Below are 115,343 nucleotides of genomic sequence, written 5' to 3'. Positions count from 1 at the left end.
TGGAGATAAACTCGTTGTAGTAAAAAAGAAAGTTATAGTTAATGTTCCGAATTACGGAACTGGACGTAGAGGTCCTCAAGGTCCTCGGGGGCCTCAAGGGCCCGCTGGAGCCCTTGGTCCTGTCGGACCGACAGGACCAGGCGTAGGCGCGACTGGCGCGACCGGCGCTGTCGGACCTGCTGGTGCGACTGGCGCGACCGGCGCTACGGGTGCTACCGGCGCAGGTGCGATTATTCCATTCGCTTCAGGCCTGCCTGTCGTATTGACTACTATAGCAGGTGGATTGATAGGTACCTCAAGTATGGTAGGCTTTGGATCCTCAGCTACAGGTGTCAGCATTCTTGGTGGAGTTATAGATCTTACAGGTGCTGCTGGTACGCTCTTTAACTTGGCTTTCTCCGTGCCGCGCGATGGTACAATTACTTCGATTGCTGGTTACTTCAGTACAACTGCGGGACTTTCACTCGTAGGTTCAACGTTAACGATTTCAGCTCAGCTATTCAGTTCTACAACACCGGATAACTCATTTACAGAAGTACCAGGTGCAACTGTAACATTAGCACCTGGACTCACCGGCATTATTAGCATTGGGGACATCAGTAGCGGTATTACTTCAGGCTTATCCATTCCCGTTACTACTGGAACTCGCCTTCTGCTCGTGTTCTCTGCGACTGCATCTGGTGCCTCGCTTATCAACACAATAGCCGGCTATGCAAGTGCTGGCCTGTCTATTTCCTAATAAAAAAAACGACAGACGAAGGATTATCCTTTGTCTGTCGTTTTTTCTCTTTATTATTAATTAAAGCTGAATTTTCAGCTGGAGCTTGAAATCAATTTTAAGTAAGTCCTGCTCGAACCGAACAGCCTGCACGGTCACAATATCCTGACTTGGCAAATCCAGCGGTATAATGATTGTCTCCAAAACGCCAGTAGGCAAAGAAATGTTCTTTAGCGATAGCGACTGCGGTCTTAGCACAATGTTTGGCGCTTGCCACTCCAGCGAGTATACAGCGTCCAGCTCAGCAGGAATTCGATCCATATAGGTAACATTCATACGGGCGATCAGCCTATCCTCCTCTAGATCGAAATGAGCGCCGTCCAATCGGAGATCCTTCGTCAGCTCCAGGAAGGAGACTCCGTTCTCACTGCTTGCATACTCTTTTTTCATATTCATTTTGATTAAATGGTTAATATCCGCTTCCGTAAGGACGAGCTCTGGCTTTAATTTTTTGACCATGTCCAGCGCCTTCTCCTTCACATCAATGGGTGTGTAGCTCATATCGAGCTGCTCCTCTGGCTTGATATAGGATATCAGCCACCAGCTTGCTCCGCCAAGCAATAGAGCAATCACAATGATGACTGTCAGTAATCGTTTTATAATCCTCATCCGTCCGCTTCCTCCTTTGCCTTTATTGATTAAAACTATTTTCTATTGCGCCAATTTATATTGATAGTGCTATAATAAGCAAATAATTATGCTGCCGACCAAGATTAACGGCTGAGAGGATGTACAACCGTGAATACGAACAATATACCGTTACACCGCATAGGGCTTGAAGAAATCGTCCAAGCGCAAATGCACTTAAAGGATGTTATTACACGTACACCTCTCCAGCATAACCGTGTGTTATCCGAGAGATACAATTGCAATGTGCTGCTGAAGAGAGAGGATCTTCAAATCGTTCGCTCCTTCAAAATACGCGGCGCCTATCACCTTATGCGTTCTCTTGCTCCTGAAGTACTTGCCAAAGGCGTAGTCTGCGCAAGTGCAGGCAATCATGCGCAAGGAGTAGCGTATTCCTGTCAAACACTCGGCATTCCAGGAAAAATCTATATGCCAAGTACGACTCCACGTCAAAAGGTTTCGCAAGTCAGCTTCTTCGGCGGTTCTTACGTAGAGGTCATCCTGACAGGAGACACTTTCGATGACGCTTATTCTGAAGCGGTTGCGGAGTGCGACCGCAGCGGCATGGCATTCATTCACCCGTTTGATGATCCAAAAATCATCGCAGGCAACGGAACCATCGGGCAAGAACTGATGGAGTCGGCCGATGCTGTGCCTGACTTTATATTTTTGACTGTTGGCGGCGGCGGACTTGCAGCAGGGGTATCCTCTTACGTAAAAATCGTCTCTCCAACAACGAAAGTCATTGGTGTTGAACCAGAGGGCGCTCAGTCGCTTAGAGCATCTCTTGATGCCGGTAAAGTTACGCCGCTTGATCAAATCGATAAATTTGTTGACGGCGCAGCCGTCAAACGGATCGGAGATTTGACGTTCGAGCTTTGCAGAGATCAGCTCGACGATGTTATTTCTGTACCCGAAGGAAAGGTATGTACAACGCTGCTTGATTTGTACAATGAAAATGCGATCGTAGCCGAGCCGGCTGGCGCCTTGCCAATTGCTGCGCTGGAAGCCTATCGCGATCAAATTAAAGGAAAAACCGTTATTTGCATCGTGAGCGGCGGCAATAACGATGTCGATCGCATGCAAGAAATTAAAGAACGCTCCCTCATCTATGAGGGCTATAAGCATTATTTTATGGTCAGCTTTCCCCAACGCGCCGGAGCGCTTCGAGAATTTCTTGATCAGGTGCTGGGCCCGAGCGATGATATTACCCGCTTCGAATACACGAAGAAATCGAATAAGGACAACGGTCCTGCACTCGTTGGCATTGAGCTCAAGCACAAAGAGGATTACGAGCCGCTTGTCGATCGAATGTCCAAGAAGGGCTTTCAATTTGTAGAACTCAACAAAGACCCTGTCCTATTTAATCTGTTGATTTGAGCTAGCCTTTAAATCGAAAGGGACTGTCAGGAAAGTAGCTAAAACTACTTGAGTGACAGTCCCTTTTTTTCATGCAACTAATACCTATTGAGACCGTCTCTTGGCATTACCAGGCGTATGCGCGCGGCGCATCTCCGCCAGGGCCTGGGAAAATCTCATCTATACGCTTAAGAGCCGATTCATCTAGCGTAATTTCCACTGCGCGAAGCGAGCGCTTGAACTGGTCCAGCGTACGCACGCCAATAATCGGAGCGGTCACAGCTGGATTAGCAAGCAGCCATGCAAGTGATACAAGATCCTCCGGCTCGCCAAGCTCGTCACAAAATGCTGCATAAGCTTCAAGCTTGTCTTTATGCTGCTCGAATCGTTTCGAATCACCGCTGCGGCGACCTCCATCCTTGCGGCGATGATTGCCCGCCAGCAAGCCGCCATCAAGCGGGCTCCACGGAATAACTCCGAGTCCCAGCGCTTGCGAAGCTGGCAGTACCTCTAGCTCTGGCAAACGGCATAAAAGATTATATTTATGCTGCTCAGACACCAGGCCAAGCGCGCCTCTCGCCTTCGCCTCCCCCTGTGCTACGGCAATATCCCAGCCTGCGAAGTTACTTGCTCCTATGTAGCCGATCTTGCCTTGGTGTGCAGCGATTTCAAATGCTCCAAAAAGCTCCTGCCAATTCACGCTGCGATCGATATGATGCATTTGGTAAAGCTCTATATGATCGGTTTTAAGGCGCTTCAGCGAGCCTTCCAGATGTCTGCGAATTTTGTAAGCTGAAAGGCCTGCTTCTCTATTAGGGCCATCATGAGCATCATGCATGTCCCCGTTTACTTTGGTAGCCAGCACTGTACTCTCGCGGCGTCCCCCGCCCTGCTCGAACCAATTTCCGATAATTTCTTCTGTACGGCCAGCATTCTCTCCCCAGCCATAAATATTCGCGGTATCAATAAAGTTAATTCCTGCGTCTCGCGCAGCATCTAGTATACGAAATGATTCCTTTTCATCGGTATCTACTCCAAAATTCATCGTACCAAGGCATAAACGGCTTACTCGCAGTCCCGATCTTCCCAGCTTCGTGTATTGCATTCTAATCATCGCTCCTTCAATTTTTGAAATAGGATGGATTACGTAACCATTATACAAAAATTACACAATTTAACCAAACTGCGTTCATCATCGCATGACAATTGGTGGCTACACTAACGGCAGGAGGTGTGCTTATGATTTCTGTTGTTAACGATTCACAGCCGAAGCTGCTCATTTTGTACGCGTCTTACGGAGAAGGCCATCTGCAAGTAGCTCGCGCAATTAAGGGCGCATGGGAGGAGACAGGCAATTATCATACTGTAATGATAGATCTAATGGCAGAATCTCACCCTTGGCTGAACGAGCTGACCAGACGATTCTACTTAAAAAGCTACTCTTCTATGCCTTCACTATACGGCTGGATGTATGATTTCACTAAACTGATGAATCATGATTCCTTTTTCGGCAGCCTGCTTCATTCCTTTGGAAGCGATAAGATCAGGCGAATTCTCGAAATAGAGCAGCCGGATATCGTTCTACATACCTTTCCGGGCTTTGGGCTTGCGGAGACTAAACGGCGCAATAGCCCTCAGCCCCCCTCCTACGCTGTCATCACCGATTTTGATTTGCATCGCCGCTGGGTTCATCCCAGCATCGACCGCTATTATGTGGCAACCGAGGATTTGAAGCAAGAGCTGGTGCTGCTAGGCATTCCCGAAATTGCCATTCAAGTGAGCGGAATCCCGCTTAAGCGCGGTTTTTACGCAACAAAAGCTAGCTCGCTGCTATATGACCGCTATAAGCTGAGCCCCGACTCCCCGGTCGTTCTTATTATGGCAGGCGCGCAGGGTGTTGTCCCCAATCTATTCCAAATATGCAGCCAGCTTCTTCTGGACGATAACATCCAGATCGCACTCGTATGCGGACGCAATCTTCTTATGAAGGACGCCATAGAGCAGCAATTTCAAAACCGCGAAGGCGCCTCACGCTTGCAAGTGTATGGCTACCTAGAGTCTATTCATGAGCTAATGGCCATTTCTGATTGTCTCGTAACCAAGCCTGGCGGCGTTACGCTCTCCGAAGGAATTGCTGCCGGATTGCCTATCTTTATCTATAAACCGGTTCCTGGACAAGAAAAACAAAATGCGCTTTATCTCGCATCCAAGGGAGCAGCTGTTATATCCTATGAGGCTAGGGAGCTCACAGCCAGCATTTTGAAACTCATGCGCGACCCACTCCTTCTTACCGTAAGCAAGCTGTCCACGAAGCAGCTTCAAGTTAAGCACGCAGCAGCGGAAGCCATTGTTTTTGATATGTTATCCAATTTGCGTATAATGGAGAATACAGCGACTCTATAGGAGAGAAGGGCTTGTCCGTGCATACAAATCAGAACGGTTGGTTTGGGGCGGAGATGCGTCTTATCTCCGTTATTTTGTTCGTTGTCGAGTTTGTAAGAGGAGCTGTTCTTGTCAGCTTACTGCCTATATATGGCGCCAAATCATTGGGACTTGCTCCCGATGTGATCGGAGCTGCTATTTCAGCTCACTATATAACCGATACTCTTCTGAAAATGGCGATTGGCTATTTATTAGATCGCTTCTCGATTAGAATCGTCGTACAGGCCGGTCTGATAATTTCGCTTGCCGGCGTTTATTTGCTGCAATTTGCGGAGCTGCCCTGGATGTTAATTGGATCTGCTGCGTTATATGGCATCGGCATGTCACCCATTTGGATTGTCTGCTTGACGAAGGTTACGAAGGAGAAGCGCGCTACCCAAATGGGACTGCTGTACACGATCTGGATGGTCGGTCTCGGGAGCGGTCCAATTGTTTGTAATATTTTACTCGATTATAACGTATCGTTTACCTACAAACTGCTTGTCAGCATGTCCGCAGCTGCATGTCTGCTGACGCTCTTTATGAGCAAAGAAAAGGCAAATACGCCAAGCAGCATACCCATGCGACAGCAGTTCATCATCCTTAAGGAAAGACTCAGCCATATCAAGCTGCTTCTGCCAGGAATGATTTTGCAGACGACAGGTGCGAGCATGCTCATTCCGATTTTGCCTGTCTTCGCAGATCAAGAGCTCGGGCTCTCTGGCACACAATACTCCATACTCCTTACGGCAGGAGGGGTTTGCGCAGTTGCTGGTCTTGTTCCCATGGGAACGCTCTCCGATAAGCTGGGCGGGAAAAAGTGGTTTTTAACGGCGGGATTCATGCTCTTCTCGCTAGGGTTGTACCTGCTGGCCTCGGGTCTAACGTTCTGGTATTGTTTACTTATATCAGCAGGTCTTGGATTATCATATTCCGCTATCCTTCCTGCATGGAATGCATTGCTGGCCGCCTATGTTCCACCGAAGCAAGAAGGACTTGGCTGGGGTGTTTTATCGACCTTTGAAGGTATTGGCGTCATGATCGGACCCGGTATAGGCGGTTTGATTGCTGCTTGGAGAGGAGAGGCAGCTGTCTTCTGGATGAGTGCAATTCTTTTTGGGCTCATTGGCGTATTTTATTTTTTCCTCCCGATCCGGCTGTTCACTGTAAATGATAAAGCTACAAACAAATTAGAACGGGGTTAACACTATGGACGATTGGCGCAACTGGCTGGAATACATAAAGCACTTGGATCTCGATTCCATACAATGGACACTGGAAAGCTATTCCCAGTGGGGGCCTTTTCCCGGCATTTTGCTGCCGATGATTGAATCGTTTCTCCCCTTCCTCCCTTTAATCCTTATCATTGCGGCTAATGCCAATATTTACGGTCTGGGCTTTGGTTTCTTATTCTCCTGGATCGGCGTAACTACCGGCGCTGTCTGTGTATTTTGGATTAGCCGCAAGCTGGGGCGAAATGTAAAGGGACGGATGGAGAAACGTTTTCCAAAATCGCAGCGGTTTTTTAATTGGGTGGAAAAAAGAGGATTTACGCCGTTGTTTTTGCTCTCTTGCTTTCCATTCACACCGTCGGTCATTATTACCGTCGTCTCAGGTCTGAGCAAAATCCCTTTTCACACGTTTCTGCTTGCTACGCTGCTCGGAAAGGCCGTTATGATCTTCTGTATCTCCTTGATCAGCTTCGATATTGGCAATCTGGTGGATGAGCCTTGGCGTATTTTTGTCTCGATTACTGCTGTTCTAGTCTTGTGGTTTGGGGGCAAACGACTCGAATCCCGTTATCAGCTGAATGGTTGAGCCTTATGAAAATAGTACCTTGGCTCATACATTTCTTCCTTTTGTGGCACACTGTTGAGGATATTCTTGTGAAGATGAATATGCCGATCACAAAGCAGTGTCGCAGCACAAATTATGAGAATAGGAAGGTTGGGTGACACCATATGAGCGATACAAATAATCATAATGAGATGAATCCCATGTCTGGGGAGCCGGTTGAGGTAAAGGGTACGTACCGAAATGAATGGGGTCGTGATGAGCAGCTTGAGCGTGGCGACACATTCCCAGCTGATCCTATACTTGGAGCAACGGAATGGCAGCTAGTTGAACTCTTCTTCAACAATCACCATAAGGGGCATACCGATCCACGACTGGTCCCACATGATGATGACAATGATCCAGAAGCACATATGCAGCATCCTCGCCGTCACGAGGGCAGCAATAAAACCGACGACGATCAATAGAACACTGCTAGAATGTACAAGGTGAAACGGCTGTCGCCGTCCTTATGGCGGTGGCGCGTTTCATTCCGGAGAAATATAGAGAAAGAATCGCAAAATGATATACTTTCCTATATTTCAACAAAAACAGCAGGTGGAGCACTCGCTTATACGCGTGGCTCTACCTGCTGTTTTTTATTTCTCGTTCATGCTGCGGGCGATTATCCCTTATTAGCGGCTTCTCTTTCCTTCGCTAAAGGAGCTTCTCCGCTGTGCTTCGCGCTTTCCTCTCGCTGATTCACTTGATCGATCAGCTTTTCCAGGCGGCGCAGATGGTACGCGTATTCGAACAGCCCCGATGCGACAAAGACGAGTCGTTTATGCTCATCTGGATCATCCATAATATAGGCGGATAATTCTTTTACAAAACGCGCCTCACGCTCCTCCTCTGGCTCGATTAGCGCATTAGGCTTCATTTTGTCCTGTGCCTTCAGCAGAATTTGCTCATGATACTTGGATAAATCCTCAATTTGTCCGTCAAAGCGCAGCGCCCATTCGCCCGCACTAGGGGAAGCAAAATAATGCTCCTCGACCACATCGAGAAGATCTGCCCCTTTTTGCAGCGTCTTGATCATTTGCTTGGAAACAAGCAGCTGCCGCGTATGACTCGTCTTCGCACGAGCAAGCACCTTCCGCTCCTCCTCGAAAACGACATAGCGGTCCTCCAGCCTGCGCAGCGTAACATGGAGGTTTTCCTTCTCTTGACGGAAGATTTGCTCCTTCATTTCATTGGATACGGCTGTTCGCAGCAGCAAGGACAATTGCGCATAAGCCTGATGTACTTGCTCTGTAAACTGACGTCTTGGACGCGGTGGAAAGATGAGCACATTCACAGCGAAAGAAGAGCCAATGCCTGTAAGCACCATCAACAGCCGTTCAACTGCTACACTCCAGCCTTGACCGTTCGCCTCCATAATCGCGACTACCGTTACGAGCGTCAAGCTGATGGTGCTTTCCATTTTTAGACGAATGCTAATTAGAATGACAAGAACACAGACGAGTCCGACTGCTATCGGTGTATGGCCAAACAATCTTACGGCAATGATGGCGATCGCAGCGCCTAATAAATTCGTCTGTACCTGATCCGCTACACGCTGCCAGGATCGATAAATAGACGGCTGTATCGTGAATATAGCTGCCACAGCTGCAATTAGCGGTGAGGCAAAGCCAAACCAATCACTTAAATAAATTGCCAAGGCAAGAGCCATTCCCGTCTTCAAAACGCGGGCGCCAATAGTCATTGCGGATCAGCCTCCGTCACAAGTAAATCGGCTGCTGCAACTTCTCTTCCATTTACCCACAACGTCACGCGATGAAGTCCGGCATAATGCTTGCGCGTCGTCAAATTAGCAAAACGATGAACGCGAACAGCCGAAGCCACTGCTCCGCCGGCATATTCGCGATCCGATAGCAAAAATCGTTTAAGCGACGTTTTCCCTCCAGACTTTACGAATGCAATGCCATATTCGATACGAAGCTTGGCTTGTTCGCCCTCGCGCAGCTGTACCCGGTACTGCAATGACACCTCTCCCCCAATCGATACCGAGCTTGGGACAACCTGCAGCTCAGCAGCACTGACAAGTGTTGTAACTCCCTCATCAGCCGCCTCATGCTCAGAATAGCCGAACAGACTCATAATCTGCGGGTGGGCCTGCTTGATCAAGGTTCGGCAGCCATGCCGAATAATCCAGTCCGTATGTACATCCTGTCCTCGCCAAGCATTCGCTAGCTCGATCACCAAATCGGGATGATCCTTCGCAATATCATTTAGATTATTGGCAACGCTCTTGCGAACATAAAGGGAAGAATCCCCTTTCAGCTTCTCCAAAATCGGAATAATCGGCGAAGGATCCCGCTTATAGAGCGGCAGCGCTTGTGCCCAAGGCAGACGAGGCCTGATACCTTCACTCGCGAGACGCCTGACATGCTCATTCGGATGGCTTGTCCAGCCCAGCATATGTGCAGCCATACGCTCCGGATCCTTTAATATAAATGATCTAATCGCGAATTCAGCAGTCGAACGCTCTGTGAATCTCTCCAGCGCAGCTAGCGACAGCTCCCAATGCTGCGGCGCCATCCCGAAAACTTCAACAAAGTCGGGAAAAAAAATGAAAGGAAGACCTCTACATTGTTCATCTATTTGATATAGAACAGCCAATGCTTCTTCATAGGACTGCGGCAATTCGGCGCCCAGTGCCTCTGTTATTTTACGAGCACGCGCTTTAAGCTCCAGCTGCTCCCAGCTATCGTCCCTGACGCGCTCTACAAAAACAGCTTCATTAAAGGGACTCCAAGCCTTCTTCACCAGACTCGCAAATTGTTCCAAAAAATCGCCATCATACATGGCCTTCAGCGGTTCTGCCAAATTCAATCCCCTCCTCCAGCTATTATACAAAAAAAATCCTCCCCATGCCTAACATCTAAGCTAGGGGCCATGCCTAATGCATCACAGCTTACAAGGTGAAACTTATACTTTCCTACATTTAAAAAAGCCAAGAATACCTCACACGGAAGCATTCTTGGGCTCATCGCCTATCCTAATAAAAGCTGCTATAGAATTTGCATACTTGCACTTGGAAGTCCCTTCTTATGCTTCGGCCTTGCTTTTCTTGTTCATACTAGTATGCTCCTTGTAGGGCAGCTTGATGATAAAGGTGGTCCCTACTCCGACAACGCTCTCTGCCGTTATCTGACCATGATGATTGTCGATAATTTTGTAAGTAACCATTAAGCCGAGTCCCGTTCCTTTATCTTTCGTCGTGTAGAAGGGCTGGCCGATCTTAGCCAGCTGCTCCTTGCCAATACCGGAGCCTTCATCCTTAATTCGGATGATCACGCCTTGCTCTTCTTCCAAAGACATGCTAATAGAAACCACGCCACCGCTATGCATAGATTCAATCGCATTTTTGAGTAAGTTAATAAACACCTGCTTCAGCTGGCTTTCAACGCCAAGTACCCAGAGTGGACGAGCTTCCAGCTCGAATTCAATAGTAACGCCATGCAATATCGCCTGCGTCTGCAGCAGGTTGACCGTGTCTTCCATGATTCGACCGGAATCATGATGAACAAGCTCATAGCTCTGCGGTTTCGAGAGCATCAGCAATTCACTAACGATCGTTTCAATTCGCTCAAGCTCCGATTTCATAATGTCATAGAAATGACTGCTATTTCCCCTGCCCGTAGTAATGAGCTGTAAGAAACCCTTTAACGAGGTGAGCGGGTTTCGGATTTCATGCGCTATGCCTGCAGCCAATTGACCCGCTACATACAGCTTCTCGGAGTTGATAAGCAGCTCTTCATTTTTCTTGCGCTCGGAGATGTCGCGAATGATGACCTGTACAATTTGTTTTCCAGAGAAAAAGGAGCTTGCTCTAACCATCTCCGTATGGAGCAGAGTACCCTGCTGCGACTTCCATTGCAGCTCGATCGGCTTCATAGATGCTTCCTCACTGCTTTGTTCCGCCGAGAGACACGCTTCCATTTCAAAATGATATTTCTCATCCAATAGCTGATAAATGCTTGTACCTATAATACCCTTCTCCGACTCCACCTCAAACATATTCAATCCAGCCCGATTCATGAACTCCCAACTGTCGCCGTTAATTAACGCAATCGTATCCATCGAGTTTTCAACAAGCAGCCTGTAACGCTCATTCATTTGGCTGTATTTGCTCGCAGTGAGCCATGTAGTTAGACTAAAGCTCAAAATAATTAAAGTAGACAGCCCCAGCAAAAACGCAAGCAGGAGCAAATATTCGTTTAGTAAATCCGTTGACAAAATATCTCTATACTCTACTTTTAGTGCATGCAGACCGATCTGATGCAGCGCCATGTTAGACAAACCCAGCGACAAGCACCCTTTAAGCTTATACTTGGAGGTCTTCGCCGCCAGCCAGTAAAAAGCCAAATAAGCGCCGAGGAAGCTCACTCCAAAAGAAAGCATGTAAAGCAGCCAATTCATTTTTATACCGGCCGTTGATTCTGACAGCATAGACATATACTGCAAAATGCTAGTACCAAGCGCCATTAATAGTGCACTAAATAGATAGCGTCCTCGCACAGCCCTCTTCTGTTTCAGTACACGTAATGAAACGTAAACCATAATTGTAGATAAGAGCAGAACAAATAGCATGGACCAATTCATAACCAATCTATAATCGGATGCGAGCAGCGAGACCACATGCATCGTCCACAGACCTAGTCCAAATACAGAGGCTCCACCAATAATCCAGTTGAAGACAGCAAGTTGGTTGCGGGACTGCAGCTGCTCAATCATATTCAGCATGGTATAGGAAGCAAAGCACATAATTATAATCGATAAAATGAGATAATAGGGGTTTCCAATAATTATAGAGTAGGCCATAAGACTCCTTAAGTATCCATATATTCACTTCTTAATAGTAAAATTCGACAATCCACACTAAAGTCCTTTCATTTCGCACAAAATATTACAAATAATTGCAATAACATGAGAGGGATTTCTATTAACTCCAAATTCGGCTATTATGATAGGAAAAGGAAATACTTATGGAGCATGTTTGAGCTTCAAAAGAAGTCTTAGGAGGAGAACCTATGAAAATTGTTAAGGAATTCAAAGAGTTTGCAATGAAAGGCAATGTCATCGACCTCGCAGTCGGTGTCATTATTGGCGGAGCGTTCGGAAAAATCGTCACTTCGCTCGTCAATGATATGATTATGCCTCCGATCGGACGGCTAATCGGCGGGATTGATTTTAAAGATCTGACCATTCCTTTGTATACAAAGGAAGGCGAAGCAGTGTTCAAAGTTGCGAACCCTGATGCAGTTGTACCTTCTATCGCTTACGGCCAATTTATTAATGTCATGATCGATTTCCTCATCGTCGCATTTTGTATCTTTATGCTCGTTAAGGTAATCAACATCCTTCGCCGCAATGAGAAAAAGGAAGTCGCGCCTGTAGAAGCAACGGAAAAGGAATGCCCTTACTGCTTGTCCAATGTACCAATCAAGGCTACACGCTGCAAGCACTGCACATCCCAGCTTGAGGCAACTGCACGTGGCTGATGAGCTGTTCGACATTTATGACGAGCAGCTGCAGCCGCTTGGCACTGCTACTCGCGCAGAGACGCATGCACGCGGCTATTGGCATCGCACCTTCCATTGCTGGCTGACGCGGCGCGTGGAGAACCGCAGATACGTGCGGTTCCAGCTGCGTCAAGCGGGTAAGGATACGAATCCTGGCTGCTACGATATAACGGCCGCAGGTCATTTGGCCGCAGGGGAGACTATCCGCGAGGCGATTCGCGAGCTCGAGGAGGAGCTGGGCGTGAGTGCTGCCTTCGAGCAGCTCATTCCTCTCTGCCAAACTCGCGAGGATGCAAGCGGGCTTGTGAACGGCATCCCCTTCATCGACCGCGAGGTTAGCGACGTTTTTGGCCTCGTGTGCGAGCTCCCTTTGACCGAACTAAAGCTGCAGCCTGAAGAAGTGGCTGGCGTTTACGAGGCTGATCTGGATGAGCTGATTGCACTATTTGAGGGCTCTTTAGCAGAGCTGTCGGCAGTTGGGGTTGAACTCGGCGCTCAGAGCGAGCAGTTGACGAGCGTACAGCGCTTGGTACGGGCGCAGCAATTCGTGCCGCGCGACTTTTCTTATTATACGAGCGTACTGCGGGCGCTGCACGGCTGTACTTGATGCCGGCAGCGTTTTTGCTGGTTTGTACGCGAGCCCCCCACGCACGTTCCCAATTCGTATACCATTGGTCTATCAGCCCATGAATATTATAAAATTCAGTATGCCGCGGCGCAAGATCAAAATCGTTGAGCTCTGGCTGATTATAAATCCGCGCCCCCATTTCATGAAAGCAGCCATGGAGATTTGTCTCAATAAAGCTGCCCAGCTGATCTGCCGACGTGAACGAGCGCGGATTAAATTGCACACGCTGCTCAGCCGCTGCATTATAGCAGGGAGAACGCCTTATCGCTTCTGGAATCTCGGGCCAGCCTGCAATCCAGCTTCGATCATAGCCCATAGAATCATGCCAATTGTACACGCGATTGATGTAATCCCGATGAAACTTCAAGAAGCGTTCCCCGTAACCAGGCGGCGGCACTGTCCCAGGCGTCAAATGATTCGTATGATGCCATACACGATGCTCATCCAACAGCTCCTGAGGAAAATTAGGTATTCTCGGCATCCATATCCCCTCTTTGCTTGTTCATTTTTTTCGGACTCTCACTCCTCTATACTATGTGCCCCATCCCTCTGCTGTGATTCTGCCCTTTATTCCAGCTCACACTTCTAACGGAAACCACAGACGCTAAATCGCCTTTATTTTTCATTCCAAAATTCTAACGGAAACACAGGCCTCTATTTGTCCCCTATATGCCGGATCTCGCTTCATTTCTGCGAAATAGCGTCTCCCTGTTCCGTTAAAATGTGACGCTAACCAAAAATGGCACTTTAGCGTCTCTGGTTTCCGTTAGCTTTCATTATCCGCACTCCGACTGCTGGCACTGCCTTTGTTCTAGGCATGTTTGTATATCCCCCCATATACTTCACAAAACTCACACACGCACATCGTCTTTTTCCTCAACTTTCCCTACGCTCGATGCCGCTTCTCAAATCCTCCCTTCCCCTACTCCCAGCGCGGAAGCTATCCTGCACTTTTGCAGTAACTTCACACTATTGGGACGCTCTAGCTAACCTATCCTGTATTCACGCATTATAGCTCGTCATTTCAGCTCATTTCCAGCCATCTGATCTCCATTGTGGGCAGCTATCCTGCTTACGTACAGGATAGCTCTCCTAAACCATTAAAAAGAGTAGGCTACCCTGCAAATGTGCAGGATAGCCTACTACTACTACTACTCCTGCTCATTCTTATGATTGACTGTAACAGCAGAGCTCGTGCTGCCGCCGCCTTTGTTCTATGCAAAAATGGAACTTTCGCGTCTCTGGTTTCCGTTAGCTTTCGTTATCAACAGGTTCGGAAAATCCATAGTTTCCCAAAGAACAAAATCACCCTTACAGGTGATTGCACATCGCAGACGCGTCAGCTCGGACCTCTAACGGAAACCAGAGACGCTAAATCGCCTTTATTGTTCATTTCAAGATTCTAACGGAAACAGGAGCCTCTATTTGTAGTCTACATGCCGGATTTCGGTTCATTTCTGCGTAATAGCGTCTCCCACTTCCGTTAAAATGTGATGCTAACCAAAAATGGCACTTTAGCGTCTCTGGTTTCCGTTAGCTTTCGTTATCCCCTCTCCGGCTGCTGGAGCAGCATCGTTATTAACAGGTTCGGAGAATCCATAGTTTCCTATACAACAAAAAAACTGCCCCAGAGTTAGCTGGGACAGCTCTTCTTATTACGATTAGAACCAAGATTTGCGGTGACATTGATCCTGTGCTCTTTTTACACAAATGTCAAACGAAACTGTAACATCACTAGATCTACCGAAAGCGCAGCAAATTCTGACACAATCTTTGTCATGCGTGCAGAAGAAGCACACGACACGGCATTTGCAATCAAGCAGATCTTGTACGGCTTTAGCATCACGACAACGAATCGCTTTAACTAATTTAGCTGCTGTGTGCTCATCTTTTAATTGCTTGAAAGTATCACTTAAATCTTTTCCTGCCACTTGCATAGCTTCGACAGCAGGATCTACTCTGCGGCCGCAGCCACAGCTTTTATGATGTTCTTTGCAGCTGCAATTAGAAGTTATACGAGCACGGCTAGTAGATTTAACATTGCTGACCTTAAACGTTTTTTTTGCGGACATTTCTATTCCCCCTCTCTCTCGAACTTACTATATTCTATGCAAATTTAAGAGTTACGCATGGACGAGTGCATAAGTTCAACGATAATTGTTGTCCTTTTCTTTTTTTGTATGAGCCGCATCTCTCCTGCATACCTATATGAGATACCATATGAATGGAGGTCTTTGACTTGGCTGAAAATATGATGAACACGGGTAACATCGGAAACATGGGCAATGCGCCGAATGCAGCCGGGATGAGCAATATGCCGAATACGAGCAATCTGGGCAGCATGTCGAACGCCGGACCGACGGGCATGGCGAATGCTGGGCCGATGGGCACGCCGAACGTAGGTCCAATGAGCATGGCGAATGCTGGACCGATGGGCACGCCGAACGTAGGTCCAATGGGCATGGCCAACGCTGGACCGATGGGCACGCCCAACGTAGGTCCAATGGGCATGGCGAATGCTGGCCCGATGGGCATGCCGAATGCTGGCCCGGTGGGCATGGCGAATGCAGGGCCGATGGGCATGCCAAAAGCGGCTCCGCTTCTCTATCAGGCCGAGCCGCAGCATACCGCTATGGTCATGGAGGTCCGTGACCGCGTAATGAATATGTGCGGTGGACATATTCATAAGTATGTTTGTGTCCAAATGGTCGATGGTCATGTCTATGAAGGAAGAATTATGCACATCGATCACTGTGTCTTATATCTGGAATGTACGCTGCGCGATCCTCGCGCCTTCATGAATTCGTATAACACCGTACTCCCGCTCATCCTTTATGAGCTGCTGGTCATTTCATTGCTCTAGGCTCTAATCCCTTCGCTTAAGTTCATTCGACAGAGCTTGGCCCTTTTTGACATCAACGGTCTATGACTGCGAGAGCTGTCATACATATGAAGAAATTGAATTGTTGATGAGAAGAGGTGAGCAAGCTCGTGATTGAACGAATAAACCGCCTTCAGGTAGAGCTCCCGCCTTCCCCTTATGCGGATGCCAATGCAGCGGCAGCGGTGCAAGAGTTGCTTGGAGGAAAGTTTGGCGAAATGTCGACCTTGAACAACTACATGTACCAATCTTTTAATTTTCGTGAAAAGAAAAAGCTGAAGCCCTTCTACGATCTCGTATCGAGTATAACTGCTGAGGAGTTTGGCCACGTAGAGCTTGTTTCGACAGCTATTAATATGGTGCTTACCGGAACCACAAGCGCTGGCGATCCAGACTCCACTCCGCTAAGGGAAGGAGTCAATAAACGAAATAGTTATTTCTTTATCCAAACCGCTCAAACCTCTCTGCCTGGCGATTCTATGGGGCGCGCGTGGACGGGTGACAATGTATTCAGCAGCGGCAACCTAGTGCTCGACCTGCTTCATAACTTTTTCTTGGAATGTGGAGCACGAACGCATAAGATGCGTGTTTATGAAATGACGGACCACCCTACTGCGCGTGCAATGATCGGATATTTACTCGTTCGGGGCGGCGTTCATGTGCTCGCCTACGCGAAAGCGCTGGAGATTGCGACAGGTGTTGATGTCAAGAAGCTGATCCCTATTCCTAATCTCAGCAACAATAGCTTTGAGGCCGCACGGAAATATGAAGCGATGGGGCTTGGCAATAAGCTCTATACCTTCAGTCAGAACGACTTCAAGGATATTGTTCTCATTTGGAACGGTCAGAACCCGCTCACTGGCGCTCCGCTCGAGGTCATTCAGGGGGCTCCGCATGGAGCGCCAATGCCCGATTTAAGCGAGCTGCCGGAGGAATTTGCGCCTGGCATCTCCCAAGAGGATTTTATGCAAATTGCCCGTCGGCTTCAGAAGAACGCTGGCCTTTAGCACATAGACATTGACGAAGACCTCCTAACACGCGCAAAGCGGCTTGGAGGTCTTCCTGTTCCTTATCCCTAAAATCACTTATACTACACCATATAAACATCGAGAGAATGTAGGTGATTTTGATTCAATTTTTAGCCATGCTCACTATGCTAATCGATCATATCGGACTTGTTTGGTTTCCAGAAAATATGACTTGGAGAATAATCGGGCGTTTGGCTTTGCCATTCTATGCTTACTGCATCGTGCTTGGCTATTCCCGCACGAGTAATATGAATCGATATCTTGGAAGAATGACTGTGATTGCCCTACTCTCACAGCTGCCTTATCAAATCGCCTTCCACAGGCTGGAAGTCAATACGGTAGGCTCTCTACTCGCCTGCCTGCTGCTTCTGCGCCTTCTTGATAAATGGAGCGGCAAGCCTCTCCTGCAAGTGCTGCTCGCCGCTGCCTTTGCTGGATTTTTGGAGACGGTTCCATTCAGCTATGGCGCTTATGTCATTATACTCGTCCTTATTTATCGCTATGCTCAGGTACAGCAGTATACGTTGTTTCACTTCTTCTTAAATGTGGTAAGTTTCTTTGTAAAGGGCTGGTTCATTCAAGCCTTCAGCTTATTTGCTACTTTTCTTATCGTATATTTGCCTGATTTCATGCGCAGCGCAGACAAAGTAAAGATTCCAAGGGTGATATGGCGCAGCTTTTATCCGCTTCATCTCACAAGCATTGCGATCGTTTATTCGGTCCAATCCAACAGCCCATTCATTTAGGCACTTGCGAAAAATGTCGAAATGTTAGACAATTGTAAGTAAAATAAACATAATTCTCATGACTGTTTCATAAGGAGCTAAAAGGTTTACGATAGAATGGAGGAAATCGATCGGAGGTGTAATAGGAAATGATGAAAATCGTTACCTTCAAAAGTCGCTCAGTGCCTGTGTACTACCCTAACGAACAATCAGCATCCTTAGAATTGCTTAATCATAAATTGTACGAGTTGGAACTGGATTTTGATTTCCGCAAAAAATGGAGAAGAATTAAATCTGTTGAAATGGTGCGTGATGTCGCTATTTTTCAATATAACGACGGCACCAAGCTGTACCTTGAAGTATGCTAAACAATCTAGATAACTATAAAAAAAAGACCTGACGGTGGCACCTCTCATGTGCTCCGTCAGGTCTTTTATTTTTCATACCTTGCCGCAGTAGGCTCTGAACGACGAATCAACGAGAGATCAAGCACATCAGGCTCCTGCGGCTTGCCCAGGAGAAATCCCTGCACATAATTACAGCCCCATTCGCACAGCAGCTCATATTGCTCCGCATATTCGACTCCCTCTGCAATAACCTCCAGCCCAAGCTTCTGGGCTAGCTTGATCATGCCTTCTACAATAATTTGCTCTGCTCCTTGCAGTTCAATCTTCTTAATAAACGATCGGTCGATCTTCAGGCATTGAATAGGCAATTGCTTAAGGTTTGCAAGAGAAGAATAACCAACTCCGAAATGATCAAGTGCAATACGTACGCCTGCCGCTCTCAGCCAGCTTAGATTAACCATAGCAACATCTGATGAATAGAGCATTGTTTTTTCCGTGATTTCAAGCTCTAAGGAGGAAGGAGAAATATTGTACTCGCTCAACATATTTTGTAGAATTTGCGAAAATGTAGGATCGAGCAGCTGCTGGGGGGATATATTAATCGACATAATTACGCTGTCTAAGCCGTGCTTGCCTAGGCCTGCCAGCATTTTGCATGCTTCTCTAATCACCCATTCTCCTATTGGCAAGATTAGTCCGTTCTGCTCGGCTAACAGTAAAAACTCCGAGGGTGAGATTTGGCCAAGCTCGGGATGATCCCATCGGATTAACGTTTCAAAGCCTCTTAGCTTGCCATCGGCCAGACGATAGATGGGCTGATAGCTTAGACGAAACTGCCGTAGGTACAATGCAGGTCTCAGCGCCTCCTCGATTGCAATGCGCCGATTAAGCCTTATTGTATCCTCCGTATTATAAAACCGAGCGCGATTTCCGCCCTGCTCCTTGGATTGATATAAAGCTGTTTCTGCCCGGTATATTAACTGCTCGCTTGTCCGGCCATCCTGAGGAAACAATGTCGCTCCGATACTGGAGGTTAAGTAGAGCTCGGTTCCACCAGCTTCAATGGGACGCTCAACAGCATTTTTGATCGCTTCCACAGTCTGCATGTCTGTACACTCATCCGCCTCTAAAGGCGCGGCAATTAAAAAACGATTGCCCCCCACTCTGCTAATCGTCGTAGAGGCCCATCTTGCTGCCGATAATCGCTTGCTAATGATACAAAGCACCTCATTGCCAAAATCCGTTCCCCTAGTCTCGTTCACCAGGTAAAACCGATCTAAGTCAACAAGAGCTACAACCATCCGCTTTCCTGCCGCACGTGCAATATTCACCGTTAATTCAAGCTGAGCAAAGGCTTTCTGGCGGTCTGGCAAACCTGTCAGAGCATCCATATGGTTGAAACACCGTCCCTTTCCTTATATATCCCAATTTTGTCATACAATCATTAGAAAACTTAGGGAACTACGTTTAGAAGACTGTTAGAAATTCTAACAGCCTAACATTAATCCCACACCGTTTTTTGTTTTTTGCATAAAAAAAAGAACCATTCCGCTTCCGCGAACTGGTTCCAAGGCATACAACAGGACAAGAAAGCTAGCTATGCCTAACACTTGAATGCTCAGCCGTATACTTATAGCCAAAACCCCAAACCGTACGAATTAGCTTTGGTTCCTTAGGGTTTTGCTCGATTTTCTTTCGTAGATTGACGATATGCACATCGATAGCACGGTCAGTCACGAAAGAATCAAAGCCTCGAATCGTATTAATAAGCTCTTCTCTACTAAACACTTTACCGGGATAAGCTAGGAATAGCTTCATTAGCTCATACTCCGAAAAAGTAGTTTCTACTAGTACCCCTCGCACTAGCAGCAATCGTCTCTCGAAATCAAGCTGGATAGGATCACTGTCTTCAAGACCTTCAACTGCAGCCGCAATTTGCTGGACCGAGTCTGTCTGCATCGTATTGGACCGACGAATCAACGCTTCTACTCGAGCTGTCATTTCATGCATACTGAAGGGCTTGCACATATAATCATCTGCTCCAGCCTTCAACGCTTGGACCCGTTCAGATACTTCACTTTTCATAGATAGTATCATAATAGGTACGTTAGAGCGCTTTCGAAGGAGAGCACAAACCTCCATGCCATCCAGATCAGGCAAAATCAAATCAAGCAGCACCAAATTCGGAGCAAATTCGAGCGCGAGCCGCAGCCCTTCATCTGCTCTATAGGCTTGCATGACAGAATAGCCTTCTTCTGTTAAATACATTGACAGCATATCACTCATCATGACGTCATCTTCAATAACTAAAACTTTATACATTGTCGTCACCCTTTTTGAGGATTGAAGATTTCTGTCGAATATTCATTGTATCTCTACTATACATTACCAACATTAAAGGGACAACAATTTGTTAGAAAATTGTTAGGAATTTTGATCAAATACAGTTTTAGCCTGACGCAATCCATCCAAAAGCAGTGTCAAGGATGCTTCTACCTGCGTAATTGCCTCTTGCAGCTCCTCCATATTAACGTCAGGCTGCTTAATCACTCGTTCCATCTCGCATACCGCCTCTAACAGCTCATAAGCAGATAAATAACCGGCCGCACCCTTTAAGGTATGAGCCATACGTTTAATAATAGTTAGCTCAGCTTGCTTAACCATCATCCTTAGCTGATCTGCGAAGGAATCATAATCAAGCACAAATTGCTCCATCATATGCTGCAGGATCGGCAGCTTCCCATTGACTCTAGAAATGGCGCTCTCCACGTCCATGCCTGCAATGGATGGCATGAGGGTCTTGGGTGCTGGCTCCGCAGCTTCGGTTCTGATTCCCTCTTCCGAACTATCATGCCGCACGGCTGAGTTCACTTGAAATGAAGAGCTTTGCTTCAACCAATAAGCAATAACGGCATGAAGCCGCTCCGAGGAAACGGGCTTGGTCACTACATCATTCATCCCCTGCCGCAAATAACGCTCATGGTCATTGCGAAGCACATTTGCAGTCACTGCAATAATAGGAATATTATCGTACTTTGATTGACTGCGAATTAACCGAACGGCTTCCGGGCCATCCATAACTGGCATATGAATATCCATTAAAATCAAATCCCAATGCTCCTCTGAAATTTTCTGGAGCGCTTCCTCGCCATTCTCAGCTAATCCGACCTCGTAGCCCTGCTCCTTCAGCAGCTCGATCGCGACTAGCTGATTGATCTTATTGTCCTCAGCTAACAAAATACGCGTAGCGGATTCATTCTTCGTAATTGCAGCAGCAGGCTCTAAATTCTCCGCTTCATACGAATAGGGGTCCTTCTGCTCCAAAACACTTTCAATTGCGCGAAGCATGCCCGTACGCATAATAGGCTTAATTAACAGCGTGACCGGCCTTTGCTCTGTTGAGAGCTGCATCATTTCATCTCGGCCATAGGAGGTCGTCATCGCAATCGTCTTAACACCGACCGCTTCCGCATCGCGATGGAATTCGAGCCAGGTCTCCGCTCCGTACATATCCGGCATTTCCATATCCAGTATAATTAGCTTCGGCAATGCGCCTTCCCCTATTCGGCGGAGACGATCCCGGGCCATTCTCCAAGAATGGAATGGGATCGCTGTTAAGCCGTATGTTTCTATCGTGTCGCTCCAATGCCCGCGCATCTCATCGTCGTCCTCAACGATCCACACCGGCTGCTCCCTCAGATCCTCCCGAACTCTCCAGGCCTGCTTAGGATATTTGTGAATAACGCTGAACGGCAGCGTAAAGAAAAACTGACTGCCCACTAACGAAACGCTGGATACCGCAAGCTTGCCTCCAAGCAGCTCAACCAAAGACTTGGAGATGACAAGGCCAAGGCCGGTTCCACCAAATTTGCGCGTCGTCGATCCATCCGCCTGTGTAAATGGTTTAAAGAGCTTATCTACCTGTTCCACCGTCATGCCAATACCCGTATCCAGAATTGTAAAGCGCAGACTAATTTGACTAGCGGTCTCCTCTACAAAATCCAGCTCCAGCTTGACTCGCCCTCTATTTGTAAACTTAATCGCATTCATACATAAATTGAGAAGAATTTGCTCCAGCCGCAAAGCATCCCCGATGATCGTCTGCGGCAGGTTCTCAGGAGTTGCAATAATAAATTCAAACTGCTCCTTTCCACCCATAAATATACTTAATTGATCGCTTATTCGGTGCAACAGCTCGTCGGGCTGGAACGGCAAGTGCTCAATTTCAATCTTGCCTGCTTCTATTTTAGAGAAATCCAAAATATCATTGATTAGACGAAGCAGCGTCTCCGAGGATGTGGTCATCTTATCCATATAGTCCTTCTGTGATGCAGAGAGCCCTGTTTTGCGCATTAATTGCGTCAAGCCAATAATTCCGTTTAGCGGAGTTCTGATCTCATGACTCATAAGCGCTAGGAAGCTGCTCTTCGCCTGATTAGCTTCCTCGGCTTCTTGCTTCGCACGTACAAGCTCCTCTTGAATACGTTTCTGCTCTGATATATCACGTGCGATGCAGGAGAAATAAAGCTCTCCAGTATCTTCATACTGATGCGCGACGACCACCAGAGACACATAGACCACTTCCCCATTGCTTTTCAGCAGCTGGGCACCACTCTCCCAGAAACCAAATTGCTGCGCCAGCTCCGCTCCCTTCTTAAGCTTAGAAAACATTCTTTGACTGAAATATTCCTTAACGAAAAGCTCGTTTTCTATTTCATCCGGCAAATTCAGCATCTCTCTGCCTGCACGATTGATATAAACAACCTTGCCCTCCGCACTTACTGAAGCGATCAGATCCTTACCTGACTCCACAATATCGAGCAGGCGATTACGCGTTTTCTCTATTTGCTTGCGATCAGAGATATCAAGAGCCATGCCAACCACACCAGAGAAGCGCCCATTTCGATCGCGCAGCCCTGTCGTGCTGTGCAGTGTAGGAATACGAGTCCCATCCTTATGAATAAACGTCCATTCACGCTCATAGGAAAAGTTTAAGGCTCTAAGCTCTTTGAATACTTCAAGCCCGGGCTTAACTTCTCTACCTAGCTGGGTCGAAAGCTTCTCTGCTTCCAAGTGAATCTCATCCAGATCAATGAACATGAGCGGGGTGGCAATACCAGCCAGCTCTTCGGATTTGTAGCCCAGCATCCCCTCTGCTGTTTTATTCATATAAGTAACTTTATATTGATCATCCAGAACGATAAAAGCATATTGATTTTGATTGATAATTGCCTCAAGCCGATCGAACATTTCCTGCAAATGCTCCATCATTCCATTGACCGAATGGCCCAGCTGGCCAATCTCATCATGCGGCTCGACTTCAAGATGCTCTGCCATGAACCGGCCGGCAGCGGCTTGCTCGGTTACGCCAAGTATGCCTTCCAGACGTTTAACGATCCTTTCAAAGTAAAGATAGAAAAAGATGACAATAATTAATTCAGAGAAAGCAATCGACGTGAAAATACGCCAAAAAATCGGCTTAACTTCATTCTGCAGCTCTGACATTGGCACTTGCAATGCAAAACGCCATGGCGTTTCTTTAATCTTCATTTGAAAAACAGAATAACGCTTGCCTTCGATAGTTATGCTCGCTGCACCTTGCTCTGATTCCAGCAGCTTGTCAGCAATCGGAGACAAGCCCCATTCCTCATCCATTAAGCCTGCGCCCGGCAGCTGCTCAGCCTTAGAGTAATAAATAAGATTACCCTGATCATTAAACATTAGAGCCGTTGATTGCTCCGTTCCAAATGCTATAAACGGCTTCAGCGCCGAGAATGCAATAGAAGCATACACTAAACCTTTTAATTCATTCGATTCTCCGTAAACAGGTACGATAATAAGCGATTGCCTAGTATCGGAGAATGAGGGCGTATACGGGTCCGTAATCACTACATTCCCATTAATCGCCTCTTGAAAGAACGGCTCCAATCTCATATTGACACGCGCCCCATCGGTACGCAGCCCGAGCCCCTTCTCATCTATATATCCGATTGCATGATAAATAAAACCGCCTCGTACGAGCTCACGTCCAAAATACCGCAGACGCTCCGCATCTGTACCAAATCGCACAACCTCTGTACGGCTGATCACAAAAACCTCTGCCTTGCGAATCGCCATCCATGAAGCAAGATTGGTTGCACGGTTATACTGCTGGCTGTTTGTTTTCTCAATTTCAGATTGAATCATCGCATCCTTCATGACAGAAAAGTTGCCCACCCCGGCAAGCAATAGAGGAACCAATGAAAAAAGAACGATGAGTACTAAGCCTTTTGTACGCAATGACATTTTTTTCAAAAAGTTTTCCCCCCTCCGCTATTTGGACTGCCTCTTCTCAAGCTTCCAGTGAGGACTGCTGCGTACCGTCTCCTCGAAGAAGCCTGGCTGTTCTCGAACGAGCCGTACCCATGCCCTTATACAATACGGATCGAAATGTCGACCACTTTCTTCGACTATAATGCCCATTGCCGCTTCATGCGACATCGCCTTCCGATAAGAACGCGAGGAGGTTAAGGCATCATACACATCGGCAACAGCGGTCACGCGCGCAAGCAGCGGTATTTGATCGCCTTTCAGCCTATCGGGGTATCCGCTGCCATCCCATTTCTCATGATGCGAGCGTATCACCGACAGCTCCTCCGGCATAAAGCCCAGCCGTTTGCAAAGATCATAGCCCGATACCGGATGCAGTTCAATAATGCCTCGCTCCTCTTGAGTAAGCTTGCCAGGCTTATTCAGTATCGTATCTGGAATACGAAGCTTGCCAATATCATGAACAAGCCCCCCCTGTGCGATCGCTCGCAAATGGTCTGAGCCGAGGGACATTTCCTCGCCAAGCTTCAGCGCATATAAGGCAACCCTGTAATTATGACCAGCGGTATAGGAATCACGCGCTTCTGTTGTCATGACCAGCTCTCGGACGCTATTAGACGTATAGGTATTAATCCAATCCTGAGGATTGGACCGAAACATCAGCTTCATGGAAGCCGTAATCGATTTGGAGTTGACATATTGAGACACGATGCCCAAAACCATAACAATGACGGAGGCAAGCAGCAGGAAGTGGTACAGCCACCAGCTCACATGCCAGGTGCTTCCGCTTACCATAATGATCTGAGCGACGATCATCCAGCCTGAGCTGTAGACGACAGCTAGCTGCAATGGAAAGCGCGAAGACAAATAAATTTTCATATATCGATAGACCGTCCAGCTGTTCAATAGAAATACGATCACGCTGACCATCCATTTTATAGAGAGCTCTTTTAAATGAAAATAATGCGTTAAATTCGGATTAAACCAAAGCAATATGCAAAATGCAAGCATCAGCACCGTCCAGACGGGAAGCAGCAGTCGCTGCCGTGCTGCGAACCGTTTGATAAGCGGTTGATCGCCTGATAAAGAAGATAGCCATAGCCAAAAGGCAGCCAACATAACGCTGAGCTGGGCTGCACTGCTCGAAATTCCGGTATGATTCATGAGAAACCCCGAGGTCGACAAGCCGTGAAGTGCAAACATGGTTGTCAGCGATACATAAGATAAGGATAAAAAACTAATTTTAATATTACGAAGCTTAATGGCAACAAAGCCAACACCAATAGCAAGAGCTAGAGAGAGCACAGAAACGAGACTAACAATATAAAAGTGCTCCTGCGGTGCATAGATACTCTTATCGAGTGCAGTGCCTTGAAGCAGGTAATAAGCTGCAAGCGGTAACAACATGGATAGGAATAAAAGAGTAAATACACCTAGATTTTTGCGCAAGCTGCTTCCTCCTACAATGGGCTTATAGTTGTGTTTGAGAACCATACCGTCAGCGTAGGACGAAACCCTCTGCTTAGTTTCGTAGGCGGTATAATTAAAAGAATAAGAAATATGTAGGATAATGTTGGAATTTTGTTTAGTATTACTATATCATCCCTAGCGTTTCGTATAAACAATGAAGTTATTGTGGTTTATAAGCTTTACTTCAGCAGAAAAGAGACGAAATCTGAAAACCGACGCAGGATGTAATATTTTAAGTTTAGATTAAGGTTTTTTTGAGCATGTTTTGTTATAGTATTGAAAGATAGGTAATTTGAAGGGAGTTCATGGAATGGATAACAATCAACAGGACAAGCGTTCAGAGCAGGATGCAAGTATCGAAAAGGAGCTTCAAGCGGAGTCGAACGAGGCTTCAAACGAAGGCTTCCAGCCGACAGCATCGGGCGATGACCGTCTTGAGCAATCGCCTAAGGGAGGCGGGGGTGGCAAAGCATGGATTGCTATTTCCACTATTTTAGTCGTTTTGCTAATCATTGTATTAATCAAACCGCCATTTGGAGCTAGCAATGAAACCGTGGCATCTGTCAACGGTGTCAAAATAAGCAAAGATAAGCTATATGATGCATTGGTCGATGCTGGCGGTGCAGCAACGCTTGAGAATCTGATCACGCAAGAGCTTATCCTCCAAGAAGCGGAAGCGGCGAGCATTGCCGTTGCGGACGAAGAGGTTAACTCAGAAATCGATCTCATTATTGAAAGCTTCGGATCGGAAGAGGCATTCAATTCCGCTCTAGCCAATTATAATATGACGGTTGACAGCTTGAAGAAGGATACTAAAATTAACTTAACCATCCGTAAAATTTTGGAACCAAAAACAGATGTTACGGACGAAGAGGTTCAAGCATATTACGACGCTAACGCGGCTGCAATGAGTACACCTGAGCAAATTCAAGCTTCGCATATTTTGGTAGCTACTAAAGAAGAGGCAGATGCCATTCTGGCTGAGCTTAAACAAGGCGGCGACTTTGCAACAATTGCCACAGAAAAATCGACGGATACAGGCTCGAAGGATAATGGCGGCGACCTAGGCTTCTTCGGTAAAGGCGATATGGTCCCTGCATTTGAAGAGGCAGCCTTTGCACTTAAAATCGATGAAATCAGCGGCGCTGTTCAATCCGATTACGGCTACCATATTATTAAGAAAACAGCTGAAAAAGCTGCAGTCAATCCGACTTTTGAAGAGAAGAAGGATGAAATTAAGAAGCAGCTAGTGGCTACAGAAGCGAATGAGCTGTCTGAGGCTTGGATGAGTGAGATTCGCGCTAAAGCGAAAATCACGAACAACTTGACTCCTGAAGCTACAGAAGCACCTGAAGCACCAGCAGAATAATAATTTTTTCGCTAACGGGGCAGTGCCTTGTAGGAGCTCTAGCAGCCCTATGAGAAGCTGTCCCTTTCGTTTGAAAAATGAATGGCATTTAAGATTTGGAGGGAATTATGTGAGCAATTATGAAGTAAGAAGCTACGAGGATACTTATACTTTATATGAATTAAGCGATGCAAACACCAACTCTCGTGTGCTTGTATGTCCAGAGCGAGGCGGTATCGTTATCGGCTGTCAACTGCATGGGCTGGAGCTTTTTTATTTGGACAAAGAAACCTTTGAGAGCCCAACAGCTAATATTCGCGGCGGCAACCCCATTCTGTTCCCAATCTGCGGCCAGCTGGAGAACCAGTCTTACGAATGGAATGGCCATCGCTATAATATGGCGAATCATGGTGTCGCTCGTACGGCTGTATGGGAGGTAGTTGCTACCTCTAGTGAAGGTGAAGCTTCGATTACCATTCGGCTTCAGAGCAATGAGGATACACTACGCGTCTATCCTTTTGCCTTCGAGCTTATATTCACTTACGTACTGCAAGACGGACAATTACATACTCGTCAGCAATACCGCAATTTAAGTGAAGCTGCTGCCATGCCTTTCTACGCAGGGTTCCACCCTTATTTTGCAATTGATTCCGACAAAAAAATCGCCTACGAAATCGAAGCAACACGTTACCTCGACTATAACGATAATATGGAGAAGCCCTTCAATGGCGTGATTGATCTGGAAGGGCTTGTCGAATCCGTCTGCTTGCTTGATGTGAAGAAAAGTGAAATTTCGTTCCCTGTACGCCAGGGCGCCCTTGTCCGTCTCACATACGATGACATTTTTAAATATATGGTGCTGTGGTCGGTGAAGGATCGTCCATTCGTATGCGTCGAGCCTTGGATGGCGATGACTGAAGAGCTGGGGCGTCAAGAGGAGCTCGTCATGCTGAATGCCGGCGAAGAGCTGCGGGCTAATATGACGATTAGCTGCGAGCGTTAATAGACTACCGCTAAAACAAATAAAGGAGGAAAGCGCCGCTGGACGCTTTCCTCCTTTATTTTGCTTATTGCAAGCTGCCCACTTAGTAGCCTTCGCCCTTTCCGCCTGTAACGATAGCGATGCCTGAGCTAGCGCCAATACGAGTAGCACCCGCCGAGAACATTTGCAGCGCAGTCTCTCGGTCACGAACTCCGCCCGATGCCTTAACGCCGAGACTTGGACCTACCGTACGGCGCATCAACGCAATATCCTCAGCCGTAGCTCCGCCCTTTCCGAAGCCTGTGGACGTCTTCACGAAATCAGCTCCTGCTTTTTTGCAGATTTCACATGCGGTTACTTTCTCCTCATCGGTTAGAAGTCCGGTTTCCAGAATAACCTTCAGCACCGCGCGGCCTTTCACTGCCTCTGCCACGCCCTCAACGTCACGCTGAACGCCAGCAAGATCACCCGATTTCAACAACCCAATGTTCAGAACCATATCCACCTCTGTCGCGCCGTCTTCAATGGCAAACTTAGCCTCAGCCGCCTTTGAGGCTGTTGTTGTTGCTCCAAGAGGGAAGCCAACTACCGTTGTAATGCCTACCCCTGAGCCGTTAAGCTCCGCCGCCGCTGCCGCTACCCAGCCTGCGTTTACACAAACCGTTGCAAATTGATATTGCTTCGCCTCGCGGCAAACCTGCAAAATCTCTTCTCTCGTCGCATCAGCCTTTAGGATCGTATGGTCAATCATCGCTGCTATTTGCGCTGGCGTATAATCAGTTCCGCTGCTCATCATTTCTTCCTCCATATCATTTCATACTCTATTCTTAATAAGAAAAACGATTCCGCAGTCCTCGTTCTAGCCTAACCATTTTGGGCAACAAGATACACAAACTATGCTTATTATACGAAGCTTTGTCCCAAACAACAATGTTCGGTTTGCAAGAGCGCCGTTGGTTTACTTTTACGTATTCGATACGCTATGATTATGATGCCAATGGCGTTCAGCTTTGGTTTAGGAATGAACTTACACTAGAGCCAAGGTGAAACGGCTGTCGCCGTCCTTATGGCGGTGGCGCGTTTCATTCCGGAGAAATATAGAGAAAATATAGAGAAAGGATATACTTTCTCTATATTTTCACAAACCTTAGGAGGTTCAACGACTATGGATAATATGCTTGAAAAGATAAATGAAGCTGCGGCCTACATTCGCAATCTGCTGCAAGAGCAGCCGCAAATCGGGCTTATTCTAGGCTCCGGTCTAGGCGTTATGGCCGACGAGGTGAAGGACGCAATCGTAATCCCTTACGGCCATATTCCGCATTTCCCTGTATCCACTGTAGAAGGCCATTCGGGTGAGCTGGTCATCGGACAGCTTGAAGGCAAAGCTGTACTCGTCATGAAGGGCCGCTTCCACTACTATGAGGGCTACTCGATGAAAGAGGTCGTATTCCCCGTTTATGTTATGAAGCAGATGGGTATCCAAACACTGCTAGTTACGAATGCTGCAGGCGGCATGAACCGCTCGTTCGCTGCAGGCGATCTCATGCTGATTACCGACCATATCAACAATACCGGCAGCAATCCGCTTATGGGAGCGAACCTGCCAGAGCTTGGTCCACGTTTTCCCGATATGTCGCAAGCTTACAACCGCGAGCTTCGTGCAGTCGTAGCGGCAAAAGCGCAGGAGCTTGACATCAAGCTGCAGCAAGGCGTGTATGTCAGCATCTCGGGTCCAGCCTATTGTACGCCTGCCGAGCTATCCATGATGGCGCGCTGGGGCGCTGATGCCGTCGGCATGTCAACTGCTCCTGAGGTTATCGCCGCCAACTATACCGGTATTCGCGTAGTCGGCATCACCTGTATTACCGACATGGCAATTGGCGACGAGCTGGAGCCGCTTACGCATGAGCAGGTCGTCCGCGTTGCTGAGCAAGCAAGACCAAAATTTATAGCACTGGTGAAAGCATCCGTTGGTGCATTCACCGTATAATGCCTATTCTAGCAACAGTAGCTGTCCGTAAGTCATTGACTTGCGGACAGCCGGAAAGGTGCGACGATTGACCTTGATTCCAAAAACGACCCGTGAAGCCGATTTTTTCAGCAACGCTTTCCATTTTGCGCCTATCGGCATGTCTTTAATTGATTTAGATGGTACGATCATAGTCGTTAACCCGGCTGCTTTAGCCATGCTAGGTTATGAGGAAGATGAGCTTTACACCAAAACCTGCTCGCAGATTACCCATCCGAACGATATAGGCAAGGACAAGCTTCTTATGGAACGTCTGCTTAAAGGCGAAATAGACAATTTCCAACTGCACAAAAACTATCTCAAGAAATCCGGTGATCCGGTAACTACGATGCTGAGTGTATCACTCGTATACGATGATATCGGCAACCCGCGATATTTTATTGCACAGATGATGGATATATCTGAAAAAACAACAGCGCTATCTGAAGTTAAGCAGTTAACAAAACATATTTCCAACATTCTTGAAAGCATACTGGACGCCTTCTTCTCCATCGACAACCAGTACCGGTTTATCTATACCAATCATGCTGCGCAAAAGCTCTTCCAGCGAAGCGAAGCTGAACTGCTGGGTCAGAATATTTGGGAGGTGTTCCCTTGGCTTAAGGGCACCATCAGCCAGCGTGAGTATAAGATTGCTATGGAGAATCATGAGCAGCGGCTTTACGAGCAGTTTATTCCGCAGCTGAATCATTGGTTTGAAGCGAATGTCTACCCTTCCGAATTCGGATTATCTATTCATTTTCGCCAAATTACGGAGAGGAAGCGTACGGCCGACAAGCTGCTTGAGAGCGAGAAGAGCTTTCGCTTGCTTGCTGAGAACTCCAGCGATATGATCTCCAAGCATAATTTTGACGGTCTATATACCTACGTCTCTCCTGCTTGCTATGCGCTGCTTGGCTATCGGGATCATGAGCTCATTGGGAAATCACCTGTTCTTTTCTACCATCCCGATGATAAGCAGCGTGTGCTCGATAACCAAAATCAGATCTATAACCATGTCGATGAGAATACGATTACGTACCGTATAAAACGCAAGGATGGCGTCTATCGCTGGTTCGAATCCACCACTCGCGTCGTCCTCCACGACGGCGATCGTACCCAAACTATCGTATCCGTATCTAGAGATATTACTCCACGCAAAGAAATTGAACTCAAAATGCTTGAGCAATATCAAATGATGCATGCGCTTTCCCATGTGGATGAACTAACGACCATTGCCAATCGCCGCTCCTTCGATGAAATATGGAACAATGAGTGGGAGGATGCTCATCGCCACCATATGCCCGTTACGCTGATGATCGGCGATATCGATAACTTCAAAGCCTATAACGATACTTTCGGACATCAAAAAGGCGACGAATGTCTAAGACAGATCGCCGCAGCTATGCGCAATACCCTAAAACGACCGCTTGATATCGTTACCCGTTACGGCGGAGAGGAATTCGGCATTATTTTGCCGCAGACGAGCAAGGAGCGCGCCACTACCATTGCAAGACGGCTTCTTGAAGCAGTCGCACAATTAGAGATCCCTCACGCAGAAAAAACCGACATCCCCTTTGTAACGATCAGCCTAGGCTCAGCAACGTGGGAGCCCGATTCCCCTCTATCTCAGGATGAGCTGTTTACTGTAGCTGACCGAGCGCTGTACCAAGCGAAGCATGAAGGAAAAAACCGCTATATTACCTCTTAGCTAACCAAGAGATCGTAATCCCGCTGGACTACGATCTCTTTCCTGTTGCCAAATATACTATGATTCTAAGGTGAAGCAGCCTAGACTGCACTTTGTACACTAGAAACCTCACATGAGAGCTGTTTTAGATGGCTACAATGTATTTTTGCAGGAGAATGAGCTCCAAACCAACGAATACCGCCCTATACTAGGCAATCTATTGCACAAACTACAGTGTACGTATCGAGTCAGGCAAGTAACGTCGATTACGTTGTACAAACTACAGCGTAGCCTCGTCCTATCGCGCTATTACCTAAACGAACTAACCCAACTTCGTCCCTGCCTGTTCGAGTTATTTTCTTTCTTACTCGACATGCAGGTCGCGATTTCCTTACCACACTTTTCTAAAACTTTAGTTCAACTTATATAGATGGATTTTCTCCATCTATTTTAAGAAATTTTAGCCTTTTTTGGAATCTAGATGGATTTTCTCCCTCTAATTCTAAGGAATCAGCCGAAATTCAGGAGAAACAGTGAAATTAACAGGAGAAATTCCATCTATTTCCTAGGGCCAAGCGAATAATGTTATTTTAGCTGGAGAAATTCCATCTAGATTCATTGAATTTATTATACTGAGCCCAAGAGCAGCTTAGCGTACTACTGGCATTAGGCAGGCATCATAATATAGAAGAGCCATCCGATGAGGGATAATCCCTCCTTGGATGGCTCTTTCTGCATCATGTATAATTAACGCTTTATCAGTTTAAAATCATCGTAATGAAAACCTGGTGCTACGACACAAGAAACGAGTACAGGCTCATCGCCCAGCACACGTGACATCTGCCATTCATTAGCCGGGACGAGCGCCTGCGGCTGATGGCCCGCAAGTACGTCCGGTCCGACAATAATTTCTTTTCTTGTCTCTGGTGCTGCTTCCGTTCCTCCTAAAGTGAGAACGAGTGGACTGCCGGAATGCCATAGCCAAAGCTCGTCCGAATAAACGGTGTGCCAATCGGAAAACTCATCCGGGTGCAGCAAAAAATAGATAGAGGATGCCGCAAAGCGTCGTCCTGAATAGGGAGCGCCCAGCACCTCCTGCGGTATTTCAAAGCCAGCCTTCCATATCTCCTTGTACCATCCGCCCTCTATATGCTGCTTCAAACCAAGCGACTCCACGAGCGGCGACAGCTGTTGTACTGATACTCCCATCCATTTCAACCTTCTTTCTCTCTATTGCGCGCATAATGTTTATAGATATGTTATTCATTCTATAACGCATAGCTCATATCGTCAATTCATTAAGCATGTAGGAATAGAAGGAATTTATGCCTCGCTTGGCTATCCTCATAGCTCTAGCTTATAATCGAACCATATTAGAAATCCTCGCCAATACATTGTATTGAAGAAAGGAATCATTCAAACATGAATGCACCACTGTTATATATTGAAGATGATCATGAAATCGGAAGCTTTGTTTGTCAGCATTTGCAAGAGCAAGGATACGAGGTTCATTGGCAAAAAAGCGGCGAAGGAGCGGTCCTGTCTGCAGCTGGCTGCAGACTCGTTATTTTGGACGTTATGCTGCCAGGGCTTGACGGCTTTACAATCGGACAGCGGCTTAAGAAGGCTGCACCGGATATTCCGATTCTTATGCTTTCTGCCCGTACATCGATCGATGATAAGCTGCAAGGCTTGCAGTTCGCAGACGATTACCTTACGAAACCCTTTCATCCCGATGAATTAACTGCTCGTATCGAGGTGCTGCTCCGCCGTACAGGTTCGCGAAATGCTGAGCCGTTAGCCATTAAGCACTTGCTTGTACATGAGCAGCAAAACCGCATCGAAAACCGAGAGACGGGAGAAGAAATTCCACTTACGGGCAAGCAGTTTCATATTTTCAGCTATCTGCTGCGCCACTTGGGGCAAATTTTGACGAAAGAACAAATTTATGAGGGAGTCTGGGGAGAAGCCTTCATCGAGGGAGATAAAACGCTCATGGTACATATCCGATATCTACGGGAGAAAATCGAGAAAAACCCCGCAGCACCGGAAATTATCGAGACCGTACGCGGCATCGGCTATCGGGTACGCGCATGAAAAGCCTCAAGCAGCGCTCTAAAGGTTTGAGATTTCGCCAAACCTTATTGTCCCGCTACCTGTTGATCATCCTATTTGCCTTTTTATTTATCCCGATTATATTCCCGCTGGCTTCCATTCTGTATATTATCATCCAAGAAAATGCACCTCACAATGATTCCAACTATTTAAAGTATGGAAGCAGCAACGAGATTACGGCGATGTGGCATGAACAAGCCAAACAGCTGAACAACACGGATGGCGCTCTCATCGACAGCAAGCTGCAAGAGCTGAAGGAGAGCTATCCAGAGGCCTCCTTCTTCTGGGTTGATGCAGCTGGCTCATCTAGGCTGCAGCTCCCGCAGCAGGAACAGCTGCCAGAGCATTGGAATGCCGCAGCCGCCATTCAGTTTATGAAGGATAGCACTGGCAGTGATCCCTTCACAATCGTCTCCTTTCTTGGAGCTGATCATGCCGGTCCAGCCTTCATGGTCATGCAGCTGCCGCGCTCTATTATCCAGCTAGAGCAGCCGATTGGCTCAGGGACGCCTTTCTATATTGCATTCTTATTTCTGATGCTGGCCTTCTTCTTCCTGGTATCCCTGCTTTTCTTCCGCAGCATCCGCAAGCGGCTGCTTGGTTTGCAGACGGCGATGACACTGCATGGAGACAACGGGTTGCCAGTGCCCATTATATTGAAGAAGCAAGATGAAATCGGACAGCTGGAGCTGGCCTTCAACGACATGGTCGTGCAGCTGCGGGACAGCAATGAGCGAGAGCGGGCAGAGGAAGCGCTTCGCAAGCGGCTCATCGCCAACCTATCTCATGATTTGCGTACGCCGTTAACTGTTATGAACAGCCATCTTTACTCTATGAAGAAGGAGGCCCTCAGCGCAAGCGGGCAAGCTTCTATCGTGCAATTAGAACAAAAAATTTCCAGTATCGACAGTCTGATTGAAAACCTGCTCTCCTACACGCTAATGACCAGTGGTCGTTATCCGCTCAAACTTGAGCAGGTAGATTTACTTCGCTTGGTGCGCGAAAGCGCCGCAGCCTGGTATCCGCTCTGGGAGCAGGAAGGTATTGCTGCCGAGATTGAGCTTCCTAGCGGTCCGATGCTGCGAGAGGTTGATAAAGCGGGATTCCGCCGGGTACTGGATAATTTGTTTCAAAATGTGACCCGACATGCAGCAGACGGCAGCTTCATTGGGATAACGGTGGAGACACAGCAGCAGCGAGCAGCCATCATAATTCGTGATCATGGCACGGGGCTTTCCGATCATTCTTCCAGCAGTGGCTATGGCATTGGACTTGCCATCGTCGATTATCTTCTCAAGGAGATGAAGCTCGACTGGCGCATGGACAGCAGCGAAGCCGGCACAAGTATTTATATTTTTTTGTAAGGAGCTGCGCGAGAAGATCATTCTGAAGGGTCGCTTCGCGAGTAGATCATTCTTACGATCGCGGTTGCAGCCAGATTCTTTGATTTCCTAAGACATTTAAAGGTAAGAATATGGCTGCAAAGGCGAACACTTCGTTTCTCCAGAACGATCTTCTCGCTTCGCTTACACTGCATTTTTCAAAAATATAGGACAGTATATCATTTCGCCATACTTTCTCTATAGTTCTCGTAATGAAACGCGCTGGCGCCGTCAAAGGACGGCGACAGCCGTTTCACCTTGGTTCAACTGATATAGATGGAATTTCTCCATCTAAATTTAAGGAATTTTAGCTTGTTTTGGCATCTAGATGGGATTTCTCCATCTAATTCCAAGGAATCAGCCGAAATCCAGGAGAAACAGTAGAATTAACGGGACAAATTCCATCTATTTCATACTGCGAAGCGAATAACGTTATTTTAGCGGGAGAAATTCCATCTAATATTCATTGTCAGGCCAATTGATTATCCAAGTATTGAGATAAGGAGATATGGGCCCCTCCCCTTTGGCGGGAACGTGGGTGAATAGATCTATTTATTAGATCTAAAAGTTACTGGATAATCAACAGGCCTGCTCTTTTTTTAAACAAAATTTAAACTTGGGCAGCCTCTCCTTTAACCTGCATCCGTTAATGTAGGTAATGAGGTGATTAACGTGAATGATTGGATAATCGAAACAAAGGCACTAAGCAAGCGTTATAAGGGACGTTATGCGGTGTCCAATCTTAATTTAAAAATCGCAAAAGGTGATATTTATGGTTTCCTTGGGCCAAACGGCGCGGGTAAAACAACGACGATCCGCATGCTGCTTGGATTAATCAAGCCATCGAGCGGATCTGTCCATATTTTCGGTCAGCCGCTTAGCAAAGAAAGAATCTCGATCCTGAGCCGCATCGGCTCTCTTGTCGAATACCCCTCGTATTACGGACATTTGAGCGCGATTGATAATCTTGAGGCAATCCGCAAAATTATTGGAGCGCCTGCTGCCAGAATTGCTGAGGTGCTGGACATTGTTGGACTGGCCAAGGAAGCGCGCCGCCCCGTCAAAGGCTTCTCTCTAGGCATGAAGCAGCGATTGGGCATCGCTAGCGCTTTGCTTGGCAATCCAGAGCTGCTGCTGCTCGACGAGCCAACTAATGGACTGGACCCTTCAGGCATATTGGAAATTCGCGAGTTAATTAAAGAAATGCCCAAGCAGCATGGCATAACTGTGCTTATATCGAGTCATTTGCTTAGCGAGGTTGAGCTGACGGCTGGAACGGTCGGGATCATTCGGCAGGGTGAGCTCGTTTTTCAAGATACGATACACAATTTGCATCAGCAGGCACAGGGCAGCATGTCACTTGTTGTATCTAATCCAGAGGCTGCGCTGGCCATGATGCGGCAGAATGGCGTTACAGCTATGCAAAAAGGGGCTGCTTTACTGCTGGAGCAAACAGACGATCACGCAGTCGCACGCATTGTGAAAAATCTCGTTGAACGTGATCATGCCATTTATCGTGTCGAGGAAAAACGAAAGTCGCTAGAGGAGCTCTTTCTCCAAATTGTCGGGGAGGGAGTGCAGCCATGATGCTCAAGGCGCTGTCGTCTGACTTCCTGAAAATACGCGGCAAGGGGCTGTGGTTTCTCATCTTCCTTGGACCGATCGGCTTGATTGCCATGCAGGCGCTCAATTTCGGCCTTCGTTATGACTATTTAACACAAAGATATGCGGGGAGACTGTGGGAAACACTGCTCGCAGACATTCAAATATTCGTCCCGATCTCGCTTTTTCTCGGCATTACCCTTGTCGCTTCGCTGATTGCCCATATTGAGCATAGTACGAACGCCTGGAAGCTGCTGCTGGCGCTGCCGATCTCGAAAGGCACCGTATTTTGCTCCAAGCTTGTGCTGAGCATCCTTTTGCTTACCCTATCCTGTACAGTGCTTGCGACCTTAATCGCTGTGCTTGGGCTATCCCTACGCTTCCCGCTCGAGACGATGCCGATAACAGCGATTTTGCAGCTTAGCTTCCTGCCATTCGCCGCTTCTCTGCCAGCATTGGCGCTGTTTCTATGGCTATGCACGGCTCTTAAAAACCAAGCCATTCCCATTACGCTTGGCGTGCTGATCGCTATTGGCTCTGTGTTTACAGGCTTGATATCCGGTCCATTGTCCAAATGGCTCCCGCTCAACTGGCCGATGTTCGGCTATATTGGACCGCAGCAGGAGCTGTTCGTAGGCGCAGGCTTTGCAGCCTTCTGCATCATTAGCCTCTTTGGCTTCCTCCATTTCATCCGAAAGGATGTGAGCTAAATATGAAAGGTTTTGTTCGACTAATCGCTTCAGAACGGTTAAAGCTGTCCAAGTCCTTCATCTGGATACTCGTCCTGCTTAGCCCGCTCGTGTCTCTTGCTATCGGAATATTCCTATCCCTTGAGTCATTTGGCGCAGCCAGTCCAGCTGAGGAATATTCCATCCTCGTTTCTTCAATGGCCGCCTTCCATGCGATGCTGTTTTTACCGATTCTAACGGGGATTCTTTCCGCCTTCGTTTGCAGATACGAGCATACTGGCGGTGGCTGGAAGCAGCTGCTTACGCTGCCTGTATCTAGAACAAGTCTTTATCTTGCAAAATTCAGCGTAGTCGCGATACTGCTTGCCGTTACGCAGCTGCTGTTCCTTGGTGCTGTCGTCGTGTCAGCAGCCTATCAAGGCATCGATGGCGGTGTGCCGTGGCGCACGCTGTTGATAGGAGTCGGGAGCGGCTGGCTGGCCTGCCTTCCGCTTGCAGCATTGCAGCTGCTTGTGTCCGTAAGCTGGAGCAGCTTCGCAGCTCCACTGGTCATTAACGTCATGCTCACCATTCCAAATATGCTCATCGTCAACTCGGAACGCTTCGGACCCTACTATCCTTGGGCGCAGCCTATGCTTGCCATGCTAAGCTTCGGAGATGAAACATTCGGCGCCTTCGCGCTGCCGCTCGAAAATTTGCTCATTACGGTCATGGGCAGCTTTATTTTGTTCCTTGCTATCGGCCTTCTCTATTTCAAGCGCAAGGAGATGTAGCGGCGGGTACTATGAAAGATAGAACTACTGCATGGTTTCATATATACCATATACTTGTTGAGCAGGGAGGCATTACGAAGAGAAGAGGTCAACGGATATGAAACAAAAGCTATTTTTTGTCTTAGTCGCCATTACCAGTTACTTTGCAGGTGTACTCGCCTATCTTTCTTATTTGTCGATTGTCTACGATCAGGGACTTGGGAGTGAGTCGAGCAAATTCATCGGCTGGACGCTCCCTCCCTTTTTATTTCTAATATTACCTTTTTACACGCTCATGTACCGGTGGAGAAAAACAGCGATCCTGCTGAGAGCTGCCCTGCTTATTGGATTAAGCGTTGTGGCGGCTGTCTCCGTCCCCTTGCTAATGGGCCTTGGAATCGGTCCGTTCCGAAGCCTCTTTTCACCAGAGATCGGGTTATTCACCCTGCTCTTTGCAAGCTCAGCACTCGTCTTTACCCTAGGCTCCGTTATCGCTGCCAAAGGGCGAGGCTATATACTTTTCACACTCGCAGCGCTAATTATAATCATCCTCCCCATCCACACCTTATCTTCTGAAACGGAGAAAAGCAGGCCCATTATTCACAAAATACCGCAGAGCTTTCATGGTACGGTCGTCATTCATTATGGAGAATCCGACTATCCTCCTATTCCAAAAATTAAAGGATACGAGGTCATTCGAATTTCAGAGAGCGGCAGTTATAGAACCTCAAGCCCACGGCCGCCTAGAGGCATTCGTCATGTTCTTGTGGATGAGAAGGGAAATGAAATACAGCCTATCTCGATTCCAGGCGAAACATTCAAGCTTGGTATTACGCCAGATATTAAAATCAGCGAGTACGAGGTGCCCTAACAAAAGTCACCTCTTTCTTTTCTTGAAGCATTGCAATACCGCGGACAAGCTAAGCTGGATGATATAGAATAATTGAGACAGCAGTCTCAACAAGATGAGGAAGTACCTCATGTTTAAAATATCGGAGCTTTTTCAATGGCCTCCCGGCACTACACTGCACTTTGTACAGTAGATTTGATGTTACTACGCTAGCTTCTGACGTACACTGCACTTTTTACAATTGATTTCCTATTTTAGGGTGAAAATTATCCCTTAGACGTTAATTCTGCTGCAATATTACATTGTAGTGGTTGGAATCAGCAGTTATGTGAGGTTTCTGTTGCAAAAAGTACAGCGTAGGTTGCCGGGCACTAGCTATAGCTATGCTAATGCGTTGTTTCGTGGCAGTATTCATCTGCTGCCCGTAGGCGACATTTGAACTTAAGCGCATTCAGCAAAAGAAAGAGGAGCAGACTGCTCCTCTTTCTGCTATTCCACGCATAAGTCGTGCTTCAATTACGATTTTTTCTCAGCTAACCAAGAGGAGAGTGCAGCAATTTCCGCATCACTAAGCTGTCCTTTGTAAGCTGGCATGCCGTTGCCGCCATTTTCAATCTGTTTTTTAATCTGATCCACAGACATAGCAGCGCCCACCGCTTTCAAATCAGGCCCAACGCCGCCGGAAAGATCCACCGCGTGACAGCTCACGCAGTTATTGGCATACACGGTCTCCGCTGCTGCTGTATTAACCGTAGTTCCACCATTATTTTCGGCAGGAGGCTTCTTATCGTTTGTTTTGTTGCCGCCGCAGGCCGCCAAGCCTATCGTTAATGCCATGATGGCAATCCATAATAATCCTTTGTTTTTGAGCATCGGTTATATTGCCTCCTCCTAAGTTGAGATTATTTAATACCGTTCCCCAAACCATCTGGCATATGTATCACATTCCATAGATTTTCAGACAAGGTGAAACGGCTGTCGCCGTCCTTTTGGCGGTGGCGCGTTTCATTCCGGAGAAATATAGAGACAGTATGACGAAATGATATACTTTCCTATATTTTAAGGAAATCCAGCGCATAAAGGCACTTGAACTGGTTAATATAATGAAATATCAAAGAAGTTAAATAGATATAAGCTTGTACTTGCGAGGTGGTTTCGTGGATTTGCAGGGTGATTTGGCCAATCACTTGACCGAGCTTAGGAAAAGGCTGATCATCGTTATCGGTTGTTTCTTGTCGGCGTCGCCTTCGAAATGCCGCTGATCATCCTGTTTCCTACAAAAATAGGACTGCTAACTCCTGAGCGATTGAACGGCTCACGTAAATACGCTTATGTCGGTCTGGCCGCCGTTCCAAACCCAACTTGAACCAAAAGGAGACTTTCACATGTTAAACAACATTGGTGTTTCAGGGCTAGTCATTATTTTGATTATCGCGCTCATCGTGTTTGGGCCAGCTAAGCTTCCTCTGCTCGGCCGGGCATTCGGTGATACACTGCGTGAATTCCGCAGCTCCACGCGCGGCATTATAGATGATGAGCCTAGTAGCGCAGCTCCATTAGCAAATAAAGATGACATGAGAGAGCAAGCGTAATCTCACAAATTCAGCTCCATACAGCTTTGCGATCCAGAATAACAGGATTTTCTCCTGAAAATTCTACGATAAGTACGCGATCCAATTCATTACATGGAAATACTACCGTTAAAATATACACTTACTCCTCAAACCAAACCTATAGCTCGAATTAACCAGAGTAACTCCTCCTAAAACCGAAGTGAAATACATCAAGACGTTAGGGAATGAGATGGAATATCTTTATATGCGAAACGACACCAGCTTTTATCTCAAATAGCAAATAGTTATTTTCGTTATTTTGGTCATCGCTGATTGCGTAGGCATACTCCTCAGACTCTGTTCGGCCGTCCTTCGCAATTTCTATATTCGGATAGGCTTCTTTGTTTCGTTCGTTATGAAGCTCGGTGCCTCGTTTGTTGTTCGTATGATATCTGAGCTCTGCTTCTGGCAGCTAACGGTGACAATAGAACTTGTAATTAAAAGCAGCAGCATGCTCCGTACAAGTAATCTTTTCATACTCCCACCACTTAACTATGTAATTTTTTACATTTATTCTATTCAGACGAAATTCACAACAATTTGTTACATTATCACATAAAGAAGGCTGCCGACCCCAATGGATCGACAGCCTGACAGCCTACTCTTTATTCAACTGTAATCGTTTCTCTGTTTCCAAACTGCGCATGGTGCAAACGACTGTAGATGCCGCCTGCGGATACGAGCTCTTCATGACGGCCCTGCTCGGCAATGCCGTCCTCGGTTACGACAACGATCCGATCCGCGTTCTTGATCGTTGCCAGACGATGCGCGATCACTAGCGTCGTCCTGCCTACCGAAAGCTCAGCAAGCGATTGCTGAATCGCTGCTTCCGTTTCCGTATCAAGCGCTGATGTCGCTTCATCGAGAATAAGGATCGGCGGATTTTTGAGGAACATCCGCGCAATGGCAAGGCGCTGCTTCTGTCCGCCGGACAGCTTCACGCCGCGTTCACCAACAACGGTATCCAGCCCTTGCGGCTGGGCACCTATGAACTCCTCAAGCTTCGCTCTGCGAGCGGCTTGCCAAATATCCGCCTCTGATGCGCCGAGCTTGCCGTAGCTAATATTTTCACGAATCGTCCCCGCGAATAGAAATACATCCTGCTGTACGATGCCAATCTGCTTCCGCAGCGATACCAGCTTCAGATCACGTGTGTCATAACCATCAACCGTAATGCTACCGCCATCGATTTCGTAGAAGCGCGGCAGCAGGCTGCAAAGCGTTGTTTTGCCAGCGCCGGAAGGGCCTACGAAAGCGATCGTCTCGCCTGCACGAATCGTGAGATCAATATTTTCAAGCACCTTCGCTTCTCCTTCATAACCAAACGTAACATTCCGGTACTCGATATTTCCGATTAAGCGATCCACCTCGACCGCATTCTGCTTGTCTGCCACATCAGGCTCCGTTTCCAGCAACTGCACATAACGCTTAAAGCCGGCAATTCCCTTCGGATAGCTTTCAATGACCGCATTAATTTTTTCAATTGGTTTAAAAAAGATGTTCGTTAGCAGCACAAAGCTAATAAATTCACCATACTTAAGCTCTCCCTTAATAACAAACCATGTGCCTGCAATCAACACAAACACAGATACGAGCCTCATCAGCATGTACGTAATAGACGAGTTCAAGCCGATAATTTTGTAGGAAATCAGCTTCGCTTCCCGGAAGCGCAGATTGTTGACCTTGAACAGCTTTTTCTCATGGCTTTCGTTCGAGAAGGCCTGTACGACACGAATACCACCGACCGTATCCTCCACGCGTGCATTAAAATCAGCCATATCCGAGAACAACCGATTCGCTGCTTTGGTCATTTTGCCATTGAACAACAGCACGAGCCAAATAATAATAGGAACGATAACAAACGTTAAAATAGCTAATTCCAAATTAATATAGGCCATAATGCCGAAGGCCCCAATGAGCGTCATTACCGCAATAAACATATCCTCCGGTCCATGGTGGGCGACCTCTCCGATTTCGAACAAATCATTCGTAAGCCGCGAGATCAGATGGCCCGTCTTCGTATTATCGAAGAAACGGAACGAAAGCTTTTGCACATGATCAAACAGCTTCTTCCTCATGTCCGTCTCAATATTAATGCCGAGCATATGCCCCCAGTAGGTAACTACATACGACAATAAAGTATTAATGATATAAACAATTAACAGTATCGCGCACACTGTAACAATAAGTCCCCAATTCTCGTCCGGCAGCAATGTGTCTATGACATAGCTGACCCCCAGCGGGAAGCAAAGCTCAAGAATAGCAAGCACTACCGCACAGCAAAAATCGAGCATAAACAGTTTTTTGTAAGGCTTATAGTAAGCAAAAAATCGTAAAAGCATCGTCGGCTCCTTCTTCTTATGTAGTGAGAATCATTTTCATTAAATGATATATAATAGCTTCCACACTGTCAATCATTTCCCAAAATCAATCCGTTCATGATGCGTATACACATTCATCTCCCCGCCTCGTATAAAACCAACACAGGTAATGCCTAGATCCTCCGCCAAGCGCAGGGCGAGATCCGTTGGCGCTGACTTGCTGAGCATAATTCCGCAGCCGATCTTGGCAGCCTTCAGCACCGCTTCCGAGGAGAGTCTGCCGCTGAAGGCGATGACTTTATCTGAGGTGCGAAGCCGGCGCAGCAGGCAGTAGCCAAATAGCTTATCCAGCGCATTGTGCCGCCCAATATCCGTCCTTATCGCAAGCAGCTCCTCAGGCGTTCCAATCGCTGCATTATGAACGCCGCCTGTGCTGCGAAACTCAGGAGAGCTCTCCTGCAGCTCACGCATGAAGCGAATACATTGCTCTGGCGTTATACGCGTACGTGTCATGATCGTTTTGGCAGTCAGCATATCGTTGTGAAAATAAAACTGCCGACTCTTGCCGCAGCAAGAGCCAATAAACCGTTTGGCATAGTGATCATGGCTAAGCGTGTGCTTATGCTCAAGCTCTATGTAGGCCATGCCGGTATCCTCATGAATATTTAACGACCTTAACTGCCCTGCCGCACGTATGACGCCCTCGGAAGCGAGGAACCCAATGATAAGCTCCTGCAGGTTCGATGGCGAGCATACCAAGGTAGCAAATTCTTCGCCGTCTAGCTTTAGAGTTAACGGAAATTCCGCAGCAATCTCATCCTCCAGCTCCAGGGGCATACTGCCGGCGTATTTGAGAATGCGCCATTGTGTCGTATTGGAAAGCTCCATAAAACCGCCCCTCTCCTTGCAATTACACGCACCTTCTCCTGCATCTGCACTCACATTCGCAACTCTACCTCTCACCTACACCATCCTACCTGCGCTCCAACCTCCTCCTCATGCCGGCGGCTCAATTTCCAGCTCTACAATACGCTTCTCCACATATTTTGTATCTTTAAAAGCATGGTAAGTGTCGGCCCGCTCCACGATCACCGATGCATTGTACTCAGGTATGCCCGCAAGCGGCTCGTATACGCCTCTTGGGAATAAGCTGTTGCCCTCCGGCCAATACAGCTCGATATTCCCCCTCGCAATATCCTCCCGCTTCGCTCTGCCATGGAAGCTGCCGCTGCGGTTATATACCACAATCGCGTCACCCTCCTGAACCGATAGCTCGGATAGGTCAGCTTCATTCATCAAAACGTCATATCGGCCTGCAGCGTTGAAAGCATCCTTCTCCCCATAAATCATCGAGTTGAACTGCTTGCCTCGACGAGTTGTCGCATAGAAATGACCTTCGGGCTTGCGCAGCTCCGGAAGCTCAATAGGGAGCAGGCTGCCACGGCCATCAATGGTCGGACAGAAGCCGCCTTCACATAGCCACGCCCCTCCCCACTGAAAGACGTCGCCTTGGTTATGCAGCAGCTCAATCCCTACGTAATTTGGAGAGGCTAATGCAATCTCCCGCCTAACCTCATCAGCATCCTTAAACTTAATGGCTGCCTTAAGCTCAGGACGAATGCGAGCAGCCAAATCCGCGTAGATCTGCCACTCCGCACGCGCCTCCTCCATTCGCGGACCGGCAATCGTTGGCGAATAATAAACCATTCGCTCCGTCGAGGTCGAGGTCCCGCCTCCTGGCTGCTCATACCTTGTCATAGCAGGAAGAACGATTACCTCTTCCGCAGCATCGAGCAAAGTGGAGCTGTTCAGCACAATGTCCTGATGAACCCTCATATCAACAGCCTCTAAGCAGCTCCTCACAAAATCAGGGTCTGGCATCGTCTCGACAAAATTACCGCCCGATGTATAGAACAGCTTCAGCTTTCTTTCGTGCTGCTCAGGCAGCACGGCATTCTCCAAAGACACGCCGACAATATCCCCCTGCCAAGCCGGCAGCTCAAAGCCCCAAAGATCCTCAATACGGCGGATATCCTCACCTTTGAACTCCCCGCCAGGCAGACTGAACGGGTCTGCACCCATTTCGCCTGAGCCCTGAACCCCGCTATGACCGCGAATCGGCATCAAGCCGCAATGCTCGCGACCGAGGAAGCCTCGCAGCAGCGCAAGATTGGCCACCTGAGAAATATTGTCCGTACCAAAGCGATGCTGCGTCAGTCCCATACTCCAGACGAACACGCCAGTACTCGCTGCCGCAAGCACGGAAGCGAGCTCGCTCATCCGCTCTCTTGTCAGACCGGATGACTTCTCCAGCAGTCCCCACTCCTGCTTCTGGATATGCTCCTTCAGCTGCTCATATCCATTCGTATGCGCATGAACAAAAGCATGATCGATCGCAGAGCCCGGCTCCTGCTCCTCCATCTCGAACCAGCTCTTCATAACGCCGTGCATAAGCGCAATGTCCCCGCCAATATTCACCTGATAGAAATCATCGGCAAGCTTCGTGCCGAAGAGCGCCGATTCCGGAATAGACGGAATCCAGTAGCCCTCCATCGCTGGCTCGCGATAAGGATTAATGACGATAATTTTTGTACCCTTGCGTTTGGCTGCGTACATATACTTGGTTGAAACCGGCTGATTGTTCGCCGCCACGCTGCCCCAGAATACGAGTACATCCGTGCCGATCCAATCCTTGTAATTGCATGTAGAGGCGCCTACGCCAATAGAGCGCTTCATCGCTGTTTTGGATGGCGAATGGCAAATCCGCGAAGCATTATCAATATTATTGGTGCCAATGAGCCTTGCTGCCTTCGCAGCCACATAATACGATTCATTCGTTATGCCTCGTGCTGTTAAATAGAAAGCAAGCTGCTTCGGATCAATCGCCCGCGCTTTCTCTGCGATACGATCCAGCGCATCTTCCCACGAAATTCTTCGAAAGCTGCGCTCTCCTTTGCTCCGAATTAAAGGGTACGGCAGTCTGCCCAGCTTCCTTAATTGCGTACTATCGAGCCTCCGAAGCTCATCAATATCAGAGTGAAGCACAGTCTCCTTAATTGCAGGCATCGTATTCAAACGCAGAACATTAAGCCTTGTGGTGCAAAGATGTGGGCCGTCCAGCGTTTGATCGTATAAGCCGGATACGCCAAGCGCACAGCCATCGCATACCCCTTGCGTTAGAATCCGATAGGCGTACGGCAAATTGTCTCGGTTGTCCCATGCAACCTTAAGCGTATCGCGAATATGATGCGGCTTGATGCGTCCAAGCCCGAAGGGCGCTTTGCTCACCCACAGCTTCGGATCGGGGCGTCGCGGCAGCTTTATGGGGCCTGTGTGCATAGTTTTCTTCATAAATGATTCACCTCATAGCTAGTCATTATGAAACAAATACGATGATCGGACGGTTAAGCTTATCGCTCAAAGAAAGGTAAGCGCATACATACATGATGACGCCACCTTTATCCTCCATCCATACAATTCTACAGCGAGCATGACGCAATTCGCTTCGCCTGCGCAGCCGCTAGATAGGCAGCACCTGCACTGCTGCTTGCTTTCCGCTGACTTGAATACCGGACTGCTTCTTGCCGCTGTCCGCCAAATCCTTCAGCATACGCTCCAGCAGCTCCTTTGCCTTCGGCCCTTCCTTTCCTTGAATCTTCACCACAAGCTGTACCGCATTGCCAGAGCTGAGCAGCTTCGCGGATTGCCGCAGCTTCGTATCATAGTCATGCTCCTCAATATGCGGAGTTAAGCGAAGCTCCTTCACCTTGCTCGGCTGATCCTTTACCTTCGCACCGCGTTTTTCTTGATCCGCCTGCTGCTTGGCCTGCCCTTTGGCAACCAGCTTGCACGGCGGCGGACTGCTCATCAGCGAGGTGCAGACCAAATCCACTTTCAGCTCCCGCGCCTTTGCCAGCGCTTCATCGCGCGAGACAATGCCGAGTTCCTCGCCGCGCAGTCCTGTTAGGCGCACTTCTGAAGCTCGTATCTTTTCATTCATAATGACCATCGATGCCATAACTACATATCGCTCCCTTACTGTATATACGGCAAACAGCAGCCTCTAATAACTAAGCCGCTGTTTATTCCTTCTACTAGTATACTCTTTTATTACGCATCAAGGACAGACGCTTTATGCATCGCTCCACCTGTACCGTCCGCTGCTATCGCCTTGGCATCGGCTTCATGACGTTCTGCTTTGCGCAGAAATTTCTTGCCTCTCCAACGAATCAGCGACAGTGTTCCTCGAATGTATTCATCCAAGATCATGCAGGCATAAATGCCGATTAAGCCCCAACCGAGCTCGATACCGACAAAATAAGCGAGCCCCGTCGCCACCAGCCACATAGAGAACACAGACGTCCACATCGTAAACCGTGTATCTCCCACGGCATTAAGCGAATTACCAAGCGCCATGTTGACCATTTTGCCCGGCTGCAGCAGCAGGTTCATACCTAGAAGCGATACACCAAGCGTAATAATTTCCTTATTGTCTGTAAATATGCCGAGCAGCTGCTTCCCGAACATAAAGATAATAAACGCATTAACGGTTACGATAGCAAGACCGATCCACATCGCTCGAAAGGCAAGACCATATGCCTCCCTCAGCCTGCCCGCTCCGAACAAATGCGCAATTTGAATTTGCACCGCCAGCGCAATGGAGTAGCCCAGCATGAAGCAGAATGATTCGAGCGTATTCATATAGGTTCGCGCGGCCAGCTCATTCGAGCCGAGCATGGCGAGAAACGTAAAGATAAGCAGCTGTGTAAATACCCAGCAGGACATATTGACGCCGAGCGGCCATCCAATGCGAACAATATCGCCGAACAGCTTGCGATTAAACACATTAAGATCACGCAAGCTAATCGTGCGCTCGAAGGAGCTGAGGAACATAATGAACAGCACGATAGTTGCGAGCAAGCGGCATAGCACCGTGGAGATGGCAACGCCCATCAAGCCCCATTTTGGAAAACCGAACGCCCCGAAAATAAAAGCATAGTTAAAAAACACATGCACCACATTCATGCCAATCGCCGTATACATCGGACCCTTCGTATTGCCTGTATTGCGAATGGCCGTACTCAGTGCAGACATTAACGCAATGAGCACCATACCGCCGCCGACAATAGATATATAGGTTTTCGCCATAGGGATCAACTGCTCTGGAAGCTGAAGCATCGAAGCAATTTCTCCTGGAATTAGAAATAGCAGTACACTCAGACCAAGGCCGATAATCCCACTCACATTTACCGCCATAATCGCAATCGTACGTGCATCCTCGTTGTTTCGCGAGCCGATTTTTTGGGCAATGAGAATACCCGCTCCGCTCGCAACCGTAATAAACAACGTGGTTAAAGCTTGAAACAGCTGATTGGAGAAGCCAACAACCGCAACCGCGTCATCTGAAATTCGGCTTACCATTAATGTGTCCGCCGCGCCAAGCAAAAACTGTAAAAACAGCTCAATAAATATAGGCCATGCCAACATCCAGAGCGATAATTTTTTGTGTGATAAAGCCATTCAAGTTTCCCCCTGCACTGACCGCCATCAAGCAGCCCGTATCTGTTGTTCGATCATGAATCGTCATTACAAATTATAGATGCTATACTGAGCATAATGTATCAGTTTTACAACGCAAACTATAACGATTCAAACTTCGATCATACAAGGAGAACACAAGGGCTATGACCATCCTTCATCTGACCGTTCCACCGCTGCCCCACTATATAATCGGAGGTTATGCGGTAGCCCCGACCGGACGCAAGCATCCGAGCAGGCGCAACATTGAAGTGTTCGATCTGCTTGTAGTCACCAGCGGCTGTTTATACCTTGGCGAGGAAGCACAGGAATACGAAGTGAGCGCAGGGCACTCACTTATTTTAAGACCGGATGCTTATCATTATGCTACGCGTGCCTGCCAAGAACAAACAGGCTATTATTGGATTCATTTTCAGACGCTGGGAAAGTGGGGCTTGTCCGATCAATCCCTTTCAGCTGAGCCCGCTGAGCCGAAAGACGAGAACATATTTGCGTCCAACAAGTACACTACACAAACCTTCACGAAGCAGCTGCCTCAATTCGCCAAGCTGCTGCAGCCCTCGAAGATGGATAATCTTCTACGCCAGCTTGTCCAGCTTAATATGAACGATCATATCCCTAGCGTAAAATGGAAGCAGCAGCTTGTGTTTCAAGAGGTTATCGAGCATCTATCGGCCTCCATGGAGACAGCGGGTCCCTCACCCTCCGCCCTTTGCGCAGAGCAGGCCGCCTCCTATTTGCGTGAGCATTACCAGGAGGATATAACCGCGCAGGAGCTTGGGGAGAGCATCAACTTTCATCCTGTCTATATTGCCAGATGCATGCAGAAGGAGTTTGGCTGTGCGCCCTTCGATTATTTAATGCGATTCCGCATCGAGCGGGCAAAGCTTCTGCTGCTGCAGACTGACCTGCCCATCGCTCGGATTGGTGAAGAGGTGGGCTTTAACCACGCCGCCTACTTCACCTCCTGCTTCGCCAAATACGAGGGCATATCGCCGCGCAAATACCGACAGCGCTTCTCTCATGGGTAAAATTGCTGCCATGAACATTTTCCCGCTATACTCTGCTCATAAAAAAGAACGGCTCCCGCTAAGAGAACCGTGCCTTCATTAAATTTTCTGTTTTTTAATAGCCTCTCGGAATTAAATGGACAGAATTAGGGGATGAATTAAAAACAATGGATGCACTCCAATCGCGAGTAGGTAAACACTAATATGGCGCCTTCCGTCCGCGGAATGAAAAAAAAGGCCGCGTCACAAAGACGCAGCCAATGATTCTACGATATGATTAAAAAGTAACGAGTTCTGATAAATCGTCGTCCTTTTATTTCTGTTTCCGAATTCTATCATTCAAATCAAGATCCTCGATGATATGGAAGAAAACAGCCATCTCATCGTAAACATTTCTCAGATCATACTCGCCATGCTTCTTCTTAATGCCACTATCAATAAAGTTTTTTTGCGACCATACAGCAACAAACATAGAAGAATGATGGAATGAGATCATCATCGGGCTTGAATATCTTTTACAGAAATCAAGCATCTGAGCCATTAATGATGGGCTTAGAATACTGTGTGCTTCAGCTTCGTTATCTGTACGAACAGTAAAATACTGATTAAATTCAGCATGTTCAAGCTCAATCGCCTTTGCCCTCTTGCTGGTTGTCGAAGCAGCTTTTTGCAGCATTTTACCAAAAAACCGACCCGCAGTGCTAGTAGACTTCAAAAAGTTTGTCTCTATTACTGTTAGGCCAGAAAACTCCCTTTTGAAATCAGCTATGAATAATACTCCTTTAAAAGCAAGATCTTTTTGGTTTGTAGTATAACCATCTGCATCAGAGAAACGATTCTCTATCGTGATTTTCAATTCAGACATATGGAATTCGGTTAAGCCATATTTTCCTTCAAAATAATCCTCACCGGTAATATGTCTGTTTCCGAACACGAACAGCTCGCTCGCATCAATCCATTCATCGCTAATTCGAGCATTATGTACATAATTACAATATTTTTCATACTCATCTGTTTCGTAGGGCAGCTTGGCATACTTAAGCATATTGTCTGCAAAGGCTCCAATTGTTGCTTGCTTTAGCTCCGCATTGTAGACGGCTCTCCCTTTACGAAAAACTCTAAATGTATACCACAAGGAAACGAGCCATAAACCAATAATAAAAATCGTTAGAAGAGAGTATTCCACATTTAGAAATGTAACCATCAAAATAATCGTACAAATTAGAAATAAAGCAGCCGCCCTAAGCAGCTTTTGATTCGTTTCTGCTTTGATATGATTCAGTTCATCATATGGTAGGCTGACATTAGTCATTGCTTGTTCATAAGTGGGAAGCATGAATCCATTTCTCCTTTAAGGACTATTTTTAGTTATATCGGCTTTTATTGTTCCTTATTAGAGACTAAACCCCTTTTTAATCCAAAAATGATGATTACTCACTCAATCCTTACTCTCTATACTCACATACGTATATTCCTGTTGCTCGCTAATGATTAAAGCATTTAGCTGGTACCCGAACTTGATACCGCCATCGATACCGATCATTTGTTTCCCAAACCAAGGATCAAATTGTTTCGAATGATGCAGCCTAGCGGTTACCTCATGTCCGAATACAATCTTTTTAAAGATAGGCAATATCCCATCATGAGCATGGAATTTCCCCCTTATCCAGCGATAATCCTTGGTAGAAGTATGGCGCCAATGTGATAATTGCGGATCAATACCAGCATGTACATAAATATGGTGTTGATCTTCTATGAAATATTTTAAATTGCGAAGAAAATGTATGTCAGTTGCGTACTTCTGCTTAATAAAACTTCGTGCCTTCACATCATCCGACTCATCCTCATACCAAGGACAGAACGAACGAATGGTTTGCATGCCTCCATTACGGGCTGACGTATAGGGAGAAAGGATATAATCTTTATCATCCAGCCAATTTAAAAACATATCGTCATGGTTACCGCCAATTGCACTTACCCCATTTAATTTAGCCAATCCTCTCACATACTGCACAACTTTAAGAGACGAAGGCCCGCCATCTACATAGTCGCCAAGCAAAACAAGCCGATCATGAATAGCGTTGTACTGAACCATATTGAGTAACGCAACGAAAGTCTGATAATAGCCATGAATGTCTGAAATAACGATGGTTCTCCTCATACGAATACATTGGCCTCCTGATCAGCTCAACTACTTTCCTTTAATTGATGCTGAGATATCATGTTACCATTCTAGAACCATAACACCTTGAAAATCAATGCAAATCGCAATGTTTAATAACAAAATAAACCGGACATTATCTACGGCAGGCCATAGGCGCCGTAAGAAATCGTAGAAGGTACCGACGCTGGGAAGATCGTCAAAGGCGAACCCCCTAAGAACGCAGCAAGGAAGCAGGATCGCGTGGAAGTGGACCGCGATCGGCATAAGAGTCATGAAGAAACGTAGTGATGGATGAGAGATCAGCCTGCCATAGCTTAAGTGCAAGCTGCCAATCCTTAGGGATAAGAACGAGACCCGTGCTGTAATGTGTGCGAAGTTGCCGAAGAACAAAGGCTTGGTAATCGGTGTGTGGAACAAGAACAGGTTTCAAATCGATGCACTCCAATCGCGAGTAGGTAAAAAAAACCCTTTACACGCGTTTTTGGAAAAATAAAGGAAAAGTCAAGGGTATTTTAGAGAAAATAGCTAAAAGTTTCTATAATGTCCCCCATGATCAAATATGGAATTAAAGAACAAAATCCCCCTACTGCGTAGGAGGAAAGCAAGTTTGATGGTACGAGGAATCCCTTGTCCCATCTGCCACTGCGAATGCCGAGAGGCTATTTTATAAATTGGAGGATACACGGGCTCCGTGCTTGTCAGCAGCTGTATTCGTTTTTTTTCCCCAGCCCGTTAACCACTTGCCTAAACGAATGGATGGCAGCTCAATGAAATAGTAGCTTAGCGCTGCCATTCCGAACGAGGCAACAAAGGCGAGTATGACGATAAATGTTGTTTCCAGCTCGCTATTCAGCAGATGAACGAGCGACAACAGCACAATCATATGATACAAGTAAAGGCTGTATGAGATTTTTCCCAAAAAAAGTAATGGTTTTCGCTGTAGATGCCTGGATAAACGTACAGAGGATAGCGCTGCAACAATAAATATCGAAGCGCCTATAGCCGTCATCCAATCGCCGCCGTGCGGCATGAGCATATCATGGAAATCTTCGCCATAACCGATCCATTTGAACGAATAGAAGCAAAGTCCGATAACAAGCAGCAGCATGAGCCGCCAACCTTTTATTCGAGAAAATGCTGACTTCAGCTCTTTCTGATATTTTGCAAGCAGCGCACCTATAATAAAGAAGGAGGCATAATGCAGCGAGATCACAAAGTTTGTCATATATCGTGTCTCAACATTTTCGAGCAATATTTCCGCACCAATGGATAAAGCAAGAGCTAGCGGCAGACCCAGCTTCCAACTGCTCTTTACAATGATAAACATAATAAACGGGAATAATAGCGAGATGCGCATTTCATGAACGAGCGTCCACAGAATCGGGTCGTATCTCGTCGTATTGTAGTTCCCAACAAACAGCAAATGATGAATGATCGAGCTCACATTCGGAGGGATCACCCACATATTATTATAATAGCTCGTCAAGTTCGTCAGCTTCGACACGTAGACGATTTCCCTCATTAATATGGCGATAAGCAAGGCAGCGAGGAACGGAAAGTAAATACGGCAAATTCGCTTAACTACATATTTCGAATACGATTGCTGACGATTGCTGAAGAACGGTAGGGAAAGCACGAAGCCGCTGAGCAAAAAAACATAATGACCGCTTCATGACCGCCCCATACCGCATGCAGCGGTGTGTATTTAAATAGGTTAAGCGGGTAATCTAGAAAGCCGAGATCGGAAGTATTTTGCGCAATTGGCGCAAACACCAATAAGAAATGGCCAATCATAACGGCAAGTGCCGCCAATCCTCTAAGTGAATCTAATTCCTCATAGCGCTGCAAGCTCCAATTCCCCCACATTTACCGAATCTACATAATATCTAGACGATTATAAGGGATAGCAGACCACTTTGTCCTTAACTATTTTCTTACGCCGCCAGGAAGCAAAATAAGATCACTTAGAAGCTGCTATAGGCAGCTTTAAAACGACACAGCTGTCCGCGGGATCCCACTCGACAGCCGCACCAAGGGCTTCTGAAATAAACCTGACAGGCACATACGTTTTACCCTGATAAGACGTTGGCGCTGCATTCATTTTGAGATTTTTCCCGTTCATTACAGCCTTTGTATCATATACCTTTATCTCTAGCACTTGTTTGCCATAAGAGATCGTAATCTTGTCGTTAACATAGTTAACCTTTGCGCCTATCGACTCGAATAATACACGCAGCGGCACGAGGGTGACCCCGTTCATTTGGATGGGACCGGGATTCGAAGCGACATACGCACTGTTAATTTTTAATGACAGCTGTCGCGTTGCTGGCTGCGCGTCAATCTTGGTTCTCAATTTGTCCGGCTTCCCGCTATAAGGCATATTACGACGATTACCCCATGTCCAAACGATGCCATCCTTATCCAAGGCAGTACCGCTATTTAGGGCAATGGCATGCTGAACAATGTTCTTCAAGGGCTGTATCCGCTGTACCGATCCTTCCACCCAATCAGATTTGCCCCATACTATGCATGCCCATATCCGTGAAGAAGTCAGTGATGCCATACCGTTGAACCGTCTTCCCATCATTCATCAGCACCATCAAGCTTTGCAGTGAGCTCCGTATGGCCAGCACATTCTCAAGCGCGAATTTAGGAAGGTTTGCTAGATCGATATCTGCTCGCGATCCTTCGCTGGGAGAACATGAATGTACTTGATTATTTTGAAAATCAGGTCTCATAAGTGATACATAGCACAGGCTTCCCCATACGTATAACTGCCCCTTATCATTGAGAGCCATATTCGCAGGCCCTACGCTAATATCCGCAATATTAGACAGCTGTTCGATACGTTTCGGACGATCGGCAGGGTTAGCACCCCAAGCCCATACGTCTCCATTTGCAGTAAGAACAAGATTTCCTGATATTTTTACAGCACCTTCAATTCGCGGACCTCTAACTGCAGGCTCGTTGCCAGTCATTATCCATATCGTTCCGTCCTCTTGCAAAGCATAGTACTGCTCAGAATAGCTTCGATCATCAATGTCGATAATACCGGTCAAAGGGATATCCTTAATGATTTGAGCTTTCGCTCCGTGCACAAAACCTTCGTTCCCTAATGACAGGAAAGACATAACAACGATTAGCAAGGTAAGGGCCTTTTTCACTCGCAGTCCTCCGAATTAACAATTTATGTAACCAATACCATCTAGACGCATAATGGTTTGAAAAGTTGCTATTAGAGATCGATTAAGAGTCAGGCTCGCAGCCAAAAAAAAGCTGCTGCTCAGCCGATGATATCGTTTGAACAACAGCTTTCTTTATAATCGATATGAGGACCGTTTCCGTGATCGCAATCGCCACAATCTCACCAATCCCAAAATACATAAACAGACAAGCAATCCTACACATCCACCGGCAAAATCAAGCACAATATCTGTCGCGCTGCCCGTACGCTCATCAGAGCCAAGCTGGTTCCACTCGTCCAAAGCGGGAACAGCTATCGCTACTAATAGCGTAATAACCATCGAAATGAACCAGCGGCCGCGGCTCAGAGCACGCAGGAACATATAAAGCATGGCAGCAAATACTGCGTATACAAACAAGTGCGCACCTTTGCGAAATAAGAATTCAATAAAGCTATATGGCCGATCGTGAGAATTAACGACGCTGGTTCGATAAGTAATCGTAACATCAGGCAGCCAGCTTACAAGCTGTTCATAGCTAAAATGACTGCGAAGAAAGGGCTGAATACTTTGCTGCTCATACGTCTGAGACGAGAATAGGAACAAGAGCCCGAGCCATCCAACAAGCAATAATCCCCATAAAATAGTTGGCATCCACTTATTCGTTTTATTCAATTTACTTGCACCTCCTGCAATGCCGCTTGCTTTCCCCCTTTCTATCATACGTGAAAATAGCCAGCATAAAAAACTGTCATATGACAAAAAAGATGACAACGATCACTATTTTACAGCTGAAAGATCAACTATAGTATTATGATACACTTTCAGCAGACGGAAAAATAATAGTACAAATATCCTGTTATTATTATAGTCAATAAGACTAAAGTTTGGTATTATAACTAAATAAGAACTAAAGCGAGGAGATCCCTATGTCCAGTTATTTAATGTTTACCGAATTATCTACACCTTTAAAAATATTTGGCATACGGCTATTCAAAGATGAGAACGGGGATTATTGGTATAAGTATAGAAACAATAAACGTAAACGCCTCTTTAAATAACATAAGAATCTCCTAACAATAGAGAGCGTGACTCACATTTCATCTCATTCTCACAGCTTCTATTAAAGCGTAAACAATCATAACAATTTAATACTCGATCCAGAGCTTGACTCGCCCCTAACACCTCTTCAGCATGATAAGACTGGCTCAACAACAATTTTCCGACCATTTCCTGCCGAAGCATCTCTATCATTCGCTCTAGCTGTTGCTTATTTAGGATATTATCTTTGATAACTGTTCACCCTTCCCATAGGAAGCAGCCTCTTTAAAGAATAATCAAGCAATCATTGGATAAGACTAATATTGCTTCATGGATTCTATTCAAAGGTGACTTTGCTAAGCCACACTTATTTCATCTGCGCTGCTGTATGATTGTAAATTTGTTAATAATAGTAGTTTAACGTAAAAATTAGGACTTTGGTAGTGTCTTTACTATCAAAAAAAAAGACAATAGAGAAGTCGATGCAACTTCACTACTGTCCCTTTTTTTTGTGTTTTTAAGCTATGCCCTCCGCAAGAGCTCTTCCTGCTTCCAGCTCTTTGTTGAAGGTATCACGGTAAGTAGCAATAATATCCGTGCTATATCCGTTTGTTGTCAGCTTAGCTGTAGCATCTGACATAATCGCCTCAAACTTTACAGAGCAATTGTTCAGCTTCTGAAGCCCTTTTTCCTTAATGCTAGGTTGATCCACAGCACTTGCCGCCAGGTATTGAAGACCAATATCCGTCAGAGTCGCCCAGCAGCTTTCTTTCAAAGCAGCAAGCTTTAATTCGGTATCTGCTGTAATTTGCTCATAAGTCGGTTTAACCACTCCGCCGCCTGTTCCGCCACTGCCAGCATTACCAGTAGTACCACCGTCGACGGCGCCTCCACCTGTTCCTTGCCCAGCTCGATATGCAGCAGACTCTCCACTAACTGTCTTCGTAATAGGGTCAAAGCTAATCTGCGTCCCTACTGACTCAGACAAGAAGCGAATCGGCACATAGATAGAGCCTTTGTAGTTATAAATGGATTGCCCACTCGGCAAGGATGCCGTCTTCCCATCGAATACCAACGATGCCTTTACAGGCTGAATCGCAATTTCAACACTTGCCTGTGGCTTCTGGCTGCCCGCAGCTGCACTTTGAAGCTGCTTCTTCAGCGCAGCAAGCTCTTTCTCTGTCGGCTCTGAGACTGCAGCCTTCGCGCCATCCCAGTGCACAGATTTTTGCAGCGCGTAAGAGATATAACGGATTGGCACATAAGTACGTCCTTCATATATAAAAGAATACTGACCGTCAGGCAGTTTAAGCGCTTGTCCATCAAATTGCAGACCAATCTGCTGTGTCTTGACCTTGATTGTTGTCGTCGCTGCCGATACAGCGGCAGCAAATACGGAAGATAGCATCATAGCAACAAGAAAAATAGATAATATACGTGACTGTTTCATAGATCCTCCTCAAAATAATAGAACCATATAAGTTGAACTAGAAATTTACGTTTTGTACGCTGTGCGAGTAGATCATTTTTTAAATTCAACTTATATAGCTACTTAATCGAATTTACAATAGCAGCAAGCGCATCGGCTCTAGCCCCTGCCTTCGCATTCTCGTATTGCGAGCTCCAATCAGGAAAGGGCTGATCGCCTAGTTCGGCTGCTTTATACTCACTCTTGGCATTGCTTATCAATTCATTAAACTTTAAATCACAATCCGACTCTGCCGTTATGACCTTACTCAGATACTTGGACTGAATATCCGCAAGCGTAGCATCCTCATTACCACTCAGCTCATCCGTGATCTGCTGAATTAGACTTCTACTAGCTGCTTGGCAGGATGACTTCAGGTTATCTAGCTTGGCAGTGACCGAAGCATCAATTTCTTTCTTCTTCCGGGACTTCTCTTCTGAACTCGTGGCTGCTTTCTCCGGCTTCTGACCCTTGTCTACGTTATTAGACGCTTGTTCAGGTGTCAAAGTTGCAGTGGGAGTAGGCTGAATGACATCGTCAGGCTGAGTAGAAGGTACTAGCTCTGGGGCTAGCGTGGGCTCAGCAGCCGGTGTCTGTTCTATTTGATCAGCTGGCTCCTTTGTCGGAACCGGTGATTCCAATCCTTCGGCTGCCTCAGCCGATTCATTTAAACGTTCATTCAACTCATTCACTTGATTCAGCTTGGAATACAAGCTCGTACCACCATAGATCACAAGACCAATAATTACGACAGCACCTGCAAGAATAGCAAGTTTCATATTCCATTTTTTCATTGTTTTTGGTTCATATGTGCGGTTGCAAGAGCAATATCCACATATGATTCTCCTTTTATTAGATAAAAAAAACAAGCTGATACCTTATACGGATAAGGCGTCAGCTTGGGATATAACATCTTCTTAACGATAACGGGTACGCTAAGGGTTGGTTTACGGAAGAGCGACTGCCGCTAATTTATTCTTATGATATATGATCTTTAAATAGAGTTCCATGCGCTTTTCTTCATCCAAGCAATCTTCCCATAGGTTTTCATGAAATGCAATACAAAGCTGATGCCACTCACGTACAAAAATTTCGCGTATGAGCATATGAAGACCCTCCATTTATTCACATAAACCACGACGGGAGGTACGATATTCGATAGCTGGCTGGCATTCTGATTACAGATAAGCCCCTCTAGCTTTGCGTCACCACTTTTCAATGGTTTTGCCTTTATCGTACGGTTTATGCAGTTGTTTATTTAGTGGTATCGTACCAAAATTGTAGGGGGATGTATAGGATTGAATGGAAAAATTGAACAGAGCAGCCTATATGTTATTGCTTATTTGTCATTTGAAGCTTTATACCATTCGACAAAATTCCTTATCCCGTCCTCAATATCACAAGAAGGATTGTATCCTAATACTTCTTTTGCCTTGCTCACTTTCGCAAATGTCCTATTTACATCTCCAAGCTGCAGAGATATTTTATTGATTTCAGCATTCTTTCCTAATGTATCCTCTATTGCCTCGACCATTCTTTTCAAGCTGATTGTACTGTATAAGCTATGATAAGTATGACACAGAAGCATACCATTTTTCATTGCAACATACGGAGAGACAGGAAAATCAAAATCATCTTCCTCATAAAAAGGTACTTACGTGTTGTTTAGAAAGTTTACTGTTCCGCCATTTTTTACTGTGTTTTTTTATTAATGGATCATACTTAACTTAATAGCAAATATTATTCACTTTGGTAAACCTAATAATGAATTAAATGTTATTATACAACTATATACTATTATAGGGAGACGATATTTTCATGTTACAAAAAATCATATATCGACTTAAAAGAAAATTAATCTTTAATAAGCTCAAGAGAACTAAAGGACTCACATTTGGTACAAAACTAAAAGTAATTGACTCCCCAATTGTGGATATTAGAAATGGAGGAAAGATAGTAATGGGAAATAATGTAACATTAAATTCTAGAAACAAGGGCTATCACATTAACATGCATTCACCCGTTAAGCTATATGCAGATAGACCCAACGCTGAAATAATTATAGGTGATAATACAAGAATTCATGGTACTTGTATTCACGCCTATGAGAAAATTTCAATAGGAAAGAATTGCTTGATTGCTGCCAATACTCAAATCATAGATGGTAGTGGCCATGATTTGTCTTTCGATAATCCCTCTAATCGTATTAATACAATTGGTGATTCTAATCCTGTTGTTATCAAAAATAACGTTTGGATTGGTGCTAATTCTATTATTCTTCCAGGCGTAACCATTGGAGAAGGTAGTGTAATAGCAGCTGGTAGCGTTGTAACAAGAAACATTCCCCCTATGGTAGTTGCTGGGGGCAATCCTGCTAAAGTAATAAAAAGTGTCGATTCTATTAATGTTTTCGAGTAAATGCTCAATCACTATTTGTTGCATTATGTATTTACATTAGTTTATATACGTATGAGTAATACTCGCAGCTTATGTTGTACACACAATAATCATTGTATCTGAACAACATTCAGTTTCTGCTGAAAACTTTCGAAGTCAATCATTTAATTTTTAAAAGTTTACCTTTATCGAGTATGTACATTGGTAAATCCCAAATAGTCTGTACCATGTAAAATAAAACATAGTGTATTATGATTTAAATACGCAGAAAGATAGAAGAGGTGAGATCGAACAAGACAACATATTGTCATGCGCTTCCAGATGTTGGAATCTGGGGCGTCCTAATTAAATATATCAGAAAATTTAATGGATTCAGCTGTTTGCTTCTTCTGTCACAATCAGACTCTAGATATTACTACTTACCACTTACAGCATGAAGTGTATTGGTGAAATATAGTTTTTCTTCCTATAATAGGAATTTTAATGCTTCGTTGTTATCAATCTCAAGTTCTTCAATAAGGAAGCCGTATTCTCATCCAACTGGTTTAAGCTAAACCTAAGAAACCTGCGGGACCGCTGCTGAGAACCATATTCATTTAATATTTAGAACAGTGTGGATTTGACCCTCGTAGGTGATATATTGTCTTATTGGTAAAACCACTCTTCAGCTCACGCTTAATCGATAAGAACTGATTACAGAATTTAGTGCTTTGACGCGCAAACTACAATTTTTTCTTTTATCGACAAGTGTACTTTTGCGCCTTAACGAGTTTATATTACGCATATACCTAGCATCCAAATAGCATGAGCCCTTAATACTTTAAGGCAGTTCGGCAACCATTCACATTCAAGTAAGTGCTGAATCCGAACAGAAATACTAATATTCTATCCAACAGAGATCATTCAATTCGTCACATAGAGACATTGGAATTTATTCTTAAATGTTTTCCACCGATTTCATCCATTCAACAAACTTACTAATTCCATCTTCAAAATGCCAAGATGGTTTATAGCCCAGCACTTTTTTCGCTTTACTCACATCCGCAAAAGTCCGATTCACGTCTCCAGGCTGCATAGGCATTTTATTGATTTCAGCATTTCTCCCTAGAGCGTCCTCTATTGCTTCGACCATTCTTTTCAGGTTGATCGTATTTGACTCCCCGAGGTTAAATACTTCATATTTCTTTTCACCTTCACTTGCCCATTCGACAGCCTTAATAACCCCATCGATAATATCTTCAATATAGGTATAGTCTCTCTCCGAAGAACCGTCACCATAGTAAGGAATAGGCCGCCCTTCAGAAATTAACTTTGTAAACTTATGTATCGCAAGATCCGGACGTTGTCTTGGACCATATACAGTAAAAAATCGCAAGCAAGCCATATTAATATTGTATAAACTATGATAAGTATGGCATAGAAGTTCTCCTGCTTTTTTAGTTGCAGCGTAAGGAGAGATAGGGAAATCGACAACATCTTCCTCAGAGAATGGCACCTTCGTGTTGTTTCCATAGACAGAGGAAGAAGAAGCAAATACAAAGCTCTTTATATTGTGCTTTTTACTCATTTCTAGAAGGTTTACCGTTCCATTAATATTAACGTCAGTGTAAAGAACCGGATTTTGTATAGAAGGTCTTACTCCTGCATAGGCTGCAAGATGTACAATCATATCCACTTGATTTTCTTCAAATACACGATTCAAAAAATCGATATCCCGAAGATCTCCCTCTTCTACCGTATAACAATCATCAGCTAGCTTGAGCTTCTCAACTAATTGTTGCGTTTCCATAACATTGTTTCTTTTAATTGCTGGGTCATAATAATCATTGAAGCAATCAATATTAATTACCTTATGCCCTTTTTGCAGTAAAGCTTCGCATAGGTGAGAGCCAATAAAGCCAGCTCCCCCTGTAACAACGATTGTGGTCATTAACTATCAACTCCTTTTAGATCTAGATATCCTTTAATGTTCCATAAAAACAAAGGACAATTTCAGCCCTCATGACCTAGAACTTCTTATTTGCAAACCCAAGAAAAGTTTTAACATCTTTTCGAGCAACTAAGACAACAGTAATAACATACACAATTACACAAATTATTATTGATAGAATGCTCCAAACCATTGATTGTGATAGCTGTCTTAATATCATTACTAAACACCCCATCAACAGAGTACACATAATTGGTTTACCTATATTATTAAATATATTTCTTATCGGGAATTTAATAATGAATTTCATTATGATAATTCCGGTTACTACACTCTCCAATCTGATTAATGCCCTTGAATAAACCAGATCCCAAAACCCTGATTTCAGACTAATTAAACAAACCGGTATTAAAAATGCTAAATGTATCATTTGTGCTGCAAAGGATAGCTGGGGTCTACCCTTCGATCTATAAACTTCACTATTGAAGTTTGAAGAAACAATTAATATAGAGGATGTTAGCGCCCAAATTCCAATGATTTTATTGGCCTCGGCCCATTGATCACCAAGCATTATTTGAGTAGCTATATCACTATATAGATATAAACCAAGCCCAATTGGAAGAACTAAATATGCTACTAATTTTTGAATACTGTTAAACATCTTATTAAACCCTAATTCGTCATTTTGAAGCCTAGACAGCGCAGAAAATAATATAGGAATAAATGAAGCGGTTACTATTCCCATAAGCGCGTTAACCATATTTAGAGAAGTTTTATACAATCCCAGATAATATGAATCCAATGCATTACCGATAATCAACGCATCAATCCACAATGTCAACCAGATCGAAATTGCCTCAACCAATGACCATAAGCTAAAAGATAGCATTTTCTTCAATATTGCAAGTCTGTAAAATAGCCTTGGTCTCCATTTAGATTTTACAGTCAGTAAAATTGCATTTGATAATTGTCCGCAAATACTACCTATTATTAGTGCCCAAAAACCATATCCCAATAGGGCCAATGGTATCGATATAGCAAAAGGTATAAACACGGAGACAATGCGAACCAAAAAGAGTGATTTAAAATTAAAGTCACGTTTAAAGAGCGCCATTTGTATACTTGAAAAAGATGTTAAAGGCAATTGAACCGCAGCAACTATAAGTGCTATTTCTAACCCTGGATTTCCCACCAGCTCCGCTATTGGTTTACAAAATATAGCTATTAATCCCCATAGAAATATCGATAGGCCGAGATTAGACCAAAAAGCTACATTTACATTTTTGTTTTTCTCTTCTTCATTTTTAAATTCATGTTGTACTAGAAACTTTTGAAATCCAGCATCACTAAACATATCTGCTAAACTAACAATCATACTTATACTTGTTATAATACCAAATGCTTCTGGGGCTAATAGCCTTGCTAATATCATACTTGTAACAGGTGTTACTAGTTTCGCGGCTATTTCAGTAATTGTAGACCATTTTGCCGCTTTACCTATTTTCTTTGATATATCATTATTGTCCAAGGCTCTCTTCCTCTGATCTTGCGGTTTGTTTATTTCAATATAATAAGCATATTGAGCTAATTCCGAGTTACTCCCTATATAATCTCAAATTTCACCATTAAATACCCATATAATCTTTTAATCGTTTCAGTATTCGTTATTTCATGTTCTCATTCTGTAAAGATAAGTCTATCCAACTACCCAGTAGATCATCATAAGAGCTCGGCATAAACCTTTCAAATCCAGAACCCGGGAAGAATGTTAGTTCCCCAAAATATAGTTGTCCGTTAACTTCGTAAAAGTCTACCCTCAAAAACGGAATACCCTTGGATAACCTTTCAGCGAACTCAACCATTTTGTCAAAGTTCTTTGGCTTGCTAATTTCCGTTCCACTATTTGAATAGTATCTCTCAAATGGCATGGGATTCCAATCCATATCGTAAAAGTCAACATTTAGACCAGACGGCAAGTCTCTATTTAAACAAACAAAAGAACACTTTACTTCGCCATTAAAACACATGAATTTATAGTCAATAAGCTCTTTGTTTAATTCATCTACCATATACTTCTCACATATAATACGGGGTTTCACATTTTTATAGGGCCACTCTCTTCCATTATAATAAAAATTTGTTTTTAAACATTTATCTATCTTGTTCCTTGCAGCCTCAATATTAAAGTTTTCTTTTTCTTTACAGACTATTACTCCACCTGAATCGTGAGTACACTTTAATACAAAAGCGTCAGGCAATTGGTCGAAATCTATGTTCTCAAAACTCTCATACACTCCAATAAGTGGTATTGTATATTGCTGACCAATTGAGGCTGCAATATATTTGCGCACTTCAAATTTATCAACGTAGTCAGTGTATACCGATTGATGATCATGAAGCTTCAACCATTGTAGTTTTTCATTAAAAGATTTCGGATTTTCTAAATTTAGACTTTTACCTATTCTAATACGATACATTAGCTTCAAATATATTTTATCTGGTAAACGCCTGAGCCAGCCTTTGAAATCAGCGTAAATAACAATTTTCCCTGGGTTTTTAATAACTGATGTTAACCTATCTAAAAATCTCATATCATCACTCCAGAGCATATGATCATCAATTAATACGAGAATCTCTCTCAACTATTTCGTTAAAGCACATCATTAATCGTGTGCTATATTGATCTAGCGAATTATTTTTAATAGTATAGTCCCTGTTAGCCTCTACAATCAGATTATATTCATCCTCTGATAAATTATAAGACTTTTTTAGAGCATTAATAATTCCCTCAATTTTGTATACATCAAAAGTGAAACCCCTTCCGTTATCCAGCATTTCCGGGATTCCACCTCGATTGCTACCTATAACCAAGATCCTCATTGAAAGGCCTTCAAGAACTGTATTGGGATAGTTTTCCATCCAAACAGATGGAACTACAATGGTATGAACGCTTTCCAAAGTATTTATCATTTCTGAATAATCTAAAACCCCTAAATATCTAATTTTTTTACATCCTTCAATTTTCTTGCGAAATGTATCTTCAATATCCTCAAAAAGCTTACCGGCAATTAATAGCTCGACCTTTTTATCTTTTTGAAATATCTGAAATGCATCAATTAACTCCAATACTCCCTTTTTACTATTAATTGCTCCATAAAAAAGATACTTTTTGTTTTCAAAATCAGTATTTTTTTCATACTGCTCGTATTTTTTAAAATCAAACGAATTATTTATGCATCTAATATGGTAGCCATTTCTCCTACAAATTTCTGTAAGTTTCAAGCTGGGCGATATATAATTACCTATGCTCACTTTTCTTTTTTTGTTTATTCTTCCCCATAAAGTAAATCTTAACTTCTTAACAATATTATCTGCGCATACCGTTTTACAGTTGTTATAAGCGGAACCTTCACAAATTGAGCCATCTGGTTTTATACAGGTCCCTTTTGGACAAACTGCTGAATAATCACGCAACGTTTGCACAACATTATATCCTTTTATAGCCTCATATATAGTAAACGGTTCTTTATTTATATTGTTTATATGAATAATGTCTGGTGATATTCTTTCAATATTTTCTTGAATTTTACTCAATAAATCTAACTTTATATTAAACAATCCAAATCTATGATAATTTCTTCTAATCGAACTATAATTTATAGGAATATTGATATAATGGTTGCCTATGTTATAAAGCACATCATCTTCTGGGAAATTTTCGTCAAATGTCATTAGATATACTTCGTTTCCGTTATGCTCAAGTATTTGCTTCTCTCTTAAAGTCTGCACTTCGGCTCCACCATATACTAAATAGTCATTCAATATTAGTATTTTCATTGCATCTCCATATAATTATGAATTTTCAATAATAAATCTTTTCAAACTGTTTCAATTCTAATATTCAATATCAGTATCAAACAACTCTTTTCCTATTTGAACCTCAATAATTCTCAAGTTAGTATCTGCTTTAATTGAATGAACCGTTCCCTTATTTATATAAATAACTTCACCTATTCTCACATTACGTACGTGACCATTTTCCACTAGTTCACCGCTACCATTAACTACTGTCCAAATTTCATCTTTATTTGTATGATAATGGTAGCTAATAGATTTGCCCGCCCAAATAAATAAACTTCTCGTCAATGACGAAGTACCATCTTCATAGGTGGTAAAATCAAGCACTTTATAATTTCCCCATTGCCGCTCTTCATACATTGGTCTTTGATCCAAGTTTTCGACATAAGATTTTAATCGAGCGCTAGCCTCTTTATCTGAAACAAGAATACCATCATGACTAGCTACAATTACCAAATCCTTGACTCCAAGAGCAATAACAGGAATATCCAATTCATTAATTATATGCGTATCAACACTTTCTTCATCAATAGTTGCGCATCCTAAATAATTCCCATCCATTTCTTCAGTTAATGTATTCCAAGTACCAAGGTCCTTCCATTCACCATTATAAGGCACCATTGCAATAGAAGAAGCCTTCTCTACTACCTCATAATCAAAACTAATCTTTTTAAGTTGAGCATAGTTCCTATTCAACTCTTCAAAACTTTTAAACTCCAACTGTTGTTTAACGATATTCATAAGAAAACCAAGTTTGAATGCAAAAACGCCGCTATTCCAAAAGGCTCCTTCTTCAATTAATTCCTTAGCTCTTTCTGAGTTTGGTTTTTCTGTAAAACGTTCAACTATAAAATTGTTTCCTATATTCCCATTTGCCTCAGGAACAATATAACCATATTTTTCTGATGGATAGGTCGGTTTAACTCCCATTAAAACTATGTCATAAATCCCTTTTTTAACCTCTTTCTCCATCTCACTTAAATTCATAAAATATTCAACACTCACATAAGGATCTACTGGTAGAACTAATATTACATCTTCCGGAGACATATTCTTCTCCAATGCAAGGTAGGCAGATGATAATGCAATAGCCGGAAATGTATCTCTTCTCTCCGGCTCTAATACAATGTCAACTGCCGCCCCAAGTTGACTCCTTATAGAATCGATTTGCGATTTCCCCGTAGCAATTACAATATTTGCCTCAATACCTGCCTTTTGAATTTGTCCATAAATACGCTGAACCATAGACTCAAACTCGCCGCTTGTATTTTTCAACAATTTCAGGAACTGTTTAGATCTAGTGTCATTAGATAAAGGCCACAGCCTTTTACCAGAACCACCTGATAATAAGATAATGTTCAACTTATCCTCCTAGTAATATCTTTTGCAATTTCAAATAAACCCCTATCATTAACCATTAAGTAAATCTTTTATTTGTAATTTTATTGTTTCGTCTGAGTAGTCACTTAATATCTTGTTGAACATTTCAACATTTGGTTTCATTTCTTTTTCTTTTAATTTACTTAATAGCATAAAAAAATCTTCAAATCCATCATATAGCTTAATAATACCTGGATATGTATCATTGTAGTTTTTAAGCGTATTATTACTATTTAGTAACAATGGCTTATTAAAATGGGCAGATTCAAAAAATACGCCACTTGTCTTGTAATTATATGTTTCTTCATAAGGCAATAATATATATGAGCTATTGATCATAGTCCCATAATACTCTTTATCTGTAATTCTGCTGTTATACACTACAAGATTATCAAAAATAGCATTTCTTTTGCGACTTCTTAATACTATTTTAAAACCTTCTGGAATTAAGCTTTTATTGTTTATTAAATATTCAATAAAACTTTCTTCGTTACTAAACCCTGGTGCAAATATTATTTTTTTTTCTTGAGCAATCAGTAATTCATTATAATCATTTACGTTAATTGAGGGAAGTGGATGCACCACTGGCCTAAGTTTATTCTTGTATTTTAGAATATCTTCTAAGTAATTTTTAATATATGTTTCTAACACGACTAATTCAAAATTTTTATTAACACGTTTTAAGAAAAACCTTTTTATCGCACTGTGTTCCATATCTGATATTCCATGTTCAACGAAAACACATCTATTTTCAATAAATTTTGTAGCAAGAGAGTAGGAAATAATATCAACTGAACTAAAGAAAATAAGATCATAGTTTCCCAATTCAAAATTCTTCTTAATCCATTGAATACATATAAATTGATTAATTCGATATTTCACTTTGAACAGAGCCATATTTTTACTTTTAGACATCAGTATTTCGGGAATAAATTCATCGGGTATATAAAATGTATTCCTAACCATAATTTTATTATTTTCTAATTCTAAAAAATCTTTTCTAACTAAAACATCTACTTGACACAAATCAGTTAGTGCTCTTAAAATTCCATAATTATAATTCTTATGTCCCATCGGCGACATCAGATCGATAAATAGTATTTTCATATGCTACTCCCTTATCGTTAAAGATAGTTCATATAACTTATTTCAATAAATAATCACATTAGTATCCATATCGAATATTGACTTAAATGGAATATAAAGATCCCAATAAGTAGATATAACAGAGAAGTTTCTCGATATTAAATATAGAATCAGAACTCCAAATACTAATAACTTAATACCAGGGTTCTTAATCCATTTAAACACATACGGTATTAATACAATTTGTGTCATCATATACGGCAGAGCAATTCTGGTTAATGATGTAGAATTAATGTATGTGCCTAAATATAATAAGACTCCAAATAAAAATAAATTAAACATACCTCTAAATTGATCGCTGTTGGATTTGAATTTTTTAAAATACATAAGTATGAATAAACCAACTAAAAGGAAATTATTAATTACTCCTGAAAGACTGTTTCCCGCATTTGAAATATATAGGTAGTTATTCACTTTATATTCGTAACTACCCCCTAATACCTTAGTCAGCAATAACATTCCATCATCAGCTAAATAAATTACTAACGGCAACAACATAATAACAAGTACAATAAGTCGCTTATTTAGCCTTATATGATATAAATAATATGCAGGAAGAAAAATTATAGCCGATCTATGAAATAGTGCCGCAATAGTCACAAAAACTAAAAATAGTAGCAACCTTCTCTCACGGATATATATTATTGAGAAAAATAGTATAATATATGCGATGGTACTTCTAACAACAAATACGTTTCCAAGATATAACGTCCATATAATTAATAACATAGTCATTGGATATTCGTTTTCATACTTTAAATTAACATCTTGGTTAATAGACCTTTTTAGATTCAGAAAACTAAAGTTAAGTATAGCCTTCTTCTGAAATGCATATACAATTAAAGCGCATATGGCCAGGAAGACTGTATAATTGTCAGATATCAAATTAACAATATAATTCAAATATTTATAACCTAATTCAAATCTATCATTTGAGCCCAAATCAATACTTTGTATGCTTATGAAATATTCATAATAAGGACTCCAGTCTGTCCCTCTTTCCCATCTTATTGCTGATAAGACTAAAAAAAATGTAGCTACCACCGTGATAAAGAAGCGTTGATTTTTTTTAATTGATGCCCCATTGAATATTTCAATCCATGATAATGTAGCTAAAACAGCAAAGATACCAATATATAAAAGCATAATTATATATCCTCATTTATTATATATTTTCATGTATAATTCTTGTAATACTTTACTTCCTATGTTTATATCAAATCCAGCTTCTCTTACTGTGTTTGACTGATCAATTCTATCATAATTGATATTCTCTAAAACTGTTTCAGACCAAACAGTTGGTCCTTCATCAATCGGTAAAAACGTCAGTAAATCAGTGACCTTCACTTCCTCTGGCACCTTATTAGATGCAAAACATTTCACCCCTGAGGTCTGTGCTTCAATTAGCACCATTCCAAAACCTTCATTCTTTGAAGGCAACACAAAGACATCTATTGCTTGTAACAACTCATTAACATTTGACTGCGCTCCAAGCATTACAACACTATGTTCCAATCCTAGTGAAACAACTTTCTCCCTAACTTGCTCCTCTAAATCACCGTTTCCAATCATAATCATCATAGTATTTTGATTCGCTTTATAAATTTGACTAAACACCTCAATTAAAAATTCGTGGTTTTTAACATGAACAAATCTTCCTATGGTACCTATAACAATTTTATCTTCTAGACCTAGTTCTTTTCGTTTATTCTCTCTTACCTTATTATTAAATGAAAATTTATTTACATCTATTTCATTATATACGACATTATATTTCTTATTATTCTCAATACTTTGTCCAAATCCCCATTTACCTGCGCTTTTTGAACACGCAAAATAATTTGTAGCCATTGCCCTTATTAGTATCTTTGCTAATAGGTTTGTTATTCGTTGAAAAAAGCTAGCACTTTGCATAAAAGTATGAGTATGACAAATCCTAATTCCTTTTTTGGCTAAAATTGCCATAAATAGTGCGGGACAAACCTCTAAATTTCCATGAAATTGTATAATATCGTAGTTTTCATTTTTGAATATTTTATAGGACTCTATTGCTGACTTAATCGGATGCTTTCGTCTAAATGACAAGTGATATACTTTTGAACCCAAATCCCTTAGTTCTCTCTCTATCATTCCCTCAGACCTATGTGAAATAAAGTCGTAATGAATCATGCCCCGATTCATGTGTCTATAACTATTCAATAACGACATAGCCACTCCGCCGCTTCCAAGACTACTAACAACATGTAATACCCTAACAGGTTTTTCCATTTTCATTCTCCTTAGCAATCAAAGGCTTTTATCATAGTAACTTAATAGTTAAAATTTAACAAAATAATGTATTAATTTCTTCCATATATATCTCAATTACTAATGCCCTATCAAACTCGTGTTCCATTTTGCGTCTACCTAATATCCCCATTTTTCTTCTTTGATCGTAGTTTAAACTAATAAACTTTTCGATCTTTTCAATTAGATCTCTACTATTCCTTTGCTCCACGATAAGACCATTTATACCCTCATCAACTACTTCTCGACATCCGCTTCTATTAGTTGTTATAATCGGCCTACCACTCGCTGCACTCTCCAGCAAAACATTTGACATTCCCTCGGGATAATATGTTGGATGAACAGTACAATGTGTCTTTTCTAGAAAGCTTCTTATGTCTCTTTGCATACCATGATACCCAACTATACCTTTCAATTCCCTAAATCTGTCCGCATAATCCTCTTCGCAAAATCCAATAATATGAAATCTTGTATTTGCATATTTCTCCCTAATATATTTAGCTGCCTCTAAATACTGATCTATCCCTTTTTCCTTCATAATTCTCGATATAAATACAAACTCTATCGTATCTTCAGGTGGGTACTCTAATACAGTAAAATGGTCTAAGTTAACCCCCGAGCCTGGAATTAGTCTATGCTTACCTACGGCTATATTTTTGTTAACAAAAAACTGTTTGTTTTCCTCGTTCTGAAAAAACAAACAACTAATTTTTCTAAAAGCATATTTATAGAGAAGAACTGTTACCTTCTGCATAATTCCATCATTTTCAACTGCTGTTCCAAGACCAGTTATATTTGCTATATAAGGAATATTCAATGAAGCAGATGCCATTCCACCATAAATATTAGGCTTAATTGTGTAGGAAAGAACAATATCCGGTTTTATTTCCTTCATTATTTTTTTGTAGTATCGTAGTAATTTAAGTTCCTCTATTGGATTAGTCCCGTGCCTTGCTATTGTTGCCTCCACATACTTACATCCCAATTTTTTAAGATCATCTATACGTTCACCGTAGGGAGAAGAGATATAGACCTCATAGCCATCATTTAATAGACGTTCAACTAACTCTTTTCTGAAGTTGTATATTACAACATCATGATTTACCAATATCAGAACTTTTTTCATGTTTCACTTCGCTCCGTTAGTAGTATTGAGTCATCTAGATTGCTCACCCAATAACTTTCTTTATAAATTGACATTTCCTTTTCATATGTAAAGGTTCCAAATACTTTGTTTACAGTATTAACTTTATTGCCAATGCTACTTATTAATGGATTAAATAGCTTTGTTAAAGCTATTTTTTTTCCATAGACGCTAGCAATTTTATAAACCATCTCTGATGTATTTACGTATTCTTTATTCTGAGGATGGAAAGCACCAAACTCATCATTATGTATCATTAGTTTTATAAACTCACTAAGATTATCTATATAAAGCATACTACGCTTATTATCTATGTTCGGAAAAATGGGAGTTTTCTTAGCCAGTTGAACTAATTTCGGAAAATTGCCCTTTGAACCTTTCCCATAAATCATTGGAGGACGGATTATTACGACATTGAAGCTTTCATCTTGAAGTGACGTTATACCCATCTCAGCTTGTAATTTGCTGTCTCCATAAAAACCACTTGGATTAGGCATTGTCTGTTTTGTTACTATGACATTTGGTAATTTTGAATTACTCTCACCAAAAACAATCATACTGCTCATAAATATAAATTGTCTAACACCATCTAGCTTAGCTTTCTTAGCCAGTTCGATTGTTAAATCTCGATTAACCTTATAGTACAAGGCTTCTTGATTTGACTTTGCATCGACATGAGCAATACCAGCAACATGTAAAATAACATCATAATTAGAAAACGACAAACGTTTCCAGTCATCCGTACGGCAGGAGATGAAGTCAATTGAGTAATTATTATTAGCACTGACCCAATTAGCAAATGAATTACCGACGTAACTGTTTTTAGCTGTAATAAGTATTTTCTTTTTTTCTGCGGTTGCTTTATTCATTTCTCGTCAAACTCCTGACTCCTGCTGTAACAGACTGTTTTATATATCGCTTAGCTTCCTAGCTCACTCTTTCTAGCTACGTTGCCTGTCCCACCCTCGACTACACCATCACTCTTTAAGACACTTACTATCGTTCCGAAGAAACACTTCGTATCCATAACTAAGCCCATTTTTTCTACATATTCGCCATCTAGCCTTGATTTGACCTCAATAGGCAGCTCATCTCTACCATTAATCTGTGCCCAGCCTGTCAACCCTGGAATTATGTCGTTGGCTCCATATTTGTCCCTCTCAGCGATCAAGTCATATTGATTCCAAAGAGCCGGACGTGGCCCTATAATCGACATTTCTCCAGCCAAAATATTCAATATTTGAGGTATTTCATCAAGAGAGGTTTTTCTAAGGAATTTTCCAACACTAGTTATGTATTGTTCAGAATTCGAAAGTAAATGTGTTGGGGTATCCTTAGGCGTGTCAACTCGCATGGTTCGAAATTTCAAAATGTAGAAGTGCTTTTTATTGATACCTATTCGCTTTTGTTTAAACAGGACTGGACCTTTAGAGTCCAGTTTTATCGCTGTAATAAGTGCCAAGAAGATAGGAGCTAGTACAACTAAGCCTATAAGGGATAAGAGAAAATCAATTATTCGTTTGAATTTTAGATATATCATCCTCTTTAAACACCCGCCTCAAAGGTATATCCTAGCTCTTCCAATCTATTATTCTGTTTTACTTCGTCCTGGTTCTCGCCATATGCATTAGGTCTTCCAATAGATGCATATGTAAACCCTTTTTTCTTCATCATTTCCGGTTCAAAGCAGTTCCTGCCATCAACAATAATAGGCTGCTTTAATAGCTGTTTGACCTGCTCGAGATCCATTGTTTTAATTTCTTCCCATTCGGTCAGGATCAAGCAGACTTCACAATTCATTACCGTTTCATAAGGATCTTTCTCATAGCTGATTTTTTCTCCGAAATGAATTTTTGCTTCTTTAGCGGCAATAGGATCAAACGCTTTTATCTTTGCGCCTTGCTGCAGCAGCTTTGGAATAATGGATAGTGAAGGGGCATCACGCATGTCATCGGTATTTGGTTTGAATGCAAGCCCGAGAATACCGATCGTTTTCCCTTTAAGATCTCCAATGAGATCTTTTATTTTTTGGATAACGACAACCCGCTGCTTCTCATTCGTCTCAATTACTGATTTCATAAGTTGAAAATCATAGCCTGTGCTCTCAGCAATATGTACAAGTGCGTGTGTGTCCTTCGGAAAGCAAGACCCGCCATAGCCAATACCCGCTTGAAGAAACTTAGATCCAATTCTAGAATCCAGCCCCATCCCAGCGGCTACCTCAGTTACATTGGCTCCTACCCGTTCACATATATTAGCAATGGAATTTATAAATGAAATTTTAGCTGCTAGAAATGTATTCGAAGCATATTTGATCATCTCAGCGCTTTCAAGGTCTGTGATGAAGATATTCGTATTAAATGGCTCATGAAGCTCTTCAATAATCTTTGCAGCTCGCTCGCTAGTCGCGCCAATAACAGCCCGCTCCATATTCATACAATCGGCAATTGCAGAGCCTTCCTTCAGGAACTCTGGATTAGATACAATGTCGAAGGTTAACATTTTATTTTGCAAGTTCTCTCTTACAATTCTTTCTACCAGTCGCCCTGTTCCTACTGGAACCGTGCTTTTGTTCACGATGACCTTATATTCATTAAGATTAGCACCAATCGTTTGGGCCACGGAGGTTACATAACGAAGATCAGCTTCACCCGTGATAGACATAGGCGTTCCTACTGCTATATAAATAATATCTGCCGTTTGTATAGCAGTAGCTATATCCGTTGTGAACTGCAGACGGCCTGCCTCCATATTTTCCTTCACCAGTTCTTCAAGTCCCGGCTCATAAATAGGAATCATTCCATTTTTTAAATTATTAATTTTTTGCTGATCTATATCGCAGCACATTACATTATTTCCTATATGAGAGAAACAAGTTCCTGATACTAGCCCTACATAGCCTGTGCCTATAACAGCAATCTTTTTCATGAAAGGCATCCTCCGTTACAAACTATTTATCGTTTTAAGTCTTTATCATTACAATTTAACCATTGCATCCTTGGCAAGCAGCTGCTTAAGGTACTCCATAAGCTCATCCCTTAAATCTTCACGCTGCAAAGCAAATTCCAGCTGCGTCTTAATAAACCCAATCTTCTCACCCACATCATACCTAGTTCCTTCAAAGTCATAGGCATAAACAGCTTCCGTTCGGTTTAGCTCGGCGATCGCATCCGTCAGCTGGATTTCGCCACCAGCGCCTGGCTTTTGATTTTCTAGTATTTCGAAGATCTTCGGGCTTAAGATGTAACGTCCCATAATCGCTATATTAGATGGAGCATCTTCCTTCTTAGGCTTCTCCACCAAATTATTCACACTAAAGAGACGGTCGTGGATTTCCCTACCGTCTACGATGCCATATCGTGATACTTCATCGGGTAAGACGGTCTGTACGCCTATAATGGATGAGGTATAACGATCATATTGTTCAATCATTTGCTTTAAGCAAGGTTTTTCAGCTTGTACAATATCGTCGCCTAATAATACTGCGAAGGGCTCATTGCCAATAAACTTTCTAGCACACCATATGGCCTGTCCTAAGCCCTTGGCTTCCTTTTGGCGAATATAGTGAATATCCACCATTTTTGAGGACTTTTGAACCTCACTCAGCAGCTCAAACTTCCCTTTTTCAAACAAGCTTTGTTCCAGCTCGAAGGAGTTGTCGAAGTGGTCCTCGATGGCCCGTTTCCCTTTACCTGTCACAATAATAATATCCTCAATACCTGATTCAATTGCTTCTTCTACGATATATTGAATAGTCGGTTTATCAACAATGGGCAGCATCTCTTTGGGCATTGCCTTAGTTGCTGGCAGGAACCTAGTACCTAGACCCGCTGCTGGAATGATCGCTTTACGCACCTTCATCCTCGTTGGCCTCCTTCATCAACTACTATTTTTCACTACTGACCTGATCATATGTTTTTCCTTGGCTCATTCCGTATTTCTTAGCGATTTGAATTAATTCATCGTATTGTTCAGGGGTTAGCTTAGCAAGAATAATGCTACGCGCTTGTTTCTTCTCATCCGTACCTAGACCGCCTTTAGCCAATGCCTGTAATTCCTGTATGTCAGACATGCTCAATTGCTTCAGAAACACGGATGTCAATTGGGCTTTTTCACTAACGGTAATTTTCTCCTGAACATCCTTCGCTTTATCTATAGAAACCTCTGCTTGATATCCGTCTCCTGATTTAACAGTACCCGTTTCTTTAGATGGATCGGTTTGGTCGTTGTTCTTATCACCTGTATCTGTGCCTTCCTCTATTCCTTCAGCAGCATCTCCATCCACTGTGCCTGTTACAGGCTCATCACCCTGAGCCTCCTGATTATCGACGTTCGCTTTAGAGACCTCATTCAGAATGTCATTTTCAAGGCTCGCAGACAACGAAGAAATAAGCTTATTTACCGCATAATTTGCTGCAAATAACCCCCCAACTCCCAGTATTACGATAATCGATACCGCCCAGATAATAATTTTTTTCCACTTTTTCTTACGCATATGCAATTTCCCTCACTCTCATAGAATATCCTTTAGGATGCATTGAAATAAAAAGGAACAAGATGCTCGATTACCTCTTTGATTGAACGCTGGTCCTCTCCAATTACTTTCTCAATTTTTTTGAATTGGAGCTCCAGTTCCGCTCTATTAATCTGAGTTGGTTTACCGATATAGATTCGTTCATGCTGTGTAGAGGTTACTGCTTCCTCATCCGTTAACAGCTCTTCAAACAGCTTCTCACCTTCACGCATGCCGCTAAAATTAATTTCTATATCTACATAAGGCTCATAGCCGGATAGACGAATCAAATCCTGTGCCAAATCCAGTATTCTGACCGGATTACCCATATCCAGGACGAAGATTTCCCCGCCTTTGGCGAAGGCACCGGCCTGTATAACTAGCTGTACGGCCTCCGGTATAGTCATGAAGTACCTCACCATATCAGGATGGGTCACCGTGACTGGGCCGCCTGCAGCAATTTGCTCCTTAAACCTTGGAATAACGCTGCCACGACTGCCCAGTACATTGCCGAACCGAACCGCTACAAACTGTGTTTCACTTATGGTATTAATACTCTGTATGTACATCTCTGCTATTCGCTTCGTCGCCCCCATAATGCTTGACGGATTCACCGCTTTATCGGAGGAGATCATCACGAAACGCTCTGCCTTATATTTATCTGCACAATCGGCTACGTTACGAGTTCCAAAAACATTATTTTTCACGGCCTCCGATGGATTTCGTTCCATGAGAGGGACATGCTTATGTGCTGCCGCATGGAATACGACCTGAGGTCTGTACTTTCGGAATACATCATCCATTCGACTGCGATCCTGAATATCTGCGATCACGGTTTCTAAATGAACATGCGGAAACTTGGTTCTAAGCTCCATCTCGATCGTATAGATGCTGTTCTCCCCATGCCCCAGCAGCATTAGGACGGAAGGGTCGAACGAGGAAATCTGCCTGCATAACTCAGAACCAATTGATCCTCCAGCACCTGTAACGAGTACGACCTTACCCGAAACGTAATTCGCAATCCCTTCCAAATCGGTCATGACCGTATCTCTACCCAATAAATCTTCAACCTCTACATTTCGCAATGACCTTACTGCTAATTTCCCCTTAATAAAGTCATTGATCGATGGAATGATTTTGACCTTGGCTCCTGACAGCTTGCATATATTTATAATATCGGATATCTGCATCCGCTTCGCGGAAGGCATGGCGATAATAATGTCATGGATTTGGTGTTTCTCTACTAGCTCTTTAATATCTGTGCGCGTTCCAAGAACTGGTAAGCCTACGACATGCATATTTCGTTTATGTGGATCATCATCAACAAAGCCGATAATCCGATTCCCCAGGAAGCTAACGCTAGTCATTATTTCCTTCGCAATCAATGCACCGCAATCACCGGCCCCTACAACGAGTACATGATTAGACAGCCCTGTCTTTTTGGTTCTGTTTACTCTTATTAAGCGCCATAGGAAACGTGAGCCGCCCATAAATAACAGCATGAGCTCTAGCGTTCTAGTAGCTACCGATATAGGCACCCGATTGCCTGCGATTAAGTAGGTCGCAGCATAAGATAACAGAAGGCCGATGAATACGGCTTTAAAAAGCTCAATAATTTCCCCTATACTGGCATACTGCCACATTCTTCTGTACATACGGAAGTAAGCTAAACTGCTGCCGCCAATAAATGTTGTCAAGAAAGCAAATAGTAGCATTTGTTTTTCGAAGAAGGGAGAGATACTTCCATCAAAACGAAACAAATACGAGGTTGAAATTGCCAACCATACAATACAAATATCTACTATTAATATGATTAACATTCTATTTTTGTTGCTCACTCGACTCATCCCTCCACAAATTTAAACCTCTACCCCGATCAATCTATTTATCTTGTACACCATAATAATAATAATAGGCTTCTTCATTGGCTTTGCGCTTCACATTATTAAGCACAACACCTAGAATATGAGCATTTACGCTCTCTAAGCTCTTCACCGCTTTACTTGCAATATCCCTTTTCACTTTCCCTTGGTCTACCACTAGAAGAACGCCGTCACTTTTGGCAGCCACAATCTGCGCGTCCGTTACAGCAAGCAGCGGGGGGGTATCAATTAATACAATGTCATACAACTGCCTTAATCTCTCAAGAATTAAGGTCATTCGTTTGGAGTTCATCATTTCCGCGGGGTTAGGCGGAATTGGACCCGATGTAACGACATCCAGGTTTGGCACATTGGTCAGTTGTATGGATTCCTCCAATGAGCACTGCTGAGAAACAACGCTGGAGAGCCCGTACCGATTAGAAATGGAGAAGGTATGATGGGCGGTAGGCTTGCGGAGATCGGCATCGATAAGTACAACCTTCTTCTCCGACTGAGCGAATGTCACTGCCAGATTCGTAATGGTCGTCGACTTGCCCTCACCGGGGCCAGCCGAGGAAACCATAATGACCTGCAGCTTCTCATCAATCGATGAGAATTCAATATTGGTGCGCAGCGCGCGATAGGATTCAGAGATCGGAGACCGAGGATTTGTAATGGTAATGAGCTGACGTTTATTTTTCGATTGAGACACGCTCTAATTCACCTGCCTTGTATGTTTGGTTTGCTGCGCTGGTTTGGCTAGAATTAGCATCCTCAGGACTCATCCTTGAGATCATTGCAAGCGTAGGCTGTCCTAAAAATTGCAATACATCTGCTTCCGTCTTAATCGTATCATCCAAATATTCAAGCAAAAATGTAATTCCAATTGCAATCATTAGAGAAACGATAACGGCTATCGCAATATTAAGCGGAATATTAGGCGATACCGGGCTCGGCTGCGCATCTACGACTGCTTCATTAAGAATGGAGACATTCTCAACCTTAAAGATATTCTGGATCTCTACTTGGAACACATTAGACACCGCATTCACAATTTGAGCTGCTAGCCTGTAGTCCACATCTTGTACAACCAACGTCATGACTTGTGTATTGTTGACGGAGCTCACTTGAATTTTGCGCGAAAGCTCGCCTGCATTCAGACCTAGCTCCGGGTACTGCGAAGCCACTTTATCCAAAATCGCAGGTGTTTTAATGATTTCTTTGTACGTATCAATCATCTTAATATTGGAGTTAATCTGATTAATATCCAGTTGACCCGTTGTCATCTGTGTCGCTGTCTGGTTTACAATAATCTTCGTAGAAGCCTCGTAGACAGGGCTTTTGAAAAAAATGCTAACCACAGCCGTTGCTGCCGTACATATGATAACCATCAATATAATCAGTAATAATCTCTTCTTTATAATCGCTATGTATTGCCGCAAATCCAGTTCGTTAGACACGCCATTCTCCTCCATAAGATACAGTCTTCTGGAATTAATTATATAATTCCAAAGAACTACACCCCCAACACTTAATTCTCTAGTTTATTTTAGAAACCTATCCTAGTTCCGAAAAAAATCTTCCTCCCATCTGCATGAGAGGAAGATTACGCTATTTTTATTTTAGTTGTTGAAGTTTAGCGCTCTGTAAATAATAACGGCTGCTTCAGCACGAGTTGCATTGTTGTTTGGCAGGAACTTACCAGCATCACCAATTACGATTTTGTGAGTCGCGGCAAAGGCCACGCCTTCTTTCAACGTAGCGTTGATTCTCGCAGCATCAGCAAAGCCTTTAAGAGCTGTGTCCACATCAGTGACAGCTGCTGCATCATGGGATACCTTCAATGCACGGGAAATCATTGTCGCCATCTCAGCGCGAGTGATGGTAGCATTAGGATCAAATTTCGAAGCCGAACGGCCGTTAATGATTTTCAACTGGGCTGCTGCAGCCACATACGGTGCATACCAGTCAGTCGAATTCACATCATCAAAGCTTTCAGCTGCCGAACCATTCTCAAGATCTAGAGCACGGATAAGCATCTTGGCAAACTCAGCACGGGTTACTTTATCCTTCGGAACAAACTTCCCTTCTGACTTGCCTTCAATAGCGCCCTTGGCAGCTACAACCTGAATTTGGCGGCCAGCCCAAGCTTCAACCGAAGCAATATCACTAAACGAAACCTTGTTCTCTACAACCACATAAGAGGAGAACGAATCACGAGACTCGATAATCGAATTGCCGGATACACGACCGCCGTGGAATACAAGCTCTCCGTCAACGATCTTCGCTACTGATAGCAGCTCTTTATCAATACCTGTCGTATCACCAAGTGGAATGTTGAGAGTAATCGGTTGATCGAAGGTAGTTCTTGCAGTACCGCCGACAGTTAGGCCGAAATCGTAGATTTCTGAAGCCGATTTCAAAGCACCAACAGCCTCTTCAGTCGCTTCGCTCTTCTTAATGGTAAGCGAAAGAGCAGAATTGAACGTACCGCCAACAGGAAGCGTCACCTTAAATTCACCAATGGTGAATGCTGCGCCGGATACATTGCCGGCTGCCGCTGCTTTCACAACTGCGTCAGAAAGGTTGACTACAACATCCTTAGCCGTTACATCGCCAAGATTAATGGCCAAAGTCGTTTTAGCAATCGCCGCAGTCGGAGCTACCTCATTAACCTTTGCCGCAACTGCGTTAATTCCAGCGATTACTGACAATACATCACTATCATTTAATTGAAGAACCGCTTGACCGTTTACTGTGCTGACACTGGAGGATGCGCTAATTGTTGCCAGCTTAGCAATCTCAGCTTGAGCATCTGCAACAAATTTCGTGATAATCGCAGCTTTCTCCGATTCAGTCGCTTTATCAAGTGCATTCGTCAAATCATCAAGCAATTTACCTGTTGATTCTGGAACTGGAGTTTCTGGAACAGGGATAACGTCGCCCCCGCCGATGCCGCCTGTAGCTGGATGAGCAGCTTTGTATGCTTTGTCCAATGCAACAAATGCTGAAAGTGCTGTCAACGCGTTAACTGCAGGACTAGCTTGAAGCTCGGTATATACATTTGTTAAATCTTCAGTTGTAATTTGATAGTGTTCAATTACCGCTTTTACGTTGGTGTTAGACTCAAGAGCTGATTTTACAGCTGCACGGAGTTGATCCTTCAGCGAAGCATTAATATCTGCTAGACCCGTTACACTGCCAGCAATGGTTGCTAATTTGGTTTCTAGCGCAAGTGCAACCTGAGCAATGTCATCAACCGTCAACGTTACACCAGCTGCCTGCGACAAGCCCTTCAAATATTCCTTGTGAAGCTCACGCTTCTGATCGAGCGAAGCTTCCCAGCCCGAGCTAACCGGAACAGCGAGCAGATCTACGATTACTTCTTTAAAGCCTGCTTGATCATCAACGTCAAGACGCTCTGTAATCGGCACCAAAATCGAGTTTCCAGTAATGGCAAGTGCGGCTGCAATTTCCACACGGAAAGCCTCAACAGCTTCAACTCCACCAGAAATCTTAGCCAGCTCCGTATAAATTTTTCCAGATTCTGTTAGGAAAGCTGCATTAGAGCCAGTCGATGCTGCGTATACTACTCCACTTACTCCAAGCTTCTCAACCAATCCCTTGCTGCTTAGCGGGATTCCAGCCAATGCTGTAAGAGCTACGCTCGCTGCAATGGTTGAAATTGCTATTTTTCTTCTTAATTTCACTTTATACCACTCCTATATATAATAGTTGCATCCATCTAATAGATGGATGTCTAATAACACCATTATGTATGTATCGACAAAACAATCGATGTTTGTTAGTTCTAGCGAACCACAAACCTAGTCTTTCTTACTTCTCTGAAAATAGGAAATAAATCGTCCTACTATCCCATCCGAAGATGAGACTATAGTCGGTTGATCTTGAAATAGAGCATTAAGAACAACAGCTTGAGCATTCATCTTTAAGTAGCTCACCCACTGTTCTCCCATCCGCCTCTCAATTGAATCATAGGCTTCGCTCAATCGAAAGCCTCGGCGAACAATATGATGAGCATCTGAAGATACAATGTGTATATCTCCACTTTTCAATAATGACCACGCCGATTGTTCAATTCGTTTGCCGAATCCGCCTAATAGCGAGTGGGTCGTTACTTGTGCAAAAGCTCCCGCATCAATAAGCTCAGTTAAACGCTCTGGATGCTGTACAATTTCTAAATTTCTCTCAGGGTGTGCAATGATAGGCTTCAAATTCATTACTTTCAATTCATGAATGATCTCAATCATCGTCTTCGGAATACGCGAGGAGGGCATTTCTATCAATACATAGCTGGACTCTGCCAAAGAAAGCAGTTCTCCCCTATGCCAAGCATCAAGCAGATCGTCGTGGACGCGAATTTCCTGACCAGTCCGGACAGTAACAGGCACACCAGCATCTATTAACTGTTCATTAATAGAGCGAGTGTGCTTGATTACTTCGTTTGCTGCATTGGTGTAGGTCCCGTTAGCATGATGTGGTGTTGCAATAATGGTTGTAATTCCCTCTGAAACGGCTGCCCGGGCCATGTCCAAAGTATCATACCAATTCGCAGCACCATCATCTACCTGGGGTAAAATATGTGTATGGATATCAATCATGCTAATCTCACTTTCTGATAGTTTCTGTTCATAACCTATCAATCACTGGTTTGAACTTCATTCTATCATAGGAAGTTTCAAGATTCAGCACCAACCACTATATTTCGACAGTTTTAACTCATATCTTTTATCAGTATACCCTACAATTACCAAAAGTGTTAGTAAAAAAATGTTAAAACGAGGGAGTTTCAGAATTTGTTCAGATGTCCTTCAGCTTATAGCAATCGCTTGCGTAGATCTGCTGCGGATTTTGGCGAAAGGTAGCCAAATGGGATGTCGAAGACTGTTTTCGCTCCAACCTGACCACTGCCAGCAAGCTTAAATGCCGCTCTAGCATAGGCTACTAGAACACTTGCCGTAAATTCCGGATTGCTTGCAAGCTTCAGGCCAAATTCAATAATTTGCGTATTGTTATCGCCTGTCTTGCCGCTGCGCAATACCGTACCGCCGTGAGGCATCGCAGAGTGCTCTGCCTTCAGCGTCGCTTCATCTATGAAGTGAACAGTCGTATTGTAATCAGCGAAATAGTTCGGCATCGTACGGATTTCCTCGGCAATCGCCGCTTGATCCGCACCTTCCTCTGCTACAATGTAGCAATCGCGGATATGCTTATCACGTGTTGCAAGCTCAGGCTCCTCGCCGCCACGCACGCGGGCAACTGCATCTTCGCTTGGAATCGTGTATTGAACGCCATTCTTAACGCCTTTCACACGACGGATAGCGTCGGAGTGCCCTTGGCTTACTCCTTTGCCCCAGAACGTGTACTCTTTGCCTACCGGCAAAATCGCTTCAGCGAGCAGACGATTCAATGAGAACAGACCTGGGTCCCAGCCTGTCGAAATAACACTCACCTTGCCGCTCGCCTGTGCAACTGCGTCCACCTGCTCAAAATACTCAGGTATGCGAGCATGGGTATCGAAGCTGTCTACCGTATGGAACAAGCGTGCAAAAGCAGGCACTTGCTCTGGCAAATCCGTTGCCGAGCCTCCGCATAAAATCATGACGTCGATATCATTAACAAAGCGCTCAGCTTCTAGGACGGAATAGGCTTTGATTGCAGAAGGAATCGAAGCAGGATCTCTGCGCGTAAAAATCGCATCTAGTCTCAAATCCGGGCTTTGCTTGATCGCAAGCTCAACACCGCGGCCCAAGTTGCCGTAACCAACGATGCCGATGCGAATCTGTTCAGTCATGGTGCTGCCACCTTTTCATAAAAAATTTTTAAAAGCTTAAATCCAGCCTCTTGCTTCCATTGCAGCTGCGATTCGTTTGATCGAAATCATATAAGCAGCTGTACGAAGGTCCGTGTCATGCTCTTTAGCCAGGTCGCGAACAGCAACATAAGAAAGAATCATGTTCGTTTCCAGTTTCTCAAGCACTTCTTCTTCGCTCCAGTAGTAGTTCGCAAGGTTTTGAACCCACTCGAAATAAGACACAGTTACGCCGCCTGCATTCGCAAGCACGTCAGGAATAACGGTAATACCGTGGCTTGCAAGTACACGATCCGCTTCCGGTGTTGTTGGACCATTAGCCGCTTCAGCAACGATCTTCGCTTTAATGCGATCAGCATTCGCAGCAGTGATGACATTCTCAAGTGCAGCTGGTACCAAAATATCAACATCAAGCTCAAGAAGCGCCTCATTTGAAATGACGAACGACTCGCCATACTCACGAATGGAGGATGTATCTTTTAGTGTGGATATTTTCTCGATATCTATTCCGTTCGCATCGTAGATTCCACATTTGGAATCACTTACCGCTACAATTTTACAGCCTGCTTCGCTAAGCAAGCGCGCAGCGATACGGCCTGCGTTGCCAAAGCCTTGAACAGCAGCAGTAGCGTTCTGAACTGGAATGCCTTTATCATTCAGGGCAGCCAGAATCGTGTAGACACAGCCTTGTGCTGTAGCTTCATTACGACCTTTCGATCCGCCAAGAATAAGCGGTTTACCTGTAATAACGCCCGGGGAGTTCACACCTTTAAGTCTGCTGTACGTATCCATCATCCAACCCATAATTTGCGGTGTCGTATATACGTCCGGTGCAGGAATATCTTTGTCTGGTCCTACGAAATCAGAAATAGCTTCCATGAAAGCACGGCTTACACGCTCAAGCTCGCCTTTGCTAAGAAGATGAGGATCACAAACTACGCCGCCTTTACCGCCGCCATATGGCAGGCCTACCACGCCGCATTTGAAGCTCATCCACATGGAAAGTGCTTTAACCTCGTCGAGAGTTACATCTGGGTGAAAGCGAATGCCGCCCTTAGTGGGACCGATAGCATCGTTATGTTGGGCACGGTAGCCTTCGAACACACGAACGGTTCCATCGTCCATACGAACAGGGAAGTTAACCGATAGCACACGCTTAGGATTTTTCAAAATTTGTGTTACATGCTCAGGCAATTGCAAATGTGCCGCTGCAGTATCAATTTGTTGTTGTGCAATTTGGTACGGATTCAACGTTTCTACTACTGTGCTCACTGTCATTTCAGGTTCATTCCTTCATCGTAGAATTCGACTCCCAATCCATCGAAAAGCCGCTTTAATGATTTTACCTTTTTCAAACGTATTTTAAAAGATTTTTTTCGTTAAAAAGTACAAATATTCAACATTTTTATCCATTGTCATGTTATATATCATTTGCATGTTATGATTAATAACACACCACGTAGAAGAAAGCTTATGAAAACCTCGAATTATCGCAAAAAATAAACAAAATTGGTCATTTACGGAACCTAATCTCCCTCGACACAGATACACCAATTTGAAGCATGATTGTCCTTTACTTTGCTTTCCGACGCATGCTTATCCCTATTTTCGCCGATTCCGGAAACCCACAACCACTTTGGGAATCGTTTCACAAGCTTCATATCGATACGATGTCAGCTCTATACTTTGTAAATTCCAAGCTTTATCCTACACTTCGCAAGCGCCGATCTGATGTCATTAATCACATCATAAAAATCAATAATTATCGTTTTATTCATCCAATCGACTCCACTCAGGATAATAAACGTTAGATACATTAACAAAATTCACGCGAATTCCCTCAAGCTTTCGACAAGTTTCGGTGTTCTCTCTTCAGATTTTCCATTATTTTTGCTTATTTGCCCTAGCTTGATGTTATTTTTTTGATGCCTAATGATATGAACCGCTTACATTTTAATGCGATCTATTTCTCCATAATAAAATGGATCGAGAGAGCTCTGAGAGCTTTCTCGATCCACTATATTTCATGCATTCATATCGCTGTAAATTCAGTTCATTTCTTATGCATTTTGAACTCAAGGAACAGCTCATTGTAGTGGGACAGCATTCTTTTGCCGAGATTGTCGTACACCTCAAGCCTACTGGTCAGCTCCTCATCCGGATAAAATCGCTCATCACCCGAAATTTCCTCGGGCAGCAAAGCCATTGCCGCTTGGTTAGGCGAGGAATAGCCAACATATTCCGTATTTTGCGCCGCTACCTCGGGATCGAGCATGAAATTAATAAACTGATGCGCGCCTTCGATATTCCGGGCTGTTTTTGGAATGACCATATTATCGAACCATAGATTCGAGCCTTCCTCCGGAACGACGTAATCAAGCTTCTCATTCTCCCCCATAATCTCCGAGGCATCTCCTGACCACACTAAGCCTACCGCCGCTTCCTCATTCGCAAGCAGCATCTTGATCTCGTCGCCTACAATTGCCTTTACGTTCGGCGTCATTTGGAGCAGCTTCGCCTTCGCCTCCTGCAAATGCGCCTCGTCCGTATCATTGAGTGAGTATTGAAGGCTGTTCAGCCCCATGCCCATCACCTCGCGCGCCCCATCCAGCAGCAGGATTTGATTGCGAAGACTTTCGTCCCATAGATCATCCCAGCTGGAGAAGGTCAGCTCGCCAACCAGCTCCGGGTTGTATACGATACCGACCGTGCCCCAGAAATAAGGAATCGAGTAGGTATTATCCGGATCGAAGGACAAATTCATGAATCTTTGATCAATGTTTTTCAAATTCGGAAGCTTGGAATGATCGAGCTCAAGCAGCAGGTTTTCTTCTTTCATTTTGCTAATGGCGTACTCTGAGGGAATGCTCACATCGAACGTCGTCCCCCCTTGCTCAATCTTGGTCATCATCGCTTCATTCGAATCAAAGGTCTGATAAATAACCTTTATGCCTGCTTCCTCTTCAAAACGAGCAAGAAGCTCAGGGTCTATATAATCGCCCCAGTTATAAATCGTTAACGTATTATCGCCGCTGTAGCCCTCGCTTGAGTTCAGATAGGCGGTCAAATAAATGAGCAGCAGCGATACGATCATCACCACAGCAAACATGCGTATGAGCTGCTTCATTAGCGTCCCTCCTTAACTGACGACTTTGTGTTCCGCTGATAAACGAAGTAGTAGCCGACAACGAGAACGATTGTAAATAGAAAGATAAGCGTCGACAACGCATTGATCGACAGCGATACGCCTTGGCGTGCCCGTGAATAAATTTCGACCGACAGCGTGGAGAACCCATTGCCTGTAACAAAAAACGTGACCGCAAAATCATCCAGCGAATAGGTCAGCGCCATGAAGAAGCCCGCGAATATGCCCGGCTTGATAAAGGGCAGGACTACCCTTGTCAGCACCTGCAGCGAGCTTGCGCCAAGATCGCGGGCAGCGTCAAGCAATGTTGTGCTCATCTCCTGCAGCTTCGGCAGTACCATAATGACGACAATCGGAACGCTGAAAGCAATATGCGACAGCAGCACCGAAACGAAGCCCAGCTTAATGCCGATAATCGTAAACAGGATCAGGAAGGAAGCTCCAATAATGACATCCGGGCTCACAATCAGCACATTATTGAGCGTAAGCAGCGCTTGCTTCGGACGATTGCTTCGAATATGGTGAATCGCAATGGCTCCAATTACACCTAGAATCGTCGAGATGGTCGCAGACAGCAGCGCAATGATGAATGTATTCAGCACAATGATCAGCAGCCGTGTATCCTCAAAAACCTCTTTGTAATAATCAAGCGTAAAGCTCTCGAAATTTCGCATCGAGCCGCCGCTATTGAAGGAATAAAACATTAAATAAAAAATAGGCGCATAAAGGACTGCGAATACGAGCACCAAATACAGATTGGACCATTTATTTTTTTCGCGCATCGACCGCACCTCGCTTCCGTTTGCCGGTGATGAGCATCATAATCGCCATCGCCAAAATGAGAAATACTGCGATAGTCGAGCCCATGCCCCAGTCCTGCGTCACAAGAAAATGCTGCTCGATGGCCGTTCCTAGCGTAATCACCCGATTGCCCGCAATCAGCCTTGTAATCATGAACAGCGACAGCGCCGGAATGAATACCGCCATGCAGCCCGCCTTCACACCACTAATGGTGAGCGGGAAGATGACACGACGGAACGTCGTCCATGCCGATGCCCCTAAGTCCCGCGCCGCATAGATGAGCGAAGGGTTCATTCCCTCAAGCGCATTAAAGATCGGCAAAATCATGAACGGGATAAAGATATAAACCGATACGAAAATAAAACTGAAATCAGTAAACAAAATTTGCTGCTTGCCGATACCGACGGCCTCAAGCACCGAGTTGGCGAAGCCATAGGTGCCGAACAAGCCAATGAACGCGTAAGCCTTCAAGAGCAGATTAATCCAGCTCGGCAAAATAATAAGCAGAAGCCAAAGCTGCTTATGCTTGGTCCTTGTCAGCAAATACGCTGTTGGGTAGGCGATAAGCAAGGAAAAAGCCGTAATGAGAAAGGCGTACCAGAAGGAGTTAACCGTCATTCGCATGTAGACTGGCGTAAAAAACTTCACGTAGTTATCGAACGTAAAGGCACCCTCCACGTTAAAGAGCGAGTAATACGCTACGAGAACAATTGGCGCAATGACGAACAGCACGACCCACGCCAAATAAGGGATGAGGTAAAAGCTGCGCGATTTATTTGACATCGCCGGCCTCGCTGTAAGCTTCCAAACGTTTATCAAACTCTTCTTCTGTCTCGCCAAGCCGCATAACGTGGATCGCCTCAGAGTCGAACGTAAGTCCAATTCGCTCTCCCACCGTCGCTTTGCGCGTGGAATGGACAAGCCATTCATTGCCAGCATCATCATAGCAGCAAATCTCGTAATGCACGCCACGGAACAGCTGAGAATCTACGCGCACCTGCAGCTTTCCATTGCCTGTGGAGGTGATCTCCAGATCCTCGGGTCTAATTACGATGTCCACCGCTTCGTTTGGCATTAGCCCTTGATCGACACATTCAAAGGTGCGGCCCGCAAATTCCACCTCGAAGTCACGCACCATTTTGCCAGACACAATATTCGTTTCTCCAATAAAATCAGCTACAAACCGGTTGATCGGCTCATCGTAAATATCCGTCGGCGTGCCGCTCTGCTGAATCTTCCCTTCATTAATAACAAAAATCTCATCCGACATGGCCAGCGCCTCCTCCTGATCATGCGTTACGAAAATAAACGTGATCCCAAGCCGCCGCTGCAGCTCTCGCAGCTCATACTGCATCTCCGTTCGCAGCTTTAGATCCAGTGCGGAGAGCGGCTCGTCCAGCAAAATAATTTCCGGCTCATTCACGATTGCCCTAGCAATCGCTACACGTTGCCGCTGGCCGCCGGACATCTCGGTAATTTCACGCTTCTCATAGCCATTCAAGTTAACGAAGCGGAGCGCCTCCATGACTTTGGCTGACACCTCAGCGTTTTTCAGCTTTTTGATGCGCAGACCGAACGCTACGTTCTCAAATACATTAAGATGAGGAAATAGGGCATAATCCTGAAAGACGGTATTCACCTGACGCTCATTGGCAGGGACCCGGTTAATGACCTTCCCATTAAAATAAATCCGGCCCTCTGACGGCTCGGTAAAGCCTGCAATCAAACGAAGTATCGTCGTTTTACCGCAGCCTGACGGACCTAACAGCGTATAAAATTTGCCACGCTCTATGGTGAAGCTGACGCCCTTAAGAACAGGCTCGTCGTTATAGTCATACTGCTTCGTTACATACTCAAAACGAATAATCGTCTGCTCCTGCATCTTGTATCTCCTTTGCCCGTTTAGAAAGAATAACTGTGATTATACATCATCCCCGAAAAACAGCAATAGTAAAAGGAGAAATGCTGTCAACATCTCTATTGACGCAACCCACTTATCAATTCATTGATAATGAAAGCGCTATACATTACGATTAACTCATGTTCAATTGGTTTATATGATTACAAATAGGAGGTTGAAGCATGAGTAAACTGGAGCTTGAAAAACCGGTTACCGGCAGCGTCAAAGTTTCCGTTCAACGATTTGGTCGTTTTCTCAGCGGCATGGTTATGCCGAATATTGGAGCGTTTATCGCATGGGGACTCATAACGGCTTTATTCATACCGACAGGCTGGTATCCGAACGAGAGTCTCGCCACGCTCGTTGGACCAATGATTACGTATCTGCTGCCTATTCTCATTGGTTATACGGGCGGTCAAATGATACATGGCGTGCGAGGCGGCGTTATCGGCGCGATCGTTACACTAGGCGTTATATCTGGAGCAGATATTCCCATGTTCCTCGGAGCAATGATTGTCGGCCCAGCTGCCGCATGGGTACTTAAAAAATTCGATCAATCGATTGAAGGCAAAATTCCTTCCGGTTTCGAAATGCTCATTAACAATTTCTCGTCCGGCATTATCGGCGGCGGTCTAGCCATCGTTGCTTTCAAGGGAATCGGCCCTGTAGTCGAAGCCTTAAGCAAGGTGCTTACGACTGGCGTGGAATGGCTCATTGATACGGGCTTGCTGCCGCTGGTGAACGTTCTGATCGAGCCGGCCAAAGTATTATTTCTCAACAACGCGATTAACCACGGCATACTCGGACCGCTTGCGCTGGATCAAGCAACGCAAACGGGCAAATCCATCATTTACATGCTGGAATCAAATCCAGGCCCAGGCCTTGGTATCCTGCTTGCTTACTGGGTATTCGGCAGAGGAATGGTGAAGCAATCGGCGCCAGGCGCAGTTGTTATTCATTTCTTCGGCGGTATTCATGAAATTTATTTCCCTTATATTCTAATGAATCCGCGTCTTATTCTAGCAGCTATCGCAGGCGGCGTATCCGGTACATTCACCTTCTCCCTCTTCGGAGCAGGTCTTGTCGCGGCTCCATCACCAGGCAGTATTATCGCTTACTTCTCCATGACGCCAAGAGGCGGTATACTCGCTATGCTTAGCGGCGTCTTAGTGGCAACGGTCGTTTCCTTCCTAGTCTCTGCCGTACTGCTGAAAACGACTAAGCAGAATGAGGATGCTGACAACGAGCTTGAGGCTGCCGCGCAGAAGATGCAGCAAATGAAGGCTGAATCCAAAGGAGCTGCTCCTACCACTGCTTCGCAAACACAGCTTACAAAGGAGCAGGTAAACAAAATCGTCTTCTCCTGTGATGCCGGCATGGGATCAAGTGCTATGGGCGCCTCTATTCTAAGGAAGAAAGTAAATGCAGCCAAGCTGCCAATTACCGTCATCAATACAGCGATCAGCGATATTCCAGGCGATGCTGATATCGTAATCACCCATAAGACGCTTACGGATCGAGCTCGGCAAAAAGCGCCAAACGCTGAGCATATTTCCATCGAAAATTTCCTTAAGAGTCCTGAATATGACTTGCTCGTCCAAAGACTAAGTGAATGAAGCTCTGCTTAACGCTGACAGATATCTGTCGGCGTTAAGTCCATTCTTCTGTTAAGGAGGATAGCCTATCAAAGCCTCAACTAGGCAACGCCGAATCATTGAGCTGCTGCTGGGTCAGAAGCATGAAATAACGGCTGCCGATATCGCTGACTTCGTCGGAGCAAGCACAAGGACGGTTCACCGAGAGCTTAGCGATATCGAGCCTTTGCTAGCCGCAAACGGCATTGTGCTTCATCGCATCGCCGGACTTGGCATTCGCATTGAAGCCGATAATGAAGCGTTGGAGCGATTCAAGCAATCCTTCGATCGCTCCGACCCCTTCGAATACTCAGCCGAGGAGCGCAAAATCATTATTTTTTGCAGATTGCTTGAGCATGATGAGCCGTTAAAGCTCTTCTCGCTCGCGCATGAGCTGCGCGTGACGATGCCAACCGTTAGTCATGACCTTGATGAGCTTGAGGAAACGATGCTGAGGCAAGGCCTCACACTCGTCCGGAGAAGAGGCTACGGCGTCGAGGTCAACGGCTCTGAAGAAGCTAAGCGCCATTCCATCAGCTTGCTTGCACTCAATCATCTCGATGATTCCGATTTGTTCGGACAATTTCAGGATCAGACAGTGACCAATCCGATCATCGCACAGCTGCTGGATATGATAGGCAAAGAAAATTTCAAGAAGCTGGAGCAGGCACTCTGGGAGCTGAATGTCGATTGGCCCGACACCTTAACGGAATCCGATTATACGAGAATGCTCATAAAGCTTTCCGTTGCATTAACACGCATTGAGCATAAGTGCCTGATAACAGAGCAGATCTATGGCAAGGATTCATCCCCTTTGCTAAACAGCTTGTTAAACATTCTTAGACTCCAGCTTCCTGTAGAGGAACAACGTTATCTATCCGAGCTGCTGGGCAACGAGGCTGTGGCACAAAGCAGCCTGCTGATCCATCATGACGATATGTCGGCCATTGAAGGCGTCAAGCAGCTTATCCGCTATGTCGAGAAACAGCTGCATATGTCGCTTATGGAGGACCGCTCGCTGGAAGAGGGACTCATTCAGCATATCAAGCCAGCGTTTCAGCGTATTTTGGACGGGATAGCCATCCGAAATCCGATGCTGGTGCAAATCAAAAAAGATTACAGCTCGTTGTTTTCCATTATGCGCAGCGGTGTACAAGAGGTATATCCGCAGCTCAAAATACCCGACGAGGAAATCGGCTATCTCGTTATGCATTTCGGAGCCTCCTTGGAGCGCTTGAAGCCATTTTCCAGAAAAATACGAGCTGTGCTCGTATGTACGAGCGGAATCGGCTCTTCAAAGCTGCTGGCTGTCAAAATCGCCAAGAGACTCCCGCAAATTGACCTCATCGGTCATTATTCTTGGTACGAAGCGACCAGACTCCCAGAGAGCCGATACGATTTGATCATCTCAACCGTTGATTTGCCGCTGGAGCCGAATCGGTATATTAAGCTAAGTCCAATGCTCTCGCCTGAAGAAACCAATCAGCTGCGCAGCTATATCGAAGACATCACGTTAAAAAAGGCCGCACCGTCGATTGCCACAGAACTAGGGGAAACCGTACAATCGCCAATGGATCGCTTGCTGCTGCTGCAGCTCTATTCTGGAATTGTCCTGCGGCTACTTGACGGCTTCCGCGTTCATGACCTCGCTCTATCGGTGGGGCAAGAGCCATTAGAGAAGCAGCTGCCAAGCATGCTATCCTTAGTCGCTAAACCGTATGTCGACAAACATACCGAGAAAATTGCGGAGCAGCTGCTGGAAAGGGAGCGTCTAGGAAGTGTGGTTATTCCCGATACCAAACTCGCCTTGCTTCATACACGAAGCGAGTGGATTGAGGAACCACTGTTAGTCCTATTTCGATATGACCGGCCGCTGGATTTAAGTGAGGACAGCTCCATTCAGGCGCTGCAATTATTAATGATGCTAGGTCCATTGAAGCTTGATAAATACAGCTTGGAGCTGCTCAGCGAAATTAGCGCCATGCTGCTGCTGCCTGACCTGCTTACCCTACTTGAGAATGGGGATGCTGCCAGCATCCAGCTGTTCATCTCCAGAAAGCTAGAAAGCTATATAAAAACAAAATTGGAATGGAGAGAATCATCATGACTATTTTATCTACAGACAAGGTGAAGCTGAACGTTAGTGTAAAAGACAAATACGAGGCAATTCGTATCGTTGGACAAATGCTCGTTGATGCCGGACACGCTCCGCAGGCGTATATCGACAAAATGATCGAACGCGAGGAGTCACTCTCCACCTACATCGGCGGAGGCCTTGCTATGCCTCACGGCACGAATGATTCAAAGGCGCTTATTCAATCGACAGGCATGTCGATTATTATCGTACCGGCCGGCGTTGACTTCGGCGGCGAGGAGCCAGCTCAGCTAGTAATCGGATTAGCTGCGGTCGGCGACGATCACCTTGATATTTTGACCAATGTAGCAGTGCTCGTATCAGAGGAAGAAGATATGCAGCGCATCTTGAACGCAGCTTCTGAGCAGGAGCTGATTTCTATTTTCGAATCGGGGATGGAATCATGAAGGCCGTACACTTCGGAGCAGGCAATATAGGCCGTGGCTTCATCGGCTTGCTGCTGCATAACGCAGGCTTCGAGATATGCTTCTCAGATGTGAACGACGCGCTTGTCGCTAATTTACAGGAAAAGCAGCAGTATACGGTGAAGCTTGCAAACGAGCCAGGAGACACCTACCTTGTCGATCACATTACAGCCATTAATGGCAAAGATCTCGCCCAAGTCGCCGAGAAAATCGCCGAAGCCGACATCGTTACGACAGCCGTTGGCGTATCGATCCTAAAGCATATTGCAGCAGCGGTTGCTAAAGGAATTGAACTCAGACTCTCGAATGGCGAGGCAAAAGCCGCTCTTCCCATTATCGCTTGCGAGAATACGCTTGGCGGCAGTACGATTCTGAAGCAGTTCGTCTATGAGCATCTATCGGCGGAGATGCAAGCGCTGGCTGATCAACACATCGTCTTCCCAAATGCAGCCGTAGACCGCATCGTTCCGCTTCAGCAGCATGAGGACCCGCTCCTTGTTGTCGTAGAGCCATTCTATGAATGGACCGTAGAGCGTTCACCCTTGCTTTCCTCGCTGCCCGAAATTGAGGGGATTCATTATGTCGATCAGCTAGAGCCGTATATTGAGCGGAAGCTATTTACCGTCAATACAGGTCACTGCGTAGCTGCTTATCACGGTTACTTAAGAGGCTATGAGACCATTCAAGAAGCGATGAAGGACCCCGCTGTTGTCGCAGAGGTTAAAGGCGCACTGCTGGAGTCAGGTGCCGCACTCGTCCAAACCTATCAATTCGATGAGCGTGCTCACGCCTTGTATGTCGATCAAATTTTGGAACGTTTCATCAACCCTTATCTGGTCGATGAAATTGCGAGAATCGGCCGCTCGCCCATTCGCAAGCTGTCACCGAGTGATCGTCTAGTACGTCCGGCCTTATTAGCTTATGAGCTTAATATTCCCGTTACCCATTTGACAGCTGCTATGGCAGCAGCCTTGCTTTTCCAAAATTCCGATGATCCCGAAGCCATCGAGCTGCAGACTGCTATACGGGAGCAAGGACTTACTCATACGATCACAAAATATACAGGCTTAGATGAACAGCATCCTCTTCATAAGCAGGTGGCCGAACAATACCAAGAGCTGGAGCAGACGTTTGGCTCCGCAGGGAAAGGAATGAGTAAATCATGACAGCACCCTTAAAAGGTATTTCCGCATCACCCGGCATTGCTATCGCACGCGCTTTCCATCTCGCTCACGAACGTTTCATTCCAACTCAGCAAGCCATCACGGATACTGACGCGGAGGTCGGACGGTTCCACCTTGCCGTCGCCGTCGCCCGTGATGAGATCGAGGTTATTCGCAGCTCGACCGCAGAGCGGCTCGGTGAGGACAAGGCAGAAATTTTCGAAGGTCATCTCATGATACTCGAGGACCCCGACTTCATAGATGCCATTGCCCTGAAAATAACTGACGAAGCGATGAACGCAGAATTTACGCTTCACGAGACTGCACAGTCCTTCATCGAGCTTCTTCAGTCGATGTCCGACGAGCTGCTGCGCGGTCGCGCGGTCGATATTGAGGATGTGTCCGGCCGAATTATGAGTCATTTGCGCGGTGTACCGCATATGGATCTTGCCGGCATGACAGAGGAATGTATTATTGTAGCGAAGGATCTGACACCATCGGATACGGCTCAGCTTAATCTGGAGTTCGTCCGCGGATTCGTTACCGAAATAGGCAGCCGCACCTCCCATTCCGCGATTATGGCGCGCTCTTTGGAAATACCAGCCATCGTCGGCATCGGGGCTGCGGTGCAGCAAATTCCAGCGCAAGCCGTTATCGTCATGGATGCCAATGAGGGCATTGTCCTTATTGCACCCACAGAGGAAGAGCTTACTGCCTATCAAGACAAGAAGCAAAAGAATGATCTCCGCAGAATGGCATTAAGCAAGCTGAAGGATCTGCCTACTTTGTCCGCAGACGGCAAGCAGGTTGAGCTGGCAGCCAACATCGGCAAGCTGGAGGATATTCAGCGGGCGATTGACAACGGAGCCGAAGGCATCGGCCTCTTTCGCACCGAGTTTCTATACATGGGACGCAGCTCCCTCCCAACCGAGGAGGAGCAGTTCACCAGCTACAAGTACGCGCTTGAAAAAATGAACCCAAAGCCCGTCGTCATTAGAACGCTCGATATAGGCGGCGACAAGGAGCTTCCTTACATGGAGCTGCCGAAGGAAAGCAACCCCTTCCTCGGACAGCGTGCGCTGCGCCTATGTCTGGATCGACAGGACTTATTCCGTACCCAGCTGCGTGCACTGCTGCGCGCCAGCCGCTTTGGCAACTTGAAAATCATGTTTCCGATGATCGCTGTATTAGAGGAGCTGCTGGAGGCTAAGCAGCTGCTTGAAGAGGAGAAACAGAAGCTTATCGCCGAAGGCGTTCAGCTTGCTGATCATATTGAGATCGGAATGATGGTCGAAATTCCAGCTGCGGCAATCGCAGCCGATCTATTCGCGCCAGAGATCGATTTCTTCAGCATCGGTACAAACGATTTGATTCAATATACGATGGCAGCAGATCGCATGAACGAAACGGTTGCCTATCTGTATCAGCCTTGGCATCCCTCCCTACTTCGCTTAATTCGCTTCGTTATTCAAGCGGCGGAGAAGGAAGGCAAATGGGTTGGCATGTGCGGCGAAATGGCAGGGGACGAGACCGCTATTCCGCTGCTGCTCGGACTTGGCCTGCATGAGTTCAGCATGAGTGCCGGCTCCATTCTCCCAGCTAGAGAGCTGATCAGTCAGCTCGACCAGTCCAGCTGGTCCGACTACGCCAATCAAGCATTAACGATGCGGAGCACACAGGAAATCACGCAATTCGTAGAACACACAAGAAACGGAGTGATTCATCATGGTTAGTCAATCTTTTACGATTCTGAATCCTACAGGCTTTCACGTACGCCCAACCAAAACCTTCGTCCAAACCGCCAGCACCTTCCCTTGCAAAATATTTGTCATTAACAAGGGCAAGCGGGTAAACGGCAAAAGCTCGCTAAGCATGCTTACGCTAGGCATTGCAGCAAACGAGGAAGTCACGCTGGAAATCGACGGCGAGCAGGAAACACAAGCACTCGAAGCGCTTGGCAAGCTGCTCACTGACATTCATGAATAGCTTCAGCTTCTAACCCCCGCAGCAGCCACAGCGTTCAGGCCCCGCGCCTGACTTCTATGGCTGCTGTTTTTAACACTCGTATTACTTTCGCCCCCCACTTCTCCTAGGCTACATTGCACAAATTACAGCAGATACCTGACATCACACTCCAAATATCGAGCTACGTTGCAGTAATGCAGCAGATTCACCCCTATTTACTCTAAAAACGGCCGAAATCCAACATTCCATTGCACTAACTACACTGTAGCTCGAACCCAACCGCCAAATAGCCTTTTCCATTGCACTAACTGCAACGTAGCACCGCTACGTTCATCCAATTAGACAAGGCGATCAAGAAGAGCAGATACCTGCCTCCAACCCATTCTCTTCAGGGCTACATTGCACGAGTTACAACAGCTACCTGACATCTCACTTCGAATATCGAGCAATCTCTGTTAATCCATAATCGAGTCAACAGCTTGTTTCGCGAACGCAGCATAGGATTCGATCCGATCCGGACTTCGATCAATAGCCCACCTGAGGTTATCGAACGCTTTTAATAGCAGCAAAACTCTCATATCAGCAAGGTCTTCTGCACTTATAACGTACCCGTCTAGAAATGCTTTGAATTCTTCTGCATTCGGATTTCCGTCTAGCATTTGGCACTGCATCACACAAATAATATCTCCATGCGGTACCGTTCTTACTTCTGCATTGCCCCAATCCAATAATATTACTTGTCCTGTCTGATTAACAATCGTATTCTTCAATGAGATATCTCCATGAATTAAACCGAAGCGGAAATTTTCTTTCTTCAAATTCTCAAACAGTTTTCGTACTTTCTGCGATTTCATCCGAGTGATTACTCCAAGCTCAATCAACCGATCATACTCCGTCAAGCTATTGATATTATACTGCACATACCCTAGCCAACTGCCGTCCGATCCTGCATGAGGAGGTGAATGAAACTCACCACGGACTGGATCAATCAGATTTTCCCCATATCCCTTCACTTGAATCGAATGAATACGTTTGGCATATTTGCCAAGCTGCCTCCAAATATCGGACTTGAGAACCGTGCTGTCCACCCCGTTGTCACCATCAACAAAAGCTTGAATCATATATGCGGTTTCATCAACTATTCCAATGGACAACACCTCAGGTCCGGGAATGCCGATCGCGGCAGCCTGTTCAATGCACCATTTTTCTTTCACATAGCTTGGGTATGTACCGGCATCATTCATTCGAACAACGACTTTACGACTTTCGGTTTCGACTACGCAAACCTGATTTACAAAACCTTTTCCTATGATTTGATATGAAGTTTTTACTTGTTCCAGAAGAAAATCTCCTGCAATTCGTTCTGCTTGTGCAACTACAGCGTCTACCATAGTTTCTTTCATCTCCCTCAAGTGTCGCGCTCCGGATAGTTTACCGCTTACTTTTTCGAAAAGTACGGTTATAACTAAACTATACTACCAGTTAGCTCAACGTCTAGCGGTATATCTGTACCCAATACCCTATTTTACGAAGAAGAAAAGGATCCGCTCGTTCGAGCGGATCCTTTAATTTTGTCGATTATGGATTACCCAAAGCCTCATCATGATGTCCACAATTTCCAACTTTCCTACTATTTATTTTCACACCATAACCTACTAGTTTCAAGAAAAACATTGGTTGTGACGCTAACGTCTGTACAAAACCTCATATTTTGTGAGTAGATTCTCTTGCATATGTGCAGGATAGCTAACTCAGAGAGGCTGAAAAGCGCGAAGTTACTGCAAATATGCAGGATAGTCTGCGTGCGGGGGAAACTGATGGTTGTGCTCGGAGTGAATTTACGGCTATCCCAGACTAACCCTCCAAGCAGCTCTCCAACGTTTCTTTCAGCGGACTCTTCAACTAACCCAACTACTGCTCTATCCTGCACTTTCGCAGGATAGACGCTCGTTTTTCGCGCTCCCACGTACCTATGTTGCACCCCAGCACTATAGACGCCCTTACAGATGCGCCTTGAGGCGAAATTAGTCTAATCTAATGCAAATGTGCAGGATAGGTAGCTCAGAGAGGCTGAAAAGCGCGAAGTTACTGCAAATATGCAGGATAGCCTGCGTGCGGGGGAAGTTGATGGTCGTGCTCGCAGTGAATTTACGGCTATCCCAGACTAACCCTCCAAGCAGCTCTCCAACGTTTCTTTCAGCGGACTCTTCAACTAACCCAACTACTGCTCTATCCTGCACTTTCGCAGGATAGACGCTCGTTTTTCGCGCTCCCACGTACCTATGTTGCACCCCAGCACTATAGACGCCCTTACAGATGCGCCTTGAGGCGAAATTAGTCTAATCTAATGCAAGTGAGTAGATTCTCTTGCATATGTGCAGGATAGGTAGCTCAGAGAGGCTGAAAAGCGCGAAGTTACTGCAAATGTGCAGGATAGCCTGCGTGCGGGGGAAACTGATGGTTGTGCTCGGAGTGAATTTACGGCTATCCCAGACTAACCCTCCAAGCAGCTCTCCAACGTTTCTTTCAGCGGACTCTTCAACTAACCCAACTACTGCGCTATCCTGCACTTTCGCAGGATAGACGCTCGTTTTTCGCGCTCCCACGTACCTATGTTGCACCCCAGCACTATAGACACCCTTACAGATGCGCCTTGAGGCGAAATTAGTCTAATCTAATGCAAATGTGCAGGATAGGTAGCTCAGAGAGGCTGAAAAGCGCGAAGTTACTGCAAATATGCAGGATAGCCTGCGTGCGAGGGAAACCGATGGTCGTGCTCGGAGTGAATTTACGGCTATCCCAGACTAACCCTCCAGCGATCTCTCCAACGTTTCTTTCAGCGGGCTCTCCAACTAACCCAACTACGGCGCTATCCTGCACTTTCGCAGGATAGACGCTCGTTTTTTGCGCTCCCACGTACCTATGTTGCACCCCAGCACTATAGACGCCCTTACAGATGCGCCTTGAGCCGAAATCAGTCTAATCTAATGCAAATGTGCAGGATAGCTAACTCAGAGAGGCTGAAAAGCCCGAAGTTACTGCAAATATGCAGGATAGCCTACGTGCGGGGGAAACTGATGGTCGTGCTCGGAGTGAATTTACGGCTATCCCAGACTAACCCTCCAAGCAGCTCTCCAACGTCTCTTTCAGCGGGCTCTTCAACTAACCCAACTACTGCGCTACCCTAGCCACTAGCATTCCTGTAGAGCGTTAATTATCAGCTTTGAAAAACACCCTTTGAGAAGGGAAGCTTATTGCTGCCCGCATTCATCCCAATAATCGAGTAGGAGGGAGCGCCTAGCTCCCGTCCTCTCACACCACCGTACGTACCGTTCGGTATACGGCGGTTCATGAATTATTCCGTAGTGAGTTATACCTGTCCAGCAAACTCTTTAGTCCGTTAGATGACCAATATTGGTTATCTAACGTGGACTGAAGAATGGGACTGCCTGCAATCCTCCAGTACTTCTTCCTTGTATTTCCCCATTCATAGGCTTTTCCTTTAGATACGCCTAGTGCGGCTAGCTTCTTCACCTTTGTTCGTGGTAATTTCCACTGTTTCCATATGCACATTCGTAATCTTCTTCGTGTCCACTCGTCCAACTCTTTGAACACTGTCTTGGTGTCTACTAGCGCATAATATCCGCACCATCCCGTCAGATACTGGTTAAGTTTCTTGATCCGCTGGTCTATTGGTATGGGACTTTTCCTCGATGTGATCTCTTTGATCTTTGCCTTCACTCGTTGCAAGGATGGTTTTGAGATTCGCACCTTTGGATTTGCTTTGTCCCAGCTAAACGTAAACCCTAGAAATTTTCGTTTCCATGGTCGGTCAACTGCACTTTTTGCTTGGTTCACCTTGAGTTTTAGCTTCTTCTCAATAAACTGCGTCACGGATTCCTTCACTCGCTTACCTGCTTTCCACGTTTTCACGTAGAGGTTACAATCGTCCGCGTAGCGAACGAAGCGCAAGTTGCGCTTCTCTAGTTCCTTATCCAGTTCGTCCAGTACAATATTCGATAATAATGGGCTTAGCGGACCGCCTTGCGGTGCTCCTTCGGTCGTTGGTTCGACGAGGCCATTCACCATCACCCCTGATTGCAGGTACTTTCGAATGAGTTTCAATAACGCTTTATCCGTTATTTCTTCCGCTAGTCTCGCCATCAAACGGTCATGATGCACACGATCGAAGAATTTCTCTAGGTCAAGGTCTACCACGATTCGATAGCCTTCTTGCATGAATGCTCTCGCTTTCCTCACGGCATCATGACCTCGCCTTTTTGGGCGAAAGCCATAACTGTGTTCAGAGAACTTCGGGTCAAATACAGGAGTTAGTACTTGAGTGATTGCTTGTTGAATGAGTCGATCTGTCACGGTAGGTATGCCTAAAAGCCTTATTCCGCCGTTCGGTTTCGGGATTTCGACCCGTCGGACTGGACTCGGCTCATAGGTTCCGTTTATTATGCTTTCACGAATCGTTCCCCAGTTTTGTACGATGTGTTCGCGTAAGGTTTTTACCGACATGCCATCTACGCCATGGCTTCCTTTATTCGTTTCGACACGATTTAGTGCCGACAGCATATTCGCTCGTGACAATACTTGCTCGATCATTCGAGGTACACTCCTTACGTGAATGTTTCTTCTCTTTATGCCGTTGATAGACTCTGCCCTTCTCAGTACCCTTGCGTATTCACCGCTACTTTCCTGAGATAAGTCCTTTCGGATTGTCTGCTTTCATTGCCTATCCCCGAACGCCAAGTTGATCCATTCCTATTTCATGTTCAGTCCTTCCGCAGGTTGTTGCAACAACCTGCGTACTATGACCTCTGCTGACTTCTGTACATTCAACATGGCTTCACAGCCATGCTTGCAGCTTTAACGTTGCTTATGTACAGATCTCCCCAGGTAAGAGCGCTATCTTCCTCTCCATCTATCTGCTTCATTTACTTTCGTACGCCTTCGGCAGTATGGACTTTGGTTTGTTGTGCAACCTCATCCAACGTACGCTAGCCTTATATGAAGTTCGTGTTCCTCAGACCGGAGATTTGCCGCCGGCTTCCTTCAGATTCTACCTCACGGTAGACACCCTTGCCTTAAGCTATGGTTACTACTGCCTTCACCATTCGGGACTCGAACCCTAGAGATAGCGCCCATGCTGGGCGCACCCAAAAAAGAACAGCGGGCATCCGCTGTTCTTTCTTGTATTTATACAGAAGCTGCTGCATCAGGAGCCGCTGCTTCGTTCTTCATTTTACGATGAGATAAGGTAAAGTAAGTGTAAGACAATGCTGCGAATACAATCGCAATTCCCGCGAGTATTCCCATATATTTGCCCATCGAGCTAAAGTTGCCGCTTGAAACAATATCTCTAAAGCCAGCTACCGTATACTTCATCGGCATGAATGGTGATATTTTTTGCATCCAATCAGGCACAAGCTCAATCGGGAACGTACCTGCCGAGCTTGTAAGCTGCAGGATCAATAAGATGACTGCAATGAAGCGGCCCGGATTGCCGAGAGTCGCAACCAAGAATTGAATAATCATCATAAAAGTAATACTTGTAAGAATGGAGAAGGCAAAGAATAACGACATGCTTTGCACCTCAAGCTTCAGCAAATTGATCAATACTACGTCGGCTATTACAGCCTGAATGGTACCAATAAGCGCAAGCGTAAGCGCCTTGCTCCAGAACCAGCTCCAGGCACTAGACGGACGCACCAAGGGATCACGTACCGAATAAACGATTGTCAGCAGCATAGCGCCGACATAAAGACCTAGCGACAGGAAGTATGGCGCAAGTCCTGTACCATAGTTTGGAACCTCGGATATTTTCTCTTCATTAACATTTACAGGTTCAGTAAAAATATCAACCATCGTATCCGTCAGCTTCAAATCAGAGGTTTTGTCCGATGCATCGCTTAATTTGCCAGACAGCTCTTGCGCGCCATCCTCCAGCTTCAGCAGTCCGGAAGAAACCTGCTGTGCACCATCCTCAAGCTGAGCAGAGCCATCTACGAACGGCGTTACATTGGAAGAAAGCTTAGACAGTCCCGCAGTTAGCTCTGCTGCTCCCTTGTTCAGCTGTTCAGCACCCGCCGCAAGCTTCGTTCCGCCCGCGCTGGCTTCTGCCAGCTTCGTACCAAACTCAGTCATCCCCGCTGTGAATGTTTTTGAGCCCGTTACAAGCTGCTCGCCATATACGCCTAGCTGTTTGCCGCCCGCTGCAGCTTCTTCTACTTTCTGATCAAACGCACCTAGACCTTCCGACACCTTAACGAGACCCCCGCCCAGCTGCGTCGCCCCTTCACTCAGCTGCTCCTGAGCTGCGGAGGACTTCTCCAGCCCCGCCGCCAGCTCTCGGCTCGCTGAGAGCAAAGACGCAAACCCCTCGCTCTCTGCGAGCTCAGGATTTGCCTGCCCCAGCTGCGCCAGCTTATTCGCCAGCTCCGCCGCACCTGCACTCAGCTGCTTCTCGCCCGCAGCTGACTCCTTAAGACCGCCCGCTAGCTGCCCCGCAGCCTGCTGCGCATCTCCAGCACCTTCCGCCAGCTGTTCGCTCGCTCCAGCCAGCTGCGCCAAGCCATCGCTCAGCTTCACCGCTCCGGCTCCAAGCGAACCCGCGCCCTCGCCAAGCGATGCGGCTCCCGCGCTAAGCTGCTGCTGCGCTGCCTGCAGCTGCGCCAGGCCGCTGGCTAAGTTTGCCGTGCCTGCGCTAAGCTCGGCACTGCCTTTGCCGAGCGTCGCTCCGCCTTCATTCAGCTTCGCCGCGCCCTCCTGCAGCGTCAACGATCCGCTGACGAGCTTAGCCAAATTTTTCTCGATGAGCACAGCTCCATCCTTCGCCTTCGTTGTGCCGTCGGCGATCTCGCCTGCACCGTCACTCGCTTGGCCAATTCCGTCGACAAGCTCCTCCATCTGCTCAAATACTGTGCGCGTATAGGCCGACGTTACTTCTTTATTGAGCTCAACCTTCATCGTATCGACAGCTTTACTGCCGATTTGGGAGGCCAAATAGTTATAGCTCTCATTCGCTAAGTAAGTCAGCTTCGCCGAGACTGGCTCATCCGATGATAAAGAGGTTGTTTTCTCCGAAAAATCAGCCGGAATCTCAATCGCTATATAATAGCGGTGATCCTCAAGGCCTGCCTCAGCCTCCTCTTTGCTTACAAAATGCCACTCAAAGCTATCTGCTTCCTTTAACTGTTCCTCAAAATCATCACCGATATGCATCATTTCATCGTTATATTCGAAACCTGCGTCCGCATTAACGACCGCTACCGGCATCTTGCTTAAATTTCCATAGGGGTCCCAAAATGCCCCAAGAAACATGGCAGAATACATCACTGGAATCATCAGCACACCGATGACCGAAATCAACAACAGCTTGTTGCGAGCAATCCCAGATAATTCACCACCGAACTGCTTTAACCCTCTGAACTTCAAATGATCCACGCTCCTATTCAGTTTCTAACTTACTGACCATTTCTGTCAAACGGTCATTTATGGAGTAAAAAAAAGGCATCCAGGCTATTCCGGAGCCAATCCTACTTGCATATAAAAACGCAGCTGCTCCGCAACCTGCTCTTTACTTAGCGGTTCATGCGTTTTCTTCCACTCTACTGTCAGGGCCATGTACAAGCGCAGCATAACAAAAGCCGTCATCTCGGAATTGCAAGGCTTGATCTCGCCCTTATCAATAGCCGCCTGCACCTGCTGCTGAATATAACCAACAACCGCTCCTTCAATCTGCTGCATGCCCTCAACCGCCATAGGCGTACCAATCTCACGTACCTCATGCGAAAGCTGAAGCGCAAGCTCATGCTCCTCGCGAAATTCGAGCAATTGCTCCAGTGCAGCATTTAAATTATCGAAAAATGGCTTATTAGGGTCTACAACCCGCTCTGCCACCTGCTTCATATCGACAATGAGCTTCTTCATAATTTCATGAAACAACTGTTCTTTATTCGTAAAAAAAGTATAAATCGTTCCTTTGCCTACATTCGCAATTTTAGCTACCTGATCCATCGTCGTTGCCTTATATCCAAATAACGCAAACGACTTTGACGCCGCTTCAACAATCTGCTGCCGCCGATCGATCGCCATGTTATCGCCTCCGCTCTTGTAAATGACCAAAAAACCAAATCAGTCATTTCGAATGTGACTATCTTATCACAGCCCATTTCCATTTGCAAGAGCTGAATAAAGATGACTTTATTCGGCAAAAAGAGATATAATACAGATACAGCTGTAACTATCATCTGCACAGCAGAATAAAAGGAGTGTTTCCCTATGTCGTACAAAGAAATTACAACCATCGAAGAATGGAATAACGTTTATGAAGCTTCTGCCACTCGCCCGCTCGTTGTTTTCAAACACAGCACGACTTGTCCGGTTAGCGCGAACGCTCACCAGGAATTTAACCAATACCTCGACGGCAAGCCTAGAGAGGACGTAGAATACGTGCTCGTTAAGGTGATCGAGTCTCGCCCTGTTTCCAACCAAATCGCTGAAGACACATCCGTAAAGCATGAGTCTCCACAAATTATGTTTATTGATAAAAAAGAAAAAGTATGGTCGACTTCACACTGGTCCATTACGAAAGCTCATATCACAGCCGTGCTTGACTAATCTTTAGCGCCGACCATCCCTCTCGTAGGGTTAAATCACAGCTCTCAGCCTGCTGCCTCCGCGCATAAGGCTGAGAGCTGTTTATTATATATACTTAATTCAGTTCACGTCCAACTGTAATGATATATTCGATATCATTTGGGCTAATGGAAACCGACTTCTGAGTCTCTTGGTTGTTCAGGACTCCCTTCAAAGGCAAATAAGACGGTCGAGAATAGGAATCCACCGAAAACCCACCGCTGCCGCTATATGAAACCAAAGGCTGAATATCTGCTTTTCCATCTGGAATCGTGTGTCCTGAATGGTTAACGGCAGTTACCGTCAAGCTTTTACCTTCAAGAACATAGGACATAATAGTCAATGCATCCTCGTTTTTCACATCAGCAAAATCATTGCCTTCAAACTGCTGAAAAGGCTTCCCCTTCAGAACTCTCTCATCATCTATGGACAACTGTTTAGTCTTGTTGTTCCACGTCCATTCAAGATCAGTCCCGTCCAATAACAACCTAATAGGTAGGTAAATTGAACCTTTCTTATTAACAGGAATCGTATCCATCACAACAGGCTTGCCGTCAATTTTTGCATTTTTTGATCCAATAGCGACCTCAAAAGAATGCCCCAACCACTCGGCCACAGCTATTTTAGTTGATGCGTTATAAGAGACAACTCCACCAAACAGACCTTCGATCGTGCGCAACGGAATAAGCAGCCTTCCCTGAGCATCAATATATGGAGCCGATGGATAAGTATAAAGAATCGAATACATCCCAGCTTTTAGATGGACTGGAATTGCGGTGGCGGGATTAGCGGCTTTAATAGAAGGGGAGCTTGAAAAAAATAATAAAAGCAAACATAGCAAACCAATCCATTGCGTTTTAATATTAATAAATTTCACAATCTATCAATCCCTTCTTTTCCATATGATTCCAATCTAATTACTATAGCAGTAATCGCCGCTCCAAGATAGCAGGCATTCGATAGCTCCTCAGACCTTCGTTCGCTAACGGAGACTGAGAGCTCTTTTTTTGTTCGTTATTGTTCTCTAACACAACATTTAAACAATATAAAACAAACCTTCATCCGTTAAACATCCCCACCCCTGCTGGAAGTATCTCCATTTATAGGACTAGACCAAAAAAATGATGATCCTTTATCCCTATTCTCAATAACGAATATTTATGGTTATCTAGATATTGTCGGAATATATCGTTTTATCCAAAAAACGGGTCAAAATTAGTAATAACTAGGGGGATATTTGTATGACGCGCTTCGCTTTTATCGCAATGATAATCATTGTTTTTATAGCGGCCTTGTCCTATCCGTTCACGGATAGCCATTCGACAATAGCATTAGCACCCTCCGCCACTTCACCCGTATTTAAGGATATCAAAGGCCATTGGACAGAGAAAACTATTAACAACATGGAAAATAAAGTAATATTAAACGAATATCCCGATAGGACCTTCCGGTCACAGAAATCGGTAAAAATCGACCAATTCATCAAAACGCTCGTTCTGAGCCACCCGTCGGCAACAAAAACCTTTATTTACTCCATCACCACGAAAAAATAGGTTTGACCTGTCTCCTGTAAGCCATTAGGATTAGAAATAGACGAAGAACGTCCATTTGCCAACCGGCATGTGGGCGTTTTTTTGCGTTTATACAAAGGAGGAATAGAGGGATGGATACTTTTGAACGTGCGCATGTGGCTTTTATTGAAAGGCATGTGGATGCTAGGAGCGGAGAGCGCAGAGCAAGACTACTGAGAGGTCACGGATACGGCGAAAAGCTGCTGCTGCAAAATGTATGGTGGCCCGTGTTCGGGAACTTTGATCTGCTCCATCCTGAATACGAAGTGTATGATCGAAGCCGCAAATCTTATTTTCTTGACTTAGCATTCACTCCCCCATTCGGCCAATTCAACCTAGAATGCCACGGCTATCAGTCACACATCAAAGATATGGATCGCGAAAAATTCAGCTATTCTCTGAATCGCGACACCTTCCTCACCGCACTCGGCTGGAAAATGATCCATTTTTCCTTCGATGACATTAAGGATCGTCCTGAAATCTGCCGCTCACTGCTCAAGCTTGTCCTCGGTCCCTATCTGCTGCATCAAGGTGGCTTAAATCCCGCTACCAAGATCGAAAAGGACTTGCTGCTTCTTGCCTGGAGACTAGGCAGACCCATTCGTCCCATCGATGTCTGCACCGCGTGGGAGCTCAACTTTCGCACAGCTCGCAAGCTCCTTGCAGGGCTCGCCCACAAGGGCTGGCTTCAGCCTATCTCCAAAGGGACAACGATAAGATATTATGAGTTAAAAGAAGACACACTTGATCTTTTGTTTTGAACGAGAAATTTCAAACAAGAAAGAGACTAACTGGGCTCTTGCAACAGCCGCACACGATAGTACTAGTACTACTGATGCACTCATTCCAGCTTAATGAAGCGTAGGTGATGCTCATAAACCGAGTAATAATTTATGAGCATCATTTCCCTCGCAGCTTCAAGCCCCAAGCTCACTCCCCCTATATTGCACATTCGCAGGATAGAAGCCCATTTCGAGCTAGTTGCGGCTTCTATCCTGCACTCCGTACAACATAGAGGAGGGTTTTAGCTCCTATGCACCCTCCAAACCAGCATTCTAATGCAAATGTGCAGGATAGACTCGCACGCATCGTCAAATAAGCGTAAGTTACTGCACAGGTACAACATAGCATCATTGGGCGACGCTCGGGGGTGGTTCTCGGTACAGCCGCAGCACCAACAGCTAAACTTGGTTACTTAAAACACTTCGACGCTCGAACGGAGCTTCTGGCATAGGAAGCAGCAGCAAGCACTCTAAATCACTCGCGCCGTCCAAACCTACTCTCCTATATTGCACATTCGCAGGATAGCAGCCCATTTCGAGCTAGTTGCGGCTTCTATCCTGCACTCCATACAACATAGAGGTGGGTTTCAGCTCCTCTGCACCCTCCAAAGCAGTATTCTAATGCAAATGTGCAGGATAGACTCGCACGCACCGTCAAATAAGCGTAAGTTACTGCACAGGTACAACATAGCATCATTGGGCGACGCTCGGACGGGGCTTCTGGTATAGGAAGCAGCAGCAAGCACTCTAAATCATATGGTACTCACCTCATAGCCGCAGCACCAACAGCTAAACTTGGTTACTTAAAACACTTCGACTCTTGAAAGCAGCTTTTAGCTCAAACGCCACATGCAGCACACTACGCAAAGCTGCTTTTTGGCGCCAATAAATGTTACTTAAAACACTTCGACGCTCCAAAACAGCTTTTGGCATAGAAGCATAACAGCCGCCTCACTTCATCCAGAGTGAGACGGCTGTTATGTTCGTTTGTAACTACATATCATAAACATCCATCGCCGCTTGAAGCGACCGGCCTGCAGCCAGCTTGTGACCGTGGCGAAGCAGCACCGCTTCCAGCGCGCCGAGCGTAAGCAGCACATTGCGTTTGCTGCAGCTGTAGCCCATTGTGCCAATACGCCATATTTTGCCCTTCAGGGGGCCGAAGGAGCTGGCTATCTCAATGCCATAGTGATCTAGAAGCATCGACCGCACAGACTCGCCGTCCACCCCAGCAGGTATTTCTATACAGGTGACGACTGTCATTTTGCAGGCAGGATCGCCATACAAGCTTAGTCCCATAGCCTCCAAGCCAGCAATCAGCGCCGCCTCATGCTCACGATGCCGTGCATAGCGCGCTTCAAGCCCTTCCTCCAGCACTAGTCGCAAGCCCTCGCGCAGCGCATACAGCATTGAGGTCGCTTCCGTATGATGGTTAAGCCGCGCCGGACTCCAGTAGTCCTGAAGCTGACTAAGATCGAGATAGTTGCTCTGGATGGGACGCAGCAGCGGATCATCCTCGCCATCGGCGAGCAGCAGACCTCTTTCAATTTTTTTGCGGCTTAGGAGCCTCGCTTCCGCCCGTTTATTATAGGTGATCGGAGCCATACCCGCTGGTACAGACAAGCATTTCTGCGTGCCGCCGATGACCGCATCAATAAGCAAACGATCCGTCGCCACCTCTATACCGCCAATCGTCGCAACAGCATCTACTACGAACAGCGCATCCACTTCTCTGCACGCCTGACCTATCCCCTCAAGCGGCTGCATTCGTCCCGTCGACGTTTCGCCATGGACAAGCGCCACCAGCTTAGGCTGATGAGCCTTTATCGCCTGAACAATTTTCTCTGTTTTGAACACACTGCCCCATTCCGTCTCCAGCGTAACGACTTCTGCGCCGCAGCGCTTCGCGATCTCTGTCAACAAATGACCGAACCTGCCATAAATGGGCACAAGAACTTTATCTCCTGGCTCAATTAAACCAACGAGCACCGCTTCAATGCCAGACCTCGACGTCCCGTCCACCGGAAAAGCCCATTCATTCTCTGTCTGAAACAGCTCCCGCAGCATCTCCATCGTTTCATTCATCAAAGACGTAAACTCAGGATCGAATTGGCCGAGTATAGGATAAGACATGGCCCGCAGCACCCGCGGGTCAACCTCCACTGGCCCTGGCGTCATGATCGTACGCGGCGATGGCGCCAAATCTTTATATTTTTTCATAGCTCTTCCCCCTCATAGCCTAATCGATACAGCAGCTCCGTTAACACAAGCACGCCTACAGCTAGCTCACGAGGCCTCGTATATTCCTCCGGTGAATGCGAAATCCCTCGTCTGCTCGGTACGAACAGCATCGCTGTCGGACAAATATGCTCAAACATCTGGGCGTCATGTCCCGCCCCGCTAATCATTCTTTTTGATGAAATGCCCATTTGCCCACAAACATCATCCATATGCTGCTTGAGCCGCTCATTCATCGGAACCGGCTCCTCCCGAAACCATTCCGTTCCCTCGATTTCGAGCTGACGCTCAGCCGCAAGTGTGGCAAACTCCTTCATCACCCACTGGCAAAAACGATCCAGCGCCTGTCCGTCAGCATGTCGTGCGTCTACCGTGAAGATCACCTTGCCCGGCACCACATTTGGCACATTCGGCAGCACCTGCAGCCGCCCAACGGTCGCTACGAGTGGAGCACCAATCCGAAGCGCCTCCTGCCGAAGCTTCAGAATCATCATACTAACACCCTCTAGAGCATCTCGCCGCATCGGCATCGGTGTCGTTCCTGCATGATTCGATTCGCCAATAACTTCAAATTTCATCCGACGCTGGCCCGCGATCGTTTCTACAACACCGATGGAAAAACCATCCTGCTCCAGCACCGCTCCTTGCTCAATATGAACCTCTATAAAAGCAGCGATATCGTCGCGCCGACTCTCTCTTCCTATTCCCTCGCCAAAGCCGCACCGCTGCATCGCATCTGCAAAAAAAACCTCCTGCGAATCCTGCAAATGTACGATTTGCTCAAAATTCCGTTTTCCAACGATGCTGCCCGAGCCCCAGTATGCCATAGGAAACCGGCTGCCCTCCTCCTCGCACAACGACACAATTTCAAGCGTTCGCTTCGGCTTGCCATAACGCCGCTGCAAATATTCCAGCGCCAGCAAGCCCGCTGCAATGCCATAAGCTCCATCATATTTGCCACCCTGAATAACCGTATCAATATGCGAGCCCGTTATAATAGAAGGCGCATTCTCATCCTCGCCTAGTAGTCTGCCAAATAAGTTTCCAACATTATCAAACTCGGTCACTAGACCGCAGCTATCCATTTTGAGCTGAAGCGCCTGCTGCGTCTTGAGCCAGCCTTCTGTGTAAAGCAGCCGCGTAATGCCGCCTTCTTCATCCGGACTAAACGTAGCCAGCCAATTTAATACGTTCATAACCTCTGTTTCAAAATACGACAATTGCTGCTCCTTCTCCAGAGGAGAGAGACGTACACTTCGCTCCATAGCTGCTCCTCCTAACTCATTAGCCCATATTTATTTCACCCATTGGCCCTGCTTGCTTTCACTGAGTCCCGCTGTTTCTTCATATACCCGTTCACCGCGCAAATAGGTCGCTTTGATTTTGCAATGAAGCTCTTCGCCAATATACGGACTATGCTTGTGCTTTTGATACAAATGCTGCTCTTCCAGTACATAGGATTTGTTCAGATCAATGAGAACAAAATCAGCATCAGCCCCTATTCGAATCTCCCCCTTGGCAGCCTGTAATCCAAAACGCCGCGCCGGCCCGCTGGCTAACAATTCACTGAGCAGCGTAAGCGGCAGCCCGCGCTTCACATGCCCCTCTCCAATAATCAGCTCCACTGAGCTTTGCGCTCCCGCAATACCGCCCCAAGCATCAAAGAAATTGTCCGCTTCCTTCATAGCAACAGGACATGGGGAATGATCCGATGAAATCATATCAACCGCACCCTCCGCTATGACCTTCCACAGCTTCTCGCGCTCATCAGCATCCCGCAGTGGAGGCGAGCATTTGGCTGCCGCACCCTTACGATCCAAATCAACCTCCGTCAGCATCAAATAGTGCGGACAAGTCTCTACCGTTACATTCATGCCGCGCTCGCGCGCCTCTGTAATGGCCTGCACACCAGCCTCGCTGCTAATATGGACAAAATGAAGCGCACAGCCCGTTTGCTCTGCATAAAAGAGAGCCCGATTGATCGCTTCAAGCTCCGCAATAATCGGACGCGAGGCCACATAATCACTTGGCGTTAATTTGCCCAGCGCCCGCATCGCATTCCCTAGCTTAGCGACGATCGGCTCACTCTCCGCATGCAGCGCAAGCACCTTATTTAGGCCCGCGATAATCTTCATTCCTTCGAGCAGCGTATAATCATCCACCTCTCGGAAAGCATCCTCGCTCGGATCACCCGGCGATGACATGAACGCCTTAAAGCCTACAACTCCCGCCTCATGCAGCGGAATAAGCTCATGCAGCTTCCCAGGGACCAGCCCGCCCCAAATGGCGTAATCGACATACGATCTATCCTTAGCAGCAGCGAGCTTCTGCTCCATTGCACTCACCGTAACGGTTGGTGGAATGCCGTTCAGCGGCATATCTATATAGGTCGTACACCCGCCGGCAGCAAGTGCCGCAGAGCCAGTCACGAAGCCCTCCCAGTCTCCTAAGCCTGGCTCATTCAGATGGACATGAACATCAATCATTCCAGCCATGACAGTTAGGCCTGACGCATCCAAGACCGAAGCTGCGCGGTCTGCATTCAGCTCCTCGCCTAGCTGTACGATTTTGCCCGCTTTCATTCCTATATCAAGCATGCGCACTTCATCGCGCAATACGACCGTTCCATTTTTAATGATCAGATCAAGCTCGTTATGTTCAGCCATTCGACTTCCCGCCTTCCTTGGTGTATAGCGCTGTACAGAAACAATTAGGCCGCGGACAACGAGGTCCGCGGCCCATTTATGCTAGCTTCCCTATTCACTTATATGCCTTTCGCAGCTTGCATAGTTCTACCTTCTACTACTTAAGCTCTGTTACGATCAAGCTCGGATCAACTTCCTTAAGAAGACTTAAATCATGGTAGGATGCCGGTGCAGGTACAGACTTGATGTTGCCCACTGACTTCAGGTACTCACCCACCGCTGGACCGTTGCTTCCATTTACGTACGTGTCGCCAACCTCCATCGAGTACACGTTGCGAGACATAATTTGTGTAAGCTCTTCAACTGTAAGGTGAAGCTCAGGCGCTAATATTTTGATAGCTTCGTCGCGGTTGTCATTGATGTAGTCTGTCGCTTTCTTCAAAGCGCGCAGGACAGCCTTCAATGTGTTCGGATTTTTCGATAGGAAGGAGTCGGTAACTTGGATTGTCGTATGAACGCTCATCCAGTTCACATCGCCTTGTTTGTCTGGCAGCTCACTCTTCGTTCCGCTAAAGAGGAATTTTCCGCCGCCTTGGATCGCCTTCGTTACGAACGGCTCCCATGCAGCCAGTGCGTCGATATCGCCTTTCTCCAAAGCAACAACCGCGTCACTTGGCGCAAGGTTTACGTATTTGATTTTGCTAGCGTCTACGCCAAGCTCTTGTGCCATATTATTGATCGCAATCGTAACGTCCGCACCGCTTGGGATGCCGATTGTTTTGCCTTCAAGATCCTTGGCGCTGTTCAGCACCAGCTTGCTTGAGCCAACTACCGCCTGTGTTCCAGCAATTTGAGCGAGCGGAGCAATGATTTTGACCGGAATGTCTGTCGATTTCAAAATAATATCCATAAAGTTTGTTTGTATGCTGACTGGAGCACTGCCGCCGGCAACCATCGGACCAATATCCGGACCGCTCTCGATGAGTTGACTTTCTACTTTAAGGCCCTCTTCGCTGAAGTAGCCCAGCTTATCGGCAATAATTTGCTGCGAGGAAATTTGAGCGTCACGAACGCCGACCAGCGTTAAATCCACTGTCTCCAGCTCCGTGGTAGCTGGCGCATTCGATGCAGAACCACCATTGGTTGCTGCTGGAGCATTATTGTTGCCTCCGCAAGCCGCAAGCACAAATGTTAAAGAAGTAAGTACAATTGCTGATTTGAACCAATTTCCTGATTTTTTCATCGATATTCCCTCCACTTTTCTCTTTTTTTGTTTGTACATTCGCTTGTTTTATTCGGATCAGTGTGCAGCTTTACTTCTCGATGGCATCTCGAAGTCCGCCTTTACGCCAAACCATAACTCTCTTCTCCACCAGCTTCAGCAAATAAGAGAACAAGCTATATTCGAGGCCAATCAAAATGATGGCAATGAACATGTTGCTGATTTTAAAATAATTCCTTGCATCTACGATGATGTAGCCCAGTCCCGACTTCGCACCCATCATCTCGGAGACGATTAGAGCAGAGAAGGATAACCCAAGACTCACTTGTGCACCTACGAGGAAGTTCGGAATCGCTGACGGCAGCATAACTCTCGTGAAAATTTGGCGCTCCGTTGCTCCCAAGCTGAGCGCTGAGCGGATAAGGGTGGATGGCACCGACTTGAAGCCGTCAAGCGTGTAGACCAGCACCGGAATAAATGTCGTCCAAGCAATTAACAGCACCTTCGGAAACTCCCCTATACCGAACCAAATGATGAACAAGGGCAGTAGCGCGAGAGAAGGAATCGGTCCGACCAAATTTAGAATTGGCGAGAACCACCTCTCTACAGTTTTGAACTTGCTCATGATGACGCCAAGGCCAACAGCTATTGCACTGCCGATTACAAAACCGAGAGCGATTCGAATCGTGCTTGAGATGATACTATCTGTAATAATCCCTGTCTTGGCGAGCTCCCAGCCTTCCGATAGCAGCGAGGTTGGAGCTGGCAAAAAGTTAGGATTAAAAAACTTGACCATTCCATTTACTCTAGAGAACAGCTCCCAGAACACGAAGAACAGAATAGAGGGAAGAATGTTATATTTTTGAAAAAATAAACTGATCGCAGATGGCTGCTTGCCGCGTGCCTGCTTGCTTCTGACTGGTGATTCGCTTAAGGCTACCCCGCTTGCCCCTGCATCCTTAACCGTTGTAAGCTTTGCTCCGTTCATTACGACCCCACCTTTGCTTGCGCAAGCGCTAGATGCTCCTCTT

Annotated in this window: 100 protein-coding genes and 1 riboswitch (2 of these 101 cut by a window edge); of the genes, 35 read left to right on the top strand and 65 right to left on the bottom strand. The window is 45.3% G+C overall.

From position 1 onward, the window contains the following. A protein-coding gene (locus MHI37_RS02415; RefSeq protein WP_083676274.1) for an exosporium glycoprotein BclB-related protein crosses the window boundary here: on the top strand, positions 1-739 show its 3' portion. Its footprint begins 86 nt before the window's first position; 739 of the gene's 825 nt are visible here — the last part of the coding sequence; the start codon falls outside the window, past its left edge; it ends in the stop codon at positions 737-739. A gap of 60 nt (positions 740-799) precedes the next feature. On the opposite strand, the gene MHI37_RS02410 is transcribed toward MHI37_RS02415, so the two are convergent. Continuing rightward, a complete protein-coding gene (locus MHI37_RS02410; RefSeq protein WP_076337075.1) occupies positions 800-1,387 on the bottom strand; it encodes a hypothetical protein in 588 nt (195 codons plus the stop codon). Positions 1,388-1,516: 129 nt separating this feature from the next. Between MHI37_RS02410 and ilvA the strand changes: the two genes are divergently transcribed. Next, the gene (ilvA, locus tag MHI37_RS02405; protein ID WP_256710529.1) at positions 1,517-2,785 is read left to right on the top strand and encodes a threonine ammonia-lyase IlvA; all 1,269 of its coding nucleotides are present in this window, start codon (positions 1,517-1,519) and stop codon (positions 2,783-2,785) included. 106 nt (positions 2,786-2,891) lie between these two features. Here the strand turns inward: ilvA and MHI37_RS02400 are convergent, their stop codons facing one another. Then, positions 2,892-3,869 carry an aldo/keto reductase gene (locus tag MHI37_RS02400; protein WP_076337073.1) on the bottom strand — a complete coding sequence of 326 codons (978 nt, stop codon included), beginning with the start codon at positions 3,867-3,869 and terminating at the stop codon, positions 2,892-2,894. Between the two features lie 134 nt (positions 3,870-4,003). Here MHI37_RS02400 and MHI37_RS02395 point away from each other — a divergent pair, with 134 nt between their 5' ends. The 4 genes from MHI37_RS02395 to MHI37_RS02380 all read left to right on the top strand — a co-directional run bounded on the left by MHI37_RS02395 (position 4,004) and on the right by MHI37_RS02380 (position 7,446). Continuing rightward, entirely contained in the window at positions 4,004-5,167 is a 1,164-nt protein-coding gene (locus MHI37_RS02395; protein WP_076337072.1) for a glycosyltransferase, read from the top strand. Positions 5,168-5,184: 17 nt separating this feature from the next. After that, positions 5,185-6,390, top strand: coding sequence for an MFS transporter (locus tag MHI37_RS02390; RefSeq protein ID WP_306010672.1), 1,206 nt, complete (start codon positions 5,185-5,187; stop codon positions 6,388-6,390). 4 nt (positions 6,391-6,394) lie between these two features. Next, a complete protein-coding gene (locus MHI37_RS02385) occupies positions 6,395-7,003 on the top strand; it encodes a TVP38/TMEM64 family protein (RefSeq protein ID WP_076337071.1) in 609 nt (202 codons plus the stop codon). Positions 7,004-7,146: 143 nt separating this feature from the next. After that, complete coding sequence (locus tag MHI37_RS02380; protein ID WP_076337070.1) at positions 7,147-7,446, top strand: transposase; 300 nt, start codon at positions 7,147-7,149, stop codon at positions 7,444-7,446. 197 nt (positions 7,447-7,643) lie between these two features. Here the strand turns inward: MHI37_RS02380 and MHI37_RS02375 are convergent, their stop codons facing one another. From MHI37_RS02375 to MHI37_RS02365, 3 genes are all read right to left on the bottom strand, one after another. Continuing rightward, the gene (locus tag MHI37_RS02375; RefSeq protein WP_076337069.1) at positions 7,644-8,723 is read right to left on the bottom strand and encodes an aromatic acid exporter family protein; all 1,080 of its coding nucleotides are present in this window, start codon (positions 8,721-8,723) and stop codon (positions 7,644-7,646) included. Further along, positions 8,720-9,847: a DNA alkylation repair protein gene (locus tag MHI37_RS02370; RefSeq protein WP_076337068.1), complete on the bottom strand. Its 1,128-nt coding sequence runs from the start codon at positions 9,845-9,847 to the stop codon at positions 8,720-8,722. Before MHI37_RS02370 ends, MHI37_RS02375 begins: the two co-directional genes overlap by 4 nt. Positions 9,848-10,069: 222 nt before the next feature. Further along, positions 10,070-11,845: an ATP-binding protein gene (locus MHI37_RS02365; protein ID WP_076337067.1), complete on the bottom strand. Its 1,776-nt coding sequence runs from the start codon at positions 11,843-11,845 to the stop codon at positions 10,070-10,072. Positions 11,846-12,054: 209 nt separating this feature from the next. Here MHI37_RS02365 and mscL point away from each other — a divergent pair, with 209 nt between their 5' ends. Together mscL and MHI37_RS02355 are read left to right on the top strand one after the other, a co-directional pair. Continuing rightward, positions 12,055-12,525, top strand: coding sequence for a large-conductance mechanosensitive channel protein MscL (gene mscL, locus MHI37_RS02360; RefSeq protein WP_076337066.1), 471 nt, complete (start codon positions 12,055-12,057; stop codon positions 12,523-12,525). After that, complete coding sequence (locus MHI37_RS02355; RefSeq protein WP_076337065.1) at positions 12,518-13,153, top strand: NUDIX domain-containing protein; 636 nt, start codon at positions 12,518-12,520, stop codon at positions 13,151-13,153. The genes mscL and MHI37_RS02355 overlap by 8 nt, the downstream gene beginning before the upstream one ends. Positions 13,154-14,835: 1,682 nt before the next feature. On the opposite strand, the gene MHI37_RS02350 is transcribed toward MHI37_RS02355, so the two are convergent. Then, positions 14,836-15,246 carry a hypothetical protein gene (locus MHI37_RS02350; RefSeq protein ID WP_076337064.1) on the bottom strand — a complete coding sequence of 137 codons (411 nt, stop codon included), beginning with the start codon at positions 15,244-15,246 and terminating at the stop codon, positions 14,836-14,838. Positions 15,247-15,398: 152 nt separating this feature from the next. Here MHI37_RS02350 and MHI37_RS02345 point away from each other — a divergent pair, with 152 nt between their 5' ends. The 4 genes from MHI37_RS02345 to MHI37_RS02330 all read left to right on the top strand — a co-directional run bounded on the left by MHI37_RS02345 (position 15,399) and on the right by MHI37_RS02330 (position 18,176). Next, positions 15,399-16,037, top strand: a complete 639-nt coding sequence (locus MHI37_RS02345; protein ID WP_144023685.1) for a hypothetical protein — start codon at positions 15,399-15,401, stop codon at positions 16,035-16,037. A 128-nt stretch (positions 16,038-16,165) separates the two neighbouring features. After that, complete coding sequence (locus MHI37_RS02340; RefSeq protein ID WP_076337063.1) at positions 16,166-17,062, top strand: manganese catalase family protein; 897 nt, start codon at positions 16,166-16,168, stop codon at positions 17,060-17,062. 119 nt (positions 17,063-17,181) lie between these two features. Next, positions 17,182-17,829, top strand: coding sequence for a TraX family protein (locus MHI37_RS02335; RefSeq protein ID WP_256710527.1), 648 nt, complete (start codon positions 17,182-17,184; stop codon positions 17,827-17,829). Between the two features lie 128 nt (positions 17,830-17,957). Continuing rightward, complete coding sequence (locus MHI37_RS02330; protein WP_076337062.1) at positions 17,958-18,176, top strand: hypothetical protein; 219 nt, start codon at positions 17,958-17,960, stop codon at positions 18,174-18,176. Between the two features lie 65 nt (positions 18,177-18,241). Here MHI37_RS02330 and MHI37_RS02325 read toward each other — a convergent pair whose 3' ends face one another. The 4 genes from MHI37_RS02325 to MHI37_RS02310 form a co-directional block, all read right to left on the bottom strand. After that, positions 18,242-19,546 carry a bifunctional diguanylate cyclase/phosphodiesterase gene (locus MHI37_RS02325; RefSeq protein WP_076337061.1) on the bottom strand — a complete coding sequence of 435 codons (1,305 nt, stop codon included), beginning with the start codon at positions 19,544-19,546 and terminating at the stop codon, positions 18,242-18,244. Between the two features lie 202 nt (positions 19,547-19,748). Beyond that, positions 19,749-20,477 (bottom strand): response regulator transcription factor, encoded by a 729-nt coding sequence (locus MHI37_RS02320; RefSeq protein ID WP_076337060.1) that lies wholly within the window; start codon positions 20,475-20,477, stop codon positions 19,749-19,751. A gap of 102 nt (positions 20,478-20,579) precedes the next feature. Next, positions 20,580-24,440 carry a response regulator gene (locus tag MHI37_RS02315; protein WP_256710533.1) on the bottom strand — a complete coding sequence of 1,287 codons (3,861 nt, stop codon included), beginning with the start codon at positions 24,438-24,440 and terminating at the stop codon, positions 20,580-20,582. Positions 24,441-24,467: 27 nt separating this feature from the next. Further along, complete coding sequence (locus tag MHI37_RS02310) at positions 24,468-25,913, bottom strand: HD domain-containing phosphohydrolase (protein WP_256710526.1); 1,446 nt, start codon at positions 25,911-25,913, stop codon at positions 24,468-24,470. A 331-nt stretch (positions 25,914-26,244) separates the two neighbouring features. On the opposite strand from MHI37_RS02310, the gene MHI37_RS02305 reads away from it, so the two are divergent. Together MHI37_RS02305 and MHI37_RS02300 are read left to right on the top strand one after the other, a co-directional pair. Further along, positions 26,245-27,303 (top strand): peptidylprolyl isomerase, encoded by a 1,059-nt coding sequence (locus tag MHI37_RS02305; RefSeq protein WP_076337058.1) that lies wholly within the window; start codon positions 26,245-26,247, stop codon positions 27,301-27,303. 109 nt (positions 27,304-27,412) lie between these two features. Next, complete coding sequence (locus MHI37_RS02300) at positions 27,413-28,285, top strand: aldose epimerase (RefSeq protein WP_076337090.1); 873 nt, start codon at positions 27,413-27,415, stop codon at positions 28,283-28,285. An 82-nt stretch (positions 28,286-28,367) separates the two neighbouring features. Here MHI37_RS02300 and deoC read toward each other — a convergent pair whose 3' ends face one another. Next, positions 28,368-29,057, bottom strand: coding sequence for a deoxyribose-phosphate aldolase (gene deoC, locus MHI37_RS02295; RefSeq protein ID WP_076337057.1), 690 nt, complete (start codon positions 29,055-29,057; stop codon positions 28,368-28,370). 372 nt (positions 29,058-29,429) lie between these two features. Between deoC and MHI37_RS02290 the strand changes: the two genes are divergently transcribed. Together MHI37_RS02290 and MHI37_RS02285 are read left to right on the top strand one after the other, a co-directional pair. Beyond that, entirely contained in the window at positions 29,430-30,257 is an 828-nt protein-coding gene (locus MHI37_RS02290; protein WP_076337056.1) for a purine-nucleoside phosphorylase, read from the top strand. Between the two features lie 67 nt (positions 30,258-30,324). Further along, positions 30,325-31,986 (top strand): GGDEF domain-containing protein, encoded by a 1,662-nt coding sequence (locus tag MHI37_RS02285; protein ID WP_144023684.1) that lies wholly within the window; start codon positions 30,325-30,327, stop codon positions 31,984-31,986. Between the two features lie 726 nt (positions 31,987-32,712). Here MHI37_RS02285 and MHI37_RS02280 read toward each other — a convergent pair. After that, positions 32,713-33,174, bottom strand: a complete 462-nt coding sequence (locus tag MHI37_RS02280; RefSeq protein ID WP_076337054.1) for a cupin domain-containing protein — start codon at positions 33,172-33,174, stop codon at positions 32,713-32,715. A gap of 213 nt (positions 33,175-33,387) precedes the next feature. Between MHI37_RS02280 and MHI37_RS02275 the strand changes: the two genes are divergently transcribed. From MHI37_RS02275 to MHI37_RS02250, 6 genes are all read left to right on the top strand, one after another. Next, entirely contained in the window at positions 33,388-34,062 is a 675-nt protein-coding gene (locus tag MHI37_RS02275; protein WP_076337053.1) for a response regulator transcription factor, read from the top strand. 26 nt (positions 34,063-34,088) lie between these two features. Then, on the top strand, positions 34,089-35,444 hold the full coding sequence (locus MHI37_RS02270) for a HAMP domain-containing sensor histidine kinase (protein WP_256710525.1): 1,356 nt from the start codon (positions 34,089-34,091) through the stop codon (positions 35,442-35,444). A gap of 690 nt (positions 35,445-36,134) precedes the next feature. Further along, positions 36,135-37,049, top strand: a complete 915-nt coding sequence (locus MHI37_RS02265; protein WP_076337051.1) for an ATP-binding cassette domain-containing protein — start codon at positions 36,135-36,137, stop codon at positions 37,047-37,049. Further along, the gene (locus tag MHI37_RS02260; protein ID WP_076337050.1) at positions 37,046-37,774 is read left to right on the top strand and encodes an ABC transporter permease; all 729 of its coding nucleotides are present in this window, start codon (positions 37,046-37,048) and stop codon (positions 37,772-37,774) included. Before MHI37_RS02265 ends, MHI37_RS02260 begins: the two co-directional genes overlap by 4 nt. 2 nt (positions 37,775-37,776) lie before the next feature. Beyond that, positions 37,777-38,526, top strand: coding sequence for an ABC transporter permease (locus MHI37_RS02255; RefSeq protein WP_076337049.1), 750 nt, complete (start codon positions 37,777-37,779; stop codon positions 38,524-38,526). A 97-nt stretch (positions 38,527-38,623) separates the two neighbouring features. Continuing rightward, positions 38,624-39,376: a hypothetical protein gene (locus tag MHI37_RS02250; RefSeq protein WP_076337048.1), complete on the top strand. Its 753-nt coding sequence runs from the start codon at positions 38,624-38,626 to the stop codon at positions 39,374-39,376. Positions 39,377-39,871: 495 nt separating this feature from the next. Here MHI37_RS02250 and MHI37_RS02245 read toward each other — a convergent pair whose 3' ends face one another. Beyond that, positions 39,872-40,228 (bottom strand): cytochrome c, encoded by a 357-nt coding sequence (locus MHI37_RS02245; protein ID WP_076337047.1) that lies wholly within the window; start codon positions 40,226-40,228, stop codon positions 39,872-39,874. A 352-nt stretch (positions 40,229-40,580) separates the two neighbouring features. Between MHI37_RS02245 and MHI37_RS02240 the strand changes: the two genes are divergently transcribed. Continuing rightward, positions 40,581-40,721: a twin-arginine translocase subunit TatC gene (locus tag MHI37_RS02240; protein WP_256710524.1), complete on the top strand. Its 141-nt coding sequence runs from the start codon at positions 40,581-40,583 to the stop codon at positions 40,719-40,721. 19 nt (positions 40,722-40,740) lie between these two features. Then, positions 40,741-40,947, top strand: coding sequence for a twin-arginine translocase TatA/TatE family subunit (locus tag MHI37_RS02235; protein ID WP_076337046.1), 207 nt, complete (start codon positions 40,741-40,743; stop codon positions 40,945-40,947). Between the two features lie 626 nt (positions 40,948-41,573). Here the strand turns inward: MHI37_RS02235 and MHI37_RS02230 are convergent. The 5 genes from MHI37_RS02230 to MHI37_RS02210 form a co-directional block, all read right to left on the bottom strand. Then, a complete protein-coding gene (locus MHI37_RS02230) occupies positions 41,574-43,310 on the bottom strand; it encodes an ABC transporter ATP-binding protein (RefSeq protein WP_076337045.1) in 1,737 nt (578 codons plus the stop codon). Positions 43,311-43,382: 72 nt separating this feature from the next. Next, positions 43,383-44,177 (bottom strand): formate dehydrogenase accessory sulfurtransferase FdhD, encoded by a 795-nt coding sequence (fdhD, locus tag MHI37_RS02225; protein ID WP_076337044.1) that lies wholly within the window; start codon positions 44,175-44,177, stop codon positions 43,383-43,385. Between the two features lie 108 nt (positions 44,178-44,285). Next, a complete protein-coding gene (locus MHI37_RS02220) occupies positions 44,286-46,640 on the bottom strand; it encodes an FdhF/YdeP family oxidoreductase (RefSeq protein ID WP_076337043.1) in 2,355 nt (784 codons plus the stop codon). A 169-nt stretch (positions 46,641-46,809) separates the two neighbouring features. Continuing rightward, the gene (infC, locus tag MHI37_RS02215) at positions 46,810-47,298 is read right to left on the bottom strand and encodes a translation initiation factor IF-3 (RefSeq protein WP_076337089.1); all 489 of its coding nucleotides are present in this window, start codon (positions 47,296-47,298) and stop codon (positions 46,810-46,812) included. Positions 47,299-47,399: 101 nt separating this feature from the next. After that, complete coding sequence (locus MHI37_RS02210; protein WP_076337042.1) at positions 47,400-48,809, bottom strand: MATE family efflux transporter; 1,410 nt, start codon at positions 48,807-48,809, stop codon at positions 47,400-47,402. 164 nt (positions 48,810-48,973) lie between these two features. Here MHI37_RS02210 and MHI37_RS02205 point away from each other — a divergent pair, with 164 nt between their 5' ends. Beyond that, positions 48,974-49,858: a helix-turn-helix domain-containing protein gene (locus MHI37_RS02205; RefSeq protein ID WP_076337041.1), complete on the top strand. Its 885-nt coding sequence runs from the start codon at positions 48,974-48,976 to the stop codon at positions 49,856-49,858. 292 nt (positions 49,859-50,150) lie between these two features. On the opposite strand, the gene MHI37_RS02200 is transcribed toward MHI37_RS02205, so the two are convergent. The 10 genes from MHI37_RS02200 to MHI37_RS02155 form a co-directional block, all read right to left on the bottom strand. Next, positions 50,151-51,173, bottom strand: coding sequence for a DUF3137 domain-containing protein (locus MHI37_RS02200; protein WP_076337040.1), 1,023 nt, complete (start codon positions 51,171-51,173; stop codon positions 50,151-50,153). A gap of 102 nt (positions 51,174-51,275) precedes the next feature. Continuing rightward, positions 51,276-51,998, bottom strand: a complete 723-nt coding sequence (locus MHI37_RS02195; protein WP_076337039.1) for a metallophosphoesterase — start codon at positions 51,996-51,998, stop codon at positions 51,276-51,278. 214 nt (positions 51,999-52,212) lie between these two features. Continuing rightward, positions 52,213-52,431 carry a hypothetical protein gene (locus tag MHI37_RS02190; protein WP_076337038.1) on the bottom strand — a complete coding sequence of 73 codons (219 nt, stop codon included), beginning with the start codon at positions 52,429-52,431 and terminating at the stop codon, positions 52,213-52,215. A 234-nt stretch (positions 52,432-52,665) separates the two neighbouring features. Continuing rightward, complete coding sequence (locus MHI37_RS02185) at positions 52,666-53,637, bottom strand: acyltransferase (protein ID WP_179090217.1); 972 nt, start codon at positions 53,635-53,637, stop codon at positions 52,666-52,668. Continuing rightward, positions 53,583-53,849, bottom strand: a complete 267-nt coding sequence (locus MHI37_RS02180; protein WP_144023683.1) for a hypothetical protein — start codon at positions 53,847-53,849, stop codon at positions 53,583-53,585. Before MHI37_RS02180 ends, MHI37_RS02185 begins: the two co-directional genes overlap by 55 nt. Positions 53,850-53,961: 112 nt before the next feature. Beyond that, the gene (locus MHI37_RS02175; RefSeq protein WP_179090216.1) at positions 53,962-54,474 is read right to left on the bottom strand and encodes a copper amine oxidase N-terminal domain-containing protein; all 513 of its coding nucleotides are present in this window, start codon (positions 54,472-54,474) and stop codon (positions 53,962-53,964) included. Between the two features lie 34 nt (positions 54,475-54,508). After that, positions 54,509-55,165: a hypothetical protein gene (locus MHI37_RS02170; RefSeq protein ID WP_076337035.1), complete on the bottom strand. Its 657-nt coding sequence runs from the start codon at positions 55,163-55,165 to the stop codon at positions 54,509-54,511. 153 nt (positions 55,166-55,318) lie between these two features. Next, entirely contained in the window at positions 55,319-55,858 is a 540-nt protein-coding gene (locus MHI37_RS02165) for a VanZ family protein (protein ID WP_076337034.1), read from the bottom strand. 883 nt (positions 55,859-56,741) lie between these two features. Then, positions 56,742-57,674, bottom strand: coding sequence for a stalk domain-containing protein (locus MHI37_RS02160; RefSeq protein ID WP_076337032.1), 933 nt, complete (start codon positions 57,672-57,674; stop codon positions 56,742-56,744). A 98-nt stretch (positions 57,675-57,772) separates the two neighbouring features. Continuing rightward, a complete protein-coding gene (locus MHI37_RS02155; RefSeq protein WP_076337031.1) occupies positions 57,773-58,486 on the bottom strand; it encodes a hypothetical protein in 714 nt (237 codons plus the stop codon). A 360-nt stretch (positions 58,487-58,846) separates the two neighbouring features. Then, positions 58,847-58,931: riboswitch (cyclic di-GMP riboswitch) on the bottom strand. A gap of 579 nt (positions 58,932-59,510) precedes the next feature. Here MHI37_RS02155 and MHI37_RS02150 point away from each other — a divergent pair. After that, complete coding sequence (locus MHI37_RS02150) at positions 59,511-60,110, top strand: acyltransferase (protein ID WP_076337029.1); 600 nt, start codon at positions 59,511-59,513, stop codon at positions 60,108-60,110. 916 nt (positions 60,111-61,026) lie between these two features. Here MHI37_RS02150 and MHI37_RS02145 read toward each other — a convergent pair. From MHI37_RS02145 to MHI37_RS02025, 25 genes are all read right to left on the bottom strand, one after another. Then, positions 61,027-62,019, bottom strand: a complete 993-nt coding sequence (locus MHI37_RS02145; RefSeq protein ID WP_076337028.1) for a GDP-mannose 4,6-dehydratase — start codon at positions 62,017-62,019, stop codon at positions 61,027-61,029. A gap of 76 nt (positions 62,020-62,095) precedes the next feature. Then, on the bottom strand, positions 62,096-63,547 hold the full coding sequence (locus MHI37_RS02140; RefSeq protein WP_076337027.1) for a lipopolysaccharide biosynthesis protein: 1,452 nt from the start codon (positions 63,545-63,547) through the stop codon (positions 62,096-62,098). Positions 63,548-63,683: 136 nt separating this feature from the next. After that, entirely contained in the window at positions 63,684-64,610 is a 927-nt protein-coding gene (locus tag MHI37_RS02135; RefSeq protein WP_076337026.1) for an ATP-grasp fold amidoligase family protein, read from the bottom strand. Positions 64,611-64,635: 25 nt separating this feature from the next. After that, entirely contained in the window at positions 64,636-65,856 is a 1,221-nt protein-coding gene (locus MHI37_RS02130) for a glycosyltransferase (protein ID WP_076337025.1), read from the bottom strand. 57 nt (positions 65,857-65,913) lie between these two features. Then, positions 65,914-67,239: a sugar phosphate nucleotidyltransferase gene (locus MHI37_RS02125; RefSeq protein ID WP_076337024.1), complete on the bottom strand. Its 1,326-nt coding sequence runs from the start codon at positions 67,237-67,239 to the stop codon at positions 65,914-65,916. A gap of 48 nt (positions 67,240-67,287) precedes the next feature. Next, positions 67,288-68,364: a hypothetical protein gene (locus tag MHI37_RS02120; RefSeq protein ID WP_076337023.1), complete on the bottom strand. Its 1,077-nt coding sequence runs from the start codon at positions 68,362-68,364 to the stop codon at positions 67,288-67,290. Positions 68,365-68,406: 42 nt separating this feature from the next. Beyond that, the gene (locus MHI37_RS02115; RefSeq protein WP_076337022.1) at positions 68,407-69,549 is read right to left on the bottom strand and encodes an EpsG family protein; all 1,143 of its coding nucleotides are present in this window, start codon (positions 69,547-69,549) and stop codon (positions 68,407-68,409) included. A 12-nt stretch (positions 69,550-69,561) separates the two neighbouring features. Next, complete coding sequence (locus MHI37_RS02110) at positions 69,562-70,671, bottom strand: glycosyltransferase family 1 protein (protein ID WP_076337021.1); 1,110 nt, start codon at positions 70,669-70,671, stop codon at positions 69,562-69,564. A gap of 55 nt (positions 70,672-70,726) precedes the next feature. Further along, positions 70,727-71,815, bottom strand: a complete 1,089-nt coding sequence (locus MHI37_RS02105) for a glycosyltransferase family 4 protein (RefSeq protein WP_076337020.1) — start codon at positions 71,813-71,815, stop codon at positions 70,727-70,729. Beyond that, positions 71,812-72,702, bottom strand: coding sequence for an NAD-dependent epimerase/dehydratase family protein (locus tag MHI37_RS02100; protein ID WP_076337019.1), 891 nt, complete (start codon positions 72,700-72,702; stop codon positions 71,812-71,814). Before MHI37_RS02100 ends, MHI37_RS02105 begins: the two co-directional genes overlap by 4 nt. 50 nt (positions 72,703-72,752) lie before the next feature. Further along, positions 72,753-73,370, bottom strand: a complete 618-nt coding sequence (locus tag MHI37_RS02095; RefSeq protein ID WP_083676276.1) for a sugar transferase — start codon at positions 73,368-73,370, stop codon at positions 72,753-72,755. An 8-nt stretch (positions 73,371-73,378) separates the two neighbouring features. Next, positions 73,379-74,770 carry a UDP-glucose/GDP-mannose dehydrogenase family protein gene (locus MHI37_RS02090; RefSeq protein WP_076337017.1) on the bottom strand — a complete coding sequence of 464 codons (1,392 nt, stop codon included), beginning with the start codon at positions 74,768-74,770 and terminating at the stop codon, positions 73,379-73,381. A gap of 39 nt (positions 74,771-74,809) precedes the next feature. Continuing rightward, positions 74,810-75,694 carry a UTP--glucose-1-phosphate uridylyltransferase GalU gene (gene galU / locus MHI37_RS02085; RefSeq protein WP_076337016.1) on the bottom strand — a complete coding sequence of 295 codons (885 nt, stop codon included), beginning with the start codon at positions 75,692-75,694 and terminating at the stop codon, positions 74,810-74,812. A gap of 25 nt (positions 75,695-75,719) precedes the next feature. Further along, entirely contained in the window at positions 75,720-76,328 is a 609-nt protein-coding gene (locus MHI37_RS02080) for a hypothetical protein (protein WP_076337015.1), read from the bottom strand. A 32-nt stretch (positions 76,329-76,360) separates the two neighbouring features. Further along, positions 76,361-78,184 carry a nucleoside-diphosphate sugar epimerase/dehydratase gene (locus MHI37_RS02075; protein WP_076337014.1) on the bottom strand — a complete coding sequence of 608 codons (1,824 nt, stop codon included), beginning with the start codon at positions 78,182-78,184 and terminating at the stop codon, positions 76,361-76,363. Positions 78,185-78,227: 43 nt separating this feature from the next. After that, positions 78,228-78,920 carry a CpsD/CapB family tyrosine-protein kinase gene (locus tag MHI37_RS02070; RefSeq protein ID WP_076337013.1) on the bottom strand — a complete coding sequence of 231 codons (693 nt, stop codon included), beginning with the start codon at positions 78,918-78,920 and terminating at the stop codon, positions 78,228-78,230. Beyond that, the gene (locus tag MHI37_RS02065) at positions 78,901-79,668 is read right to left on the bottom strand and encodes a Wzz/FepE/Etk N-terminal domain-containing protein (RefSeq protein WP_179090215.1); all 768 of its coding nucleotides are present in this window, start codon (positions 79,666-79,668) and stop codon (positions 78,901-78,903) included. Before MHI37_RS02065 ends, MHI37_RS02070 begins: the two co-directional genes overlap by 20 nt. Before the next feature lie 162 nt (positions 79,669-79,830). Continuing rightward, positions 79,831-81,918 carry an S-layer homology domain-containing protein gene (locus MHI37_RS02060; RefSeq protein ID WP_076337012.1) on the bottom strand — a complete coding sequence of 696 codons (2,088 nt, stop codon included), beginning with the start codon at positions 81,916-81,918 and terminating at the stop codon, positions 79,831-79,833. A 117-nt stretch (positions 81,919-82,035) separates the two neighbouring features. After that, positions 82,036-82,830: a CpsB/CapC family capsule biosynthesis tyrosine phosphatase gene (locus MHI37_RS02055; protein ID WP_076337011.1), complete on the bottom strand. Its 795-nt coding sequence runs from the start codon at positions 82,828-82,830 to the stop codon at positions 82,036-82,038. Between the two features lie 215 nt (positions 82,831-83,045). Beyond that, on the bottom strand, positions 83,046-84,023 hold the full coding sequence (locus tag MHI37_RS02050; RefSeq protein ID WP_076337010.1) for a diaminopimelate dehydrogenase: 978 nt from the start codon (positions 84,021-84,023) through the stop codon (positions 83,046-83,048). A gap of 36 nt (positions 84,024-84,059) precedes the next feature. After that, positions 84,060-85,319: a Glu/Leu/Phe/Val dehydrogenase gene (locus tag MHI37_RS02045; RefSeq protein ID WP_076337009.1), complete on the bottom strand. Its 1,260-nt coding sequence runs from the start codon at positions 85,317-85,319 to the stop codon at positions 84,060-84,062. A gap of 775 nt (positions 85,320-86,094) precedes the next feature. After that, a complete protein-coding gene (locus tag MHI37_RS02040; RefSeq protein ID WP_076337008.1) occupies positions 86,095-87,168 on the bottom strand; it encodes an ABC transporter substrate-binding protein in 1,074 nt (357 codons plus the stop codon). Beyond that, positions 87,168-87,968: an ABC transporter permease gene (locus MHI37_RS02035; protein ID WP_076337007.1), complete on the bottom strand. Its 801-nt coding sequence runs from the start codon at positions 87,966-87,968 to the stop codon at positions 87,168-87,170. Before MHI37_RS02035 ends, MHI37_RS02040 begins: the two co-directional genes overlap by 1 nt. Then, positions 87,952-88,770 carry an ABC transporter permease gene (locus MHI37_RS02030; protein WP_076337006.1) on the bottom strand — a complete coding sequence of 273 codons (819 nt, stop codon included), beginning with the start codon at positions 88,768-88,770 and terminating at the stop codon, positions 87,952-87,954. Before MHI37_RS02030 ends, MHI37_RS02035 begins: the two co-directional genes overlap by 17 nt. Further along, positions 88,760-89,869 (bottom strand): ABC transporter ATP-binding protein, encoded by a 1,110-nt coding sequence (locus MHI37_RS02025; protein ID WP_076337005.1) that lies wholly within the window; start codon positions 89,867-89,869, stop codon positions 88,760-88,762. The genes MHI37_RS02030 and MHI37_RS02025 overlap by 11 nt, the downstream gene beginning before the upstream one ends. Before the next feature lie 200 nt (positions 89,870-90,069). Between MHI37_RS02025 and MHI37_RS02020 the strand changes: the two genes are divergently transcribed. From MHI37_RS02020 to MHI37_RS01995, 6 genes are all read left to right on the top strand, one after another. Continuing rightward, a complete protein-coding gene (locus tag MHI37_RS02020) occupies positions 90,070-91,503 on the top strand; it encodes a PTS mannitol transporter subunit IICBA (protein ID WP_076337004.1) in 1,434 nt (477 codons plus the stop codon). Between the two features lie 205 nt (positions 91,504-91,708). Further along, positions 91,709-93,628 carry a BglG family transcription antiterminator gene (locus tag MHI37_RS02015; protein WP_083676265.1) on the top strand — a complete coding sequence of 640 codons (1,920 nt, stop codon included), beginning with the start codon at positions 91,709-91,711 and terminating at the stop codon, positions 93,626-93,628. Then, positions 93,625-94,062 carry a PTS sugar transporter subunit IIA gene (locus MHI37_RS02010; RefSeq protein ID WP_076337002.1) on the top strand — a complete coding sequence of 146 codons (438 nt, stop codon included), beginning with the start codon at positions 93,625-93,627 and terminating at the stop codon, positions 94,060-94,062. Before MHI37_RS02015 ends, MHI37_RS02010 begins: the two co-directional genes overlap by 4 nt. Next, the gene (locus MHI37_RS02005) at positions 94,059-95,246 is read left to right on the top strand and encodes a mannitol-1-phosphate 5-dehydrogenase (protein WP_076337001.1); all 1,188 of its coding nucleotides are present in this window, start codon (positions 94,059-94,061) and stop codon (positions 95,244-95,246) included. The genes MHI37_RS02010 and MHI37_RS02005 overlap by 4 nt, the downstream gene beginning before the upstream one ends. Beyond that, positions 95,243-96,976, top strand: a complete 1,734-nt coding sequence (gene ptsP / locus MHI37_RS02000; RefSeq protein ID WP_076337000.1) for a phosphoenolpyruvate--protein phosphotransferase — start codon at positions 95,243-95,245, stop codon at positions 96,974-96,976. The genes MHI37_RS02005 and ptsP overlap by 4 nt, the downstream gene beginning before the upstream one ends. Then, the gene (locus MHI37_RS01995; RefSeq protein ID WP_076336999.1) at positions 96,969-97,229 is read left to right on the top strand and encodes an HPr family phosphocarrier protein; all 261 of its coding nucleotides are present in this window, start codon (positions 96,969-96,971) and stop codon (positions 97,227-97,229) included. The genes ptsP and MHI37_RS01995 overlap by 8 nt, the downstream gene beginning before the upstream one ends. Before the next feature lie 434 nt (positions 97,230-97,663). Here MHI37_RS01995 and MHI37_RS01990 read toward each other — a convergent pair whose 3' ends face one another. The 5 genes from MHI37_RS01990 to MHI37_RS01970 all read right to left on the bottom strand — a co-directional run bounded on the left by MHI37_RS01990 (position 97,664) and on the right by MHI37_RS01970 (position 105,311). Continuing rightward, positions 97,664-98,611, bottom strand: coding sequence for an aminoglycoside phosphotransferase family protein (locus MHI37_RS01990; RefSeq protein WP_256710532.1), 948 nt, complete (start codon positions 98,609-98,611; stop codon positions 97,664-97,666). Positions 98,612-100,425: 1,814 nt separating this feature from the next. Continuing rightward, a complete protein-coding gene (locus MHI37_RS01985) occupies positions 100,426-100,560 on the bottom strand; it encodes a hypothetical protein (protein WP_256710723.1) in 135 nt (44 codons plus the stop codon). Next, entirely contained in the window at positions 100,557-101,819 is a 1,263-nt protein-coding gene (gene ltrA, locus MHI37_RS01980) for a group II intron reverse transcriptase/maturase (protein WP_076339908.1), read from the bottom strand. Before ltrA ends, MHI37_RS01985 begins: the two co-directional genes overlap by 4 nt. 594 nt (positions 101,820-102,413) lie before the next feature. Next, on the bottom strand, positions 102,414-104,651 hold the full coding sequence (locus tag MHI37_RS01975; protein ID WP_144023822.1) for a YhgE/Pip domain-containing protein: 2,238 nt from the start codon (positions 104,649-104,651) through the stop codon (positions 102,414-102,416). 84 nt (positions 104,652-104,735) lie between these two features. Next, positions 104,736-105,311 (bottom strand): TetR/AcrR family transcriptional regulator, encoded by a 576-nt coding sequence (locus MHI37_RS01970; protein WP_076339910.1) that lies wholly within the window; start codon positions 105,309-105,311, stop codon positions 104,736-104,738. Positions 105,312-105,497: 186 nt separating this feature from the next. On the opposite strand from MHI37_RS01970, the gene ytxJ reads away from it, so the two are divergent. Beyond that, complete coding sequence (gene ytxJ, locus MHI37_RS01965; protein WP_076339911.1) at positions 105,498-105,836, top strand: bacillithiol system redox-active protein YtxJ; 339 nt, start codon at positions 105,498-105,500, stop codon at positions 105,834-105,836. Between the two features lie 94 nt (positions 105,837-105,930). On the opposite strand, the gene MHI37_RS01960 is transcribed toward ytxJ, so the two are convergent. Further along, the gene (locus MHI37_RS01960; RefSeq protein WP_076339912.1) at positions 105,931-106,731 is read right to left on the bottom strand and encodes a copper amine oxidase N-terminal domain-containing protein; all 801 of its coding nucleotides are present in this window, start codon (positions 106,729-106,731) and stop codon (positions 105,931-105,933) included. A 364-nt stretch (positions 106,732-107,095) separates the two neighbouring features. Here MHI37_RS01960 and MHI37_RS01955 point away from each other — a divergent pair, with 364 nt between their 5' ends. Both MHI37_RS01955 and MHI37_RS01950 read left to right on the top strand, forming a co-directional pair. Beyond that, positions 107,096-107,407: an S-layer homology domain-containing protein gene (locus MHI37_RS01955; RefSeq protein ID WP_076339913.1), complete on the top strand. Its 312-nt coding sequence runs from the start codon at positions 107,096-107,098 to the stop codon at positions 107,405-107,407. A gap of 110 nt (positions 107,408-107,517) precedes the next feature. Then, positions 107,518-108,186 (top strand): hypothetical protein, encoded by a 669-nt coding sequence (locus MHI37_RS01950; protein WP_076339914.1) that lies wholly within the window; start codon positions 107,518-107,520, stop codon positions 108,184-108,186. A gap of 1,014 nt (positions 108,187-109,200) precedes the next feature. Here the strand turns inward: MHI37_RS01950 and MHI37_RS01945 are convergent. The 6 genes from MHI37_RS01945 to MHI37_RS01920 all read right to left on the bottom strand — a co-directional run. After that, the gene (locus MHI37_RS01945) at positions 109,201-110,427 is read right to left on the bottom strand and encodes an alanine--glyoxylate aminotransferase family protein (protein ID WP_076339915.1); all 1,227 of its coding nucleotides are present in this window, start codon (positions 110,425-110,427) and stop codon (positions 109,201-109,203) included. After that, the gene (gene allC, locus MHI37_RS01940; protein WP_076339916.1) at positions 110,424-111,710 is read right to left on the bottom strand and encodes an allantoate deiminase; all 1,287 of its coding nucleotides are present in this window, start codon (positions 111,708-111,710) and stop codon (positions 110,424-110,426) included. The genes MHI37_RS01945 and allC overlap by 4 nt, the downstream gene beginning before the upstream one ends. Before the next feature lie 30 nt (positions 111,711-111,740). Next, the gene (locus MHI37_RS01935; RefSeq protein ID WP_076339917.1) at positions 111,741-113,111 is read right to left on the bottom strand and encodes an allantoinase; all 1,371 of its coding nucleotides are present in this window, start codon (positions 113,109-113,111) and stop codon (positions 111,741-111,743) included. A gap of 136 nt (positions 113,112-113,247) precedes the next feature. After that, on the bottom strand, positions 113,248-114,333 hold the full coding sequence (locus tag MHI37_RS01930; protein ID WP_076339918.1) for an ABC transporter substrate-binding protein: 1,086 nt from the start codon (positions 114,331-114,333) through the stop codon (positions 113,248-113,250). A gap of 70 nt (positions 114,334-114,403) precedes the next feature. Next, positions 114,404-115,300 (bottom strand): ABC transporter permease, encoded by an 897-nt coding sequence (locus tag MHI37_RS01925; RefSeq protein ID WP_076339919.1) that lies wholly within the window; start codon positions 115,298-115,300, stop codon positions 114,404-114,406. Further along, on the bottom strand, positions 115,300-115,343 hold the end of the coding sequence (locus MHI37_RS01920) for an ABC transporter ATP-binding protein (protein ID WP_076339920.1). It continues 718 nt past the right edge of the window; only the last 44 of its 762 coding nucleotides appear in the window; its start codon lies off the right edge, out of view; it ends in the stop codon at positions 115,300-115,302. The genes MHI37_RS01925 and MHI37_RS01920 overlap by 1 nt, the downstream gene beginning before the upstream one ends.

The organism is Paenibacillus sp. FSL H8-0548 (assembly GCF_038630985.1).
Classification (GTDB): Bacteria; Bacillota; Bacilli; order Paenibacillales; family Paenibacillaceae; genus Pristimantibacillus.
This window is presented reverse-complemented; position numbering and strand designations above follow the sequence as displayed.

Coding starts and splice junctions, on each gene's coding strand:
- MHI37_RS02345 (WP_144023685.1), top strand. CDS start 15,399: ATGGAGGTCTTTGACTTGGCTGAAAATATGATGAACACGGGTAACATC.
- MHI37_RS02090 (WP_076337017.1), bottom strand. CDS start 74,770: ATGCCTTTCATGAAAAAGATTGCTGTTATAGGCACAGGCTATGTAGGG.
- MHI37_RS02330 (WP_076337062.1), top strand. CDS start 17,958: ATGATGAAAATCGTTACCTTCAAAAGTCGCTCAGTGCCTGTGTACTAC.
- MHI37_RS02120 (WP_076337023.1), bottom strand. CDS start 68,364: ATGAAAATACTATTTATCGATCTGATGTCGCCGATGGGACATAAGAAT.
- MHI37_RS02135 (WP_076337026.1), bottom strand. CDS start 64,610: ATGAGATTTTTAGATAGGTTAACATCAGTTATTAAAAACCCAGGGAAA.
- allC (WP_076339916.1), bottom strand. CDS start 111,710: ATGGAGCGAAGTGTACGTCTCTCTCCTCTGGAGAAGGAGCAGCAATTG.
- MHI37_RS02220 (WP_076337043.1), bottom strand. CDS start 46,640: ATGAAGAAAACTATGCACACAGGCCCCATAAAGCTGCCGCGACGCCCC.
- MHI37_RS02245 (WP_076337047.1), bottom strand. CDS start 40,228: ATGCTCAAAAACAAAGGATTATTATGGATTGCCATCATGGCATTAACG.
- MHI37_RS02040 (WP_076337008.1), bottom strand. CDS start 87,168: ATGAAGCAGCTCATACGCATGTTTGCTGTGGTGATGATCGTATCGCTG.
- MHI37_RS02100 (WP_076337019.1), bottom strand. CDS start 72,702: ATGAATAAAGCAACCGCAGAAAAAAAGAAAATACTTATTACAGCTAAA.
- MHI37_RS02350 (WP_076337064.1), bottom strand. CDS start 15,246: ATGTCCGCAAAAAAAACGTTTAAGGTCAGCAATGTTAAATCTACTAGC.
- MHI37_RS02260 (WP_076337050.1), top strand. CDS start 37,046: ATGATGCTCAAGGCGCTGTCGTCTGACTTCCTGAAAATACGCGGCAAG.
- MHI37_RS02150 (WP_076337029.1), top strand. CDS start 59,511: ATGTTACAAAAAATCATATATCGACTTAAAAGAAAATTAATCTTTAAT.
- ptsP (WP_076337000.1), top strand. CDS start 95,243: ATGACAGCACCCTTAAAAGGTATTTCCGCATCACCCGGCATTGCTATC.
- deoC (WP_076337057.1), bottom strand. CDS start 29,057: ATGAGCAGCGGAACTGATTATACGCCAGCGCAAATAGCAGCGATGATT.
- MHI37_RS02145 (WP_076337028.1), bottom strand. CDS start 62,019: ATGACCACAATCGTTGTTACAGGGGGAGCTGGCTTTATTGGCTCTCAC.
- MHI37_RS02105 (WP_076337020.1), bottom strand. CDS start 71,815: ATGAAAAAAGTTCTGATATTGGTAAATCATGATGTTGTAATATACAAC.
- MHI37_RS01990 (WP_256710532.1), bottom strand. CDS start 98,611: ATGAAAGAAACTATGGTAGACGCTGTAGTTGCACAAGCAGAACGAATT.
- MHI37_RS02290 (WP_076337056.1), top strand. CDS start 29,430: ATGGATAATATGCTTGAAAAGATAAATGAAGCTGCGGCCTACATTCGC.
- MHI37_RS02250 (WP_076337048.1), top strand. CDS start 38,624: ATGAAACAAAAGCTATTTTTTGTCTTAGTCGCCATTACCAGTTACTTT.
- MHI37_RS02320 (WP_076337060.1), bottom strand. CDS start 20,477: ATGTATAAAGTTTTAGTTATTGAAGATGACGTCATGATGAGTGATATG.
- MHI37_RS01945 (WP_076339915.1), bottom strand. CDS start 110,427: ATGAAAAAATATAAAGATTTGGCGCCATCGCCGCGTACGATCATGACG.
- MHI37_RS02400 (WP_076337073.1), bottom strand. CDS start 3,869: ATGCAATACACGAAGCTGGGAAGATCGGGACTGCGAGTAAGCCGTTTA.
- MHI37_RS02005 (WP_076337001.1), top strand. CDS start 94,059: ATGAAGGCCGTACACTTCGGAGCAGGCAATATAGGCCGTGGCTTCATC.
- MHI37_RS02110 (WP_076337021.1), bottom strand. CDS start 70,671: ATGGAAAAACCTGTTAGGGTATTACATGTTGTTAGTAGTCTTGGAAGC.
- MHI37_RS01955 (WP_076339913.1), top strand. CDS start 107,096: ATGACGCGCTTCGCTTTTATCGCAATGATAATCATTGTTTTTATAGCG.
- ltrA (WP_076339908.1), bottom strand. CDS start 101,819: ATGATCGAGCAAGTATTGTCACGAGCGAATATGCTGTCGGCACTAAAT.
- MHI37_RS02230 (WP_076337045.1), bottom strand. CDS start 43,310: ATGCTTTTACGATTTTTTGCTTACTATAAGCCTTACAAAAAACTGTTT.
- mscL (WP_076337066.1), top strand. CDS start 12,055: ATGAAAATTGTTAAGGAATTCAAAGAGTTTGCAATGAAAGGCAATGTC.
- MHI37_RS02205 (WP_076337041.1), top strand. CDS start 48,974: ATGACCATCCTTCATCTGACCGTTCCACCGCTGCCCCACTATATAATC.
- MHI37_RS02050 (WP_076337010.1), bottom strand. CDS start 84,023: ATGACTGAACAGATTCGCATCGGCATCGTTGGTTACGGCAACTTGGGC.
- MHI37_RS02375 (WP_076337069.1), bottom strand. CDS start 8,723: ATGACTATTGGCGCCCGCGTTTTGAAGACGGGAATGGCTCTTGCCTTG.
- MHI37_RS02155 (WP_076337031.1), bottom strand. CDS start 58,486: ATGAAAAAATGGAATATGAAACTTGCTATTCTTGCAGGTGCTGTCGTA.
- MHI37_RS02410 (WP_076337075.1), bottom strand. CDS start 1,387: ATGAGGATTATAAAACGATTACTGACAGTCATCATTGTGATTGCTCTA.
- MHI37_RS02365 (WP_076337067.1), bottom strand. CDS start 11,845: ATGGCCTACTCTATAATTATTGGAAACCCCTATTATCTCATTTTATCG.
- MHI37_RS02115 (WP_076337022.1), bottom strand. CDS start 69,549: ATGCTTTTATATATTGGTATCTTTGCTGTTTTAGCTACATTATCATGG.
- fdhD (WP_076337044.1), bottom strand. CDS start 44,177: ATGGAGCTTTCCAATACGACACAATGGCGCATTCTCAAATACGCCGGC.
- MHI37_RS02130 (WP_076337025.1), bottom strand. CDS start 65,856: ATGAAAATACTAATATTGAATGACTATTTAGTATATGGTGGAGCCGAA.
- MHI37_RS02030 (WP_076337006.1), bottom strand. CDS start 88,770: ATGTCAAATAAATCGCGCAGCTTTTACCTCATCCCTTATTTGGCGTGG.
- MHI37_RS02275 (WP_076337053.1), top strand. CDS start 33,388: ATGAATGCACCACTGTTATATATTGAAGATGATCATGAAATCGGAAGC.
- MHI37_RS01935 (WP_076339917.1), bottom strand. CDS start 113,111: ATGGCTGAACATAACGAGCTTGATCTGATCATTAAAAATGGAACGGTC.
- ytxJ (WP_076339911.1), top strand. CDS start 105,498: ATGTCGTACAAAGAAATTACAACCATCGAAGAATGGAATAACGTTTAT.
- MHI37_RS02055 (WP_076337011.1), bottom strand. CDS start 82,830: ATGATTGATATCCATACACATATTTTACCCCAGGTAGATGATGGTGCT.
- MHI37_RS02385 (WP_076337071.1), top strand. CDS start 6,395: ATGGACGATTGGCGCAACTGGCTGGAATACATAAAGCACTTGGATCTC.
- MHI37_RS02325 (WP_076337061.1), bottom strand. CDS start 19,546: ATGGATGCTCTGACAGGTTTGCCAGACCGCCAGAAAGCCTTTGCTCAG.
- infC (WP_076337089.1), bottom strand. CDS start 47,298: ATGGTCATTATGAATGAAAAGATACGAGCTTCAGAAGTGCGCCTAACA.
- MHI37_RS02025 (WP_076337005.1), bottom strand. CDS start 89,869: ATGCAGGAGCAGACGATTATTCGTTTTGAGTATGTAACGAAGCAGTAT.
- MHI37_RS02380 (WP_076337070.1), top strand. CDS start 7,147: ATGAGCGATACAAATAATCATAATGAGATGAATCCCATGTCTGGGGAG.
- MHI37_RS02395 (WP_076337072.1), top strand. CDS start 4,004: ATGATTTCTGTTGTTAACGATTCACAGCCGAAGCTGCTCATTTTGTAC.
- MHI37_RS02315 (WP_256710533.1), bottom strand. CDS start 24,440: ATGTCATTGCGTACAAAAGGCTTAGTACTCATCGTTCTTTTTTCATTG.
- galU (WP_076337016.1), bottom strand. CDS start 75,694: ATGAAGGTGCGTAAAGCGATCATTCCAGCAGCGGGTCTAGGTACTAGG.
- MHI37_RS02010 (WP_076337002.1), top strand. CDS start 93,625: ATGACTATTTTATCTACAGACAAGGTGAAGCTGAACGTTAGTGTAAAA.
- MHI37_RS02305 (WP_076337058.1), top strand. CDS start 26,245: ATGGATAACAATCAACAGGACAAGCGTTCAGAGCAGGATGCAAGTATC.
- MHI37_RS02020 (WP_076337004.1), top strand. CDS start 90,070: ATGAGTAAACTGGAGCTTGAAAAACCGGTTACCGGCAGCGTCAAAGTT.
- MHI37_RS02080 (WP_076337015.1), bottom strand. CDS start 76,328: ATGCGTAAGAAAAAGTGGAAAAAAATTATTATCTGGGCGGTATCGATT.
- MHI37_RS02280 (WP_076337054.1), bottom strand. CDS start 33,174: ATGGGAGTATCAGTACAACAGCTGTCGCCGCTCGTGGAGTCGCTTGGT.
- MHI37_RS01970 (WP_076339910.1), bottom strand. CDS start 105,311: ATGGCGATCGATCGGCGGCAGCAGATTGTTGAAGCGGCGTCAAAGTCG.
- MHI37_RS01995 (WP_076336999.1), top strand. CDS start 96,969: ATGGTTAGTCAATCTTTTACGATTCTGAATCCTACAGGCTTTCACGTA.
- MHI37_RS01950 (WP_076339914.1), top strand. CDS start 107,518: ATGGATACTTTTGAACGTGCGCATGTGGCTTTTATTGAAAGGCATGTG.
- MHI37_RS02195 (WP_076337039.1), bottom strand. CDS start 51,998: ATGAGGAGAACCATCGTTATTTCAGACATTCATGGCTATTATCAGACT.
- MHI37_RS02210 (WP_076337042.1), bottom strand. CDS start 48,809: ATGGCTTTATCACACAAAAAATTATCGCTCTGGATGTTGGCATGGCCT.
- MHI37_RS01925 (WP_076339919.1), bottom strand. CDS start 115,300: ATGAACGGAGCAAAGCTTACAACGGTTAAGGATGCAGGGGCAAGCGGG.
- MHI37_RS01985 (WP_256710723.1), bottom strand. CDS start 100,560: ATGAACCGCCGTATACCGAACGGTACGTACGGTGGTGTGAGAGGACGG.
- MHI37_RS02160 (WP_076337032.1), bottom strand. CDS start 57,674: ATGAAACAGTCACGTATATTATCTATTTTTCTTGTTGCTATGATGCTA.
- MHI37_RS02200 (WP_076337040.1), bottom strand. CDS start 51,173: ATGCTTCCCACTTATGAACAAGCAATGACTAATGTCAGCCTACCATAT.
- MHI37_RS02035 (WP_076337007.1), bottom strand. CDS start 87,968: ATGCGCGAAAAAAATAAATGGTCCAATCTGTATTTGGTGCTCGTATTC.
- MHI37_RS02045 (WP_076337009.1), bottom strand. CDS start 85,319: ATGACAGTGAGCACAGTAGTAGAAACGTTGAATCCGTACCAAATTGCA.
- MHI37_RS01930 (WP_076339918.1), bottom strand. CDS start 114,333: ATGAAAAAATCAGGAAATTGGTTCAAATCAGCAATTGTACTTACTTCT.
- MHI37_RS02235 (WP_076337046.1), top strand. CDS start 40,741: ATGTTAAACAACATTGGTGTTTCAGGGCTAGTCATTATTTTGATTATC.
- MHI37_RS02255 (WP_076337049.1), top strand. CDS start 37,777: ATGAAAGGTTTTGTTCGACTAATCGCTTCAGAACGGTTAAAGCTGTCC.